Below are 111,455 nucleotides of genomic sequence, written 5' to 3'. Positions count from 1 at the left end.
GGGGGAGACACGTAAGACGAAGCGCGTGCGGCTCTTCACGGAGTTCGTATCCCGCAGGCTCGCCGCCTACGCTCCGCTTGTCGCGGGACTGTCCATACCGCGCGACTGACGCCCTCAGAATCCCAGCGATTGCTGTGCCGGTTCCGGCGGCGTCAGGCGCACGCCTTCCAGTTCCAGCATGCGGGTCTTCGAGGTCGATCCGCCGGGCGCCGAGAAGCCGCCGATCTTGCCGCCGGCTGCAAGCACGCGGTGGCATGGGATGATCAGTGCCACCGGGTTTTTCGCCATCGCCTGGCCGACATCGCGGGCGGCCTCGGGCCCGGCGCCGAGTTCCCTGGCGATCGCGCCATAGGTCGTCGTATGTCCCCAGCCTATCCGGCGGGCTGCGGCATAGATCTGCTTGAAGAAATCGTCCTGGCCATCGAGATCGAGTTTGACCTTGGAGAAATCGACTTCTTCGCCCGTAAAGTAACGCTTCACGGTGTCCACCGCTTCGAGCACCTCGGCCGGCGGCGTGCCCGGTTCGGCTTCAGGCAACCGGCGCAGCAGCAGCTTCTCGGTCGAATCCGCGCTCTTGGTCGGGAGCTGGAAACGGGTGATGCCGACATTGTTCCAGGCGATACCGCAGAAGCCGCGGCCGGTTTCGAAAATCAGGTATTGATGCGTTGTCATGAGGAAACCTCCGCATTTCGATTGACCTTAAAGTCATGCCTCAGGCCCAAGGATTCAACCCGTTTCTTGCCAGCGGGGCGTATTTCTCACTGTACTGTTGGTTGAACTTCCATGCCCGATCCCTAGATTTTCCGCATGAGCAGATCGCAGGCATTTGCAGACCGGGCGCAATTGACGGCGGAGAGGCTGAACATGCCTGCCGGTGGCGGCCGTTTTGCCATCTCGCGCCTGGCGCTCGGGCTTTTCCTCGTCGATCAGGAGCGCCACAAGATCGCCATCGGTTCGGACAAACGAGAGCATGTGCCGCTGAAAGCCGGCGAAGGCTGGATCCTGCCGGCCGGTGCGACAGGCACCTGCGAATACGACGAGGCGCTTTCCTTCCTGAGACTTGAAGTGCCGGAAGACCTGCTCGCCGATGTGGGCTTCGAACATTCGGATTTCCAGCCGATTGTCGGCGCTTTTGACCCGTTGCTGGTGCAGCTTGCTCACCAGACGGTCTCGATCGCCGGTCATCCGCCATCCCTCTACCGGGAAACGATGCAGCTGGCGCTCGCAGCCCATCTCGCCCGGCTCCTGGCCCCTGCTCGACGGGCGCTCATCGGCGTCGAGGACAGGCGGTTGCGCCGCACGCTCGACTATATCCACGACAACCTCACGGCCAATCTGTCACTGGAAGGCATGGCGGCCGAAGCGGCAATGAGCCGTTTTCATTTTGCGCGGGCGTTTACCAGGGCACTCGGCAGGTCGCCGCTTCAATATGTGATCCATGAACGGATGGAGCTGGCGAAACTGTTCCTGAAGACCACGCGCCTGCCAATCTCCTCCGTTGCAGCCCGCGTAGGTTATGAAGATGTCTCGCGGTTCGGCCAGCATTTCCGTCGCCATGCGGGTACAACGCCCGCGGCCTTCAGAGCCAATTGAAGCAATAATCGCATAACGAACGCCAAGAACCGCGCCTGTGCCGCAGCGGCAAAGCTGCGAACCTCCCGTCATCCGACACGAGACAGGAGAAACGCCATGAAAGCCGCAGCTGTTTCGACCTTCTGCATTGCAATGATGAGTTCTGCCGCCATTGCGGAGGATATCCAGGCCCGTAGAGTTTCCTTCGAGAACCTAGGCGCGACGCTCACCGGCACGTTCTATCTGCCGCCGGACTACCGACCCGGAGAAAGACGTCCGGGTGTCGTCGTCAGCGGCGCCTGGACCTCGATCAAGGAGCAGATGTCCGGCCGCTACGCCCGCGAAATGGCGGAACGCGGTTTTGCCGCACTCGCCTTCGATCATCGGGGCTGGGGACAGTCCGGCGGCGGGATACGCTTCAAGGAGGATCCGGCAGAAAAGACAAGCGACATCTCCGCCGCGGCCGCATTCATGGCAACCCTGCCGGAGGTCGATGCGATCGATATCAACGGGCTCGGCATCTGCGCGTCGGCGGGATACATGGCAGCGGCGGCAACGGGCAATTCGAATTTCGCCGCCGTCGCCCTGGTTGCTCCGTGGCTGCACAACCGACAGATCGTCGAGCAGGTCTATGGCGGACAAGAGGGCGTTTCCAAGCTGATCGCCACGTCGCGCGAGGCGGAGACCTCCGAGCGTCGGGGCCAGCCGAGGACCATAACCGCCGCCAGCATGACCGACCAGGCCTCGCTCATGTACCGGGTACCTTACTACACCGAGACCGATCGCGGCCTCATCCCGCAATATGACAACCGCTTCAACCTCGCCTCCTGGGAGCCGTGGCTGAACTATGATTCCGTTTCGCTCGGGGCCAAGCTCGACAAGCCGACCTTGATCGTCCATTCGGAGGCAGCTGCGGTGCCGCAGGGTGCGCGTGCGTTTTATGCGCTGTTGCCGGGCGAGAAATCGGAGTTCTGGCTGGACGGTGTCAGCCAGTTCGATTTCTACGACCGGCCGGGGCCGGTGACGGTCGCGGCGGACGCCGCGGCAGCGCATTTCACCCGCGTGAAGGCGCCCCGACAGATCGGTCCCCAAGATCGTGCAGCGATCATCGACACGATCACCGATATCGCGGCCGGGGCCGACAGTCACCAATGGGATCGCGTCCGAAATGCTTTCGCAGAGGATGTCATGCTCGACTACACAAGCCTTTGGGGCGGCAACCCGACGACCTTGGCGGCCGACGACATAATCCGACAATGGTCGGGTTTCCTGCCAGGCTTCGACGAGACGCTGCATCTCGTGACCAATCCCACGATCACGAGCCTTGAAGGCGCGAAAGCAACCGCCGAGGCCGATTTCCAGGCCACCCACCGCATCGGAAGCGATCTCTGGGTGCTGACGGGCCGTTATCGCTACGAACTCGTCAAGGTTGACGGCGCCTGGAAAATCTCCGCGCTGACCATGACTGCGACGCAGGAACACGGCGACCGAGGGCTCGCCGGACGTGCGGCGGAACGCGCTGCGAAAATCCGCTGAACCTTGAGGAGGAACCCATGTTGAAAACCAGCTTCCGAGCGCTGCTCGTTACCGCCGCCTTCCTTTCAGGAGTGCCCGCCATGGCCGCCAGCCCCGAACAGAACCGCAAGGTCATCACCGACTATTATGCCGCCTACGGCAGCGGCGACATGGCCAAGGTCGCATCCTTCTTCGCCGATGACATCGAATGGCATATTCCCGGACACCATCCGCTTGCAGGCACGAAACGCGGCAAGGCGGAAGTCGCCGCGTTCTTCCACCAACTTGGAAAGGCCGGTTTTCGCGCCGAGCTCATCGCACTGATGGCCGACGAAAACTGGGTGATCGACATGCATCGCGGCTGGTCGAACCGTGACGGTGCCAATGTCGATACGGTCTGGGTGCTCGCCTTCCGCATCGAGGATGGGAAGATCAAGCAAGCCCGCAACTTCTCCTACGACCAGGCTGCCGCCGACAGCTTCTTCTGGAAGGCCTACCCGCTAAAGCCGGTGCCGGACCGGCTCGCAAATTAACCATGCTTGCAATCGTTCTTCGTTTGTTCTTTACTCATCCAGGGAGTCCCGCTAAATTTGATTCAACGGCATGAGGTCGCATTACTATGACGGTAGCAAGATGAGCTTGCGCAAGCATGCTGGCCAGCCTTCGCTCCCCTTTGGCGAAGGCTGGCTTCCGAAATCGGCCCCGGCTGCCCGGCGCAAGAGCAAGCTGATGTTCGTGTTGAAGCCGTCCGCTCCTCTCGGTCTCATCATGCATGGCGACGCAGTGATCCACGCCGCGAACGAGAATACCCGCGATGCCTATCCCGCCGATCTTCTCCACATGAGCCTGCTCTGCATGGAACAGTTCGAAGAGCCGCCCATGCCGCTTATCAAAGCAACCAAAATGGTCGCAGCCAGCCTCCAGGCGAGACCTGTCCCGATCACGCTCGACAGCAGCGCCCTGTTCGGAGGCAAACGTCATCTCGCCCTCTACCGCGCCAGGGGCAATCCGGTGGTCGTCCAGTTCGCGCAGATGCTGCGCCGCGCTCTCGCCCGCCACAACCTTCCGAACTCCTGGATGGCGGACGCCGCGCCGCATGTGACGCTGATCTATGGCTGCGGGCGCATAGAACCCATGCCCATCGAGCGGAATTATGCCTGGATCGCCGGCGAGTTCATGCTGGTCTACAGCCATTACGGCGAGACGCGGCACGAGGAATTCGGAAGATGGAGCTTCAATCCGGATGCTCCTGCCTATCCGACGCGGCCGGAACAGCTCCGCCTGATGATCTGAAAGAATTTTGCCAGACGAGTCGGATCGGCGGGCGCCTCAGCGTCCTGTGGCCGGTCGCCTATTTGAGGAGAGAACAATGGCCATCCAGAAGCATAAGATCGTCCCGCACCTCTGGTTCGATAACAACGCGGAAGAAGCCGTCAATTTCTATGTCTCTGTATTCGACAATTCGAGGATCACCGATGTCTCGCGTTATGGCGATGCCGCTCTCGGGCTCAAGGGTTCGGTGATGGCGATGGGCTTCGAGCTCGAGGGTCAGAATTTTGCGGCGATCAACGGCGGACCGTGGGCGAAATTCAACGGCGCGGTTTCCTTCCTTGTCCATTGCGAGACGCAGGACGAGATCGACCACTATTACGACAAGCTCGTCGAGGGTGGCCAGCAACAGCCCTGCGGCTGGCTGACGGATCGTTTCGGACTCGTCTGGCAGGTCAGTTACGCCAGGATGCCGAAGATGCTGACGGATAGCGATAGCGCCCGCGCCCATCGCGTCATGCAGGCCATGTTCTCGATGAAGAAGATCGATATTGCCGAATTGGACGCGGCCTACGCGGGATGACCGACGCCGCCTCCCGATATCAAACCTTGATGGCGAGACGCAGACCGCCCCAATGGCGCCCGTTGACGGTGATCGGGGCGGAAATGTCCTTCATCAGCACAAACTCGCCGCCGCCCATGTCGCGGCGGTAGGTCTGTAGCAGAAAAGGCTCCTTGTTGCGGCCGGCCGCCAAGCCCACGCGGTCGTTGAAGATGCGCCGGTTGCGGCAGTTGGCGGTATTCCAGGTCACGTCGCCCGGACGCTGGCGCTGCGAGAATTTTCGGTTGTGGGTCGGCAGGTAACCGTTTTCATCTATGGCGGCGCAGAACGCGACCTGCGCGTCGCTTTCGGCCGCCCGTTCCTGGATAGGCGGCAGCACGGTATCGGTAAACTCAGTGAAACGCGTCATGTACTGGACAGGATCGCTACCGGGGATCGCAACATATTGCCGGTCGAACAATGCGCCAAGATCGATGCGGCCGGATTTTATGCCCGCCTCGAAGGCGGAGGAAACCTCGGCGGCATAGGCCATTACGGCACGGATATGCGGGGTATCCGAGGTCTCGATGCCGGCGCTCGCCGTCGTCTGGATCATCCGCTCGGAAATCGTCACCACCTCCCCGACGCGGGACGAGGTCTGCTGCAACTGATCATTGGATTTCAGGATCGCGCTTGCCGCGGACGCAATCGACGAGGCGAATTCGCCGCATTGCCTGTCGACCGTTTCGGTCGTTCCGGCGAGCGAAGACGCCTTGTCGAGGATCTGGGTCATGACGCCTTCGACGCCCTTGAATGAGCCCTGAACCTTCATCGCGGTGGTCTTGACGCCCTCGGCCGACTGGCTGGCACCTTCGCCGGCCATTATCAGCTTGTCGATGCGGCTGTTCAATTGATCAAGCGTGGTCTGGATCGAACTCGTCGTCTGGGAGGTTTGCAGCGACAGCGCGCGTACCTCCGCGGCAACCACGGCAAAACCCTTGCCGGCTTCGCCCGCACGCGCCGCTTCGATTGCGGCATTCAATGCCAGAAGGTTCGTCTGCCGGGCGATCATGCCGATCGCATCTGCCAAACGTCCAACGTCTCCGAGCGCCGCGGAAAACAACTTGATCTCGGCGCCGATTTCCTGGGACGCATGGACCATGTGATCGATCGCGGTGATCGAGCCGGAAAGCTGTTCAGCCTGCTCGCCGAGCACCTTGCGCGCGTTCGCCGTCAGCTTGTCGGATTCCTGAAGGGAGCGGGCAACGTGGCCGTTGGCGTCCGCAATCGACTGAGCGGACTGCGTCAGGCGGCCAAGCAATGTCGCGTGTGCGGAGGATTGCGCAGCCGTATCCTGGATGGCACCAGCAATATCGACCAGATGGAGGCCGAGCGCGGAAGCCTCGTTCGCCAGCTTGGCGACGGACCGCTTCAACACCTCGCCGTCGACAGATACAGGCCCCGACGGCGCTTCTTCCCTGACAACCTGCCCGACCAAATCCACATCTCCCGGAATATTAGGAGAATATAGGATGGCATGGTTAACGGACAGTTTCCGCGGGTATTCAGCAAAGCCTTATACTTAAGGCTGAGATACAAAGCCCTTTCCCAGCCCACGCAAGGCCGGGAAAGACGGATCAGCCGAGACGATCGAAAGCCTTCGGGTCGATGCCGAGTGTGGTCAGGTCGCGGTTGGTCGGGCGGCGGTGGTTTTCAACGGCAGCCGAAACCGAGATTGCGGCGCTCATAACTGCGAAGGCGCGGCCAATGGCGCTGCCACGGATCTTCTTCTGGACGGACATGTGAAACTCTCCTTTTTCGTTCTGCTAAAATATGATGCCTGTGCTGTTTTTGTGCAATGCACAACGAAACAGGGGAGCCATGCAACTGTCACATAACAACCGTTAACCACACGGAGCGGCTTGCACGGTGAGGGTCGCGCTTGGTATCGATCATGCCTGGAATGAAGAGGCTTCGATGGCAATCACGATCTATGGCATCAAGAACTGCGACACGATGAAGAAGGCACGCGACTGGCTCGACCGCAAAGGCGTCACCTATGCCTTTCACGACTACAAGGCCGAGGGTATCGACCGCGCACATCTGGATACCTGGACGGATCGCGCCGGCTGGGAGATCGTGCTCAACCGCACCGGCACGACCTTCAAGAAACTCGACGAAGCCGACAAGACGAACCTCGACCGGGAGAAGGCGATCACGCTGATGCTCGCCCAGCCCTCGATGATCAAGCGGCCGGTCCTGGAGGCGGACGGAAAGCTGATCGTCGGTTTCAAGCCGGAGGCTTATGAAGAGGCTTTTGCCGGTATCTGAAACCAGGATTCATCCATGTCCAAGACAACCCGCGCCACCCAGATGCTCGAAAAAGCGGGCGTCGCGTTCACCACCGTCACCTATGACTACGATCCGAATGCGGACCGGATCGGGATGCAGGCGGCGGAAGCGATCGGCGAGGAACCGCGCCGTGTCTTGAAGACGCTGATGGCGGCGGTGGACGGCAGGGCGGTCTGCGTCGTGGTGCCCTCGGATCACGAGGTTTCGATGAAGAAGCTCGCCGCCGCGTTCGGGGGCAAATCCGCGAGCATGATGAAGCCCGCCGATGCGGAACGGGCGACGGGTTATCATGTCGGCGGCATCAGCCCCTTCGGACAGAAGAAACTCGTGCCGACCGCGATTGAGATCACCGCGCTCGACGAGCCGCATGTCTTCATCAACGGCGGCCAGCGCGGATTGCAGGTGCGGCTTGATCCCAAGGCGGCCCGCGATGCACTGAAGGCGGTCGCCGCGCCGCTGGTGGCATGAAATCATGAGTGAGATGACCTCGACGCTTCGGATTCTCGAACCCTATCCCGGCATCTTCGCCTATTATGACGGCCGGATATCGGGCAAGCGGCTCCATGCGAAAAGCGCAAACTGGCTGGACGACGGCGCCTATTCGCTCGGCGTCGCCTCCTATGCCATCGTGGATCAGGACGAGGCGCTGGTCTATGACACGCATATCTCGCTCGACCATGCGAAAGCGATCCGCACGCATCTGGAAGCGCGTGGCGTTACGAAGGTCCGCATCGTGCTCAGCCACTGGCACAAGGATCATGTCGCCGGAAACGCCGTCTTTTCCGATTGCGAGATCATCGCGCTGACACTGACGGCCGAGAAGCTGAAAGAAAACCGCGAGAAGATCGAAAGTGCCAACCCGCCGATCTCACCGCTCGTCATGCCGACCACCCTGTTCGACGGCCGGCTGGAGCTGACCGTCGGGCGCCGCCGGATCGAACTGCACCATTTCGCCATCCACAGCGCCGACGGCAACGTGGTCTGGATGCCGGAAGAACGGCTTCTGCTCGCCGGCGACACGCTGGAAGACACCGTCACCTATATTTCGGAAGCCGCCGAGATCGGCACGCATATCGCGGAGCTTGCCCGGATGGCCGCCTGGCCGATCGCAAAAATCCTGCCGGCGCACGGCGATGCGGAGCGGATTGCTGCGGGCGGTTACGGGCCGGACCTCGTCGAGGCCAACCGCGCCTATCTGCGCCGCATGGCGGGCGCAATCGCCGCTGGTCAGGATATCGATCCCTCCTTGAAATCCTTCGTCGAGGACGAAATCGCCTCAGGCGCCGTGCTTTATTTCGCGCCTTACGAGGAGGTCCATGCCGGCAACACCGCCGCGGTCAAGGCGGCGCTGCAGCGCTGAGCGGCCATTATCCCATCGTCACGGCCACTTTGCCGACCATTGCTTGAGAGCGGCGAGCGCCGGTGCCGGCCATCTGCGGACCGCTGGACGCAGGATGATCTTCCTACCCGCAGGCTTCCAGGCGAGATAAAGCTTTCTCGCCGAGATATCCGCGGCGATCAACGCCTCGGCCTCGGTGCACATATGCGGCATGCAGGCTTCGCCGATATAGAAGCCGTTCTTGAACATACCGCTGCCGGGCCCGGTGATGGACTTCTCGAACTCCTGCCGATGCTCGCCGAGCATCGCATTTGCCGCCTCGGCGATCGGCCCGATGCCGAGGAGGTCGGACGGGTGCTCCGCCTTTTTCATGTCGTCCCACCCCATCGCCGCATTCGGCTGGAAGGCGACCTTGCCAGCCTCGGCGAAGCCCTTTTCGGGCGTCCAGGTCCAGCGCAGGCTTGGCTGGCCGGCAACCGACTGCGTCGCAAGCAGAAGGTGGTCATCCTCCGTGGTGATCGAGGCGGCGCCGCGGCAATCGTCTATCGGCTCATCGACACGCGGCTCACCACCCTGCGGGAACGACACGACAAGAGGCGAACCCGGGCAGGCATTGCCGCCGTCCGAGCTCACCACCAAGACGAACGGTACACCTGCGACCAGACCGATATTCTCGATCATCAGGAACCGGTTGGAATGGACTTGCCTGCCGTCGATCGTCAGTTTCTCTTCATCGTTATCGGATGCGATGGCCACCTGATGATCGAACATGGTCGCCGCAAAGTCGGCCGAGAGACAGGCAGAGGCCGAGGCGCCGAAGAGAGCGGCGCACAGCAAGGCGGTTTTCATGAACATGGTTCCCTCAGCTTCAATTTTGCCCCAAACCTCTTTAAGTCTCTTCGATCACAGAAATCAGGTGAGGTCCAACATGACAATCGTGCCGAATTTTCAAACCGTCGTCGATCCTCAAAAGCTCGAAAAGCTGGCGGAAGTCGCCATCAAGGTTGGCTTGCGCCTCGAGAAGGGCCAGGATCTGGTGATCACGGCACCGCTCGCCGCCCTGCCGCTCGTGCGGCTCCTCACCAAACATGCGTATATCGCCGGCGCCGGCATCGTCTCGACCTTCTATTCCGACGAAGAGACGACGCTCGCGCGCTATGAATACGCGCCCGATGCAAGCTTCGACAAGGCGTCCGACTGGCTCTACGAGGGCATGGCCAGGGCCTATGCGAACGGTGCCGCGCGGCTTGCCATCTCCGGCGACAACCCGATGATGCTCTCCGGCCAGGATCCCGCCAAAGTGGCGCGCGCCAACAAGGCCAATTCCATGGCCTACAAGCCGGCGCTGGAAAAGATCGCCAATTTCGACATCAACTGGAATATCGTTTCCTACCCCAACCCCTCCTGGGCACGTCAGGTCTTCCCGGACGTCCCGGAAGACGTCGCAGTCGGCAAGCTGGCGGACGCGATCTTCGCAGCCTCTCGCGTCGATCTCTCCGATCCGATCGCAGCCTGGGCGGAACATAACGCCAATCTCCAGAAGCGTTCGACATGGCTCAACGGCGAGCGCTTTTCCGCGCTCCATTTCACCGGCCCGGGTACCGATCTGACGGTCGGCCTTGCCGATGGCCACGAATGGCATGGCGGCGCCTCCACCGCCAAGAACGGCATTACCTGCAACCCGAACATCCCGACCGAAGAAGTCTTCACCACGCCGCATGCGCTGAAGGTCGAAGGCCATGTCTCCAGCACCAAGCCGCTTTCGCACCAGGGCACGCTGATCGACAATATCCAGGTGAAGTTCGAGGGCGGCCGCATCGTCGAGGCCAAGGCTTCAAAGGGCGAGGAAGTGCTGAACAAGGTGCTCGATACCGACGAAGGCGCCCGCCGGCTGGGGGAAGTGGCGCTGGTTCCGCATTCCTCGCCGATCTCCAAAAGCGGCATCCTGTTCTACAATACCCTGTTCGACGAAAACGCCTCCTGCCACATCGCGCTCGGCCAGTGCTACTCGAAGTGCTTCCTCGATGGGGCTACGCTCAGCCCGGACCAGATCAAGGCGCAGGGTGGCAATTCGAGCCTGATCCATATCGACTGGATGATCGGCTCCGACAAGGTCGACATCGACGGCGTCCGCGCCGACGGCTCGAAGGTGCCGGTGATGCGCAAGGGTGAGTGGGCCTGATAAGCTCATGATCCACGGACCACATGTAGTTTTTAAACTACATGTGGTCCGTGTTCGAGCTCAAGCAGACGGAAACGTTTCTGAAGGACGAGCGCGCTCGCGCACTGATAGTCTCGCGTCTGGACCGGCTCGCTTTCGGGCATGCTGGTGATCGGCTCCCGTTGGTGAAGGTGTCAGCGAACTGCGCATTCACTACGGCCCGGGCTACCGCACCTACTTTCAGCAGCGTGGCAATGTCCTGATCGTTCTACTCTGTGGCGGCGACAAAAGCAGGCCAGGCAAAGGACATCAAGGCTGCGAAGCGACTCGCGATGGAATGGAGTGTGTGATGGCTGAAAAACTGACCGCTTATGATCCAGCCGAAGACTGGGGCTCTGATCAGGCGATTGCAGCATTTATGGCCGAAGCTTTCGAGACGGAGGACGCGGCTTACATTGCGCATGCCTTGGGGGTGGTCGCCCGCGCCAAGGGATGATGCAGATTGCCAAGGACACGGACCTTTCCCGAGAGCAGCTCTACCGTTCCTTCAGCGCCACCGGCAACCCGACGCTCAAGACGACGATTGCGGTGATGAAATCGTTGGGGATCGCGTTGACTGCCAAGGTCCATTCCTGATTTCCCGGCAGAGTTGACTTTCCCTCTTTTACGGCAGGAAACTGATCGTGCCGGCACATTCTATGTGTCGGCTCACGCTGATCAGGACAATCCGAAAAGAGGGAAACAGCATGCCCATTTCTCTTATGCGTCTGGCTGCACCGCTCGGCGCAGCACTTCTCGCCATTGCGCCCGTCACCAGCGCCCCCGCCCAGGAGCCCGGCCTCTGGAAGGTCTATAACGAGATCCTCAAGGGTGCCAAATATGTCGACCTCACCCACACCATCACGCCGAATATCCCGGTCTGGGCGGGCTTCGGCAAATCGGCCTTCGGCCAGGCTGCGGCTGGCGTCGACCTGGAGGGTTATGCCAAGAAGGGAGACACCTTCACCTATGAGAAGCACGGCTTTGCCGCCTCCACCTACAATCTCGCCACCGACCAGCTCGGCACGCAGCTCGATCCGCCGGCCCATTGGGCACCGGAATATGCGGCGATCGACGAACTTCCAGCCACCTATGCCGTGCGGCCGCTTGTCGTCATCAACATCGAGGACAAGGTGAAGACCGACGCCGGTTATCACCTGCAGGTTTCCGACATCGCTGAGTTCGAGAAGAAGAACGGCAGGATCCCGGAAGGCTCGGTCGTGTTCGTGCGCTCCGGCTGGTACAAGAAATGGCCGGATCCATCGCTTTCCACGACAACGCCGTTTCCCGGCGTCGGCCTCGATGCGTTGAAATTCCTGCATCTGGAACGCAAGATCCTCTTTCACGGCCACGAACCGCTCGATACCGATACGACGCCGAACCTCGAAGGTGAGCATTGGCTGATGCACAATGGTTTCGCGCAGGCGGAAGGGGTGGCGAACCTCGACAAGGTACCGGAAACAGGTGCGCTGGTGGCGATCGGCTATCCGAAATTCGGCGGCGGTGTCGGTGGTTATGCCCGCTATATCGCAATATGCCCGCCGGACTGGCAATTCGGCGTGACGGTCGGCTCGGTGCCGGAGGCGCCGCTTGCGAAATTCGACAAGCCGCTGCATTTCGACGAGAAGGCCGGCATGCGGGTGCGCTGACTATCGCAAGGATCGGAGCGCGGCCTTGACGCGCTCCAGATGCCGCCCGCGCTTGTCTGCCGTGGCGCGGTCCATGTCGTGCAGGGCCAACATGCAGAACTCGGCTTTTCTGTTGCAGAAGACAGCGATGCCGCGCTTGAGTTGGCGGCGCACTGGATCGCCCATGTAGAACTTCACCACCCACCAGGGCGAACCTGTGGTCGTGAAGACCCAGAAATGGCGTATGTTGGTGAGCAGCGGGACGATCCTTCCGCCAGCCTTGTCGTGGCGGAAGGCGATGCCTGGCGCGAAGACCCGGTCGAAGAAACCCTTCAGCACCGCCGGCAGGTTGAACCACCATTGCGGAAAGACGAATATCAGCGCTTCGGCCTTCTGCAGCCGCGCCACCAGATCTGCCACCTCCGACGCATCGTAGGGCAAATCGAAATACCCGCGCCGTTCATGTTCCGTCAGCCGCGGATCGAAACTTTCAGCGTAAAGATCGAGCGGGTCGACCGTGTGGCCGTTGGCTTCCAGGGTCTCGCGCGCCAATCGGGCCACCGAATGCGCAAAACTTTCCGGCAGCGGATGGGCAAGCACCAGGAGGACATGCATCAGAAGAGCGTGCCCTGTTTCGGCGCTTCGCCGGCAGGATCCGGTTTCGCCGGTCGCTTCTTGGGCTGAGGCGGCACCGCGGACGGAACCGCAGGATCGCCACCCTCGCCGGTCACCGCCGCAATCCTTCCATCGGCGAATTCCACCGAGATCGCCAGCCCTTCGCCGATACCGGCGGCACGCGTCAGCGGCTGGTCGTCCGCGCCGCGCACCACGGCAAAGCCGCGTTTCAGCACGTTCTTGTAAGAGAGCGATTGCAGGACGCGATCCTGCGCGGTGATTGCCGCGCGACCGCGTGTCAGCGCGTGCGAGATCGCCGTATCCGCATGACGAGTCATCGACGCCAGATGCTGGCGCTCGCGCTGCAACTGGCCGAGCAGCCTTGCGGGCAGCGCCGAAAGCGAGGCGCCGGCTTTGGCGACACGGTTATTCTCCTTCAGCAATTGCCGCTCCAGACAGCGGTCGCCGCGCATCAGCCGGTCGGCCAGCACTTGCCGGTGCTGGGCAAGGCGGTTGGTCAACAGGTCCAGCCGCAATCCCGAAGAGGCCCGCTCGAAACCGCGGCGCTTGACCACCGTCGTGCGCTCCAGCCCGCGGCCGAGACCCGCCGCCGCCTCGTCGAAACGACGGCGCGGCAAAGCCAGCAACTGGTCGATGGACGGCAGCGCGCGGACCAGCGCCCGCACCGACTGGCGGCGCAGGTCCATCTGACGGCTGGCGGCGCCTCGCAGACGGGCCGCCAGATTGGCGACCTGCGCTTGCATGTCCGCCTTGACCGGCACCGCTATTTCGGCGGCACCTGTCGGTGTCGGCGCACGGACGTCGGCGGCGTGGTCGATCAGCGTCCAATCGGTCTCGTGGCCGACAGCCGAGATCAGCGGGATCTGGCTTTCCGCGGCAGCGCGGACCACCGCCTCGTCGTTGAAACTCCAGAGGTCTTCGAGGCTGCCGCCGCCGCGCGCGACGATCAGCACGTCCGGCCGCCTGATCGGCCCGCCAGGCGCCATCGCGTTGAAGCCACGGATCGCGGCCGCCACCTCGTCGCCGGATCCCTCGCCCTGTACCTTGACCGGCCAGACGATGACATGCACCGGAAAACGGTCGGAGATGCGATGCAGGATATCGCGGATGACGGCACCGGTCGGCGAGGTCACGACGCCGATCACCTGAGGCAGGAAGGGCAGAGGCCGCTTGCGGCTTTGGTCGAACAGGCCCTCGGCGCCCAGCCGGCGCCGGCGTTCTTCAAGCAGCGCCATCAGCGCGCCGGCACCGGCCGGCTCCAGGTTCTCGATGACGATCTGGTATTTCGAAGACCCTGGAAAAGTGGTGATCTTGCCAGTCGCGATCACTTCCATCCCCTCTTCAGGGCGGAATTTGATGCGCGGGAAGCTACCCTTCCAGATCACGGCATCGATCCGGGCGCGGTCGTCCTTCAGAGAGAAATAGGCGTGGCCAGAGGAATGCTGGCCGCGATAACCGGAAATCTCGCCGCGCACGCGCACGTGGTCGAACGCATTTTCCACCGTGCGCTTGATCGAGCCGGACAGCTCCGACACCGAAAACTCGGTGAGGTTCGTGGGCGAATCGTTGTCGAGCAAACTGGTCATCCCTTTCTTCTAAAGGAAGAGCGCGGCGATTTCACCATTTCCAGACGACGGAAACGGGGAAGATGCAGCCCGCAAACGGGCAGCTTCGAAAGGCCGGCCCGACAATGCGTTGGGAACCCAGCCGTTCGCCGCTTCGCAGCCAAGCATTTGACACTGCATCTTTTCTTTTGCCGGACACGCCACATTTCCTTTTCTGGGAGAAACGGAAGACCTGCGGGTCCAGCGCTTTTTTAAGCCTCGCATTTTCCCCGCCCGAGAGAGGAGAGCGACAATGATGGCGAGCGATATTCAAGGAGATTTCGTCCATGCCCGACCGTTTCGCCAATACCCAAGCCTCGCTTTCCGGCCCCGCCTCCTCCGGATTTGCGATCACGCCCAGCGACAGTGCCGACCTGCCGGAGACGACGCGCGCGCTCTATGTGGGGACCGGCGGCCATCTGTCCGTCCGCATGCTGTCCGGCGAGACGCTGACGCTGTCGAACGTACCGGCTGGCGGCCTGCTTCCATTGCGGGTGACCCGCGTGTTCGCGACCGGCACGACGGCAGTGGCGATCGCCGGCCTCGTCTGAGGGAAACGGTGAGCGGCGATGCGGCGTGAACTTCTGCTGCTCCGATTCGAAGACCGACCGCAAGCCATATCCGTGCTCGGCGAGATCGGCATTGCGTTCGATGCCGTCTCGGGTGACGGCATCATCAGTAAGCCGACCGCAGAAACAGCCGAGTTCGAGGGCGAGGTCGTCGCCCTTACCTGTCCGGTCTCCGGTTACCATGTCCAGCTTGTCTGGCGGGGAGAATTGCCGTCCTCGTTGACGCCATATCTTGTGGATCATGTCGCTTCCGGCAAAGACACGAGCCACTGAACATGGCATGGCAGCACCGAATCAGATCGTATCGAAATCGTCGCGGAACGCGTGACGCCTGCCACGCATTGGAGCGAAAGCATTTATTAGCAAATTGCTAATAGGCTCGTTCCCTTGAAGCCGATGAGGAGATATCCGAGTGCTTTTCCTGACCGCTGCATCGATTGGCATTTGCGTCGGCATGATGCGGTCCGCGTTTTCGATCGCCCTCATCGCTGTTTTGATTGCCGCGACATTTGCGCTCGCGACTGCCGTATCACCCAGCCCGGCGTCCTTTTTCAATCTCCTGATCGCCGTTCTCGGTTACAATACCGGACTGATTGCGTTCCTCGCCGGTCTTTTCGCCCTGGATGCCCGCCGCGAGGCATAAGGCACTTCATCCACGATCAATTCTTGTCCGGCAGCACCTTGTAGAGGCGGAAACCGCTCTTGCTTGGTTGTCCGAAAGGCTGGAGATAATCCGGCACCTGGCCGCGAGCGAGGTTGGCATAGAGCCCGTCCGGCTTGCGCCTGATCAGGGCATCCGTCTGCGGATCGGTCTTGCAGAAGGCGAGCGCCGTCACCCCGGCCCCTCTCAGGAAGGCCTTTGCCTCCCCCGGCTGGGCGAGACCGATGTAGAGTTCGGTCAGCATGCCTTTCTGGTTTCGATGATAGGGGGCCGTCAGCACCCTGTGGGGGGTCCAGCGCAGGATATCCGCCCCGCTGTTCGAGGGTGCGGCTATGACGCCCGCAGGCAATGTGGCCAACGCGGCCATATCCGCCGGATCCCCGCATTCACCGACCTCGCCATCGGAAATGCCCGCCTTGGTGAGCGTCCGCATGTCGGCCGCCTGTTTCCAGCCATGCACCGCAAGCGCGCCGCCCAGAGCCCAGACGAGCGGAACGGACATCAGCACCGCGCTGATATAGGCAAAGGCCACACTGGGGTTCTGAGGATCGGCCACGGAAGCCCGCCGCAGATCGGTGATCAGAAGCGACAATGGCAGGATGGCCAGCATATTGGAAAAGAAAGCGCCCCGCACCTGCAGCAGCGCGATGCCCCATGAGGCGCCGATCAGCGCCAGGAGCACAAGATGTAGTTCCGTCTCCTCGCGCCTCAGGCTGCGGACAAGGCAGACCACGATTGCAAAGAAGCCGACAGCATAGAATCCGCCGACCATTTCCGGCTCTGCCCGGGCCTCGGCCAAAAAGGAACGCGCCTCCGTCACGCCGTTCAGCCAAAGCTCGACCAGCAGCGGGTCGAGCGTGCTCAACGGATCGCCGAGGCATTGTGGCGCGATGACGCGGGCGGTCAGAAGAAGGAGGCCGCCGGTGACGCCGGCCAGAACGATGCGGACGGTGCGATCCGGTTGTCTCGGCAGGCTCGCGAGTAGAAACAGCGCGGCCCCTCCCAGCGCGGAAAGGCCGTAGAAGCCGAACGAAAAGTTGTCGCAGGTGACGACCGCATAGGCGCGCGGCGGGATCGTCAGGAAGAAGAGCACCGAGACTGACAGCGCCAGCGACAGGCCGAAGAAGCGGGCCGGTCGGGAAAATGCCTGGCCGTGCCAGACCCATTGAAGCGCGACGCAGACGCAGACGACGGCAATAAAGGGCGTCGTTTCGACGCCGATCGCCAGTGCCAGCGCACAGGCGATGGCGGCGACGATATAGCTCGATGCCCGCCTCTGCGGATCGACCAGCACGGCAGCGATCCACATGACGAGCATGAGCTGGACGTTGTGATGGTCGATCGAGCCGGGCTTGAACCGGACACAGCCGAGAACGAAGAGCGCGCCGAGGCCGAGTGCGATATGCATGGCCGCAACGCCGGCCAGCCGGCGGGCAGCCAGGCCGAGGGGCAGGAGCAGAAGCGGCACCAAAAGAAGAGGCCAGACTGTTACGACGACGGCTTCGGCCTCGTCCTGGGTCAGAAAGGACGAAAACAGCCGGATCAGCAGCGCAAGCGGCAGATCGATCAACCGCGACCAGTGCATCAGCGTGCCGCCCTCGAGACCGAGCCTGTACTGCGTCAGATCGAACCAGTTCTGGCCGGCGAGCAAATCCCGGATCTCGACGAGCCGCATGACGTCGTCGTTGTCGGATCCGAGGTAGTCGGTGGCGTCCGGTAGGGAAAACGCGAGCGCCGCTACGGCGACAATGACCGCATAAAGAGCCACTGCCGGCAGAAGCCGCGACAAAAGCGGCACTGCGGCCCCGCCCGCCGTCCTCGAAAAGGATGTGTCTGCTGCATTTTCCGTCATCGCCGTCCGGACTTTTCGCCTGTTTCGAGGGTCGAGGAAACCTAGCCTTAACCTTCCCAAGAAATAGTAAAGCCGCGGCACGGGAGACTTCCCGCGTTCGGTTTTCCATGTATCGAGTGAACAACATGACCGACGCCCTGACCGGCCATTTCGACATCGCGATCCTGCTGCCCTGCTATAACGAAGCGACGACCATCGCCGGCGTGGTGCGCGGGTTCCGCGAGGCGCTGCCAGGGGCGCGGGTCTATGTCTACGACAACAACTCCACGGACGGCACCGCACTTCAGGCCATGCTCGCGGGCGCGCTGGTGATGCGCGAACGCCGGCAGGGCAAGGGCCATGTGGTGCGGCGCATGTTCGCCGACATCGATGCGGACGTCTACATCATGGCGGATGGCGACGGCACCTATGCGCCGCAGGATGCCGAGGAGCTGGTCCGCACGCTTCTGACCGAGCGCGCCGACATGGTGGTCGGCACCCGCCGCGGCGTGCATGCGGATGCCGGCCGACAGGGTCATGCGGCCGGAAACCGGCTGTTCAACTTCCTCTACCGGACGATGTTCGCCCCCGACTTCACCGACATCTTCTCCGGGTACCGTGCCTTCTCGCGCCGTTTCGTGAAGAGCTTCCCGGCCGTCTCCGGCGGGTTCGAGATCGAAACCGAGATGTCGGTGCATGCATCGCTGCTGAAGCTCCCGGTCTGCGAGATTGAACTCGATTATAGAAGGCGCCCGGAAGGTTCGCATTCCAAGCTCTCGACCTTCAAGGATGGCGCCAGAATCCTCTGGATGTTCGCCATGCTGATGAAGGAGACGCGGCCGTTCGCGTTTTTCGGCCTGATCAGCGGCGCCTTCATGGCGGCAAGCCTGGTCTTCATGGCGCCCGTCCTCGTCGCCTATTTCCAGACCGGCCTGGTGGAGCGTATGCCCACCTGGGTCTTTTCGCTGGTGCTGATGCTGGTGTCGCTCTTAATCTTCACCGCCGGGCTGATCCTCGATTCCGTGTCCCGCGCCCGCGCCGAACAGCTCCGCATCCACTATATGAGCCTGCCGGCCGGTATCCATGTCGCCGATCCTGCGCCGATCACCACCAAGCCCGAGCGCCGTGGGACAAAGGCGGCATGAACCGGGAAACCACCAATCGCATCCGCTTCGTCATCGAGGACCTGCTGCCGCCGATCCTGCGGGATTCGCCGCTTTTCCTCTGGCTCGCCAAGCGCGTCTGGGGCGACCATATCAGCCATCTCGCCCGTTTCCGGGAGCGGGCGCCATTCCTGACCGCGGAGGAATACGCGGACCTTTACCGCAATCATCCGCGCGTCCATGAAGGCACGGACAATTCGGCGGCCTGCATCCGGCGCATCAATTCCATGATCATCGGCACCAGCGTGTGCGACGTCGGCTGCGGCACCGGCGTGCTGCTCACTCATATCCGCGCCGCCCATCCCGAACTCAAGCGCCTTGTCGGCGTCGATTTCGTCGTCGAGGATGCCGCCGCCATCGAAGGTGTCGAATATGTCGCCGCCAAGATCGAAGACCTGCCCTTTGCCGACGGCGAATTCGACACGGTGGTCTGCACCCACGTGATCGAGCATGTTCTGGAATACAGACAAGCGATTGCGGAACTGCGGCGGATCGCAAAAAAGCGGCTGATTATCGTCGTGCCGCGCGAACGGGAATCCCGCTACACGTTCAATCCGCATTTCAACTTCTTCGCCTACACGCATTCCTTCCTGCGCGCCGCCCATCCGGTGCCGGAGGTCTATGATTGCGAAGATATCGGCCGCGACATCTTCTACAGCGAAGATCGGCCGGGCTGAGGACGTCTCATGTTCGTTTCGCTTTCCCCCATCACCTGGCTCGGGCTTCTCGGAACGCCGCTGCTGATCGCCTTGGGTCAGGTTCTGTTCAAGATGACCAGCTCCACCGCCGGCGATCTTTCGCTGCGCGGGCTTCTGGCGCTCGCGGCCAATCCGGTGCTGATCGCAGCACTGGCGCTTTACGGTTTCGGCACGATCATCTGGATCTATGTGCTCAAGTCCGTGCCGCTGACGCTCGCCTATTCGTTCATGGGGCTGACCTTCTGCTTCGTGCCGCTGCTGGCGCAGTTTTTCTTCGGTGAACCGCTGACGTTGCGATATGCGCTTGGGACCGTGCTGATCTTCGCCGGTCTGCTGGCCATCAACGGCTGATCGCGCGATGGCCCTCCGCACCCGGTTTGCCATTCTTCTTGCGCTGCTGGTGTTCGTCGATGCGCTGCTCCTGCAGATCCAGACCACGCAAACCGAGGCAGGCACCCTTCTCGACCGGCTGATATCGCTTGGCGTTGGCCTCGTTAGCGCATCGATCCTGCACAGGCTTCTGCCCGCCGCTGCAAACCAGCGGCATCAGCCCGGTCTCTGGCCGCTCGTCACGATCGGCCTTGTTCTCAACTATGGAATTTTTGCAGCGCTCGCGTCGCGCGCGCCGCATGTGCAGCCGCTCGTGCATCTCAGCTTTTCCTGGGCCTGCACACTGCTGTTCGGCGGCTTCGGGCTATACCGCATCCGCCGCTGGCGGGACTAGACCGCCTCCCAGCCGTCATGGCCGCCGGCGCGATAGATGGCGTCGATGAACCTCTGGTTTTTCAGCGAATTCTCGAGCGTCACGATTTCAACCGGCTCGCCTTGGGCCGCCCTCGCAAAGGCTTCCGCCTGGCGCTTGTACTGGCGGCTGTCGGGGAAACGGAAGATCTGCGACACGGCGTGGTTCTGGTTGGTGAGTTCGATTTCCTCCGCACCCCAGCGGCCGGCATTGAAGGGCGACTTGACCTCGATATAGCCCTCGGTGCCGTGGAAGACCATCAGCTGGCGGGCGGCCATCTGGGTGGCGATGTAGAAGGTCATTTCGAACGAATCGAAATCCGCCTTGACGCTGGAATAGATATCCGTGCCGAAACCGGGATCGCGCTCCACCCGCGCCTGCACCCGCTGCGGCTCCTCACCCGTCACGAAACGTGTCGTAATCGTCGGATAGACTCCGATATCCGGCAACGCACCACCGCCGAGTTCCGGGATGTTGCGCATGTTGGACGGGTCGCGGTTGAAATAGCTGAACGAGCCCTGCACGTGCTTGAGCTCGCCGATCGCCTTCTGGCTCAGCAGCTCGCGCACCTTCAGCCAGACCGGTGCGTAAGTGACCATGAAAGCTTCGCAGATCAGCTTGCCGGTGCGGTCGCGCACCTTGATCAGCTCTTCGATCTCGCTCGCCTTGATCGCGATCGGCTTTTCGGAAAGCACATGCTTGCCGGCTTCCGCCGCCTTGATCGACCATTCGACATGCTGGCTGGACGGCAGCGGAATATAGACGGCGTCGATGACGTCGGAGGCCAGCATCTCGTCGTAGGAACCGAAGGCATGTGGAGCGCCGAAACGGTCGGCGAGCGCCCGCGCCTTTGCGAGATCGCGGCTGGCGAAGGCGGTGACGACGCAGTTTTCCGCATCCTGGATCGCCGGCACCACCTGTTCATGACCGATTCTGGCAGTCGACAGGATTCCGAAACGCAGCATGTGAGCCTCCCTATGGCGTTGTTGCCGCACCTTATTGACCCGTCGGCAGCCACGCAACGGCACGCCGGATGCGGCGCTTGAAAAAGTGATCGTCCGCCCAAAATAGGGACTGGTTGGCGGCGGAACATCGGCTAATCTCAGGCTCCTTTCTCGAGCCCGTCCACTCATTTAAAAAATTTTGGAGGAATATCATGGAGCTGCGCGCACTCGGCCGAACCGGCCTTTCCATTTCCCCTGTCGTACTCGGCGGCAACGTGTTCGGCTGGACCGCCGACGAGAGGACGTCGTTCGACATCCTCGACCGGTTCTTCGATGCCGGCTTCAACACGATCGACACGGCCGACAGCTACAATCGCTGGGTGCCCGGCCATGTCGGCGGCGAGTCCGAGGCGATCATCGGCAGATGGCTGAAGAGCGGCGGCATTTCCCGTGACAAGGCGATTATCGTCACCAAGGTCGGGTCCGACATGGGCCAGGGCAAGAAGGACTTGTCGCCCAAGTGGATCCTCGAAGAGGTCGAAAATTCGCTGCGACGCCTGCAGACCGACTATATCGACCTCTATCTCGCCCACTGGCCGGACGAGACGGTCCCCTACGAAGAGACGCTCGGCGCCTTCGCCAAGCTGAAGGAACAGGGCAAGATCCGTGCGATCGGCTGCTCCAACCTCGACGCCCGGATGCTGCAGGATTCCTTCGACGCCGCCAGGAAAGCCGGCCTGCCGCGTTACGACGTGCTGCAGCCGCAATACAACCTCTATGACCGCGACACGTTCGAAGGCCCGCTTGCGGATCTTTGCGTGAAGGAAGAAATCGGCGTCATCAACTATTACGGCCTCGCCTCCGGCTTCCTCACCGGCAAGTATCGCGACAAGGCCGATACCGAAGGCAAGGCACGCGGCGGACGGGCACTGGGTTATCTCAACGACAAGGGCCTGCGCATCCTCGCAGCCCTCGACGAGGTCTCGGTCGAGACCAATGCCGAGCCCGCCTCGATCGCGCTCGCGTGGCTGATCCAGACCCGCGGCGTCACCGCGCCGATCGCCAGCGCCACCAGCACCGGCCAGCTCGACGCGATCATCGCCGCCGGCAACCTGACGCTTTCCGCCGACCAGATGAAGCTGCTCAACGAAGCCGGCGCCTGATCAATCCAGCGGGCGCCACGAGACGCCCGCCAGTTTTTCTGCGATCACAAAGGAGGCTCTCATGAAAATGAGGAAGCTCGGAAAAGAACTGACCGTTTCCGCCGTCGGCCTTGGCTGCATGGGCATGAGCCACGGTTACGGCGGCCAGGACGAACAGGAGGCGATCAGGACGCTGCACCGCGCCGTCGATCTCGGCGTCAATTTCTTCGACACGGCTGAAGTCTACGGTCCTTTCAAGAACGAGGAACTGCTCGGCAAGGGCCTGAAGCCCTTCCGTGACAAGGTCGTCATCGCCACCAAGTTCGGCTTCAGGATCGATCCGAATGCATCCGATGCCCGGGCCATGTCCGGTCTCGACAGCCGGCCGGAACATGTGCGCGACGTAGCCGAGGCCTCGCTGAAACGCCTCGGCGTCGAAGTGATCGATCTCTTCTACCAGCACCGTGTCGATCCGAACGTGCCGATCGAAGATACGGTGGGCGCGATGGCCGAACTGGTGAAGCAAGGCAAGGTGCGTGCGCTCGGGCTTTCCGAAGCGGGTGCGGCCGTCATTCGCCGTGCCCATGCGGTTCATCCGATCACCGCCCTGCAGAGCGAATATTCGCTCTGGACCCGCGAGCCGGAAGGCGAGATCCTCGACACCTGCCGCGAACTCGATATCGGTTTCGTGCCATTCAGCCCGCTCGGCCGCGGTTTCCTCACGGGCAAGATCCAGAAGCCGGAGGATTTTGGTCCGGACGATTTCCGCAACACGCTGCCGCGCTTCAGCGCCGAGAACATGGCCGCCAATGCTGCCTTGGTGAAGATGCTGGAGGACATGGCAGCCCAGAAGGGCGTCACCGCCGCGCAGCTGGCGCTGGCCTGGGTTCTCGCCCAGGGCGATTTCATCGTGCCGATCCCGGGCGCCAGAAAAATCCCGCATCTGGAACAGAATGTCGCCGCCACCGAGATTTCGCTGTCGGCGGATGAGCTGAAGACGCTCGGCGACCTGCTGGCCCCGGAGAAATTCTCCGGCACCCGCTATGCGGCACAGGCCATGGCCTGGACCAATCGCTAAGTTTGCCCTTGCTAACGCAACCTTGGATTTCCATCTTCCCGTGTTAGCATGATGGAGCTAACACGGGAGGAGATCGATGTCCGAGGAGCGGGCCGTTCAGGCGGTGATCCATCTCTATGTGGACGGAATGACATTTGCCCATGAAGCGGCGCTTCGAAAAGCGTTTCATCCGAAGGCGTGCATCATCGGCAATTACGATGGCGCGGTCGAGTGGCTGTCGCTCGACGAGTTCATCGGGGCGGTCACCTCGGAAGGCGCGGCCCCCGCCGGCACGCAGCCGCTGATCCAGATCGAAACGCTCGACGTCACCGGCGACGCCGCGACCGTCAAGGTGGTGGACCAGTTCGCCGGCATGCGGTTTTCGGATTATCTTTCGCTTCTGAAGATCGACGGCCGCTGGATGATCGTCAACAAGCTCTATTACCTGCATTCCTGAACCGTTAGTCATTGCTTACTGTTCTGGTGCCGGAAACCCGATGTAGTGTTCGGAATGATCGCCTTCGTTGTTGGCCATTCCGATCTTGGTCAGCACGCCGCGCGGCTCGGCAAAACTGCGGATTCGGCGGGCGGGCTTTTCATGCCACTGGATGTTCATGGCCCAGAGCTTCGGGAAAACCATGATGGAGCTGTAGGGCAGATGGTCGTGGATCCACCAGGCCATCTTCTGCCAATCGCCCTCGTCCTGATAGTTGTCGATCAGCCATGGGAAGACGACGCAGGCGGTGGCGCCCATGAAACCCTTGGCATCGCGCCGATCCCATATATGGTCGGCCGCCGTGTTGGCATTGGAGGAGCAGTTGAGGTTGTTGCGGTTGCCGAATTCGTTGACCTTGGCGCAGCGATAACCGGAGCGCAGATGCAGCCGCCCGAAGGTCGCCTGTAAGGGTTCCAGCAGTTCCTCGCAAAGACGCCGGCCGGCTTCGATCGCCAGGTCCGGGTCTTCCGGCATGTTCGGGATGGCGTAGAAATTGGCGATCTCCGAGAACAGGAAATCGCGGAAGAAGAAGTTCTTCGACAGCCGCACCCGGCCGAGTTCCTCGAGGCCCTTCATCGATCCCGGTGTGCGCATCGTTCCTCCAACAAAAAGCCTGCCCCACATCATCCGTGAGGCAGGCTATCTTTCGGAGATGATTCAGGCCACCCGTTTCAGGCGCGCAAAGTGCCGCCTGTGGTCTTTTCGACATTGGCGACGATCTTGCCGGTCAGTGCGTCGAAATCCTCGTCGGTCAGCGTGCGCTCGACCGGCTGGATCAGCACTTCGATCGCCACCGACTTGCGGCCCTCGCCGAGCGATGCGCCTTCGAACACGTCGAAGACGTTGACGCCGGTGATCAGCTTGCGGTCAGCGGTCACCGCCGCCTTGACGATCGCGCCGGCTTCCACATCGCTCGAAACCACGAAAGCGAAGTCGCGCTTGACCACCTGGAAGGGTGAAAGCTCCAGCGGCGGCTTGGTGCGGGTCGCCTTCTTCTTCGGCTCGGGCATGGCATCGAGGAAGACCTCGAAACCACAAAGCGCGCCGGAGACGTCCAGGGCGCCCAGCGTCTTCGGGTGGAACTCACCGAAATAACCGAGCACGACTTTCGGACCCATCTTGATCGTGCCGGAACGGCCGGGATGATACCATTCCGGTGCGCCCTTCTCGATCTGCACATTGCCCATCGGCAGGCCGCAGGCTTCGAGCACCGCCAGCGCATCGGCCTTGGCATCGAAGACATCGACCGGCTTGCCGCCGCCCTTGGCATTGTTCGACCAGAGACGGCCGGTGCCGTTGATCGAGGCCGTGCCGCGGCGGATGCCGCCGGCAACGCGGCGCTGGCCTTCCGGCCTGTCGTTTTCGTAGGTGCCGGAGACTTCGAAGATCGCCACGTCGCCAAAGCCCTTGTCGGCATTGCGTTGCGCTGCGGAGAGCAGGCCCGGCAGAAGCGACGGCCGCATGTCGGACATGTCTGATGCGATCGGGTTGGCGAGCTTCAGTGCATGGGCGCCGCCGCCGAAGAGCTTTGCCTGGTCTTCCGGAATGAACGACCAGGTGACCGCTTCCAGCATGCCGCGCGAGGCGAGCGCCCGCTTGGCGGTGCGGGTGCGGATCTGCAGGGTCGTCAGGATCTTGCCATTGACGCTCGACAGTTTCTCGATCGGCTCAGGCTTGATCTGGTCGACCCCATGGATGCGCATGACCTCTTCGACGAGATCGGCCTTGCCGTCGACATCCGGCCGCCAGGACGGAACGGTCACAGAGACGCGGTCGCCGGAACCTTCAACGACGAAGCCGAGGCGCGTCAGGATATGGCGGCTTTCCTCTGTCGAGACTTCGAGGCCGGTCAGGCGCTTCACTTCCGAATAGGGGAAATCGACGACCTTCGGCTGATGGCCCTTGTAACCGACGACCTTCGCTTGCGCGGCCACGCCGCCGCAGAGTTCCAGCACCAGCTGGGTGGTGCGGTCAAGACCGGGCACCATGTATTCCGGATCGACGCCGCGCTCGAACCGGTAGCGCGCATCGGTGATGATGCCGAGCGAACGGCCGGACTTGGCGATGTTGATCGGGTCCCAGAGAGCCGATTCGATCAGAACATCGACGGTGTTTTCGTCGCAGCCGGAATGTTCGCCACCCATGATGCCGCCGATCGACTCGACGCCATTGTCGTCTGATATGACGACGTTGTTGGGGTTCAGCTTGTATTCGCGGGTATCGAGCGCCAGCACCGTCTCGCCGTCCAATGCGCGGCGCACCGTCAGGTCGCCCTTGACCTTGGCGGCGTCGAAGACGTGCATCGGCCGGCCGTGGTCGAAGGTCATGAAATTGGTGATATCGACCAGCGCGTTGATCGGGCGGAGGCCGATCGCCTTCAGCCGCTGCTGCAGCCAGAGCGGGCTCGGCCCGTTCCTGACGCCGCGCACGAGGCGCAGACCGAAACCGGGGCAGAGCCGCTCGTCGTCGAGCACGATCTTGAGGCCGACCGAGGTCTCGCCTTCGGTCCTGAAGTCCGGCTTTGCCTGCGGCTTCAGCGTGCCGAGACCTGAAGCCGCCAGATCGCGGGCGATGCCGTGGATCGAGGTGCAGTCCGGACGGTTCGGTGTCAGGTTGATCTCGATGACCGGGTCGTCGAGGCCGGCATAGGAAGCGAACGGGCTGCCGACCGGCGCATCCTCGGGCAGATCGATGATGCCGTCGTGATTGTCCGACATGTCGAGCTCTTTTTCCGAGCACATCATGCCATGGCTTTCGACGCCGCGGATATTGCCGACGGCCAGCGTCACGTCGATCCCCGGAACGTAAGTGCCGGGTTTCGCAAACGCGCCGACCAGACCGGCGCGCGCATTCGGCGCACCGCAGACGACCTGTACCGGCTTGCCGTCGCCGGCATCGACCATCAGCACCTTGAGGCGATCCGCGGACGGGTGCTTTTCGGCGGAGAGGACCCTGGCGATGACGAACGGCTTGTAGGCCGCCTTGTCGTCGACATCCTCGACTTCGAGACCGATCGCCGTCAGGCGTTCGCAGATTTCATTGAGGGTCGCATCCGTTTCCAGATGATCCTTCAGCCAGGAGAGTGTGAATTTCATGGTCGTTTCTCCCTTACGCGCTGAGGCCGCCGAACAGCGTCGGCATGTCGAGCGGGCGGAAACCGTAGTGGTTCATCCAGCGGACGTCGGCGTTGAAGAAGTCGCGCAGGTCCGGCATGCCGTATTTCAGCATGGCGATGCGGTCGAGACCCATGCCCCAGGCAAAACCCTGGAACTCGTCCGGATCGAGCCCGCCGGAGCGCAGCACGTTCGGGTGCACCATGCCGCAGCCCAAAATTTCCATCCAGTCGGTGCCTTCGCCGAACTTGACGATCGGGCCGGAGCGGTCGCACTGGATGTCCACTTCGAAGCTCGGTTCGGTGAACGGGAAGAAGGACGGGCGGAAGCGCATGGTGACGCTGTCGACCTCGAAGAAGGCCTTGCAGAACTCTTCGAGGATCCAGCGCATGTTGCCGACATGCGACTTGCGATCGACGACCAAGCCCTCGACCTGGTGGAACATCGGCGAATGGGTTGCGTCGCTGTCCTGACGATAGGTCTTGCCCGGGATGATGATGCGGATCGGCGGCTTCTGCGCCTCCATGGTGCGCACCTGCACCGGCGAGGTGTGGGTGCGCAGAACCTTGCGCTCGCCGTTCTCGTCGGGCTGGAAGAAGAAGGTATCGTGCATCTCGCGGGCCGGGTGGCCTTCGGGGAAGTTGAGCGCCGTGAAATTGTAGTAGTCGGTCTCGACGTCCGGGCCTTCGGCGATGGAGAAACCCATGTCGCCGAAGATGGCGGTGATTTCGTCGACGATCTGGCTGATCGGATGGATGCGGCCGCGCTCGGCAGGCGAGGAGCGCACCGGCAGCGAGACGTCGACCGTCTCTGCCTTGAGGCGCGCCTCGATCGCCGCATCCTTCAGCACCGTCTTGCGCTCGGTGATGGCGTCGGTGATCTCGTTCTTCAGTGCGTTGATCGCAGCACCGCGGGTCTGGCGCTCTTCCGCCGACATCGAGCCCAGCGTCTTCAGGAGCTCGGAGACGGAGCCCTTCTTGCCAAGCGCGCCGACGCGCACGGCCTCGATCGCCGCCTCGTCACCGGCGCCGGCGATTTCCGCCAGAAGCGAAGTTTTCAGGTTTTCCAGATCGGACATGATTTTTTCCGTTTGATGCTCGGCGAGGTGTATAGCGAGGACGTGACGGGCAAAAGAAAAACCCGCGCCAGCCGTAACCAGCGCGGGTTTCCCAAAATCAATAGAGCTAATAAGCTTGGGAAGCGCTGGTTAACGAACCGCGCTTTCAAACTCGTTGGTGGTGCCGGCGTCCTTGAGATACTCAAGAGCCTTCTTCGAGGCGGCAACCAGAACACCGAATGCTTCCGGCTCATGGATTGCCATGTCGGAGAGAACCTTGCGGTCGACTTCGATGCCAGCCTTGTTCAGGCCGTCGATGAAGCGGCCGTAGGTGAGGCCGAATTCGCGGACGGCAGCGTTGATACGCTGGATCCACAGGGCGCGGAAATTGCGCTTCTTGACGCGACGGTCGCGGGTGGCGAACTGACGCGAACGATCGACGGCAGCCTTGGCGGCCCGGATCGTATTCTTGCGGCGGCCGTAGAAGCCCTTGGCTGCCTTCAAAGTCTTGGTGTGCTTGGCGCGGGAAGTGACGCCCCGTTTTACGCGTGCCATGTCATGATCTCCTTAACTGATCCAAAAGTGACGAGGGTCTCAGAGACCGTTCGGCAGGTAGTTCTTGATAACCTTCTTGCCATCGGGTTCGGCAAGGATCATCGTTCCGCGCGCATCGCGGATGAACTTGTTGGACCGCTTGATCATGCCGTGGCGCTTGCCAGCGGCGGCTGCAACGACTTTGCCGGTCGCGGTGATCTTGAACCGCTTCTTGGCAGCCGATTTCGTCTTCATCTTGGGCATTTTGCTACTCCAGTTTTGTATCGAAACCACAGACGATGCTGGTTTCAAGCATTTAGAACAGCCACGGCATGCCCTGCCGGACCGTTCGGAACGCGCGCTTATAACCGCAGTCGGTCAAAAGCGCAATGGGAAAGAAAAACGCGGCAAAAGCCCGGCCGAAATGCCGGCAAATCCGCTAAAGGTAAACGGTGGGCGCTTATTTCGGCGCCAGCACCATCATCATCTGGCGGCCCTCAAGCTTCGGCTCGGCTTCTACCTTGGCGATTTCCGTGGTGTCGTCCTTTACCTGAAGCAAAAGCTTCATGCCGAGTTCCTGGTGGGCCATTTCGCGGCCGCGGAACTTCAGCGTCACCTTGACCTTGTCGCCCTCTTCAAAGAAGCGGTTCATCGCCTTCATCTTCACGTCATAGTCATGCGTGTCGATGTTGGGACGCATCTTGATTTCTTTGATTTCGACGATCTTCTGCTTCTTGCGGGCTTCTGCCGCTTTCTTCTGGTTCGCGTATTTCAGCTTGCCCAGGTCGAGGATCTTGCACACCGGCGGTTCGGTGTTCGGCGAGATCTCGACGAGATCGAGGCCCGCATCCTCAGCCATCTTGAGGGCCTGCTCGGTCGGAACGATACCAAGGTTCACACCTTCGGCATCGATGAGCTGGACCTTGGGAATGCGGATTTCCCGGTTGGAGCGAGGCCCGTCCTTTACAGGGGCATCGGTTTTGAATGGTCTGCGGATGGTCGTATTCTCCTAGATTGTTTCGGACCGCAGCGACACATCGAGAGCGTCCGGCTTGCGGCCGACGGGAATGTCGTGATCGCTACGGCGAAGTCAATAGCACAGGCCTGCGAAAAAATCACCTGCTGTCGGATGCCTAAAAATCTGTTTTATAAGCGCGGCAAAACCCAGGGATTCCGCCATGACCGACACAGCCAGCCTCACTCGCAGAACGATCACCGTCGGCTCCGGAGCCGGGGCGCGGCAGATTGCCGTCATCCAACGGGCAGCGCTCAAGAAGAAGTCCGGACCAGCTTTCGTCTGGCTCGGCGGCTACCGGTCGGACATGGCGGGCACCAAGGCCGTCGAGCTCGACGCGCTTGCCGGCGAGCTCGGGCTTGCCTCGATCCGGTTCGACTATTCGGGCCACGGCATCTCCGGCGGCGCCTTCCGCGAGGGCACGATCTCGCGCTGGCTGGAGGAGGCAATCGCCGTTCTCGACGACATCAAGCCGAAACGGGTCATCCTTGTCGGCTCTTCGATGGGCGGCTGGATCGCACTGCGCCTCGTGCAGGAACTGAGGAAGCGAAAAAAGGCTGCGAAGATCGACGGCATCGTGCTGATTGCGCCGGCACCGGATTTCACGGCGGAACTCATCGAGCCCAATCTCACCGAGGTCGAGCGGCAGTCGCTTGCCGAGCGCGGCTATTTCGAGGAGCATTCCGAGTACAGTCCCGAACCCAACATCTATACGCGCGCCCTCATCGAGGACGGCCGTCTAAACCTGGTCATGACCGGGATTATAGAGACCGGCTGCTCGGTCCACATCCTGCAGGGCATGAAGGACCCGGACGTGCCCTACGCCCACGCGCTGAAGCTCATCGAATTTCTGCCGGCCGATGATGTCGTCCTGACGCTGATCCGGGACGGAGATCACCGGCTCTCGAGGCCCCAGGACATCGAAAAATTGCGAGCTGCGGTCTTGGCCCTAATATTTAATGATTAAATTTTGGGCTGAGACAAAAATGTTGCAGCCTTAACCATAATGCGAGCGATGACCCGTTAACAAAAGTCACCGATTGACTCTTTCTCCCGTCCGCCCTTAACGTTTCATTAGGATTTGAAGGGACGGGTCCATGAAGATAGCCTTGCAGGCGCGGCGGTTCGCCGTGATCCTAGTTAGCGTACTTGTACCAGTGAGTGCTGCAGTTCCGGCTCCAAGGCCAATGGCCGCAATGGTCACCGGCGCCGTCACTTCCCAGCCGATCGGCCATTACGAATTCTGCCAGAAATATGCGGCGGAATGTTCCATCAAGAGCCGTTCTGCCCCTTCCCCCAAGATCAGCGCAAAAGGCTGGACTGCCGTCCGTCAGATCAACCGGGCTGTCAACGCCCGCTACATCGCCAAGACGGACAAGGAAGTCTACGGCCGCGAAGAGGTCTGGAGCTATCCGACCAATTTCGCCGATTGCGAGGACTTTGCGCTCGAGAAGCGCAAGGAACTGGCGGCGCAGGGTTTTGCCCTTTCCGATCTCCTGATGACCGTCGTCCGCAAGCCTGACGGCGAAGGCCATGCGGTCCTGACATTGCGCACGTCCGACGGGGATTTCATTCTGGACAACCTCGATAACGAGGTGAAGCCCTGGTTTGCGACGCCCTACACCTTCCTGAAGCGTCAGGCCTCGTTCAACACGGGACGCTGGGTCACCATCGAAAACGGCCGCGACCTGCTGGTCGGCGCGTTGAAATAACATGCACCCTTGAGTACGACTCAACACTCGCCCGCATCTCTAAGGTTGCGGGCGAATGTTTTTGGTATCGCCTTGTCGGAAGACATTTCCCCGACGCACCCAACCTGCTAGGAGGGAATCTCTGAAACCGGAGCGGGTTGTGCGTGACGATGTGAAACCAGGTCTGCTACGCGCGCCCCGTGCAACGAGGCCCGCCCTCCCGATCCTGCTGACCGGCCTGTTCACCGTCGCCCTGCTGGCGGTCGCCGGCCTTATTGTCCTCGAAAACTACCAAACTGCCCTGAAGGAAGGCGAAGCTCGCGCACTCTCGTCTGCGCATGTGGTCGCGGCCCACCTGGAATGGATGATCGAAGCAAGCGACCAAGCCCTGCGGCGTATTGGGACCGAGGTGAGAGACAGGCCGATCGATGGCTCGCCCGGTCTTGCGGCCGACCTGTCGCGGGCTGTCGGCCAACTGCCGGCGGGTTTTCAATATTCGCTTCTGGATGACACCGGCGTAGTCCGCTTTTCCAGTGCCGGTGGCAATGCCTCTGGAAATGCATCCGACAATCACAGCGAGCGCGCATACTTCAGCAGCCTGAGGGATGGCCAGGAGCTGAGTTTCACCCGGCTGCTCGACAACGACCTTGCCGGCAAGCCATCCTTCACCGTCGCACGGCGGATCGAGCGAGACGGGATTTTCCGGGGCATCGCCAGCATTACCATCCCGAACGAGAGCCTGGACGGTTTCTGGGCCTCGATGGGGCTCGGGCCGAACTCGACGATTTTGATCATCAAGGATGACGGGTGGCTGATGGCCCGACGGCCGGCGACAACCCGCCCGATCGATCTCAGTACGACCGCGTGGTACCCGATGACGCGTCAAATGCCCTCCGGCTTCTACCATAGTCCGGTCTCGCCGATCGACGGCCATGCCCGCATCGTCGCCTTCTGGAAGGTCTCCGGCTGGCCGCTCATCGCCCTTGCGGCGATCGCACGGCAGGAAGTTCTCGACCAGTTCTGGCGCAATCTCTTTTCGGACACGCTGGTCATGCTGCCGCTGATGGCGCTGCTGGTCCTCGGCGCCTTCTGGATCAACCGCCTTCTCTATCGCACCGCGGTCCGCAACGAAGAACTGGAGCAGGCGGTGGAGCGCAACCGCTTCCTGCTGCGGGAAATTCATCACCGGGTGAAGAACAATCTCCAGGCGGTGCTGGCGCTCGTGCGGCTGCAGGCACTGCCTGTCGAAGCGCGCGACGACATGGCGAGGCGCATCGCCGCAATGATCGCCGTGCATGAGCAGATCTACCAGAACGACCAGTTCGAACAGGTCGAGGTGGCGCCCTATGCGACCAAGCTGATCACCGACATCGCCTCGGGCTACGAGACGCCTGTCGTGCTCGACCTCAGGCTACAGGCGCTCACCGTCGATCGCGAACAGGCCCTGCCGCTTGGCATGATCATCAACGAGGTCGTTTCCAACTCGTTCAAATATGCCTTTGCCGGCCGCCAGAGCGGCAGGCTTTCCGTCGAACTTCGTGAAGATGGCGACAATCTGAACCTCGTCATCCGCGACGACGGGCCGGGCATCGAGGCCTTCGGCCGGGCCGGCGGCATGGGCAGCAAACTGATCGCCAATTTCGTCAAGCAACTCGGCGGGCAGTTCACCACTCGCAACGACGGTGGCGCGGTGTTTTCGCTCGAGGTGCCGCGGGTCAAGGCGCCGCAAGCGGCGGCTTGAGCCGGGGCTCGTCAGCAGACCTGGGGCACCTCATCGGGAGACTCGAGCTCGCGTTTGAGCTCAGGGAGTTTGACGCACCGGATCCCGGCCCTTCGCTTTGGGCTCAGGGCGTTCGAAGCTGCAATCGATTCACCGGATCGATTGCTCGGGCTCCGCCCGACCGCTTCTCACCCATTCCCGATCAGAATGCCTGCGGCGAGCACCAGCGAACCGCCGAACACCACCTGGACGACCGCCCTGAGGAATGGTGTTTCCATATAGCGGTTCTGGATGAAGGCGATCGCCCAGAGTTCGAAGAAGACGATGATCGCGGCGACGATGGTCGCGGTCCAGAAATGTGGGATGAGGTAAGGCAGCGTGTGGCCGAGGCCGCCGAGCGCCGTCATGATGCCGGAGGCAAACCCGCGCTTGATCGGCGAGCCGCGGCCGGAAATCTTGCCGTCGTCGTGTGCCGCTTCGGTAAAGCCCATGGAAATGCCCGCGCCGACCGAGGCCGACAGGCCGATGAGGAACGTCGACCAGGTGTCGCCGGTCGCAAAGGCCGCCGCGAAGATCGGCGCCAATGTCGACACCGATCCGTCCATCAGGCCTGCGAGGCCCGGCTGCACATAGGTGAGAATGAATTGACGGCGGGCGGTTTCGTCTTCCTCGGTCTTCACGTCGTCGGTCACGTGCTTGTCGCCGAGCATGCGGGCGATATCCTCGTGCCCCTGCTCGGCAATCGCCAGATCGCCGAGCAATTGCCGCGTCGACGCGTCGGAGACCTGTTTTGCCGCCTCGGTATAAAACCGGAAGGCCTGTTGTTCCATGGCTTCCGCCTGTTCCCGGATAGTGTCGAGCGGCAGGTTGCGGGTCAGCCAGTCCGGCTTGCGTTCGTAGAAACCCCTTACATGCTCGCGGCGGATCAGCGGAATGCGCTCTCCGAAGCGCGAGCGGTACATCTCGATCAGCATGTTCTTGTGGGTCTGCTCGACCTCCGCCATGTCTTCGAACACTTTGGCGGATGACGGGAACTGATCCTTGAGATTATCCGCATAGGCGAGATAGATCCGCGCATCCTCCTCTTCCGACGCGATGGCGAGCGCCAGGATTTCCTTTTCGTCGAGGGAGGTGAAGGCGCGCTTGGAACTGGAAAGAAGACGGGCGAGCATGAAAGACCTCTGATTAGAACTATTCTAAACTAAAGCCTCACCTGAAAACTTCAAGGGATTTCTGCCTCGCCACGATCGAAAGGCGGCGGGAATGCGCGGCGCAATATCCGGAAAGCTTTGCTGCAGCGCAGCGTAATCTTTTGGATTTTTTGCTTGCTGTTCCCGAAATGAAAGGATTATGAGCGGCCTTGCGCGGGCAAAAATCCGGGCACCTCCCAAGTTTAGAAGGCATAATCCCATGAACCGCAGAAACTTCTTCCGGCAGGCCGCGACCGCCGGCGTGGGCGCCGCTGCCGCGACCGCGCTTGCAGCGCCCGCCATCGCCCAGGAATCCCCGAAGATCACCTGGCGGATGACCTCGTCGTTCACCAAGAACACCGACATCCTCTGGTCCGCCGCCACCGACATCGCCGAAAGCGTCAAGGAAGCCTCGGACGGCAACTTTACGATCCACACCTTCGCCGCCGGCGAAATCGTGCCGCCGCTGCAGGCGGCAGATGCTGTTTCCAACGGTACTGTCGAAATGGCCCATACCTGCGCCTACTACTATATCGGCAAGGATCCGACGTTTGCGCTCGGCACCGCCGTTCCGTTCGGTCTCAACGCTCGCCAGACCAATGCATGGTTCTCGGTCGGCGGCGGTAACGAACTGCTCAACGACTTCCTCGGCGGCTACAATCTCTTCGCGCTGCCGGCCGGCAATACCGGTGCCCAGATGGGCGGTTGGTACCGCAAGGAAATCAACACGATCGAAGACCTGAAGGGCCTGAAGATGCGCATTGCCGGCCTTGCAGGCCAGGTGATGCAGAAGCTCGGGGTCACGCCGCAGCAGATCGCCGGCGGCGACGTCTATGCGGCGCTCGAAAAGGGCACGATCGACGCCACGGAATTCGTCGGCCCCTATGACGACCAGAAGCTCGGTTTCGTGAAGGTCGCGAAGTACTATTATTATCCGGCATGGTGGGAAGGCGGCCCGGCCGTCCACGCCTTCATGAACAAGGACAAGTTCAACGCCCTGCCGAAGAGTTACCAGCGCATGATCAAGGATGCATGCGCCAATGCCAACCAGAACATGCTCTCCCGCTACGACACCAGCAATGCCAAGGCGCTGCGTCAGCTCGTTTCGGAAGGTGCTGTCCTGAAGCCGTTCAGCCCGGAAATCCTCGAAGCCAGCTACAAGGCTGCGCTCGAAGTCTATGCGGAACTCAACGCCAAGAACGCCGCCTTCAAGAAGATCTATGACAGCCAGCAGGCCTTCAAGAAGGAAGGCTATCTCTGGAACCAGATCGCCGAATATAGCTACGACACCTTCATGATGGTGCAGCAGCGCAAGGGCACGCTGTAAACAGCGTCCGAAATCGAACATCAAAAGCCCGGAGCATCGCTTCGGGCTTTTTTTGTTTGTCAGCCTTCGACCAGCTCGATATCACCAGCCATCCTGTCGCGCAGGCGCCCGACATCGCGGGCCGGCGAGGCGCCGAACTGGCGGGAGTATTCGCGGCTGAACTGGGTGACGCTTTCGTAGCCAACCGAAAAGGCAACCCGCGCCGTATCGCCCGCTTCCGCCAGCAGCCGGCGGCGGGCTTCATGCAGGCGGATGCTCTTCTGGTACTGGATCGGGCTCATGGCGGTCACTTCCTTGAAGTGGCGGTGAAAGACCGAGGCGCTCATGCCCGCGAGCCGTGCCAATTCATCGATCCTGAGCGGCGCATCGAAATGCGTGCGGATATGGCCGATCGCCCTGCGGATATGGCCAAGCCGGCTTTCCGGCCGCGCCAATTGGCGGATCGCAGCCCCCTGTGGCCCCTGCAACAGCCGGTAGAGGATTTCCCGTTCGATCAGCGGACCGAGCACGCGAACATCCTGCGGCCGTTCGATCAGCCGGGCAAAGCGCAGGAAGGCATCCGCCAGTTCCGGCGTCACGGGGCTCACCCCGAAACACGCACCGCTGCAAACAACGACATCATCCGGCATGTCGATGAGGATTTCGGCAATTGCCGCCATGTCGAGCGTCAGGCTGAGCGCAAGATACGGCTGTTCCGGGCTCGCATCGACAATCTGCCCGGAGGCCGGCACTTCGACGGACGAGACGAAATAGCTCGCATTATCGTAATGCATCGCCTGGTCGCCGATCACCACGCATTTCGATCCCTGTAGCACGAGGCAAAGCATCGGCTCGTAGACGCTCGGCAGCATGCTGGTCGGGTTCGTGCCCTTCATGATCACAAGACGCGGCACCGGCGTTTCGGTGCGGCGGCCGACAGCACGTCGCGAGACCAGATCGCGGATTTCATCCATGGGCTTCGTCATGCCCCTGAGATGCCAATTGGCTGGCGCGGGCGCAAGAGCCCCCATGCATGCGGGAGCCTCAGTCGGGAGGATTAGGCAAGAAATCGGCAGTTCTTGGCTCACGCCCGGTGGTGGCCCGCTGCCATCTGTGGCCAGCAACAACAGGAGTTTTGCACATGCCCAAACAGAAGACAGCACTCGTCACCGGCGCCAACAGGAGCATCGGTTTCGAGATCGCAAGACGGCTCGCCGCCGAGGGATATCGCGTCTGGCTCGGCAGCCGCGATGTCGGCCGCGGCGAAGAAGCCGCCCGCAAACTGCGCGACCAGGGGCTCGACGCGCATGTCCTGCAGCTCGATGTCACCAGCGACGAAAGCGTCGCCTCGGCGATTGCGGAACTCAACCGCCAGACCGACCATCTCGACGCGCTCGTCAACAATGCCGGCATCGCCGACAGCTTTACGCACCAGCCCTTCGATGAGCCGATCGAAGTGGTAAAAGCCGTCTATGAGGTGAATACGTTCGGCCCGATCCGCCTCACCCAGGCCGCGCTGCCCCTGCTCAAGGCATCCGACGCGGGACGTGTCGTCATGCTGAGCAGCGAACTCGGTTCGCTCCAGGCTCTGCTCGACCCGCAGAACCAGTTCTACGGCATCAATGCGCTCGGCTACAATTCATCCAAGACGGCGCTCAATGCCGTGACCGTATCGCTCGCCAAGGCGGCAGAACCCTTCGGCATCAAGATTAATGCCGCCGATCCGGGTTATACGAAGACCGACATGAACGGCCATTCGGGCTACCGCACCGTCGAACAGGCGGCGGAGGCGCCGGTGCGGCTTGCCATGCTCGGGCCGGACGGTCCGACGGCGGGCTATTTCTTCGACGACCAGACACTTCCCTGGTAAATGCCGCGACCCGGCCGGCTCGACGTTGGGCCGGCCACCAGTGCGAGTTTTTGGAATTTCCTTGCCGTCGCGGAAATGAAAGGATTATGAGCGAGACCGACAGGGCCGGGACAGGCCGCACACACTCGCTTCGAGGAGGATTTCATGGACCGCAGACGTTTCTTCAAGCAGGCCGCAACAGCCGGAGTTGGCGCAGCCGCTGCGACCGCCCTCGCCGCTCCGGCACTTGCCCAGGAATCCCCCAGGGTGAACTGGCGGCTGACCTCGTCCTTCCCGAAAAGCCTCGACATCATCTTCAACGCCGCCAACCAGATCGCCGACAGCGTCAGGAACGCGACGGACGGCAGGTTCACCATCCAGACCTTCGGCGCCGGCGAAATCGTGCCGCCGCTGCAGGCCGCCGATGCCGTTGCCAACGGTACCGTCGAGATGGCCCATACCTGTTCCTATTACTATATCGGCCAGGACCCGGCGTTCGCGCTCGGCACCGCCATCCCCTTCGGCCTCAATGCCCGCATGACCAATGCCTGGTTCACGGCTGGCGGCGGCAACGACCTGATCAACGAGTTCCTCGCCCCGCGCAACCTCTACGCCCTGCCCGCCGGCAATAGCGGCACCCAGATGGGCGGCTGGTTCCGCAAGGAAATCAACACGATCGAAGATCTGAAGGGCCTCAAGATGCGCATCGCCGGCCTAGCGGGCCAGGTGATGCAGAAGGTCGGCGTCACGCCGCAGCAGATCGCCGGCGGCGACGTCTATGCGGCGCTCGAAAAGGGCACGATCGACGCCACGGAATTCGTCGGTCCCTATGACGACCAGAAACTCGGCTTCGTGAAGGTCGCCAAGTACTATTATTACCCGGCATGGTGGGAAGGCGGCCCGGCCATGCATGCCTTCTTCAACCTCGAAAAGTTCAAGGCCCTGCCGAAGAGCTACCAGCAGATCCTCACCGACGCCTGCGCCGCGGCCAATATGAGCATGCTCGCCAATTACGATGCCCACAACGCCACGGCGCTGAAGAAGCTCGTCGCCGAAGGCGCGATCCTGAAGCCCTTCAGCCGCGAGATCATGGACGTCTGCTTCAAGGCAGCAATGGAGACCTACGCCGAACTCTCGGCCAGGAGCCCGGCTTTCAAGAAGATTTATGACAGCCAGCAGGCCTTCAAGAAGGACGCCTATCTCTGGGCCCAGATCGCCGAATATTCCTACGACACCTACATGATGACGCAGCAGCGCGCCGGCACGCTCTGATCGTCCCATCGCAATGACATAAACCAAGCCCGGAGCAATCCTCCGGGCTTGGTCTTTGAAAATGCGGCCGCCAATGTGTCAGCATTGGCTTGCTAGACGGCCAAAGCGGTTGCTAATTTCAATATTGTATCGTAAAATCATGTCGTTGATTGAGAAAAACGGCATCACCGTCGAGCTCCCGGAAAATTAAATCTCCGTGGCAGCATTGATTATCAACGGATAAAGCTTATATTGACGCTATCGAAAATTGCTTGCGACCTTTGTTCACGGGCCTGGTGCTCAGTCAGATTTCCTCTCAAATATCGATCAAAGCGGACGGAATACTGTCCGCAATCTCTAACGATTGAAAGGAAATCGTTATGAATACTGGCACCGTGAAGTGGTTCAACAGCACCAAGGGTTTCGGCTTCATTCAACCTGATGACGGCGCGACGGACGTTTTCGTTCACGTTTCGGCTGTCGAACGTGCCGGCATGTCTTCCCTGACGGAAGGTCAGAAGATCTCCTACGAGATCGTTCGCGACCGCAAGTCCGGCAAGAGCTCCGCCGACAACCTCCGGGCCGCATAAGGATGTCATTCGCCTCGGCTGACCACGGATGTACTGGCAGCGATGGCTTGAATGACGGGAAGAGGTCGGGGTAACGCCCGGCCTTTTTGTTTTGCCCCGGCTTTCGGCCGGTCCAAGGAGAACACGATGAGCGCAAATGTCTATTCCATAGGCGATAACATCGTCCTCAAGGCAGGCCTGACCCGGACCGCCACTGGCGACCGGACATGCCGCGTCGTGGGCCTTTTGCCGGCAGCCGACCGCGGTGAAAACCAATATCGGGTACGTTTCGGCAGCGAGAATTTCGAGCGCCGGATCGTCGAAAGTGATATCGACACTTCCGAGACCGCATTGTCCGCCAAGAAGGACGAGGCTTCCGCCGACGCTCCGAGCGGACCCTGGCTGAAGCCGTCGAGCATTCGCATTGGCAAGTGATTCAACACTTCGATCGAACGCGGGATCTGCCCGCAATGGAAAGGATTTAGTTTGCAGGTTCTAGTCAGAGACAACAACGTCGAGCAGGCACTCCGGGTGCTGAAGAAGAAGATGCAGCGCGAAGGCGTCTTCCGCGAGATGAAGGCGCGCAGCGCCTATGAGAAGCCCTCCGAAAAGCGGGTACGCGAAAAGGCTGAAGCCGTTCGCCGCTACCGCAAGCTGGCGCGCAAGAAGATGCAGCGCGAAGGCCTCCTGCCGGCGCCCAAGAAAGTGATCCGTCCGGCGCGCGGGTAACCTGTCGTCCGCACGGACATCCCATCAGGAAGGAGGATATTATGGCCGCCACCAAGGACGAATTCTTCAATCCCATCAAGCTTTCCGCGCGTGACAAAGCCGCTGCGACAGATCACACCGCGCGCTCGATCATTAGTGCGGAAGCGACCCAGCGGGAAAAGAAAACCGAGAAATTGAGGCAGCTTCGTCTCGAACGCGAAGCTGCGGAGCCTGCTCCGGCTCCGGCTCCGGCTCGAGCCAAGGGCCGCAAGGCACCGGCCGATCACTGAATTTCAAAAAGCCCGGAATTTTCCGGGCTTTTTGCTGTGTGGCTCACAGTCCGGGAGCTGCTCAGGCCGCCTGAAGCTGCGCCGGCTGGCGCGGCAGCGGCGGGAAGGCGAGAGCGATCGCCACGGCCCCGAGGCCGACCAGTGCCGAGCCGAAGAACAGCCAGTCATAATTTGCGAAATGGTCGAAGGCCCAGCCGCCGGCAAGAGGTCCGAAGGCCATGCCGAGGCTCGACAGCATGGTCGCGGCACCGAACACGGTGCCCATGATCTTCGGCCCGAAATATTCCCGCGCCAGCACCGCATAGAGCGGCATCACGCCGCCATAGGTGCCGCCGAAGATCACCGCCAGGGTGTAGAACTGGCCGAGGTCGGTCACCATCGTGTAGGCTGCGATGACGACCGCCTGGATCATCAGCCCGCCGATCAGCACCGGTTTGACGCCCAGTCGGTCGGCCAGCACGCCGAACAGAATTCGGCCTCCGAGGCCGGCTGCCCCCTCGACGCTGTAGATGCTGACGGCCGCCATCGGCGCCACGCCGCAGAACATCGCATAGCTCACCATGTGGAAGATCGGGCCGGAATGGGCCGCGCAGCAGGCAGCGAAGGTGAGCCCGAGCACCAGGAACTGCGGCGAGCGGAACACCCGCGACAGCGGCATGCCGGCGCCTTCAGGCTGCTGTTCGGAGGCTGTGCCGCCCGCAGCCGTCACGGCCGGCGGATTGCGGACCAAAAAGGCCGTCGGCAGGAGCAGGATCCAGGCGCCGACACCGATGAAGAGCATTGCCATGCGCCAGTCGTCATAGGCGGTGATCAGCCAGCGGGCGAAGGGCGAGATCGTCATCGGCGCCATGCCCATGCCGGCCGACACCAGCGAGACGGCCAGGCTGCGATGCTCGTCGAACCAGGACATGGTGACGGCGATCATCGGCGCGAAGAAGGCGCTGGCGGAAAGCCCGATCAGGCAGCCATAGATCAGCTGGAAGGCGATAAGGGTTTGTGTCTGGCTGGCGAGCACAAGCGCCAGACCGAGAAGTGCGGCTCCGATCAGCACGACGACGCGTGCGCCAAACCGGTCGCTCAGCGTGCCCCACATGAAGCCGCCAAGACCCATGACGATGAAATTGAGCGTCATGGCGCTCGAAATGCCGGCACGCGACCAGCCGGTCGCCTTGGCGATCGGCTCCAGAAAGACGGCCAGCGAGAACATCGTGCCGACGGCGACACAGCCCATCAAGGCGCCGGCAGCGACGATCACCCAACGATAATTGCTACTCATGTCCATTCCCCTAAGTCACAGGTTCCGAAATCCGGACGGATTGAGCGACATCGCGATGTCCATCCTTGAACCGAGGACGTTCGGCTCCCCCTCTTCCCCGACGGACCCAACCGATTTTTTTTCGCAACCGGATTTTGGGATCATATAACAAAAAGCCCCGCACGCGGCGGGGCTCTCCAAATCTCTTGCTCGTCGTGACGTCCTAGCTGCTTCCGGCATTCGGACGGTTCTTGCCGACATTCGTGTTCGTCGATGCCGTCTTGCCGTCGGGGTTCTGACCATAATAGGTGCCGCCGAGGTGGCCACCGGAACTGGTGTTCTCAACCTGGCGTTTGGCGCGTTTCACGGCCTGTTCTACGTCACTCTTGCTCATGTCTGCCTCCAGCTTTTGGGGTTGGTGACAGGGGTGTAACCGCCCGGCACCCAAAGTGTTCCCCCACTCATTTACCGGAGCGGGTCCAAGGGCCGACACCGAAGCTTCATACGCCGCGAGTAGGCTTTACCCTTGACGAAGAGCAAACATGCTTCTATTTGGAAACGATCGTTTCCAAATTAAGCCGACATCATGGACATCAAAACCGCGACACGCCCACCGGGTCGTCCTCGCGAATTCGAGATCGAAGAAGCGCTCGACAAGGCGATCGTCGTCTTTTCCGAGAGGGGCTATCACGCGGCCTCGATTTCGGAGCTGAAGGTCGCCATGGGGCTTGCCGCCGGCAGCCTCTACAAGGCGTTCAAGGACAAGAAGGCGATCTTTCTCGCGAGCTTCGACCGCTACAAGCAGGTTCGCAACGCACTTCTCGACCAGGAACTGGCCGAGGGCGCAAGCGGTCGCGACAAGGTTTCCCGCGTGCTGCGCTTCTATGCCGAGGCCTCGCACGGGGAGAACGGCCGGCGTGGCTGCCTCGTCGTCGGGACGGCCATCGAGCTTGCGGTCTACGATGCCGAGGCCGCCGAGCGGGTCGATCGTTCCATGGCGCGCAGCGAAGCCCTGTTCGATAGCCTGATCCGCCAAGGCCAGGCGGATGGCTCCATTCCGCAGGCGATTGATCCCACCACCACCGCCCGCCTCCTGCTCTCCGTTACCCAGGGCCTTAGGGTACTGGGAAAAACCGGTCCTAACCGGGACCGTGCCTTTTCCGTGGTCGATACCGCCATGAAACTTCTCGACTGATTCCAATCCGATCCTTCCTCCCAAGGAGCTTTTCATGACCACAAATTCCGCAACGATGGCCAGGCCGGCGGCCGCCTCAGGCTTGTCTGCCGCCATGACCTTCGTGATGGCCGCGGCCTGCGGGCTGATTGCCGCCAATCTCTATTATGCCCAGCCGCTCGCCGGCCCGATCGCCGCCTCGATCGGCCTGCCGGCGCATGCCACAGGTCTCATCGTCACGCTGACCCAGATCGGTTACGGCCTCGGCCTGCTGCTGGTCGTGCCGCTCGGCGACCTTCTCGAAAACCGCCGGCTTATCCTCACCATGATCGGCGTCGTCACCGTGGCGCTGCTCGGGGCCGGCCTGTCGACCGCGTCCGTGCCGTTCCTTGCCGCATCGCTCGCGATCGGCGTCGGTTCCACCGCAGTCCAGATGATCGTGCCGTTTGCCGCCAGCCTCACCAACGACGCCAATCGCGGCCGGGTGGTCGGCAATGTCATGAGCGGACTGATGATCGGCATCATGATGGCGCGGCCGGTTTCGAGCTTCATTGCCGAATTCTCCTCCTGGCACATCGTCTTCTTCCTGTCGGCAGCGGTCATGGTCGTGCTCGGCTTCGTGCTTGCCGCCCGGCTGCCGAAGCGGATGCCGCAGACGAAGCTCTCCTATGCCTCCCTGCTCGCGTCGATGGGCAGCATTTACGCCACCCAGCCGGTCCTGCGCCGCCGGGCATTCTACCAGGCCTGCCAGTTCGCAACTTTCAGCCTGTTCTGGACGGTGACCCCGCTGGTTCTCGCCGGCCCCGCCTTCCATCTCAGCCAGGCCGGCATCGCGCTGTTTGCCCTTGCAGGTGTCGCCGGAGCCATCGCCTCGCCCATCGCCGGACGTCTCGCCGACCGGGATCTCGGCCGACCCGCGACGATCTTCGGCATCACTGCCGTCGCCGCCGCCTTCCTGATCACCCATATCGCACCGGAAGGCTCGACCATCGCGCTTGCGCTCCTGACGCTCGCCGCCATCCTGCTCGACTTCGGCGTGACGATGACGATGGTGATCGGCCAGCGGTCGATCTACAATCTCGGCGCGGACCTGAGAAGCCGCCTCAACGGCCTCTACATGGCGACCTTCTTCTCTGGCGGCGCGATCGGGTCAGCCGTCGGCGCCTGGGCCTTTGCCGAAGGTGGATGGCTGCTTGCCTCCTCGATCGGCCTTGCCCTGCCGGTCATCGCCTTCCTGTATTTCCTGACGGAAAAGCGCGCCAAGGCTTGAGGCGACAGGACAAGATCACGTTCGAGGACGACCTCGAACGTGATCGAGGACGCGGAAGGGCCGCCATCACGCCAAGAAGGAGCTATCGTTTTTAAACAGGACGAGGCTCCCATGCGATTGAAACTTCCCTTTCTTGTTCTTCTTCCCTTCATCGGCCCGTTCCTGGCCGATACCGCCCTTGCCAGCGATGCTCTGCCCGTCGGCACGCAGAAGATCAGCGTCGTCTCACCCATCCGAGACCGCGCGCTGGCGGTGACTGTTTGGTATCCGTCGAAAGGCGACGGCCAGACCGCCTCCGTCGGCGAAAACCCGATATTCGAAAGCCCCACCGCCTCCCGAAACGCCACCATCGAAGCCGGCCGTTTTCCCCTCATACTCGTTTCCCATGGTTCGGGCTCGCGAGCAGACGGCATGGGCTGGATCGCCATCGAACTGGCGAAAGCCGGCTTCATCGTTGCCGGCCCCAACCATCCCGGCACGACGAGCGGCGATTCCACGCCGGAGGCCACGCCGAAAATCTGGGAGCGGACACAGGATATCTCGGAGGTCATCACCGCGCTTTCAGCCGATCCGCGCTTCCGGACTGCGGTGGACAAGGCACGCATCGGCGTGCTCGGTTTCTCGCTTGGCGGCAGCACGGCGATCGAGCTTGCCGGCGCCCGTGCCGACCTCAATGCCTACAAGCAGTATTGCGAGACCAATTCCGACATGATGGATTGCCGCTGGTTCCGCGGCGGGCGCGGTTTTGCGGGCGGCGAAGAGGTGGCGGTCGAACCGCTGAACCTCGGCAGCGTCGACCGCAGTCGCTTCGAGCAGTCGAACCGGGATACCCGCATATCAGGCGCAGTGCTGGTTGATCCGGGTCTGGTCGAGGCTCTCAAACCCGATAGTATCGGGGCAATCGATATCCCGCTCGCCTTCATCAATCTCGGCAGCGCAGGTCATATCCCAGCCGCCGTGCTTTCGGATGCGCTCGCCAGACAGGCTCCGAACGCGACTTATGCGCAGGTCGACAAAGCCGACCATTTCAGCTTCCTGCCCGTCTGCAAACCTGGCGCCGTCGAATTCCTGAAGAAGGTCGGCGAACCGGACCCGATCTGCAACGACACCGGCCGGACCCGCGCCGATATCCATCGTGAACTGACCGGACTGATCATCGCGGCTTTCAACAGGATGTCGAAAACCGGCGATTGATCAGCAGGCTATTTCGCCGGCTTCGGAATGCCGGAAAGGGCCGTGCCGTCCTTGGCGCGGCTCGTCAGATGCAGAAACACGCCATCCCGCAACTCGAAGAAATGCGCGCCCTTCGGGCTTTCTTCGTTGAGCACGCCGGAAAAGACGATCAGCCGGCTGTCCTTGCGGTAATAGAACGGATCGCCCTCACCCCAGCAGCAGACCGAATAGGGCAGAAAAGCGACCTTGCCGCTGCGGGCATCGATCACCGCGCCGCCCAAGCACTCCGCTCCGCAGCCCCAGGTCGCGAGAACATAATGGCCTGCAAAATTCACTGGCTGGCCGGCTGCCTGTTTCAGCCGGGTAGCGAAGGCCTGGTCATCCCTGGTGACGAGCTTTACCGGCGCGTGCGGCCCGGAATAGACCTTCTCTGCGAATTGCGCGAACTTCGGCACGTCCTGAGCGGCCGCGTTGAAGGCAAGTCCCAGCGAGACCACCACCAGCGATCCAATTTCACGAAGCCAGCGTGTCATCTTGCCGATACCTCTTCGCTCTAGAGAGCCGCATTCGCAATTGCTACAGCAATTCGCTGTCAGTTTTCAAAACGGAAGGTCTGCACAATGAAAGTTTTGATGGTCGATGTCGACGGCGTTCTCGTGCATGGCCGGCCATCCGACGGCCTTCCTTTTGCAACAGACCTGGAGCGCGACCTCGGCCTGTCCGTCGAGGTTCTGCAAAGGGAATTCTTCAAGCGCCACTGGCCGGATATCGTCACCGGCCGGGAGCCGATCGAGCCTCGCCTAAGCGCGGTGCTTCAGGAGATCGCGCCGCATCTCGAAGCGGAAACCTTGCTGCAATATTGGTTCGAAAACGATTCCCGGCTGGACCCGAAGCTGATCGACGATCTTGCTGCGGTTCGGGAAACCGGTTTGGCGCTTTATCTCGCCACCAACCAGGAACACCGGCGCGCAGCCTGGCTGATGGATGAACTCGGCCTCGCCGGCCATTTCGACGGCATTTTCTATTCCGCCAAATTCGGCCATCGCAAGCCGGCGCAGGACTTCTTCCGCCTTGCCACGACGGAAGCGGGTGCCTCGCCCGACGAGATTCTCTTCCTCGACGACACGCTCGAAAATGTGGAGGCGGCCCGAGTGTTCGGCTGGAACGCGGTCCACTGGACAGCCGGGATGGTGCTGGAAACGGCCATCGCCCCGTTTATGGCCACTGAAGAAAACCGCTGAGCCGAAAGGACCGGCCGGCCGAGCGGCCGATCCTGTTTCAGACCTGCTTACTCGACCAGGTTGATTTCCTCGGTCTCGCCGCCCTCGCAGACGTAGCAGCAGTCTTCGCAGGCTTCCTTGTTGTTCGGACCCGTGCCCCAATAGGTCTGCTTGTCGCCGGAGACCCAGGCGCCGTAGCAGATGTTCTCGCCCTGCTGGCAGGAGAGGTGGATCTGCTTGGATTCGCCGTCATCCAGATAATAGACCTGGTTGCCGCCCGGCCAGACATGCTTGCGGTCCTGGCTGTAAAGCTCGACCTCGACGGCGTTCGGATGCTCGTTGCGCATCACGAAGCTCACGTCCGCGGACAGCGCCTGTCCGGCCGTGGAGCAGATGGTTGCCGTCAGAACCACCAGGGCTGCCCGGCGCATCGCCGGCAGCGAAATAAAAGTCAACATTAAGTCCCCCATGATAGCGCCTGATCAACGACGCCCATTCATATGTCCTGATTTGCAAGAATAAATCGAGATGGAGGCAGCCGTGTTGCTGGATTTTTATTTCGCCCTCAAGCAACCCGCTTGTAGAACAGCGTGGTCGCGCAGAAACCGCCTTGCGGCCACAGGGCATAATCCGGAATAACGCCTGCCCGCTCCCAGCCGAAGCGCGGATAGATCTTTTCCGCATCGCTGCCGGTCGCCGTGTCGAGCACAAGAAGCGTGCGGCCGCGCCGTGCGGCTTCTGCTTCCACCGCCTCCATCAGCTTGCGCGACAGGCCGAGCCCGCGGGCGGAGCGATGCACGAGGAGCTTCATCAGGTCGCCGCGATGCGGCTGGTTCGGCTTCGAGGCAAGGCCCACCTGCACCGTGCCGACGACCTTGCCCTCCAGTTCGGCTGCAGCGAGGATGATGACGCCCTTTTCGACCGCATCGGCAATCTCCTGCCAGTAGCCGACCGCATCCTCCGGCTCGAAGGGCAGCATGAAGCCGAGCGAAGCCCCGCCGTTGACGCAGTCGGACAGGGTCTCGGAGAGATCGGCGATCGCGGCGCGGGTCTCGCCGGCATTGAGGATGCGGATGGTGACGGTCATCTTGAAGAGGCTCCTGGCATTTGGAAAGGTTTAGCGGCCGCGGTCGAGGATGACGGCGTAACGGGCCGGCTGGTCGGATGGATTGTGGAAGTCGAAGGCGTCGCCGATATCCATGTAGAGGCAGTCGCCGGGATGCAGCCTGTGGACGGTCTCGCCGATGATCATCTCCAGCACACCCTCGAAGAGCCAGACATGCTGGGTCATCACCCGGCTTTCCTCGCGCGGCGGAAAGCTGACCCGCGCATGGGCGGGGAAATCCACCTCGACGATATCGACCCTGCTCGGCGTGCCCGGCGGCGAAACCGAGCGGCGCAGATAACCCGTATGCGGATCACGCCACAGCTTCTGCTCCGCCCTGCGGCTGAGCGGCGAGTTCTGCGGTTCGTCATCGGCGAAAAAGGCGGAGAGCGAGAGGCCGAGCGCTTCCGACAGCCTCGCCAGCAGCGCCGCGGTCGGGCTCGCCTCCGCCCGCTCGATCCGGGAAATCATCGCGCGGCTGACGCCGGAACGGCTCGCCAATTCGTCGAGCGTCAGCCCGGCGCGGGCCCGCAGGCTCTTCAGCCGCTCGCTGATGGCATTTTCGATGTCATGATCCGTCGTTTCCATGATTTGAGAATTGCATTCTCTTATCGTGGAATCAAGTGGCACTATGATGGAACCGTCGAATTTTACAAGCAATGGCGTTTCCGCGATAGCTCCTGTCATGGTCCATCGGCTATGGAGCATCATCGGGCTTCAAGTCGGCGGAAACTGCCGGCGCCCGTGATTGCGGGGGACTGGATGACCGGCAAGATAATCGAAACGGCGTCGCCCCTGTCGATCGCCAGTATCGTCGTCTCGATGACGATCGCCGCCGTCGGCAGCGGCATCATGTCCGCCTATGTGCCTTTCGTGCTGACGCAGACGAGCGACCCCTGGGCCGCCAGCGCCGCCGTCCCGACGCTCGCCTTTGGCGGCCTGGTCGGCTGCCTCGTCGGCGGGCCGCTGATCCGCCGGGTCGGGCATGCCCGCCTGTTCTCCTGCTCGATGGCGATGGTGATCATCGCCGCCGTGCTGATCGCCACCAATCCGCCGCCGATCTGGTGGGTTTTGGCACGCGGCGTTTACGGGGCAGCGTCCAACGTCAATTTCATCATCGCCCAGAGCTGGCTCAACCACGCCGCCTCGAACGAATGGCGCGGCCGGGCGATGTCCTTCTTCTACATGGCCTTCGTGCTGGGTCTCGGGGCCGGCGCCTGGCTGTTTGGGCGCATTCCCGCGGACGGCAATCTGGCGCCGCTTGCGGTGGTCTTCGTCACGGCGCTCGCCATCCTGCCGATCGGGCTCACCCGCCTGCCGAACCCGCCCGCACCGGCCAATGTCAATGTCGACATCAAAATGGCCTGGCGCATCTCGCCGGTCGGGCTGATCGGGGTGCTCGCGTCCGGCGGGCTTTCGATGGTGGTGCAGGGTTTCGTGCCGATCTACGCCACCACCAATCACGTGGCCCAGACGGATGTGGCGCTCTTGATGCTGGTGATGCAGACCGGCCTGCTGTTCGTGCAATATCCGCTCGGCATGCTGTCGGACCGCATCGACCGCCGTTTCGTGCTGCTGATCACCTGCGCGCTGATCGTCGCGGCGGGTTTTGCGGCGCTGTTCGTATCCTTCTCGATGATGATCGTCCTGATGCTCGTCTTCCTCGTTTTCGGCGGCGCGGTCGAGACCGTCTATTCGGTCGCCAATGCGCATGCCAACGACCGGGCCGACCCCGGCGATTTCGTGCCGCTTTCCTCGACGCTCTTGGTCGCCTGGTCGACGGCGGCGACCATCGTGCCGCTCGGCGTCACCCTGCTCACCCCGGCTTTCGGCCAGCACACCTTCATCTACGCCGTGATCCTGGTGGCGATCGCCTATGGGGCTTATGTGATCTGGCGCCTCAGGGAACGCGAGGGCGTGCCTGCCGACGAGCGGGAGAATGTCGGGCTCAGAAGCGCCCAGCTTCCGAACGCCTCCGTCATGACCGGCCCGGAGGCGGAAAACCCCGCCAAATAGCCTGCGACTGCGGGCTTTATCCTCAACGAAAGGTTATCTTTCCGCTTTGCGCCAGGGATTCGCGCTGCTATATGCGCGAGCCATGAGCACCAATTCCACCCGCACTCCGCTTGACCATATCCGCAACTTCTCGATCGTGGCGCATATCGACCACGGCAAGTCGACGTTGGCCGACCGGCTGATCCAGACGACCGGCGGTCTTGCCGAGCGCGACATGTCGGAACAGGTGCTGGACTCGATGGATATCGAGCGCGAGCGCGGCATCACCATCAAGGCCCAGACCGTGCGCCTGCACTACAAGGCGAATAACGGCGAGACCTATATCCTCAACCTGATCGACACGCCCGGCCATGTCGACTTCGCCTACGAAGTCTCGCGTTCGCTGTCGGCCTGCGAAGGGTCGCTTCTCGTCGTCGACGCCTCCCAGGGCGTCGAGGCCCAGACGCTCGCCAACGTCTATCAGGCGATCGACAACAACCACGAGATCGTCACCGTCCTCAACAAGATCGACCTGCCGGCCGCCGAACCCGACCGCATCCGCGAGCAGATCGAGGAAGTGATCGGCATCGACGCGTCGCAGGCAGTGCTGATCTCGGCGAAGACCGGCCTCGGCATTCCGGATGTGCTCGAAGCGATCGTCCACCAGCTGCCGCCGCCGAAGAGCGAGCTTGGCGAAAAAGGCCCGCTGAAGGCGCTGCTGGTCGACAGCTGGTATGACACCTATCTCGGCGTCATGGTTCTGGTGCGCATTCACGACGGCGTGCTGACCAAGGGCCAGACCATCCGCATGATGGGCACCGACGCCAAATACCAGGTGGAGCGCGTCGGCGTCCTGACCCCGAAAATGCTGGCCGTCGACAGCCTCGGCCCGGGCGAGATCGGTTTCTTCACCGGCTCGATCAAGGAAGTGGCCGATACCCGCGTCGGCGATACGATCACTGAGGACAAGCGCCCGACCGCCAAGGCGCTTCCCGGTTTTAAACCTGCTCAGCCGGTGGTGTTCTGCGGCCTCTTCCCGGTCGATGCCGCCGATTTCGAGGATTTGCGCGCCGCGATGGGCAAGCTGCGCCTCAACGACGCCTCGTTCTCCTTCGAAATGGAAAGCTCGGCGGCGCTCGGCTTCGGCTTCCGCTGCGGTTTCCTAGGCCTCCTGCATCTCGAAATCATCCAGGAGCGCCTGGAGCGCGAGTTCGACCTCGACCTGATCGCCACGGCGCCTTCGGTTGTCTACAAGCTGACCATGACCGATGGTTCCGAGCGCGAGCTGCACAATCCGGCGGACATGCCGGACGTGGTCAAGATTTCGGAAATCCAGGAGCCCTGGATCAAGGCGACCATCCTCACCCCCGACGACTATCTCGGCGGCATCCTGAAGCTCTGCCAGGACCGCCGCGGAATCCAGACCGAACTCACCTATGTCGGCAAGCGCGCCATGCTCACCTACGAGCTGCCGCTCAACGAAGTGGTGTTCGATTTCTACGACCGGCTGAAGTCGATCTCCAAGGGTTATGCCTCGTTCGACTACCATCTGCACGGCTATCGCGAGGGCAACCTCGTGAAGATGTCGATCATGGTCAACGGCGAGCCGGTCGATGCGCTCTCCATGCTGGTCCATCGTTCTGCGGCGGAGAAGCGCGGCCGCGACATGTGCGAGAAGCTGAAGGACCTGATCCCGCGCCACATGTTCAAGATACCGATCCAGGCGGCGATCGGCGGCAACGTGATCGCCCGCGAAACGATCTCGGCCATGCGCAAGGACGTGACCGCAAAATGCTACGGCGGCGACGCCACCCGCAAGCGCAAGCTGCTCGACAAGCAGAAGGAAGGCAAGAAGCGCATGCGGCAGTTCGGCAAGGTCGACATCCCGCAGGAAGCGTTCATCGCCGCCTTGAAGATGAAGGACGACTGATCTTTCTATCCAGAGTTCATGCGCATATATTTTGCGCATGAACTTGGAGGTTGGAATGTCCCAGCCCACCCGCAAATCGACTGGGCTTTTGTTAGACGGCAACCTTGTTGCCGAGGCTCGCGCGCTGAAGATTGACCTCTCGCAGGCCGCCGAGGAAGGCATCGCCAAGGCCCTCAAAGCCGAGCGGGAGCGCCTTTGGCGGCGGGAAAGTGCCGAGGCAATCCGGTTTCACAATGAGTATGTCGAGAAACATGGCTTGCCGCTTGCAAAGTATCGCCAGTTCTGACGATGCGGTTTGATCTTGTCGCCGCGCCACATTCGTCTCAAAAAAATCCGCCAATCACTAAAACCTTAATAAATCCTGCAAATGCTTTGAAAGTTCGCTCATGCAACGTCAATGCAGGTGATGGGTTCGTGCGCCAACGCGGCGACAGCTCACGGGCATGACGCCAATCTTCACTGCCTGAGCCCTTAACGTGTCCTTCCCACCTGCGAGACGCTTCATGAGCAGCATTTCTTACAATCAGTCGGCGGCCTCTGCGCTGTTATTGCTGACCGGTTCCGCCAAGGCGCTGGAGCGTAACACGGTCCAGGTGGCAACCGGGCGCAACGTCAATACGGCATCCGACAACGCCGCCTATTGGTCGATCGCCACATCCATGCGTTCGACGGGCATGTCGCTCTCGGCAGTCGGGGATGCGTCGGGCCTTGCCGCCGCGATGACGGATACGGCTTCGCTCGGCATGGAGGCCGCGACCAGCCTGGTTTCGGAGATCAAGGCGAAACTCATTCTGGCGCGCTCGCCGGGCGTGGACCGCGACGCCATCAATGCTGAGATCGGCCAGCTCAAGGAGCAACTGGGCATGGTCGCCGAATCGTCCTCCTTCAACGGCGAGAACTGGCTGAGTTCCGCCAGGGCACCAGGCGTCAAGTCGCTGCTTGCGTCCGCATCGACCAACCCGGACGGCACCACGGGCCTCAACACGATCGATTTCGATACCGCCTCGACGACGCTGACCAGCAGCGGCGATGCGGCCAACGGCCTTCTGACCAAGGCCTATTCGGGTACCACCGACAACGGCACCGCCTACGAATATTATCTTCTCGATACGGGATCGCAGGGGTCGGCAACCGCCAGCGAAATCAAGATCTCGAATTCGACGACCGAAGACGAACTGGACGGCATGATCTCCGCCACCGACAGCATGCTTTCGAGTCTCACTTCCGCCGGCGCCAAGCTCGGCTCCACGTCGAGCCGTATCAGCGCCAATACGGAATTCCTCTCCAAGCTGCAGGATGCGATCGATCGCGGCGTCGGGCGTCTCGTCGATGCCAACATGGAAGAGAGCGCCGTCAAGCTTGCCGCCACCAAGGTGCAGCAGCAGCTCCAGACGATCGGCCTCAGCATCGTCAACGAGCAGTCGAAGCGCATTCTCGACCTCTTCCGCTGATACTTCCGCGATATCCGGCCCTCGGGTTTGCTCCGGGGCCAGATATGGCTGTTCTCCTTACGCGGTAGGCCTCACCCTTCCAGGCGCAATGCCTGGGTGTCGCCGTGCGACCGCACGGCGACTGGATCCTCGGGTCAAGCCCGAGGATGACGGAGGAGAGAGTACAACACCCAAGGTCGTCATCCTCGGGCTTGACCCGAGGATCCACCCTCCGAACGCCGACCCATCCGGGCACAATCGGCACATCCCCGCCAGCCCCATCAAGCACTTAACCTCCCCCTCATCCCCGCCCTCCCGCCCCATGCCTACAATCCCCCCGTTCCGTCACGGGTACACCGGCAGGCGTGCCGGCGAGGCGGGGCCGGCGCCGGGTGGGCAGGAAACGACGTAAGTCCTGCCATCCGGGGTTCGCGGACAATGGTCTCCCTCCGGCGACGTGGGACCGGTGAGAAGCTGTCGGACCGACTTCTCGTCTCGTTTTCCATCATGGAGCGCCGGGCGTGCCTGTGAGGCACACAGGGTGATCGGGGCCGCGCCGGGCGGCGTCCGAGGGTTTTTCAAAACCCGGATTGTGCGGCGCAGGTGGAAGACGATGCCGGGCGGCAGTCATGGCCTGCGGCATCGTCGCCTGAGAGCGTGCATGACGCCCTCCCCAGGAGGGGCACGCAACCGTTCCCACAACCCCCGTCATCGCAGAGGGACCGCAGTCGCGGGCATAACCGCCGAACGGGGGCTGAGAGGTGTCACCTAACTTATTATTTACGAGGCAGCTCCCAGCGCCCCGTCCGATCCTCGGGTCTTGCTTTGCTCGCCCGAGGATGACGAAAGGAAACCGAGGATCGCCAAGGGATGACCATGCCCTCTTGCCAGCTCCAGCCTTTGTCAGTGGCGCCCCGCATGCAGCGGGCGCGGCATGTCGGAATGGGTAATCCAGACGCGCCCGTCGAAGGCCACTTCGCCGTGATTGAGCTTTCTGTTGGCGATCGTCTCGATGAGACCCAGTTTCGAGCGCACGTCGCCGATCCTGCCGTCGTTGACCACGCAGACGGCCTGGCATGTGCCGCCGTCGCGCATGACCAGAAGCGTGTGATGGCTGTTTCGCATGATCTTGTTGGGCAATGTCACGAGCGTCATGCTCTTCTCCTTGCTGTAACCGGACCGACGCGTGATGCATGGATGGCAAGGCTCGGGGAATATGGTCAACAAAAGGTTAGCGAAATGGGATTGGATGTGCGGCTTGCCCGGCAGCCGGGCGGCCTTGCGCGCAGCGGCGTCGATAGCGGGTCACTTGACCGGCCTGCCCTGGCCGGCCTCGGGAACCTCGCGCAGCGGCGCCCGGCTCAGTTCGTTGCCGGCGGCGATCGCCTTGCGCAGAAGCCGCAGCAGTTCTTCCGCCTCCTCTGCCGTCAGGCCGCGCAGCATCAGCTGCTGCGCCGCCTCCACCGCCGGCGCTATTCCCTCAAGGGTCTTTTGCCCCTCGCCGGTGATCTGCAGCTCTCGGGCGCGCCGGTCCTTGGTGCTGGCATTGCGCACCAGCAGGCCCTTCTGCACCAGCCGGTCGACGACGCCGGTAATGGTCGTCCGGTCGTAGGCGATCAGCCCGGCGAGCGTGACCTGATCGATGCCCGGGTTGATGCTGATCGCCGCGAGCGCTGCATATTGAACGGGTGTCAGATCGTAACCGGCTTGATCGACCTCGGCGTGGAAGACCGCCACGGCGATCTGCTGGAACCGGCGGGCCAGATGCCCCGGCATGTCATCGTTGTCTTTCACCAAACTCTCCAAAACGTCGCAAGCTTGACACGCATACTGATAATCAGCATACTGATCAATATTGGATCCGCCGTATCCATTCCGCGGATGCCTTGAAGAAACATGCGGAGGAAACTGGTTCCATGCAATTCCATCTTAACGGGTTCGAACCCGGCGACCCGGAAATCTTTCATCCCGAGGATCGATACAACGCGCCGGCCGATAAAGGGCCGCTTCCCAGCGAAGTCGATGTCCTGATCGTCGGCTGCGGACCGGCGGGCCTGACGCTTGCCGCGCAGCTCTCCGCCTTTCCCGACATCAGGACCTGCATCGTCGACCAGAGATCCGGCCCGCTGCTGCGCGGCCAGGCCGACGGCATTGCCTGCCGCACGATGGAAATGTTCCATGCCTTCGGTTTCGCCGAGCGGGTGATGAGGGAATCCTACTGGGTCAACGAGACCTCCTTCTGGAAGCCCGACGACTTGAAGCGCGAAAACATCATCCGCAGCGGCAGGATCGACGATACCGAGGACGGGCTTTCCGAATTCCCGCATGTCATCCTCAACCAGGCCCGCGTGCAGGATTTCTTCCTCGACGTGATGCGCAAATCGCCGGCCCGGCTCGAACCGCATTATTCGCGGCGCCTAATCGATCTGGCGACCGATCCGACTGCCTCCGACTATCCCGTGACCGCAAGGCTGGAGCGTCTCGACCCCTCCCACGAAGGTGAGATCGAGATCATCAGAGCCCGCTACGTGGTCGGTTGCGACGGGGCGCGCAGCACGGTGCGCAAGTCGATCGGCCGGGCGCTGCACGGCGATTCCGCCAATCACGCCTGGGGCGTCATGGATGTGCTTGCCGTCACCAATTTTCCCGACATCCGGCTCAAGGCACTGATCCAGTCGGCCGGCGAAGGCAGCATCGTTCTGATCCCGCGCGAAGGCGGTTATATGGTCCGCATCTACGTGGAGCTGGACAAGCTCAACGAAAACGAGCGGGTCGCGAGCCGGAACATCACCGTCGACAGGCTGATCGCGGCCGTGCAGCGCATCCTGCATCCGCACACATTCGAGGTGAAGGAGGTCGCCTGGTGGTCGGTCTACGAGATCGGCCAGCGCCTCACCGACAAGTTCGACGACGCGCCCCGGGAGCGCCTGCCGCATGTGTTCATCGCTGGCGATGCCTGCCATACGCATAGTCCGAAGGCCGGCCAGGGCATGAACGTCTCGATGCAGGACGGTTTCAACCTCGGCTGGAAGCTGGCCGCCGTCCTGCAGGGGCGGAGCAGGCCGGAGCTGCTGCACAGCTATTCCGCCGAACGCCAGACCATCGCCAAGGAACTGATCGACTTCGACCGCGAATGGTCGGCCATGCTGAGCGCGCCGCTGAAATCCCCGGATGATCCGGATGGCGAGGGCGTCGAGCCGGCGGAAGTCCAGAAATATTTCGTCCGGTCCGGACGTTATACGGCGGGCACGGCGACCCGCTACACACCGTCGGTGCTGACCGGCGAGGCGACCCATCAGCATCTCGCCAAAGGACTGACGATCGGCACCCGGTTCCATTCGGCACCGGTGATCCGCCTGGTCGATGCAAAGCCGGTGCAGCTCGGCCATTGCGCGAAGGCGGACGGGCGCTGGCGCATCTATGCCTTTGCCGGAAAGGACGATCACGCTCAGCCGTCTTCCCGCCTGCGTGCCCTGTGCGATTTCCTGGCGGACTCCCCCAACTCGCCGGTAAGGAGACATACGCCGGCCGGTGCCGACATCGACTCGGTGATCGATATCCGCGCCGTCTTCCAGCAGGCCCACCGCACGCTCGCCATCGAGACCATGCCGGCCTTCCTGCTGCCCCGGAAGGGCCGCTACGGGCTCTGCGACTACGAGAAGATGTTCTGCCCCGACCTCAAGAACGGCCACGACGTCTTTGAGATGCGTGGCATCGATCGGGAACAGGGTTGCACGGTGGTGGTGCGGCCGGACCAGTACATTGCGCATGTTCTGCCGCTCGATGGATACACCGAGCTATCGGCATTCTTCGACGGCTTCATGCTTCGGCAGAGTTAATCCGCGTCATAGAAGGCATCGGCTTTGAAGCCGATGCCGCGGAAGGTCATGGCCGCCTCAGCGCGCATTTCGATTGACACTCCAATTTGTACAGTTGTACAAATTGGACGATATGATTGATAATGGATCTCCATGCGCCAGAACCTGAGGGAAGCCTTGCTCAGAAATGCCGTGACCCTGTTTTCCCGCAGCGGCTACAATGCCGTGTCGCTGCGGGATATCGCCAAGGCGTCCGGGGCCAATGTCGGCAGCCTCACCTATCATTTCGGCTCGAAGGCAAAATTGCTGCGGGAGGTCTATGAGCGCCACACGGTGCCGATGAACGCCCGCCGCCGCGAACTTTTGGGCGAAGCCCTGCGGATCAGCGATGCGGATCAACGGCTGATGGCCATCCTTCGCGCCTATGTCGTGCCCGCCTTCGTCTCCTCGTCGGAGGGCGATGGCGGCGGTGCCGAATTCACCCGGATGCGGGCGGTTTTGTCGGCGGAAGGAAATCCCGACGCCCAAGCGATCATCGCAGATGCATTCGACGAAACCAGCCGCGCCTTCATCAAGGCCCTCGCCGATTGTGTGCCCGGCGCGTCCTTGAGCGGGCTCGTCTGGCGCAGCCAGTTCCTGCTCGGCTCGCTTTATTACGCCCTGATCAATCCGGACCGCGTGACGCGTCTTTCGGGGGGCGCGGTCGATGGAAACGACCGGGAGGCCGCCGTCAATCAAATCGTCGAGGCAAGCTATGCCAGCTTCCGAAACCTGCGCGTCGAAGCCAGGCAATACGCGGCAACCTGAAATCCGCATGGGAGGAAAAATGAACGAACATCGCCAGGAGAGCGGTCACGGGGCAGCGGCCGCACGGCGGAAGCCTGACTTCCGGTTGCCTGAGGGCAGCTGTGACGCCCATTGCCACGTGTTCGGTCCGGGAGCGGTTTTCCCCTATGCGCCCAACCGCAGCTATACGCCGGAGGACGCCCCAAAGGAGGCCCTGGCAGAGCTTCACGACCGGCTTGGAATCGCCCGCGCCGTCATCGTTCAGGCGAGCTGCCACGGGACCGACAACCGCGCCATGCTCGATGCGATCGCCTGGCGCCCGGACCGCTATCGCGGCGTCGCCATCGTGGACGACGGTTTTGACGACCGCGCCTGCCAGAGGCTCGACGACGGTGGTGTGCGTGGCGTGCGGTTCAATTTCGTCCGCCACCTCGGCGGTGCGCCTGACATGGCCGTCTTCAACCGGGTGATCGACCGTATCAAGGGTCGCGGCTGGCACGTGGTGCTGCATCTCGACGCCGCCGACATCGTTCCGCTGTCCGCCATGATCGCCGGACTGCCGGTGCCCTTCGTCATCGACCATATGGGGCGCGTCGACACCAGCCTCGGCACCGACCAGCCGGCTTTTCAGACACTGCTGGAACTGGTGCGGCGGGAAAACTGCTGGATCAAGGTTTGCGGCTCGGAGCGGATTTCGCGTTTTCCGTTCGATGCGGCGGTGCCTTTTGCGAAAGCACTGGTGGAGGCGAGCCCCGAGCGGAGCCTCTGGGGTACCGACTTCCCCCACCCGAACCTCAAGGAGCCGGTCGAGGAGGCCGATCTCGTGGATCTCGTGCCCAGGTTCGCACTCGATGAAGAGGACCAGCGGCGACTGCTCGTCGACAATCCCGCACGTCTATACGGCTTTGCCGCCTGAGCGGCCTTATAAGGAGGAGGAAAGAATGGACTACAAAACTGCGGGGGGATCGCCGGGACGGTTCCGGCGGCTGGTGGGTTGGATGAAATCCCTGACCGTCGCCCTGACGCTGATGCTGCCGGCCGGCGCCTTTGCGCAGGACGCCTATCCGTCTCGGGACATCACCCTGGTGCTGCCTTTCGGTCCCGGCGGGATCGCCGACATCACGGCACGCCTGGTTGCCGAGTCGCTCGGCAAGAAGCTCGGCAAACAGATCGTGATCATGAACCAGCCGGGTGCCGGTGGTTCCGTCGCGGCCCGGGCGGCATTGAACGCTCCGGCGGACGGTTACACGCTCGCGCTGCTCTCGAACGGCACCGCGATCAGCGTACCGCTCTTCAAGAACCTGCAGTTCGATCCGGTCGCCGATTTCGTGCCGGTATCGAGCCTCGCCTATTTCGATTTCGTCTTCGTCACCAAGTCAGGTGGCAAGTTCAAAACCCTCAAGGACGTGCTGGAAGCCGCCAAGGCCAAGCCGGGCGCGCTCAATGTCGGAACCATCAATGTCGGCAGCAGCCAGAACCTTGCGGCGGAACTCTTCAAGTCGACATCCGGGATCGATTTCACCATTGTGCCCTACAAGGCCACGCCTGATCTTCAGGTCGCGCTGCTCGGCGGTGAACTCGACGTCATCATCGACAGCCAGACGGCGCTGAAAGCTGCCCTGCAGCAGAACCAGGCGATCGCCATCGCCTCCTCCGGCCCGGCGCGCTCCAGCCTCTCGCCAAACGTCCCGACCGCCGCGGAAGAAGGCGTCAAGGGCTTCGACGTGACCTCCTGGAATGCCATCTTCGCGCCGAAGGGCACACCGCCGGAAGCGGTGAAGAAGCTGAACGCCACGCTGGTCGAGGTCCTGGCCGACCCTGCCCTCCAGAAGCGGTTTGCGGATCTCGGCGTCGAAGCCCGGTCCAGCACCCCGGAAGAGATCGGCAGCCGCCTGAAAGCCGATATCCAGAAATGGTCGGACGTAATCCAGAAGGCCGGCATTCCGAAGCAATGACCACTTCGATTGGTCCCGGAGGCACTCCGGGGCTAATCCCCACCTGCCTTGGAACCCACCCAGGGCATTGGCCGACGATTGAGGAAAGCCTCGATGCCGGCCCGGCCTTCGGCGCTTTCCCAGCGGTCGGCGAGCAGGCCGGTGCTGTAGCCGATCGGATCTTCGATCGTCTGGCGGGCAAGGTCCTGAACGAGGTTCTTGGCGCTGGCGACAGCGCCTGGAGCGCAATCGAGAAAGGCCGAGACTTCCTCTTCGACGGCCGCATCGAGTTCATCGGCGGTGCGAACGACGGAAACAAGACCGATCTCGCGACCCGTGACCGCATTGAAGCGGCGGGCATTGAGGAACAGGCGACGTGCATGGCCTTCGCCGATCCGGCGGACGACGTAAGGTCCGATGGTGGCGGGGATCAGCCCTAGCCGCGTTTCGGTGAGCGCAAACCAGGCGCTTTCCACCGCGACGACGATGTCGCAGACGGCCATCAGGCCGATACCGCCGCCGAAGGCATTGCCCTGAACCCGGCCGATCAGCGGCTTCGGCAGGTCGTCGAGCGCCTTCAGCATGAGGGCAAGTTCCGTCGCTCCCTCGATCTTGCCGGCGCGATTCCTCGCCGCCTGGCCGCGCATCCATTGCAGGTCGCCCCCGGCGCAGAATGTGGAGCCGGCGGATGCGAGAACAACGACGCGGACCGCCTCGTCGGCTGCGAGCCTGCCGGCCGCGTCCGTCAGATCGGCGATCATCTGCGCGTTCATGGCGTTGTGCTTTTCGGCCCGGGCGAGCGTCAGTGTCGCCACCCCGCGGGCATCCCGTTCCAGTGTCAGCGTGTCGTAAGCACCCATTTAGCGCGCTCCTCTCAGGCTGCGGGCAAAAGCCTCCGCATCGGTCAGCCGGTCGCGGTCTATGCGGGTCTCGAAACCCAGCGCATGCAGATGGTCGACCGTTTTTCCGGTTGCGACATTGCCTTCGGCGCCCGGCGCATACGGGCAGCCGCCAAGGCCGCCGGCTGCGGCATCGAATACACGCAATCCCTTTTTGAGCGAGACGGTGATGTTGTCGAGCGCCCGGCCGTTGGTGTCGTGAAAATGCCCGGCGAGTTTGGCCGCCGGGAGCTGCTCCAAGACCGCATCGAGCATGGCGGCGACCCGGTCCGGCGTGCCGGTGCCGATCGTGTCGGCCAGCGCCACCTCGCTGCAGCCGAGCGCGTGAAGCTGCGTTGCCACCCGTGCCACCTGGGCCGGCGGCGTTGGACCGTCAAAGGGACAATCGACGGCACAGGAGACATAGGCGCGGACCGGGATGCTGTCGCGGCGGGCGCCGTCGATCACAGGCGCGAAGCGTTGAAAGCTCTCCGCGATGCTGCAATTGATGTTGCGATGGCTGAAGCCTTCGGATGCCGAGGCGAAGACGGCGACCTCGTCCGCTTTTGCCGAGACGGCGGCCGCATATCCCCGCACGTTCGGTGTCAGCACGGTGTAGAGCGTGCCCGGGCGGCGGGCGATGCCGGCCATGACCTCGGCGCCATCGGCCATCTGCGGCACCCAGTCGGCTCGCACAAAACTCGTCACCTCGATTTTTTCGAAGCCGCATGCGGAGAGCAGGTCGACCAGCCGGATCTTGTCGGCGGTCGAGATGATACGCTTCTCGTTCTGCAGCCCATCACGCGGCCCCATCTCGTGGATGCGGACGAATTCAGCCATCCTCCGCCCCCCCGGCTTCCGGTTCCGGTTCAAGGGTCAGCAGCACCGCGCTTTCGACTACCTGTTCGCCCTGCGACACCAGCACCTCGGCAATCGTACCGTCGCGCGGTGCGGTCAGCGTCAGTTCCATCTTCATGGCTTCCATGACGGCCAGGGTCTCACCCTTTGTGACGGCGGCTCCCGGGGTGGCATGAAGGAGTTTCACGAGGCCCGGCATGGGCGCGACGATGCGACCGCCGCCGTCGGCAGTCTCATCCTCGCCGGCGAGAGGGTCGATGAGGCCAAAATGCCAGCTTTCGCCATCACCGAAGATCGTCACGTCACGTTCGCCGCAGACCAGATGGACGCGATGTTTCCGGCCGGCGACCTCCAGAAGACAAGCCTCGGCGCCCAAGCGTGAGAGGCGGAAATCGACCGGCTTGCCATCGACCAAGGCCGCATATGCGCCCTCCCCGATCGATCCGAGCGAGACCGGCACGTGCTGGCCGCGGTAGTCCAACTCAACGAAGTCGGCCGCTTCCGACCACAATCGGAACCCGGATAAGCGGTCCCAGGGATCGCTGCCGGTCTTCGGCTCCAGGGCACCGGAGAGCTTTAAAGCGGCCAGGGCCATGGCCTCCCGAGACGGGGCCTGGCCAATCGTCAATTCCGCCAGATGCCTGTCGATCAGGCCGGTGTCGGGCCTCCCCTCGACAAAATCCGGCTGGATTGTTAGCCGGCGAAGGAATGTGGCGTTGGTGGTGATGCCGGTGGCACGAACCTCGGCAAGGGCGGCCGACAGGAGCGAGAGTGCCGTCTGGCGGTCCGGGCCTCGGGTGATGATTTTCGCGATCATTGGGTCGTAGAAGGGCGAGATCCGGTCGCCGGCACGCACGCCGCTGTCCACGCGCGCCAGTTCCTCGGGCAAGTCCAGATGGGCAAGCCTGCCGGTGGCAGGCAGAAAACCCCGCTCGGCATCCTCCGCATAAAGCCGCGCCTCGAAGGCCCAGCCGCTGATGAATAGCTCGTCCTGGCTGCGCGGCAGAGGCTCGCCGGATGCGACGCGAAGCTGCCATTCGACGAGATCGACGCCGGTGATCGCCTCGGTAACCGGATGCTCCACCTGCAGGCGGGTGTTCATCTCCATGAACCAGAAGCGGTCGGCTTTCAGCCCATCCGAGGCATCGGCGATGAACTCGATCGTGCCGGCACCGGAATAGGAAATCGCCATCGCCGCCTTGACCGCCGCCTCGCCCATGGCGATGCGCATGTCGTCCGGCATGCCGGGGGCCGGCGCTTCCTCGATGACCTTCTGGTGGCGGCGCTGCAGGGAACAGTCACGTTCGAAAAGGTGCACGACATTGCCGTGGTCGTCGCCAAAAACCTGGATCTCGATGTGCCGTGGATGGGCGATGTATTTCTCGATCAGGCAGGCCGCATCGCCGAAGGCGGCCGAGGCCTCGCGCTGCGCCGAGGCGAGCGCTTCCCTGAAGGTGGCGGCATCCTCGACCCGCCGCATGCCCTTGCCGCCGCCGCCGGCGCGAGCCTTGATCAGCACCGGAAAGCCGATGCGCTCCGCTTCCCTGGATAGGAAGTCGGGATCCTGTTCGGCGCCGTGATAGCCCGGCACGACAGGCACGCCGGCCTCTTCCATCAGCGCCTTGGCGGCGTCTTTGAGGCCCATGGCGCGGATGGCATCGGACGACGGGCCGATGAAGCGGATGCCGGCGGATGTCACCGCATCGGCAAAGTCGGGGTTTTCCGAGAGAAAGCCGTAGCCGGGATGGATGGCATCGGCGCCTGTCCGCAATGCCGCCTCGATGATCGTGTCGCCGTGCAGGTAACTTTCGGCAGCGGGGGACGGGCCGATATGGACCGCTTCGCCGGCAAGCGACACATGCAGGGCGTCCCGGTCGGCGTCGGAATAGACCGCGACGGTCGCGACACCCAGCCGGTGGCAGGTGCGGATGATGCGGCAGGCGATCTCGCCGCGATTGGCGATGAGGACTTTTCTCAGCATGGGACAGCCCCCGGCATGGACGAGCGGTGCAGAGGACGGATAAGCCCGGGGATGTTCATGAAATCCGACATCCGCCCCTCACATCCGGAACACGCCGAAGCGCGTCTCTTCGATCGGAGCATTGAGGGCGGCGGAGAGGCTGAGGGCCAGGACCTGACGGGTCCTGGCCGGGTGGATGATACCGTCGTCCCAGAGCCTTGCGGAGGCATAGAGCGGATGGCTTTGTTGTTCGAACTGGTCGAGCACCGGCTGTTTGAAGGCCGCCTCCTCTTCCGCATCCCAGGTCTTGCCGCCGCGTTCGATCGCCTCGCGCCGGACGGTCGCAAGCACGCCGGCCGCCTGCGAGCCGCCCATCACCGAGATGCGGCTGTTCGGCCAGGTCCACAGGAAACGCGGCGAATAGGCGCGGCCGGCCATGCCGTAATTGCCGGCGCCGAAGGAGCCGCCGAGCAGGATCGTGACCTTCGGCACGGATGTGGTGGCAACCGTCGTGACCAGCTTGGCGCCGTGCTTGGCGATGCCTTCCGCCTCGTATCTGCGGCCGACCATGAAGCCGGTGATGTTTTGCAGGAAGACGAGCGGGATCTTCCGCTGCGAGCAGAGTTCGATGAAATGCGCGCCCTTCTGGGCGCTTTCGGAAAACAGCACGCCGTTGTTGGCAATGATGCCGACGGGCATGCCGAAGACATGCGCGAAACCGCAGACCAGCGTCGTGCCGAAACGCGCCTTGAACTCGTCGAACCGCGAGCCATCGACCACGCGGGCGATCACTTCACGAATGTCATAGGGTGTCGAGAGCGAGGCCGGCACGATCGAGGCGATCTCTTCGGGATCGTAAAGCGGTTCCTCGGGCGTTGCCAGCACGACAGTGTCGGGCTTGCGGGTGTTCAGCCCGGCGACGGCGCGGCGGACCAGCGCCAGGGCATGGGCGTCGTCGCGGGCGAGATGATCGGCTACGCCGGAGAGGCGCGTGTGGACGTCGCCGCCGCCGAGATCCTCTGCCGAGACTTCCTCGCCTGTCGCCGCCTTTACCAGCGGCGGGCCGGCAAGGAAGATCGTGCCCTGGTCCCTGACGATGATCGCCTCGTCGGACATGGCAGGCACATAGGCGCCACCCGCGGTACAGGAGCCCATGACGGCCGCGATCTGGGCGATGCCTTGTGCCGACATGCGGGCCTGGTTGAAGAAGATGCGGCCGAAATGATCCCGGTCGGGAAACACCTCGTCCTGGTTCGGCAGGTTGGCGCCGCCGGAATCGACCAGATAGACGCAAGGGAGCCGGTTCTCCTCGGCGATCTCCTGGGCGCGCAGATGCTTCTTGACCGTTATCGGATAATAGGTGCCGCCCTTGGCGGTGGCGTCGTTGGCAACGATCATCACCTCGCGGCCCTCGACCCGGCCGATGCCGGTGACGATTCCAGCCGATGGGCTCGCGCCGCCGTAAAGCCCGTGGGCGGCAGTGGCGCCGACTTCGAGAAAGGGCGAACCGTGATCGAGCAGCCGGGCGATACGCTCGCGGGCAAGCAGCTTGCCGCGCTTCACATGCCGCGCCCGCGCCTCTTCTCCGCCGCCGGCTTCGGCAAGCGCCACGGCGGCCTCGACCTCGGCAAGTTTTGCCTGCATCGAGGTTCGATTGGCTTCGGCGGCTTCGCTCCTGAGATTGACCTGCGACCGGATGACAGCCATCAGGCGGTTTCCTTGAAGAGTTCGCGGCCGATCAGCATGCGGCGGATTTCGGACGTGCCGGCGCCGATCTCCATCAACTTGGCGTCGCGCAGCAGGCGGCCGGTCGGATTGTCGTTGATATAACCGTTGCCGCCGAGGATCTGGATTGCCTGCAGCGCCTGCTGGGTCGCCTGTTCGGAAGCATAGAGGCAGCAGGCGGCTGCGTCCTGCCGCGTCACCGCGCCGCGGTCGCAGGCGGCGGCGACGGCATAGACATAGGCGCGGGCGGAATTCATCGCCGTGTACATGTCGGCGACCTTGGCTTGGATCAGCTGGAACTCGCCGATCGGCTGGCCGAACTGCTTTCGCTCGTGGACATAGGGCATCACCACGTCGAGGCAGGCATGCATGATGCCGATACCGATTGCGGAAAGCACGACGCGCTCGTAATCGAGGCCGGACATCAGCACGCGTACGCCGCCGCCTTCGGAACCCATGACGTTTTCGGCCGGCACTTCGCAATCCTGAAACACCAGTTCGCAGGTGTTGGAGCCGCGCATGCCGAGCTTGTCGAGCTTCTGGGCGGTCGAGAACCCCTTGAAACCCTTTTCGATCAGGAAGGCGGTGATGCCCTTCGAGGCGGCGGACGGATCGGTCTTGGCGTAGACAACCAAAACGTCGGCATCCGGGCCGTTGGTAATCCACATCTTCGTTCCGTTCAGGGCGTAAGCATCGCCGCGCTTTTCGGCACGCAGCTTCATCGAGACGACGTCGGAGCCGGCGCCGGGCTCCGACATGGCAAGCGCGCCGACATGTTCGCCGGAGCAGAGTTTCGGCAGGTAACGAGCCTTCTGCTCGGCATTGCCGTTGCGGTTGATCTGGTTGACGCAGAGGTTGGAATGGGCGCCGTAGCTGAGCGAGGTTGAGGCCGAGGCGCGGGCGAGTTCCTCGACGGCCACGACGTGGGCGAGGTAACCAAGACCCGAGCCGCCGAAATCCGGATCGGCGGTGATGCCGAGCAGGCCGAGCGCCCCCAGTTCCGGCCAGAGGTCACGGGCAAATTCGTTGCTGCGGTCGATCTCTTCGGCGCGGGGGGCCAGTTTCTCCTGCGCGAAACGGTGGACCGTCTCACGAACAGCGTCGACCTCCTCGCCGAGCGCAAAATTCATGCTTGCGTGGAACACCCTGCATCCTCCCGGTGTACCAAGTTTAGTATGTCAGAAAGTAGTGAGGCAGCAGCGGCGGGTCGTCAATGGCTGGTCGGCGCTCTGGCGCGACATCGCAAGATACGGTCTTCCCGTTCGCCGCGTTTGAACGAAGATTGCCCTATTCGGGCAGATGATAGGGGTGAATGCCGGGGGCCCATGCATTGTTCGGCATGCGCGTACCGGTATAGGTCACGCCGCTCGGCGTCTTGCAGCGGTAGATCCGCGTCGGCATCACGTCGCCATAGAGAATGTCGAAACCGCCGCGGCTGCGATAGACGTTCTCGATGTCGCTGGTGCATTCATAGGCCTGCTTCTTGGCGTGTTCTGCCTCGGGCACGACGCCGGGCAGGTTACGGAAGTAGGTCTGCACATCCTTGGGGAAGGCCTGGGGCTCGGCCGCGAACACCTCGGCCGGAACCAGCGCGGCAACAAGCAGCGCCACGAGCATCACGGCCGGCAGTATCCATGCACCTTTGAGCATCAATCGACTCCTCATCCACGCAAACTGCGGATGAACCAGAGATATGGACGGCAGGATGTCCAATCCATGGGCCGGGGACCACGTTTGCGTGATCATTGGCAGTTATCCAGACGGCGATAACCGGTTGGCTGCTCGTACAGCCAGCCGATCCGCTGAACGGCCGCCTCGAAATTCTCGCGGGCGACGCTCATCGTGTGGCCGTTGGCGTGGAGAAGCGTCTCGGCATTCTCCATGATGCCGACATGACCCTCCCATAAAACGAGGTCGCCGCGGCGAAGTTCCCCTTGGCCGATCTCTTTGCCGATCGAGGCCTGCATATCGGAGTCGCGCGGGGCGGATTGGCCCGTCATCATCAGGGCAAGCTGCACGAGCGACGAGCAATCCAGCCCGAAACCGGAACGGCCGCCCCAGAGATAGGGCGTCTCAATGAATTTTTCAGCGACGGCGACGTAATCGTCGCCCAAGGTCTCGGCGATGGGGAGACAATGGCGAGCGATCACCGCCTCGCCGTTCGCCAATACGAAATAACGGGTGCCGCGGGTTTCCGCCTCGCCGACGATGGTGATGCGGCTGCCCATGGACAGGGCAGCGACCGGCGGCCTGCGGAGCTCCGCTTCCGGATAAAGGAAAGTGCGCGGCACGGCGATGCGATGGGTCGGCTCGTCCAGGCTTCCAAGCATCGTTTCGGGCAGGTATCCGACATAGCCGTCCTGATCGGCCTGCACCCAGGCAAAACCGTCGGCGCGGTCGAAGACCCGCACCGTTTCGCCGAAAAGAAGCTCGGTATCGAAGCCGCGGGCGAGGTCCGGCGCCGGGCGCAGCTGCGCGACAGGTACTGCAATACGCGCGGGTTCACCACGGACGAACTGGCCGGCCTCGACGCTGCCTCTCAGCGTCTCGTCGGCAAGGTCAGGGCGGAAGGCGTGCAGGCGTCTATCGAGCAGTGTCGTCACTTCAAATGTCCCGTCGAAACCCTCATTGGCGGCCCTCTCGGATGATCAGGTCGCCCAATTTTTCCAGATAGAGCGCGCCGGCCACCGTGCGCTTGATCACCACGTTGCGGCGGTCCCGCTCGTCGCGCTGGCGATCCACCAGACCCATCTCGCCCATCGTGTCGAGCGCGCGGGTGATGACCGGCTTGGTGACGCCGAGCGTCGCGGCCAGCCCCCGCACCGTGTGCGGCGGCGGCACGAGGTAAATATGCAGCAGAATGGACATCTGGCGCAATGTCAGATCGCGGCCATCATGCCGCACCTGCTCCAGCGATACCCGGTGCCAGAGGCCCAGCGCTTCCGTGGCGGTCAAGTCAACCGGCATCACACCTCGGTTTAAAAATCCGGACTCGCTTCAAGTCCGACGAATTTTAGGCCGAAGTTCTTACCGGTTTGTTTCGGAACCGGTTTATTTCGCGGCCATGTCGCAGATCGTGCGGTAGAGCGCGCGGATCGCAAACGCTTCGCCGCCGATCGGCGCCTGCGGCCTTTCGGCCGCTACCCAGCCGTAGATGTCGAAATGCACCCAGCTTCTGGTGGCGGTGACGAAGCGCTTGAGGAAAAGTGCTGCGGTAATCGCACCGGCCATGCCGCCCGAGGGCGAATTGGTGATATCGGCGGCGCGGGAGCGGATATCCTTGTCGTAGCCCATCCAGAGCGGCAGGCGCCACATCGGATCGGCTTCAGTGCGAGCCGCATCCATCAGCTTGCCGGCGAGCGCTTCATCGTCGGTGAAATAGGGCGCAAGCTCGGTGCCGAGCGCGACGCGGGCAGCCCCCGTCAGCGTCGACATGTCGACCATCAGGTCCGGTGGGTTTTCGTCCGCATAGGCAAGCGCGTCGGCAAGGACCAGCCGGCCTTCGGCGTCGGTATTGTCGATCTGGACGGTGAGGCCCTTGCGGCTCCTGTAGATATCGCCGGGGCGGAAGGCATTGCCGGAAATGGAATTCTCGACGGCCGGTACCAGAACCTGCAAATCGACCTTGAGGCCGGCATCCATGATCATCAGGGCAAGGCCCATGACGTTCGCGGCACCGCCCATGTCCTTCTTCATCAGCGCCATGTTGGCGGCACCCTTGATGTCGAGGCCACCGGTATCGAAACAGACGCCCTTGCCGACCAGGGTGACGCGCGGATGCCCCTTCTCGCCCCAGCGCATTTCGAGCAGCCGCGGAGCTGAGACGCTGGCGCGGCCGACCGTGTGAACGAGCGGGAAATTCCGGGCGAGCAGGTCCTCGCCGACGATCGAGGTGACGGTTGCGCCGTAATGTTCGCCGAGCGCCCGGAAGGCCGCTTCCAGCTCGACCGGCCCCATCTCGTTGGTCGGAATATTGATGAGGTCACGGGCCAGGAAGACGCCGGCAAGCTGGCGCTCCACATCGGCGGTATCGGCCGTTTCGGGGATCGAAAGCCGGACATCCTTCGGCTTTTCGGATTTGTAGCGGCTGAAGCCGTAGGTGCCGAGGCCGTAACCGAGGGCCAGATGCGCGGCTGTAAGCGCCGAGGTCTCGACATGCCAGTCGCCCGCGGGCAGGAGCTTTGAGAGCTTTCCAGTGATGAAGGGCGCTTCGGCGGGATCGCTGCCAAGGCCGAACAGGGCGCTGCCCACTTCACCGCCGGCCGCTGGCAACAGAAGCACCGCGCCGGCTTCCGCCTTGAAGCCCGCAGCCTTCGCCCAGGCGAGCGCTGCCGCATCGAGCTTCCCCGCGTCGAGGTCGGAAGGTGTCACCGCATGGACCGGCCTGGTCGCCGCTCCTTTCGCGCTGAAGGGAGAGGGACGTTCGATATATTGATAGGGTGCCATGGAGGGAGCCTTCGGAAGCTGCTGGAATCGCTCATCTTAACGATCTGTTAAGGTTAACAGTTTATTGCTGGAGGGGAAATGCGCTATATGCCCGCTCCTTATTCGGGAAGACGTGGCACCGGACCGAACGAGACCGCACCCCATGACCGCTTCCGCAGCCGTGACGCTTCGCAAGACCCGCCTCGCCCAGACCGCCGCCCTCGTGATCCTCGCCACTCTCTCGGTCACCGGCTGCGCGACGAAGCGGGATGTCGCAACGACGGGCTCGATCCCAAGGACCTCGTCCGCCTCCATGGACGGCATGAACGCGAACGATCTTGCCGGCACCGAGAAGTCGGTCGGCGAGAGCTATGCCCGCGACCCCAAGAACAAGGAAATCGGGCTGCGATATGCGACGGTGCTCGGCATGACGGGCAAGAACGCGCAGGCACTTGCGGTCATGCAGCAGGTGGCGATCGCCCATCCGGCCGACCGCGACGTGCTGGCAGCCTATGGCAAGGCCCAGGCGGGCGCCGGCCAGCTCGAACAGGCGCTCGCGACCATCAACCGCGCCCAGACCCCCGATCATCCCGACTGGCGGCTCTATTCCGCCGAAGGTGCCGTGCTCGACCAGCTCGGCCGCTCGGCGGAGGCCCGCCAGAAATACCGCATGGCGCTCGACACCCAGCCGAACGAACCGAGCGTGATGTCCAACCTCGGAATGTCCTACGTGCTCTCCGGTGACCTGAAGACGGCGGAAACCTACATGCGCAATGCCGCCGGCCAGCCGGCTGCCGACAGCCGGGTCCGCCAGAACCTGGCGCTGGTGGTCGGCCTGCAGGGCCGTTTCGCGGAAGCCGAGCAGATCGCCCGCAAGGAACTCTCGCAGCAGCAGGCCGACGCCAACGTCACCTATCTGCGTTCGATGTTATCCCAGCAGAATGCCTGGGCAAAGCTCGCCGACAAGGATGGCAAGAGCAAGCCCAACAATACGAACTGATCAGGCTCCCGTCATTCCAACAAAGCCGGTCTTGCGCCGGTTTTCCTGTTTTCGGGTGGTCCTCCATCGATACGCCCTCAGATGAGGCGCGAAATCACCGTGATGATTCCGCCGATCAGGACGAGGTTCACGCAAAGTCTTGCCAGCATCGGGTATCCTCCAACATCATGTGGCGCTCCGGTCCGCGTTCGTAAACGGACGGACTTTTCGCTCGATAAGGGGATATTGACCGATCGCCGCTGAATGCGGTCTGAAGCTGGAATTCAGGTGGCGTTCAGCCTCGGCTCGGCGCTGCAGCGGACTTCATCAAAACTTGTCGGCGACCTGGATTCCGGCGGGGCCGAGGATGACGGCGATCAGCACCGGCAGGAAGAACAGGATCATCGGCACGGTGAGTTTCGGCGGCAGGGCGGCGGCCTTCTTTTCCGCCTCGTTCATCCGCTCGTCGCGGCCTTCCTGGGCAAGCACACGCAGGGCCGAGGCAATCGGCGTGCCGTAGCGTTCCGCCTGGATCAGTGCCTGGGTCACGGCCCTGACGATATCAAGCTGGGTACGGATGCCGAGGTTTTCGAGTGCGGTGCGGCGGTCCTGCAGGAAGGAGAGCTCGGCCGTCGTCAGCACCATTTCCTCGGCCAGCGGCGGCGATGCCTGCGCCATCTCCTCGGCCACGCGTCGCATCGCCGCTTCCATGGAAATCCCGGATTCGACGCAGATGAGCATCAGGTCGAGCGCATCGGGCCAGGCCCGCTTGATGGAATGCTGGCGCTTATTCACCCGGTTGGAAATGTAGATGTTCGGCACGTAGAAACCGATATAGCCGACGACGATCGCCGCCAGCATACGGATCGGGAACGGCCGGGTGGCAAGGTTGCCGAGCACGAAAATCCAGACGATGGCAGCCGCCAGGAAAACGAAGGGCAGCAGGAAACGGGCCAGCAGGAACATGTTGAGGGCATTCTGCGACCTCAGACCGGCGGCACGAAGCCTGTTGACGGTGTTGTCGTCCACCAGCGCCTTGCGCAGATTGAAGCGCTCGACAATTTGCCGGACCGACTGATTGTTCTGGGCGCGCAGCGATGTCTTCGACTGTTCGGAATTCATGCGGGCGCGTTCGCGGGCGCGGATCTGTTCGCGCTCCGTAGAGACGGCCTTCATGCGCTTGTCGAGATTTCCTTTTTCGAGAAAAGGGCTCGCCAGTGTGTAGAGGGTCGCGAAAACCGCCACGGCCACCAGAATGGCCAGCAGTGTGGTCGGATCGGTGAGCGTCGTTGCCAATCCCATCGCCCAATCCCCTCAGATGTCGAAGTTGATCATGTTGCGCATGACGAAGATGCCGATCGACATCCAGACCCCGGAAAGCAAAAGGATCAGGTGGCCGCGCGGATCAGTGAAAATGATCGAGATGTACTGAGGCGACGTGAGATAGACGAGCAGCGAGACGATAAAGGGCAGCGCGCCGATGATCACCGCCGAAGCCTTGGCCTCCATCGACAACGCCTGCACCTTGGCCTTCATCTTCCTGCGCTCGCGCAGCACCTTGGAGAGATTACCGATCGCTTCGGAAAGATTGCCGCCGGCCTGACCCTGGATGGTGATGACGATCGCGAAGAAATTCACTTCCGGCAGCGGCATGGTCATCATCATGCGCGTGCAGGCTTCCGGAATGCTCAGGCCCACCTGCTGGGATTCGATCACCCGGCGGAATTCCGTCTTCACCGGTTCCTGGCCGTCGGAAGCGATCAGCCGCATTGCGTCATTGAGCGGCAGGCCGGACTTGATCGATCGCACCATGACATCGAGCGCATTCGGAAATTCCTCGAGAAACTTCTTCTGGCGGCGCTTGACCAGGAAACCGATGATCCAGCGCGGCAACCCGACCGCGCTGGCGAAGGCGGCACCGAGGGCGGCGAGCAGCGGCAGGCCGGCGATCAGGGTGACGAGGAAGACGAAGACGCCGAAAAGGGCGCTGAACATGTAGAAGCGGCCCATCGTCAGGTTCAGGCCGGTCTGAGGGAGCTTGGATTTCAAGCTCCCGTCAGCCATCTTCCTGTTCTTCTCTTCCTGCTTCTTCTCCAGGTCCTTGATCGAATCCTGCATGGACTTTCGACGCTTGGAAAGCTCCTGCACGCGGTCACGGGCAGCCTTGACCTTGTTCAGGTCGGTTTCCGCCGATTTCACCCGGTTGAGCCGGCTGTCGGCCTTCTTTTCCACTTCCATGCGGGAGAACAACAGCCCGTAACAGACCGCCGCCGCGGCGATCGCCACGAGGGCGATGATCGCCACGACATTGATATCCAGCCCGAACATGGAACCCTGCTCCTCAGCTCTTGGTTTTTTCCATCGCGTCAAGCGCGGCGGAAAGGCGCTTTTCCTCGTTGTAATAACGGGCGCGATCCCAGAAATGCGGCTTCACGATGCCGGTCGACATATGCTTGCCGATCAGGCGGCCATTGGCGTCCTCGCCGTCGATCTCGTAGCGCATCAGGTCCTGGGTGACGATCACGTCGCCTTCCATGCCGATCACCTCAGTGATCTGGGTGATGCGGCGCGAACCGTCGCGCAGGCGGGCCGCCTGGATGATGACGTCGATCGAGCCGGTGATGATCTCGCGCACGGTCTTGGCCGGCAGCGAATAACCGCCCATGGCGATCATCGATTCCATGCGGCTCAGGCATTCGCGCGGGGTATTGGCGTGGATCGTCCCCATCGAGCCGTCGTGGCCGGTGTTCATCGCCTGAAGCAGGTCGAAGACTTCCGGTCCGCGCACCTCGCCGACGATGATGCGCTCTGGACGCATGCGCAGGCAGTTCTTGACGAGGTCGCGCATGGTGATCTCGCCCTCGCCTTCGATGTTCGGCGGGCGGGTTTCGAGCCGGACCACATGCGGCTGCTGCAGCTGCAATTCGGCGGTGTCCTCGCAGGTGATGACCCGCTCTTCCTTGTCGATATAGTTGGTCAGGCAGTTCAGCAGCGTCGTCTTGCCCGAACCGGTACCGCCGGAAATGACGATGTTGCAGCGGACGCGACCGATGATCTGCAGGAGGACTGCGCCTTCGGGGGTGATCGCGCCGAACTTGACGAGCTGGTCGAGATTCAGCTTGTCTTTCTTGAACTTACGGATGGTGAGCGCCGGTCCGTCGATGGCGAGCGGCGGCGCAATGACGTTGACACGCGAACCGTCCGGCAGGCGCGCGTCGCAGATCGGCGAGGATTCGTCGACACGCCGGCCGACCTGGCTGACGATGCGCTGGCAGATCGACAGGAGCTGCGAATTGTCACGGAAGCGGATCTCGGACTCGATCGTCTTGCCGCCGACTTCGATAAAGGTCTGGCCGGCGCCGTTGACCATGATGTCGGCGATGTCGTCGCGTGCCAGCAGCGGCTCCAGCGGACCGTAGCCCAGAACGTCATTGCAGATGTCCTCGAGCAGTTCCTCCTGCTCGGAGATCGACATCGCGAAGTTCTTGATGGTGATGATATCGTTGACGATATCGCGGATTTCCTCGCGCGCGCTCTCGGCATCGAGCTTGGCGAGCTGGGACAGGTCGATCGTATCGATCAGGGCCGAGAAGACCTGACTCTTGGTATCGTAGTAGAGTTCCGTGCGCGCCGGGCGCTTGCGGGCTGCCGATTGCGGCGCAAGCGGCGGCGGCGAAGATATCTGCTGCCGCTGGGCGGTCTCGCGCGTCGGCTCGGCAAGGACTTCGGGAGCGGCTGACCGCACCGCGGCCGGCGCAGGTGCAGCCGGCGGCGGCGCTACGCTGCCGCTCTTCCCAAATCCCTCGTTTCCGCGTTTTCCAAACATACCGGTTTCCTGGTGTTATGCCTTCTTGCGCCCGAGCATGCCGAGCATCTTGCCGAGGCCACCCTTCTTCACCTTCTTCATGGCGACGCGACCCGTGACGATGTGGGCGATCTGGGAGAAGGTTTCGGCGACAGGCGATTTCGCGTCGATTTCGGAGATCATGCGGCCGCTGTTGGCGGCATTGCCGAACAACTGCACGTCGAACGGCAGGATGGCGATCGGCTCGATCTCCAATGGCTCGATGAAATCGTTCGGAGCGATCTCCGGACGCTTCGGCATGCCGACCTGATTGAGGATCAGATGCGGCGCACGGTCGTTGGGGCGGAGCTTCTTCAACGCATCGATCATGTTCTTGGTGTTGCGCAGGTTGGCGAGATCGGGAACCGCGCAGATCACCACCTCGTCGACCTCCGACAGAACCGCGCGTGTCCATTCCGTCCAGCCATGCGGGACATCCAGTACGGCCATCGGCGCGCTGCGCTGCAGGAGCTCGATGATCGGCGTGAAGGCATTGCGTTCGAAATCATAGGCGCGATCGAGCAGTGAGGGAGCCGCCAGCAGCGAGAGATGCTCGGAGCACTTGGTCAGAAGGCGATCGAGGAAGACCTCGTCCAGGCGCTCCGGCGCGAAGACGGCTTCCGCGATGCCCTGGGCCGGATCCTGGTCGAAATCGATATTGGCGGTGCCGAAGGGAAGATCGAGATCCGCCAGGATGGTTTCGGTCGAGAAGAGGTTCGAAATACCGAAGGCGCAGTTGTGCGCAATCGTCGAGGCACCTACGCCGCCCTTGGCACCGATGAAGGCGATCGATTTGCCGAGCGGCTCCGCTTCGGGATCCACGAAGATCGCCGAGATCGCTGCGAGCATGTCCGGCATCTGCACGGGGCCGACGAGGTATTCGGAAATACCGTTGCGGATCAGGTCGCGATAGAGCGATATGTCATTGTAGCGGCCGACGACGATGACCCTGGTCGAGGGGTCGCAGACTTCCGCAAGCGGCGTGAGCTCATGGAGCAGGTTCTTCGGCTCGGCGTCGGTTTCCAGGATGATGAGGTTCGGGGTCGGGGTGGACGAAAACATGTTGGCGGCAGCGCTGGTGCCGCCGATCGTCACGCGCAGGTTGACCTTGGCCATGCGGCGATCACGAGCAATGCGGTCCATCATGCGCTGCATCCCGTCGCTTTCGCAGAAGGAATGGATAGAGATGCGCGGTAGCGGGCGCAGCGCGTCGAAATCGCCCGGACGATCTGCGTCCTCGGCAAACCCTTCACCCTGGCCGGGAGTGCGGATTTCGTAGTTGATCGCGCTCATCGTGTTCTCCGGTTCACTGGCTTACGGCGTCGTCGTGGCGGTGCCGCCGGTGCGGTAGTCGCTGATGACCTTGGCGCGCTGGGTGGCGTCGATCGGCGTTATGGCGCGCGGGGCGATGAGGTCGGTGGGATTGGCCACTTGAGCTGCAAGATTATTCTGGCTGGCACAACCGAAATTGTACCAGTTCTTGTTCCCGAACGTATTGTCCGACAGGTCTGCCGGCCATTCGCCGCACTGGCCGGTCATCGCCTTGGTCGTCACGTAGGAAAGCCGGATCGGCGCGGCATCGCCATTCGGCGAGGCGGCGTAACTGCTCATCAGGATTCGCTGCGGCTTGATGCCGGAGCGCGTCAGTTCGCGGCGGATATCGCCCGCCAGACGCTGGGCTGCACCGGAATTATACGAACCGTAGGGCACCTGGATCTGTATTACGCCAGCTGGCGACGACATGAAGTTCTGCGCAAATCCCTTGACCGTATCCCGCATCCCGGTCGACAGGCGGACATCGCCCGAAGCGATCGGAATATCGAGCGTCGACTGGCCTTCCGCCAACACGATCGGATGGCGGGTACGATAATCGTCGGGGATGGAGCCGGTGGTGAGCTGGCTGTTGCCGCAGGCCGACAGGAGCAGGCCGGATACTGTCAGCGCCAAGGCTGCGGTAATCCTGCGGCGATGGGAGCTGGTTCTACCCTTGGCCATGGCATCCTGTCCTTCGGCGGAGATTTTCTGGGGTTCAATGTCCATGACCGCTCACTTGTAGATAAAGCCTACGGCGCCGTGATACTGGCCCGCCGCGACGGGTTCCTTGCGGCCGTAGATCTTGTTGACGCGGTTCAGGAAGAAGGTCGCGGCATCGTTTTCCGGATTGAAGTTGTCGTCCGGCCGGGCGATCTCGTTGCGCGCAACGGGGCGAACCAGGTAAGGCGTCGCGATGATCACCAGCTCTGTCTCGTTGCGGACAAAGTCCTTGCTGCGGAAAAGCGTGCCGAACACCGGGACCTTGGAAATACCCGGAAGGCCGGACATTGCCTGGCGGACGTTGTCCTGCACCAGGCCGGCGATGACAATCGAGCCGCCGGATGGCAATTCGACCGTGGTCGAAGCCTCGCGCTTGCGGATCGACATGTAGGTATTACCGGGAATCCGCAACGAAGCGCTGTTGCCCGTTACGGCCGACCCCTCGTAGGTCGGCTCCGACACGTTGGTTTCGATCACCAGGCTGATGCGCCCGGGGGACAGAACGACGGGCTTGAAGTTCAGTTCGATGCCGTAATCAACGGTGTTGACCGTCTGTGTGACAGTGCCCTTCTGCCCATCGACCTCCTGCTGGCCAGGCAGCCGGAATTCGCCACCCACGTAAAATTTCGCCTGCTGGCCGGAAATGGCGGTCAGGCTGGGTTCGGCAAGCGTGCGCATGACGCCCGCCTGTTCCATGGCGTTCATGTAGGTTGAGAGACCGACATTGCCGATGTTGCCGGACATGATGCCCTGGGCAGCCAGGCCGACGGCATTTCCCAGATTGGCGGGATTGGCAAAGGAGATCGAGCCTTTAGGGCCGGTCACAGAGCCATTGAAACCAAGCTGCTTCAGCACCTGCCGGCTGACTTCCGCGACCGTCACCTTAAGCGTGACCTGATCCTCGCCCTCGATCGTCAGAAGGTTGACGATCTGGGACTGCTGTCGAGCCTCGGCGAAAATATCCGCGTCGCCGTTATTGCCCTGAGCCGTGATATTCCGGGTGGTCGCCTCACCGCCCTTGAGGAAGGCGGTGGTCAGCTTTTCCGCCTGCGCCGAATCCTGCGGCGTCCGGACGCTGCCTGACAGAACGATGTTGTCCGAGATGATCTCGACCTTGATGTTCGATTCCGGCAGGAACCGGCGAAGGTTCTGCTCGAGACCGGAAATATCGCGCTCGATTGCCACGTCCAGGCTGACGATTTCCTCACCGTTGGGTCCGAAGACGAAGATGTTGGTCTGGCCGACGGTCTTGCCGAAAAGGTAGATACGGCGGGAGGTGCGCGTCACAGCATCAGCCATGGTCGGGTCGGCGACCAGTATGTCATGGGCGTCCGACGGCAGATCGACGACCAGGGCTTTGTTGAGGCCAAGCTGAAGCCGTTTGCGTATTCCGGGACCGCCTTCGGTGATACGGACGACGCTGTTTTCGGCAGCAAGGGCTTGCGCCGGCTCAACGCTGATCGGGGCGATATTCAGCGAAACGCCGGAAAAGGCGAGGCAAAAAGCCATGCCTGCCGCTACCGAGCTACGAATCTTGTGTTTCAGACTGTTCACTTGAGCGCTCCGTTCATTTCGCCTGCGCCGCCGTCGCCGTGCTCTTGACGATCGCCCCCGATTTGATGACCTGGATATCCGCCTTGCCATCCCCCCCATGCAGCAAGTAGTCCGGGGCCAGCGTGTCGCTTTCCTGCGAGTCGGCGACTGAGCGCAACGCGAGCGTCAGCCGCTGAGCCATCTGCTGGGCAACGGCGATGACCTTTGCCTGATCCGGCGTCAGTTCCAGCGTTGCCGTGGTGCCGACAACGGATTTCTTGCCGTCCTCGCTTTCCTGGACCTGCTGGTCGATCGCGAGGACGCGAACGTTGCTCAGGATGTTTTCGGTAATGTAGTTGCCGTTGTCCTTGTTCTCCCGCACCATAATGATGTCGACGCGATCATTCGGCAGCACGAAGCCGCCGGCGCCTGTCGCAACCGAGATCTCGGTAGCGACTGCCCGTTTTCCGGATGGCAGCAGCGAGGACATGATCCGGCTGGATGAATCGGCGATCTTCTCGGCGCGCATCGGCTCGCCCTTGAACATCGGCATGCGGACGACGACGCCCTGAAGCTCGGTCATCGCATTCGGGCGCGTGGAATCGGTGATGAACCCGTCGACGACGCCGCTCGACGGCCAGGACATCCACGCCATCGACTTGTCGTTCAGCCGGCTGCCCACTGGCAGGTTCTCAGCCGTAACGAGCACCTTGACCGTCGGCTCCTTCTGGATGACGGTTTCCACCAGTTCGGGGGCCTTCTTGCCGGAAAGGCGCATGGCCAGCATGCCGGCGAGGCCCGCCGCCACCACGGCAACCGCTAGAATAATGATACGGGTGGGCTTCATGGCCATTCCTTGGGGGAACACTAACTTCCCGGAGAATGGCCTCCAATGGTGTAATTATAGTTAATGAGAAGCTTACAATTCTGGTTAACGCGATCTTTCAATCGCTGAAACCTTTATTGAAACGCCTTCATGGCCAGGAGATGGATCGGTGCCTGCTCGAAGGTCAGAAAGCCGGCTATCGCGATGGCGATCCCGTAGGGGATCTTCTTGGCATTGACGAGGGATGGCGGAAGGGGAATGCCCATGGCCATGACCGACCCAGCCTGCGAACGCAGGAGCAGGAAAACGAGCGTCACGGCCCCGCCGACATAACCGACGGTAACGAGGAAGACGAGAAGCGAGTGATTGAAACCGTACCAGACGGCGGCCGCCGTCAGGAGCTTGGCATCGCCGCCGCCCATGACATTCAGGGCAAAAAGCGCGAAGCAGACCCCGAATACGGCAAGTCCCCCCACCAGGCTCATGCCGATCTCCGGCCACGCGAGACCCGAGAGCGGCGCGAGGATGAGAAAGGAAGCGAGAAGGGCTGCCGACACCCGGTTGGGGATCGTCATGGTAACGAGATCAGAGATAGCGGCAAGCGCCAGTCCGAGCGGCAGGATCGACAGAACCAGAAATGCAACAATCGGGCTTGTCATTCGTTCTCCGTCCCGGCGACTTGAATGCCGGAGAGTGCCAAGATCCAAAGTTTCAATAGGCAAAGCCGCCCCTGCGGACGGCTTCGCGTAAATACATATCGAACCCGATATATCGAATTATCGCGTAGACGCAGTGGTCTTGGCAGCGTCCATCTTGTCAGAGATGGTATTGAAGGTCGTGCTCAGCGAATCGCCGAGGGTCGTCGCACCAGCGATCAGGGCAACGGAAATGAGTGCTGCGATAAGGCCATACTCGATGGCGGTCGCACCAGACTCATCTTTCATAAAACGAGCGAAAATCTTGGTCATGGAACTCTCCTACTCCACATTTGTTGTTCAGCACTTCCCGACAACTGTTTTCCGTTGTTCGGATGGCTGCAATCTACAGGCGGACGATTGCCATCGGCTTAAGGAATATCGTTACCTCCCGGTTAATGGGGTAATGCCGGTTGCGTGGTAAACGAAGGGGAAAGAAAAAAGCGTGCATTCGAGCTACCGCTCACAAATGCTCATAATTTGCTAATGTACTTTTTTTTCACAGACCCTTAACTTGCATGCAAGAAGCCTGAAATTCGCTTGCGTGACTTGCAATCCCGGCAATCGGCAATGGTTAAGACGGGACCAAAAACAGCCTTCTGTGCCATTTAACCCTTCATTTACCAATCGCAGCCATCCTTGGGCGATAACAACCTCACCTGAAGGCCCCTCCAATGCTGTTCCGTAGCGTCATGGTTCGACTCCTCGCCATTTGCGGTGTCGTCTTCGCGGGCGCAGGGCAAGCGGCGGCGCAGGATCAAGAGGACCTTCTGCGCGTATTCATGAATCACGCGCGCGTGCTGAAACTCGACAGACCGGTCAGCAAGGTCATCGTCGGCAATTCGAACGTGGCCGATGCAACCGTTGCGGATTCCACCACGATCGTTCTCACCGGCCGCAGTTTTGGCACGACCAATCTCGTGCTGCTGGACGCCGAGGGCAATGCGATCGCCGACGAACGTATCCTCGTTTCCATCGATGAAGGGAACACGGTGCGGGTCTTCCGGCAAACCGAACGTTCCATCCTCTCCTGCACACCCAATTGCGAACAGCACGCAGAGTTCAAGAACACCGGCTCGCCCTGATCGGGGACAGGTCGTTAAACTGCTGTGTGTCGCCGCAACGGAATCTCAATAATCCAGCCATACGATCGGCACGCTCAAGCCGGGCTGTCGGACGGGAACCATGTGCCAGGATTATGACGATACCAGAAGCAGGGCGCCGATGCCCGTAAGAGGCAAAGGCGCGTGGCGGCGGATTGTCCGCTCCAGGGACGGTGCGGCCGCGATCGAATTCGCATTGCTGGCCATTCCCTATTTCCTGATCGTCTTCGCGATCGTCGAAACCTTCATCGCCTACACCGGCGAACAGCTTGTCGCCAATGCCGTCGATACGATGGCGCGCAAGCTCAGGACCGGCAACATTACCTATGGGCTCAATCGCGGCACAGACAAGACCCAAACAGAATTCCGCCGCGCCTTCTGCGACGAAATATCGATCATGATCAAGTGCAGCGAGGAGGAAATCACGACGCCGGATAAGCTACTGCTCGACGTCCGCTCGTTCGCCAGCTTTGAACTGATCCCGACGACGATTCCGCGTTCGGCGTCCGGCGGCCGATTCGGGGAACTCGACACCTCCTCCTTCGCCTATGCACCTGGCCCCGCGAAAAGCATCAACATGCTGCGCGCCTATTATCGCTGGGACGTCATCACCGACCTGATCCGGCCTTATATCACCAACGTTCGGCCTGCGGACGGCGGACGGCCGAACTATTTCCTGATCGTCGAAACATCCGCCTTCCGAGCCGAGGACTACCCGTGATCGAAGAGCAAAAGTCCCAGCCGCATCAGCGACATCGTGGCCTCTTGATCCGCCTCAAGCAGCTGATGGCCGACAGGCGCGGCGTCGGAGCCGTGGAGTTCGCGTTGATCGCGCCGCTGCTTCTCAGCCTCTATATTACATCGTTCGAGATCACCATTGGCCTTAGTGTCTCCAAGCGGGTGACGCACAGCGCCAGCACCATCGCCGATCTCGTGACCCGGGAGACGAGCGTCGACAAGACGATGCTCACCACGATGAAGGCAGTGACCGCAAGTCTTTTTGCGCCCTATACGCCCGATACGCCGCCCAGCATTAAAGTCACGGGGGTGACACTCGATGCCACTGGCAATCCGACCGTCGCCTGGTCATGGGACCAGGACAATGGCAGGCCGTATGCGATCGGCTCTACGGTCCAGGTGCCGGCCGATATGCACATAGCCAATTCCTTCCTTGTCCGGGCGGAGGTCTCAGTTCACCATGAACTCCTGATGTTCATGCCCGGTCTCCTGCCGAACAGTGTTCGGGACCTCACTATTTCGCGGGAGTATTTCTACCGCCAGCGCCTCGGAGACAGCGTCAACTGCACCAATTGCTGAAGCGCGTCGGACGTTATCCCCTTTGCCAATACGTCACCGCGGCTATATGAATCCCGATTCGAGCCGGCCAGCAGAACCGTCGGCCTGACGATATTCAAACTTCCGGGTGACCGATGGCGCGTGCCTTCCTGTTCGTTCTTGATTCATTCGGCGTGGGCGGCGCCCCGGATGCGGACGAGTATGGCGATCTCGGCTCCGACACGCTTGGGCATATCGCGGAGTTCTGCGCTGCCGGCGCCGGCGACCGGTCGGGCCTGAGGGAAGGCCCGCTGCATCTTCCGAACATGTCGTCGCTCGGACTTCTGGAAATCGCAAAGCTTGCCACCGGCGACTATCCAGCCGGGATGCCGATGCCGGAGCGGATCTTCGGCCTTTATGGCGCAGCCAACGAGATTTCCCGCGGCAAGGATACGCCATCCGGCCATTGGGAAATCGCCGGGACGCCCGTGATGTTCGATTGGGGTTACTTCCCGACCGAAGGCGAGGCTTTCTCCCCCGAACTGGTGGACGCCATCTGCCGCGAAGGCGACATCCCGGGCATTCTGGGCAATTGCCACGCATCAGGCACCGAAATCATTGCCCGGCTTGGAGAAGAGCATATCCGCACCGGCAAGCCGATCTGCTACACGTCGACGGATTCCGTCTTCCAGATCGCCGCCCACGAAACCCATTTCGGTCTCGACCGGTTGCTCAGGCTCTGCGAAACCGTCCGGGTGCTGCTCGATCCGATGAATATCGGCCGGGTGATCGCGCGGCCCTTCCTTGGTGAAACGGCAGAAACATTCCAGCGCACCGGCAATCGCCGTGACTTCTCCGTGCCGCCGCCGGAACCGACATTGCTCGACCGGCTGATCCGGGGCGGCCGGTCGGTACATGCCATCGGCAAGATCGGCGACATTTTCGCGCACCAGGGCGTCTCGCGCGTCATCAAGGCGAACGGCAATGCGGCGCTGATGGATGCGACCCTTGCAGCGATGGACGAGGCGGCTCTCGGCGATCTTGTCTTCACCAATTTCGTCGATTTCGACATGCTCTACGGCCATCGTCGTGATGTTCCTGGTTATGCCGCGGCGCTCGAAGCCTTCGACCGCGCCCTGCCGGACGTCCATCGGCGGCTGAAGCCCGGCGATCTCGTCATCCTGACCGCCGATCATGGCTGCGACCCGACCTGGCGCGGCACCGACCACACCCGCGAGCGGGTGCCGGTCATGGCGTTCGGACCGGGCATCCGCTCCCGTTCGATCGGGATCAGGTCCACCTATTCGGACATTGCCGAGACCATTGCCGCACATCTGTCGATCCCGCCCGGCCCCAACGGATGGAGCTTCCTTTGACCCGACACCTCCTCAAGGCCGAGATCCACTGCCATATCGAGGGCGCCACGCCGCCGGCGCTGGCAGCGAGCCAGGCCATGAAATACGGGGTCGATACGACCACGATTTTGCGCGACGGCGCCTATGTCTGGTCGGACTTTTCCGAATTTCTCGTCTGTTACGATGCGGTGGCCAGCCTGTTCAGAACGGCCGACGACTACGCACTTTTGACCGAGACCTATCTTCTGGAACTCGCCGCTACCAACACGATCTACAGCGAGATCATCGTCTCGCCCGATCACGGGGACCGGATCGGGCTCGGCGCGGATGCCTATCTCGCCGGCATCTGCGACGGCATCCATGCGGCACGCGAAAAGACCGGCATCGAGGCGCGGATCATCGTCACGGGCGAACGGCATTTCGGGCCGGACCGCGTGGTCTCGGCCGCCGAATATGCGGCACGGGCGAAAAACCCGCTGGTAACCGGTTTCAACATGGCCGGCGAGGAACGCATGGGCCGCGTCGCCGATTATGCCCGCGCCTTCGATATCGCCCGCGATGCGGGATTGGGCCTCACCATCCACGCCGGCGAAGTCTGCGGCGCCTTCAGTGTTTCCGATGCGCTCGACCTGGTGAAACCCTCCCGGATTGGCCATGGCGTGCGCGCAATCGAGGATCCGGCACTGGTGGAACGGCTTGTCGAGCTGGGCACCGTGCTGGAGGTCTGCCCGGGCTCGAACATTGCGCTGAACGTGTTTCCGGATTTCGACAGCCATCCCCTGAGGCGCCTCGAGGCTGCCGGCGTGCGCGTCTGCATCAATTCCGACGACCCGCCCTTCTTCCACACCTCGCTCGCCCGCGAATACGAGATCGCCTCGGCGATCATGGGGATGTCGGACCGGGCAATCGACGCGATGACGCGCACTGCGGTCGAGGCTGCCTTCGTGGATGAAGCGACAAGGGCAAAGCTCATCGCCCGGCTTGATGCGGGCAGCGGATCACAGTCTGGGGATGAGGCGGCCAGGCGCGCCTGACAGCTTGCGGAACCGGTCTTTTTCCTGAAAGAAGAGACAGGCAAACAATAAGGGGAAGCTCATGGACGGCGTCACTGTCATCGATCATCCGCTGGTGCAGCACAAACTGACGATCATGCGCAAGAAGGAGACCTCGACGGCCGGTTTCCGGCGGCTATTGCGCGAGATCTCGATGCTGCTCTGCTACGAAGTCACCCGCGACCTCGAACTGACCATGGAAACAATCGAGACGCCGCTGGTCGAGATGCAGGCGCCCGTGGTCGAGGGCAAGAAGCTGGTCTTCGCTTCCATCCTGCGTGCCGGCAACGGGCTTCTGGAAGGCATGCTGGAACTGGTTCCTTCCGCCCGCGTCTCGCATATCGGCGTCTACCGCGACCATGAGACGCTGCAGCCGGTGGAATATTACTTCAAGGCGCCGGAAGACATCGCCGAACGGCTGATCATCGTCGTCGATCCGATGCTGGCAACCGGCAATTCCTCGATCGCGGCCGTGGACAAGCTGAAAGAGCGCGGGGCGCACAATATCCGCTTCCTCTGCCTGCTCGCGGCACCCGAGGGTATCGCAAACTTCCACGCGGCGCATCCGGACGTAAGGATCTATACCGCCTCGATCGACAGCCATCTCAACGAGAAGGGTTATATCGTGCCCGGTCTCGGTGACGCCGGCGACCGCATGTACGGCACCAAGTAAGTAGTTTAGAATTTGCTTACCAAGCTTTGAATTGAACGGCCTGCGGAGACTTCGCGGGCCGTTTTCTTATGATTTGTCGGTTATGCAGGAAGCGGATATCCGGTTCATGCCGAGAGGGTTGTTCATGCTCCTGCGCACCGTCATTTTTGCAGCCGTTACGGCGCTGCTGGCGACACAGATCCCCGCACTGATCCAGCGTGCCGATCATCCGTCGGCGGCGACTGTCGGGGTCGAGGCGCCGGCAAAGGCCATGCCGGTTTCTGTGACGTCCGGCAGCGTGACGCTGGAAGCGGATGGCCGCGGGCACTTCAACGGCACGTTCCGAATGAACGGCAAGCCCGTCGATGGCCTCGTCGATACGGGCGCGTCGCTGGTGGCGATCAACGAGAGCACAGCGCGCAAGCTGGGCTACAGCGCCAACGGGTTGGACTTCCGCTACACAGTCAACACCGCCAATGGCGGCACCGAGGCGGCGCATGTGGTTCTCGACCGGATCGAGATCGGCGGCGTGCGCGTCAAGGACGTCGACGCCTTCGTGCTGCGCGACAAGGCGCTGGCTGGCACACTGGTCGGCATGAGCTTCCTCAAGAAGCTGAAATCCTTCCAGGTGGAAGGCGGGAACCTGAAGCTGATCCAGTGATCAGCCGATGCGCTTGAGGATGACCGGTACGGCTGCGGCCGGAGCCTCGGCGACCGTGTAGAAACGCGCGATATCCGCGGCAATCCGCCTGGCATCCTCTCCGGTTCTGGCATGCACCGTGGCGATCGGCTCGCCTTCCGACACCTGGGTCCCGAGCGGCAGCAAATCGCTGATGCCGACACCATGGTCGATGGCATCCGCCGCGCGCTTGCGGCCTCCACCGAGTTCGACGACGGCCAAACCGAGGGCGCGGGTCTCGCAGGCGACAAGGTATCCATCACGCGGCGCCGGCACGCGCAACCGCACCGTCGCGCGCTCAAGATAGGCATCCGGCCGCTCGCAGAAATCCACTGGCCCGCCGAGAGCGTGGACCATGCGGGCAAAACGCTCCATCGCTTCGCCGGAGTTCAAGGCCAGCCGGGCATTCTCCTCGGCTTGTGACAGGTCACTCGCCACACCTGCCTGGACCAACATTTCCGCGGCCTCCGCCAGAACAACGACTTCAAGCCGCGTGCCGGCCTTCAATCCGGCGAGAAAATCGAGACAGTTGGCGATTTCGAGCGCGTTGCCAGCCGCATCGGCGAGTGGCTGGTTCATATCGGTTAGCAGCGCCGCCGTCTTCACACCGGCACCGTTGGCCACCTCGACCAGCGAGCGGGCGAGCATTTCCGCCTCACTTAAGCTTTCCATGAAGGCACCGTTGCCAACCTTGACGTCCAGCACCAGGCTGCCGAGCCCGGCCGCAAGTTTCTTGGAAAGAATGGAGGCGGTGATCAACGGCACGGATTCGACGGTGGCCGTCACGTCACGGATGCCGTAGAGCCGACGGTCGGCGGGGGCGAGGTCGCTCGTCTGTCCGATAATGGCACAGCCGACTTCGTCGATCACTTTGCGGAACAAAACCTCGTCCGGCATGACGCTGTAACCCGGGATCGACTGCAGCTTGTCGAGCGTGCCACCGGTATGGCCAAGCCCACGTCCGGAAATCATCGGCACCGCAAGGCCACAGGCCGCGACGATCGGTGCAAGCATGAGGGAGACATTATCGCCGACACCGCCGGTCGAGTGTTTGTCCGCCACCGGCCGACCAAGACCGTCCCAATTCAGCACAGTCCCGGAATCACGCATGGCAAGCGTCAACGCCACCGTCTCATCGCGGGACATGCCCCGAAAGAAGACAGCCATGGCGAAGGCGGCGGCCTGGCCCTCGGAGATTTCCTCTTTTGTCAGGGCGGCAATGAAGGCGGCGATCTCCTCGCCGGCAAGGACTTTTCCGTCGCGTTTGCGGCGGATGATCTCCTGCGGGATCATCGCGTCAGTAACCGCTCGAAGCACGGACGGTGGTGCCGCCGCTCAACAGGCCGAGAATATCGTCGAGCAGGCCCGATGCGCCGAAACGGAAGGTGGAAGGCATGATCCAGTTGGGGGCCATGATCGTTTCGGCAAGCCGGAAGTAGAGATCGGCGTCGGCAACAGTCGATATCCCTCCAGCGGGCTTGAAGCCGACCCGTTTCTTGGAATCCCGGATCGCCTGCAGCATGATGTCGGCGGCTTCGAGAGTCGCGTTGACAGCGACCTTGCCGGTCGAAGTCTTGATAAAGTCGGCGCCGGCGGCGATCGCAAGTTCGGAGGCGCGGCGGATGACGGCGCTGTCCTTGAGCTCGCCCGTCTCCAGGATCACCTTCAGGCACGCATTGGGGCAGGCAGAACGGACGGCCTCCACCATTTCGGTCACCGCCGCCTCGTCGCCGGCGAGCAGCTTGCGATAGGGAATGACCATATCGATCTCGTCGGCGCCGTCTTCGATCGCCTGCCGCGTCTCTTCGATCACAGTCGCGACGTCCAGATCGCCAGACGGAAAATTCACGACCGCCGCGATGCGGATCGGATGGTCGGGGCCTAATATCTGGCGCGCATGGGCGACGAAACGCGGCCAGATGCAGATTGCCGCCGTATTGCCGTAGGGCGTCTGCGCCCGCAGGCACAGTTTTTCGATCGCGGCATTATCGCAATCGTCGCGCAGGTTCGTCAGGTCGAGAAGCGATAGCGCGAAGGCTGCCGCCTCGCGCGGGCTCAGGAGTTCCATTCGAGTGCCTCCCCGGCTTGCTTACCGCACCGTGCGCCGATGGCGCGCCGGGGACACGGTAAATTCAAAGGCGACGCAGCTCCGGTCAGATCTGTTCAGTTTCCGGACCGTGCGGCTCGCCCATATTTATCGTTCAAACGATTAGATGCAAGCCACACCGGCGGGACGCATGGCCGCACGGGACGTATCCGATTGAAATACATCGTGTAATCAAGCCAACATTTCTTTCAGAATAGCCGCCAGTCGCTGCCCGCCGATGGGTGCCATGTCCTTGGTTTCCGCGTGGCTCAGCTCCGCACCGGTCATGCCTGCGCCGAAATTCGTGATGACCGATGCGGCCGCGACCTTGAGCCCGAAATAGCGTGCGAGGATGACTTCCGGCACCGTCGACATGCCGACCGCGTCGGCGCCAAGCGTACGTGCCATGCGGATTTCCGCGGGCGTCTCAAAGCTCGGTCCGGAGAACCACATGTAGACCCCGGAAAACAGCGGGACGCCGCAACGGATCGCCGCATTGCGCATGTCGAGCGCCAGGTCTGCATCATAGGCTGTGGTCATGCCGACGAAACGCCCATCGCCTTCCTCGCCGATCAGCGGGTTCATGCCGGAATAGTTGATATGGTCGGAAATCTGCATCACCGAGCCTGGCGGCATATCTTCCCTGAGGGAGCCTGCCGAGTTCGTCAGGATCAGCGACTGGACGCCGAGGCCTTTCATCACCTCGATCGGAAAGCGCATCACCTTGGCATCGCCACGCTCGTAATAGTGAGCGCGTCCGGAAAGCATGATGACCGGCTCGGCTCCGAGATAACCGGCGACGATTTCGCCCGCATGCCCGGTGACGCCGCTCACCGGAAAGCCCTCCAGCGCGCCATAGGGGATGCGGACGGCTTCCGTCACCTCATTCACCAGCGAACCGAGGCCGGAGCCGAGCACGATCGCGTGGCGCGGCATCAGGCCGTTCAGGCGCTCGACGAGCAGATCGATCACGTCCTTCATGTCTGCCTCCTCAGCCTATCACGTCCGTCTCGAAAGCAAATGGCAGGAGTTCCGCCATGGTGACGGTCTTCTGGACGCCGAGATCGTCGCAAAGATAAATACGTGTGCCAGCAGAAGCGAACTCGGCAATCTTCTGCCGGCAGCCGCCGCAGGGCGAGCAGAGCGCCAGCTTTTCGGCGATCACCGCCAGCTCGACGATCTTCTTGCCCCCGCCCATGATCATTGCACCGATCGCCGTCGGCTCGGCGCACCAGCCCTGGGGGAAGGAGATGTTCTCGATATTGGCGCCGAGATAGACCTTGCCGTCATCGGCACGGATCGCCACACCCACCGGAAACTTCGAATAGGGGGCATGGGCCTTGGCCATCGCGCCACGGGCGGCTTCGAAAAGGTCGTGGGACATCTTATCAGCGCTCCTTGGTATAGGGCACACCGCCGGCCTTGGGCGGACGAGCGGTGCCGATGAAACCGGCCAGCAATACGCAGGTTAGGATATAGGGCAGCGCCTGGAAGATCTGTACCGGCACTTCGCCGATCAGCGGCAGCGACTTGCCCTGCATGAAATTGGCAAACGCATCGAGGAAACCGAAGAGCAGGCAGGCAAGCATGACCGGCACCGGCTTCCACTTGGCGAAGATCAGCGCCGCAAGCGCGATATAACCCTTGCCGGCCGACATGTTGTTGATGAAGGCGGCCGATTGGGCGATCGACAGATAGGTGCCTGCGAAACCGCAGAGGAATCCGGCGACGATCAGAGAGCGATAACGCATCCACGCAACCGAAATGCCGGCGGTATCCACCGCGCCCGGATTTTCACCCACAGCGCGCAGGCGCAGGCCGAAGCGAGTGCGATAGAGAACCCACCAGGAGATCGGCACCATCAGGAAGGCGATGTAGGTGAGGATGTTGTTGCCGGAGATCACGTTGGCATAAAGCGGGCCGATGATCGGCACGTCGCGCATCATGTCGGCGCCCGGCAGGACGATGGACGAGAAGCGGCCTTCGGGCGGAACCTGCCCCGTGCGCCCGCCCTGCCTGAACCAGGCCTGGCCGAGCACGATCGTCAGACCGGCGGCCACAAAATTCAGCGCCACGCCGGAGACGATCTGGTTGCCGCGATTGGTGATCGAGGCAAAGCCGTGCACGAAGGAAAACGCGATCGACACACCGATGCCGCCGAGCAGGCCGAACCAGGCATTGCCGGTCCAATAGGCGACGCAGGCCGCCGCGAAAGCCGACGCCAGCATCTTGCCTTCCAGGCCGATATCGAAAATGCCGGCGCGTTCCGAAAAGAGGCCGGCGAGCGCCGTGAACAGAAGCGGGATCGAAAGACGAACCGCCGAGCCGAGAATGCTGATGAAAATATCGAAATAATCCATGAGCCTACTTCCCGGTGAGCTGCTGGTAGAGCCGGACGATGGACGGGCGCAGCATGTATTCCAGTGCACCGGCGAACAGGATCACCATGCCCTGGATGACGACGATCATGTCGCGCGTGATACCCGGCATGTCGAAGGAGAGTTCCGCGCCGCCCTGGTAAAGAATGCCGAAGAGCAGCGCCGAGAGGATGATGCCTGCCGGATGATTGCGGCCCATCAGCGAGACGGCAATGCCGACGAAGCCGGCGCCCCCGACGAATTCGATCTGCAGGCGGGCTGAGGCGCCCATGACCGGGTTCAGCGCCATCATGCCGGCAAGGCCGCCGGAGATCAGCATGGTGATCATGACGATCCTGGAATAGCGGATGCCGGCGTAGCTGGCGGCCGTCGGGCTGATGCCGAGCGTGCGCATTTCATACCCAAGCTTCGTGCGCCAGATCAATACCCAGACCAGGAAGCACATGATCAGCGCGATCAGGAAGGAGAAGTTGAGCGGGGCCGCGCCGATCTTGCCGCCGAACATGGCGATCAGCCAGTCGAGCTTCGGGAGCTGGCCCCCGGGCAGGAAGGTGCGGGTTTCCGGCGCCATCTTGCCCGGCACGATCAACAGGCGCACCAGCATGTAGTTCATCAGCGACGAGACGATGAAATTGAACATGATGGTGGTGATGACGATATGGCTGCCGCGCTTGGCCTGCAGCCAGGCGGGAATGGCCGCACAGGCCGCACCGAACAGCGCAGCCCCGATCACCGCAAACGGCATCGTGACATACCAGGGAACGTAATGGTCCATCGCGAGCGCCACGAGCGCCGCACCTAGACCGCCTAGATAGGCCTGGCCTTCCGAACCGATGTTGAACAAGCCGGCATGGATCGCCACCGCCACCGAAAGGCCGGTGAAGATGAAGCTCGTCGTATAGAACAGCGTGAAGCCGATGCCTTCGCCGCGGCCGAGCGCGCCGATCAACAACAGCTGCAGCGCCTCGAACGGGCTCTCGCCGATCGCCCAGACGACCAGGCCGGAAAAGAGGAAGGCGAGGATGAGGTTGAGCAGCGGGATAAGGCCGTAATTGATCCAGGCGGGAAGCGGAACGGATGCGGTGCTCATGCCCCTGCCCTCGTCCAGCAGCCTGCCGCAGCAATTTCAGTCATTCCATGCTCCAGATGCGTCATTGCTTCAAGCGTCATTGGTCCGGGCGTCATTGGTCCGGGCGTCATGCGGCGATCCCGGCCATCATCAGGCCCAGCGTCTGTTCGCCCGCCTCGCCCGACTTCTCGCCGACGATCTTGCCGGCGAACATCACCAGGATGCGGTCGGAGAGCGAGCGGATCTCGTCGAGTTCCACCGAGACCAGCAGCACCGCCTTGCCGGCATCACGCATCTCGATGATCCGCTTGTGGATGAATTCGATCGCACCGATATCGACGCCGCGGGTCGGCTGGCCGATGATCAGCATTTTCGGATCGCGCTCGATTTCGCGCGCCACGACGATCTTCTGCTGGTTGCCGCCGGAAAAATTGGCGGTCCGCAGCCGCGGGTTCGGCGGGCGGATATCGTATTTGCCGATCTTCTCCTCGGCATCCTTGCGCATCGCCTCGAGGTCCAGCAGCGGCCCCCGGCCGTATTTCGCATCCCGGTGATAGCCGAGGACCGAGTTCTCGTATTCCTCGAATTTCAGGACCAGGCCCATGTGGTGGCGGTCTTCGGGGATATGCGCCAGCCCGAGATCGCGCAGACCCGCCGGATCGACCCCCGCGACAGACTTGCCGTGGATAAGGATTTCGCCCGACGATGGCTTGCGGATGCCGGCGATCGCTTCGAGGAGCTCCGATTGGCCGTTGCCGGCAACGCCCGCGATACCGACGATCTCGCCGGCGCGCACATCGAAGGAGACATCATCGACCATGGTGACGCCACGGCTGTCCTTTACCGTCAGGTTGCGGACCGACATCAGGACCGCGCCGGGATTGGCTGCGCCCTTTTCGACGCGCAGCAGGACGCGGCGGCCGACCATCAGTTCGGCAAGCTCCTCGACGGTCGTTTCCGCGGTCTTGCGGGTCGCGACCATTTCACCTCGGCGCATGACCGACACCGTGTCGGTGATCGCCATGATCTCGCGCAGCTTGTGGGTGATGAGGATGATCGTCTTGCCCTGGTCGCGCAGCACGCGCAGGACCTTGAACAGGTGGTCGGCCTCCGGCGGGGTCAGCACCCCGGTCGGCTCGTCGAGGATGAGGATGTCGGCACCGCGATAGAGTGCCTTCAAGATCTCGACCCGCTGCTGGCTGCCGACCGGCAGTTCCTCGATGACCGCATCCGGATCGACCTCGAGGCCGTAGTCGTCCTCCAGCCGCTTCAGTTCCTTGCGGGCACTCGCGACGCCCTTGGCCAGCAGCTGGCCGCCTTCGGCCCCGAGCATGACGTTTTCCAGTACGGTGAAATTCTCGACCAGCATGAAATGCTGGTGGACCATGCCGATGCCGGCGGCGATGGCCGCCTGGCTGTCACGGATCGTCACCGGCTTTCCCGAAATGCGGATCTCCCCGTGGTCGGCGTGGTAGAAGCCGTAGAGGATCGACATCAGGGTCGATTTGCCGGCCCCGTTCTCCCCGATGATGCCGTGGATCGAGCCTTTGGCGACCGTCAGATTGATGTTCTTGTTCGCGTGTACCGTACCGAACTTCTTGTCGATGCCGACAAGCTCGATCGCGGGCTCCTTCGGAGAATCGAGGCTCAATGGTCCGCCTTTCCGCCTGATATGCAAAAAGGGCGCATGGCGATTGTCACCGCCCTGCGCCCCTCGAAACCCGCCTTACTTGTTGCAGGCGTTGTTCGACATGTAGTCGTGCACCTTGACGGTGCCGGCGATGATGTCGGCCTTTGCCTTTTCGACAGCAGCCTTCATCTCGGGCGTGATCAGCGCCTTGTTGTTGTCGTCAAGCGCATAGGCAACGCCGTCTTCCTTGACGCCGAGAGCCTGGATGCCAGCGGTGAACTTGTCGTCCTTGGTGTCCTTGAAGGCATTGTAGACGGCGAGGTCGACGCGCTTGACCATCGAAGTCAGGACCGAACCCGGATGCAGGTGGTTCTGGTTGGAATCGACGCCGATCGACAGCTTCTTGTTGTCGGCAGCAGTCTGCAGCACGCCGAGGCCGGTCGCACCGGCAGCCGCGTAAACGATGTCAGCACCCTGGTCGATCTGGTTCTTGGTGAGCTCGCCACCGCGGACGGGGTCGTTCCAGGCAGCACCGGTCGTGCCGGTCATGTTCTGGAAGACCTGCGCATCGGGCTTGGCCGCCTTGACGCCCTGCACATAACCGCAGGCGAACTTGCGGATCAGCGGGATATCCATGCCGCCGACGAAACCGACCTTGCCTGTCTTCGACGCCATGCCGGCAAGAAGGCCAACGAGATAGGAACCCTCTTCTTCCTTATAAAGGACAGAGCGGACGTTCTTCAGCTTGACGACCGAATCAACGATCACGAACTTGGTGTCGGGGAATTCAGCGGCGACCTTTTCCATCGCCGAGGTCCAGGCGAACGATACGGCGACCACCGGGTTGAAACCGCGACTTGCGAAGTTGCGGATCGCCTGCTCGCCCTGGGTATCATTGGTGGGCTCGAAATCCCGGAATTCGATCCCCGTTTCCTTCTTGAACTTTTCGGCGCCGTTGGCGGCGGCCTCGTTGAAGGATTTGTCGAACTTGCCGCCCGTGCCATAGACCAGCGCCGGCTTGATATCCGCAGCAAGCGCGGTTGCCGACATGGCAGCCATGGCAATGAGGCTCAAAAGGGTTTTCTTCATTGTGCAGCCCTGTTTTTTAGCTGTTGGGTCCCCCCGCAATCCCGTTCTCCGGGCATGTCTGCGGCCGCCGCCCTTTTTCTTCAAGGGTCTGGCTTCGCTCACTCTTGCACGGGTTTGCGAAAAATTCACGAGATTTTTTTCAACTGGTAAAAAACAACCTGCCTGCTGAAAACTTCGCCAATGTTCTGGAAAAACTGCACAAACGGGCGGCTTGAGGCGCAGTCCTGCCGGTGGGCCGAGGGGGATCGCGGGCAACCAACATACAGTCCATGATTGCGGCTCGGCGCCACTTGCGACGCTACAGGCAGCGGTTTTCGCCGAGATCTCAGAGGGCAGCGGGATCAGCCGGGCTTCAGGCGGAAAACCGCCCGGCGAAATGCGGCCTGCTGTATCCGGCCATCCAGAAGATCAGCGCGATAGCCAGAAACACCACGAATGCCGGCTGTGCCAGCACCGGTGTCACGAAGGGCCGCCAGATATCCTGGCTGAAATATGTGCTCACCACGAATTCCGCGAGCGTCAGGCTTTCCGGATCGAGGTTGAGCCAGGCGTTACCAAGGCTGGTCAGCACCATGGACGAAGCCGACACGGACTGGATCGAATCAAGCGTGCCGGCAACGATCGCGGCAACCAATGCAAGCCCGCTGAGCAGATGGAAAACGAACCGTATGACTGCCATCCCGAACAAGCCCGCGTCGTTGATCACGGTCGCGCCGCCTGCAGCACGACAGCGTTTCTGGCGGAAGAAATAGTCCCCGCGCGAAGGCTTGGCAACGCGGTCAACCGAGTTTTCCCGCCCACTGTCAAAAAACGTTCAGATTCGGGTTGATCCCGGGGATTTGATCGGTATATATCGCGGCCGTTCCAACGTTTTGCTTCTCAGACGACGCAAAGCAACCAAGGACAGGTGGCCGAGTGGTTTAAGGCGCACGCCTGGAACGCGTGTGTGCGTGAAAGCGTACCGTGGGTTCGAATCCCACCTTGTCCGCCATTGGCTTCTTAAATAGCTGTTTCTTCTGCGTATTTTCTGGCCGCAGGCCAATGCCCCGATTGGCCTGCGTTTCGCCGGGATCGTGTTCGTGAGACCGCGGTGATCGCTGGCGGTCACCGCGACGCCCGCCGATTTCCGACGTGGTCGAGCATCCTGAGGACTGCCGGCGGCTCGACATCACTGCTCCATGATCCGAAACGCCCCCCCGGAGAGAGCATCTGGGCAGGACAGCGGTCTCATTCGTCGGAACCATCGCGAAATTTCCAGGACTTATTCGATCCGTCATCCAAGAAGGTTTTCGGTTCGATCTGCGCCAGTTGTATGTCCGCAGGCTTTCATCATCCGAGGATGGAAACCAAAAGACGCAGGAATGCGCACCGCGCGATATGGCTGAATTGGAATATATCAATTTTCTTCAACAAGATAATACGATCCTCCCGACACGAATATCCGATTGGAGCCGTCTCTTATCATTTGTCAATTTTTCAATAATAGGTTGAGTTAGGAGTTCTTTATGTAAAAATTTTACTCTTTTTAGTTACGTTCGCTTCAGACGACAACCGGGTGGTCCAATTCAACCTAATCCGGTCTTCGAGCGCTAACTTCACCTTCTGGATAATTCAGTCATGCGCCGTTCGGTTCTCTGCATAGCCCTCTTCTCAGCCGTGTCATTCCAAAGCGCGGCTGCTGGTAACCTCGCCGATTTCAAGCGGCCTCTCGCGATTCCCTTCGACAAGGTGACGCCCTATTCGTTGCAGTTGGCGACACTCGGAAAGATGTTGTTCTTCGATCCGCGGCTGTCGGGCGCGAAAAACATGAACTGCGCCAGCTGTCACAACCCGTCCTTCGGGTTCGAAGTTCCGGTCAAGACACCGGTGGGTGCAGCCAACACCCATCTGGCCCGCCAGGCACCGACAATTCTGAATGTTGCGTGGACCACCTCTCTGTTCTGGGATGGTCGCGCGCCAACTCTTGAGGCGCAAGCCGCAGGACCAATCACGGCAGCAGCGGAGATGAATGGCAAGCTTGATCAGATTGTCGCCGATTTGAGAGTTATTTCCGACTACGATAGCTGGTTCAAACAAATATTCCCGGACAAGGGCGCGACCCAGGAGACGCTGCTGGCGGCGATCGCGACCTATGAACGCACCGTTGTTTCCGCGTGGTCGCCGTTCGACCGTTGGGTGGACGGCGACCAAACTGCGGTTTCAGACAGTGCCAAGCGGGGTTTTGAACTGTTCACCGGCAAGGCAAATTGCTCGGTTTGTCACACGGGTTGGAATTTCACCGACCACAAGTTTCACAATACCGGACTGCCCACGAACGACATAGGGCGCGCCAGCCTAGAGCCGAACAATCCCAAAGCCTTGCATGCATTCAAGACGCCGAGCCTTCGCAACACTCTCTATCGGGGCCCCTATATGCACGACGGCAGCCTGGCGACCATGGAGGAGGTGATTGCTCACTACGAAAGTGGTGGTGTCGAAGGACCGTCGCGCTCGGATCACATCTCCCCATTTTTTGCCACCGACCACGAGCGAGAAGACCTGATCGCTTTCCTGAAGACCCTCACCCCCGAACAGCAGGATTTGCTCCTGCCGACACTACCCAACTGAGGAGCGCCCCATGGCCCTGTCAGTCCGATTTCAAATCCTTCTCCCTCTCGTCCTCTCCATTCTCGCCGGCCTGGGAGTTGCCGCTCTCGTTGGATCGCAAGCGATCGATGGTCAGGCGCATATCGAGGGCGTCGTGCAAGACGCGATTGCCGCCAAGACACTGGCTGCAAGGACGGGAGCACAATTCGAGAATGTGTCAGGAGTCGTCTCAAATCTGCTGGCGATGACGACATTTGTTTCGGTCGATGAGGTCAATAAACGGTTTGGCACGACCAATGGCGCGCTTGAGGCGACACTTGCCGAGTTTGGCCGCAACGCGCTGTCGCCCGCCGTATCGGGGGATGTGAAGAACCTCAGAGATCTGCATGCCGTGTGGCGCAGCAATGTGCGGATCATGCTGGGGCTCGATCCGGCGAACGCGATTCCGACAGCCGAGCAGCTTACGCGCTCGCGCGCCGCCATCCTGGCGAAGATTCTCGACATCAACACGCTCGTGGACAAGGCCGCGTCCGATCGGGTTACGGCAGCGGGCGACACGCTCGAGACCGAGATACGCAATGAACTGACGACTGCCGCCGCACTCGCGGTCGCAGGCGTCGTCATTCTGCTGTTCGTCGCCCAGCGGATTGCCGGCCCGATCGTGCGGATCACCGCGTCGATGAAGCTACTTGCCGGCGGCGACATCGAGGTCGTCGTGCCAAGGCGTCGGGGCACCAAAGAAATTCGCGCCATGATCGATGCACTGGCCGTGTTCCGTGAAAATGCACGAATGCGTGATACGCTGGAAAAGGAAGCGCAAGCCCAGGCCGCCAGTCTCGCCAATGTCTCGGCGGAAGCCCGGCTGCTGCAGGACCAGGTGCGTGGCGTTGTCCACAAGGCCACCGAGGGTGATTTTTCCGGCCGCGTCAACGGACCATTCGACCGTCCCGAACATCACGAGCTGGCTCAGAGCCTCAATACACTGATATCGAGCTTCGAAGGCGGGCTCAACGAAACCAGCCGCGTTCTGGATGCGCTTGCCAATGCCGATCTGACGATCCGGTTTGAAGGTGTCCACAAAGGCGCATTCGCGCAGCTGCAGAACAATGCGAACGCAGTGACAGGCCGCCTCTCGACGGTCGTGTCGCGACTGGCCGATGCCTGCGCGTCCGTCTCGGCGTCCAGCGACGAAATTCTGCGCGGAACCACTGAATTGAACGGCCGATCCACGCATCAGTCGTCGATGCTTCAGACAACGGCTGTGACGACAAACGCCGTTGCCGAAACCGTTGGCCAGAATTCCAAGCGGGCGGGTGAGGCCACGAGCGTGATTTCGAATACCAGCCACATGGCTGAAAACGGCAGCCTGGTCATGAACGGCGCGGAAAGCGCCATGGCGCAGATCACTGTCTCTTCGGGCAAGATTTCCGAGATCATCGGCGTCATCGAGGATGTGGCATTCCAGACAAACCTGCTGGCGCTCAACGCGGGGGTCGAAGCTGCACGGGCAGGCGAAAGTGGCAAGGGGTTCGCGGTCGTCGCAACCGAGGTGCGCTCTCTCGCCCAGTCGACCGCCAATGCTTCCCACGAAGTAAAGGCGCTAATTCAGAAAAGTCAGGCGGAGGTGAAGGCCGGCGCAGAACTGGTGCGCCAGGCGAGCGAGCAATTTTCCCAGATTGTCTCGTCCATCGCATTTGTCTCTTCGCTTTCCAGCCAGATTACGAGCGAGAGCAACAATCAAAGTGCCAACCTTCGGCAATTGTCGAGCGCAATGAAAGATCTCGATGAGCTCAATGCCCATAGCAACCGGCTGGTGGGCGATCTTTCGGCCTCCACCGAGAGGACGAGCCGAGAAATGGAGGCTCTGGCCGAGATCGTCAATCTGTTCCGCATCGACGATCGGGGGCAATCGCGCACCAGATCGGATCGGGCTGCCTAAAGAGGTTTCTTACGGGCGGAGTTTTCACCGGCGAGCTCTGCCACGGCCGGCAACTCTCATCGGACATGAACGCATCTGTCAGCGTTCGTTCATTTTCCGCAGCCTACCTTCACGGAAACCGCTAATCCAGCGGCCAATCTGAAGGAGGAGAAGATGAGAAAATTCATTGCCGCCTGCATCATCGGGCTTGGATGTCTCACCACGACCGCGGCCCCGACCCTCGCCGACAATTTCAGCATAACGATCGGCGATCGAGGGTATCGGCCGGCCGGACACCATTATCGGCCGGGGTACCATCGCTACCATCGCCCTTACTACCGGCAATATTCCAGGCACCATTACCGACCGCACTGCAGGGTCCGGAGCGTCGAGTACCGCCATCACGGACGGTGGGTCACCAAGACGACACGCGTCTGCAGATAAATCGATCCCAACGGCAAGACCCCGACATGGCTGGCGGGGTCGACTGGCTCGCGGCCGAGGCTGGGCGTTATTGGGAGTGGGCGCTATTGGGAGATCGAAAAGCTGACCTGCTGCCAGCGGCGCAATTGCCGATCGAAAGCGACCACGAGTTCGAAATCCCTGCGGTCAAGGCCCTTGTCGGTGTTGATGTCGGCAGAACCGGCCATCAAAAATCGGCAATCGTCGATCCAGCGGAGGTCGCCCCAGGCGACATCGACGATATCGGGGCGCTCTTCGACGAGCTGTCGGGACTTCTCGAACGCGATGCTTCCCGGGCAGGTATCGTCGTCGACGGGTTCGCCCATGGCCATCAGAAGCGCCAGACCGCCGATCGGCACCACGAAGGCGACGCTCTTTAGGATATTCGCTCCCATCACGGCTCTCCCAAACTTCGAACCCGAAGCAGCCGAACTCAAGAAACAAGGCCCGGCCATCCGAACAAGCCCGATTGCGCAGGGATGTTAACACCATTCCGTCCGGCCCGCCACGCTTTGCGGAAACGTAGCCCTTCGGCCTCGAGGACCACCGATTTGGGGTCTTGCCAGTTTCGGCTTTATTTTCATAGGAAATGAACTAGGACGAACAGTGCAGGAATCTGCTGATGGGTATGGCATGAAATTCGGAACGAGCGGTCTTCGCGGCCTTGTGACTGACCTGGAGGGGCGGGCCTCATCGCTCTACACCCAGGCCTTTGCCCGGCATCTCCTGGAAACGGGCGCTGCACGGCCCGGTGATGCCGTACTCGTCGGCCGCGATTTCCGTCCGTCAAGCCCCGGTATTGCCGCCACCTGCATCGGCGCACTCAGACGTGCCGGCCTTTCGCCGATCGACTGCGGGGCCGTGCCGACGCCGGCGCTGGCGCTCTACGGCATTCAGCTCAATGCCGCTTCGCTGATGATCACCGGTTCGCACATCCCGGCGGATCGCAACGGCATCAAGTTCTACCGGCCCGACGGGGAGATCGACAAACAGGACGAGATGCGGATCACCGCGATCGCCGCCGAACTGGACAGAAGCCAGATCGACACGGCGCCGGGCGAAGCGCCGGATCATTCGGCCGAAGCAGAAGCGCTGTTCCTCGCCCGCAATATGGCAGTGCTGCCTCCAGGCGCGCTCGCCGGCCTCAGGGTCGGCGTCTACCAGCATTCGACGGTCGCCCGCGATCTAATGGTGCGGGTTCTTGAAGACTACGGCGCAAACACCGTGCCGCTCGGCCGCTCCGAGGATTTCATTCCGGTCGATACGGAAGCGGTCGCGGCCGAGACGATCGATCTCCTCAAAGGCTGGGCGCCCGAACACGGGCTCGATGCGATCGTCTCCGCGGACGGCGACGGCGACCGGCCGCTGGTTTCCGACGAAACCGGCGAGCCGTTGCGCGGCGACCTTCTGGGCCTGATAGCGGCGAAATTCCTCGAAGCACACGTCGTCGTGACGCCGGTCACCTCCAATTCGGGCATCGAGGCGGCCGGGGGTTTCGAGGTGATCCGCACCAAGGTCGGATCGCCTTTCGTGATCGCAGGCATGCTTGCTGCACTCGAAGCCGGCAAGACGGGCGTCATGGGGTTCGAGGCGAATGGCGGGCTTCTGACGGCCTCGCCTTTCGATGCCGGCTCGGGCACCCTCTTGCCGCTTCCCACCCGCGACAGTTTCCTGCCGGTGCTGGCAACGCTTGTGCTGGCTGCGCGCGAGAAGAAGCCCCTGTCGCAAATCGCCGCCGGTTTCCGCCTGCCGTTTGCGGCGGCCGACCGGCTGGAGAATTTTCCCGTGGAAACGAGCGCCGCGCTGATGGCGCATCTCAGGCAATCCGACGACAATCTTGCCGCCTTCCTCGCGCCGATTTCGACAGTCGCCGCCAAAAGCGATATCGATGGCCTGCGGGTGACGCTCGGAGACGGTCGCATCGTGCATTTCCGGCCATCGGGCAACGCACCGGAAATGCGCTGTTATGTGGAAGCCGGGACGGAAGACGAGGCGAAGGCCCTGCTGCATGAGGGCCTGAGCCTCATCCGCGCCTGGGCTGCAAAAGGTGAACGATAATTGGACGATAACTGCCGGAGATATTGGAATGAATAGCAAGATCATCCCCGTCATCATGGCAGGCGGCAAGGGAACGCGGCTCTGGCCGCTGTCGCGCGCCAGCGCGCCGAAACAGTTCATCCAGTTCATCGGCGACAAGACGCTGTTCCAGGCGACGCTGTTGCGCGTTTCGGACCAGAAGCTCTATGAAGCCCCGGTCGTCATCACCAACGAGGATTTCCGGTTCCTGGTCGCCGAACAGGCGCGCGAACTCGGCATCAAGCTCTCCGGCATCCTCCTCGAGCCCGTCGCCCGCAACACGGCTCCGGCGGTCGCCGTCGCTGCCGCCTTCGTCGAAAGCCGGTTCGGCGAGGACGCCGTCCTGCAGGTGCTTGCCTCCGATCACGAGATCACCGCCGATGCCGGTTATTTCGATGCCATCCGGATCGCCAAAGAGACCGCCCTTTCCGGCAAGCTCGTGACCTTCGGCATTGCCCCGACTGAGCCCGCCACCGGTTATGGTTACATCGAGATCGGCGAGGCGCTGCCTTCCGGCGCCTGCAAGGTCAAGCGTTTCGTCGAGAAGCCGGTCCTGGCCGAGGCCGAGAAGATGCTGTCCACCGGCGGTTTTGCCTGGAACTCCGGCATCTTCATGTTCAAGGCCGGCCAGGTGCTGAGCGAACTCGGTAACTTCGCGCCCGAGGTCGAGGCGGCCGCCCGCGCGGCTCTTGCCAAGGCTTCAAGCGATCTCGACTTTACCCGCCTCGATGCCCAGGAATTTGCAGCAAGCCCGGATATCTCCGTCGACTACGCGCTGATGGAAAAGACCTCCAATGCGGCGGTGGTGCCCTCCTCGTTCACCTGGTCCGATCTCGGAAGCTGGGACGCCGTCTGGAAGCTCGGCGCCCGCGACGAGGCCGGCAACGTCACCTCCGGTAAGACGACGCTGATCAACACCAGGAATTCGCTAGTGATGTCGCGCACCAGCCATCTTGCTGTTCAGGGGCTGGATGGCGTCGCCGTCATCGCCAGCGAGGATGCTGTCTATATCGGCCGTCTGGAAGACAGCCAGGATGTCGGCAAGATCGTCAAGCAGCTTGCCGCAGCCAGGGCGACCGCGGCGCTGACCGAAACCCATCCGACCTCCTATCGCCCTTGGGGCGGTTATACGTCGGTGCTCAATGGCGACCGTTTCCAGGTGAAGCGGCTGTTCGTGACGCCCGGCAAGAAGCTCTCGCTGCAGAAACATCACCACCGCTCGGAGCACTGGATCTGTGTCAAGGGCACGGCCGAAGTGACGATCGGCGAGGAAACCCGGGTCGTCAGAGAAAACGAGTCCGTCTATATCCCGCAGGGTGAAGTGCATCGGCTCGCCAATCCGGGCAAGATCATGCTCGAGATGATCGAGGTGCAGACGGGTTCCTATCTCGGCGAGGACGACATCATCCGCATCGTCGACGAGTTCGGCCGCGGCTGAAGCGCTGGAGCGAGGATCGGCTCAGCCGATCTCGTGGCGGTGGTCGAGATACCATTGGACGAAGGCCTTGACGCCTTCTTCGAGCCCGATCTCCGGCTTGCGGCCGGTGAGCGCCACCAGGAGATCGGGGCTGGCGAAGGTTCTCGGCACGTCGCCCTTCTGCATCGGCAGCATCCTGCGCCTGGCCGGTTTTCCCATGATCCGTTCGATCGTCTCGACGAAGTCGATGAGACCCGAGGGCTGGCCGCCGCCGATATTGACGACGCGGAACGGCGCCTGATGGGAGAGCGTATCGATGTCCGCGACGCGATTATCCTCGCCCGGATAGACCTTGGACAGATCGATGATCGAATTCACGAGGTCGTCGATATAGGTGAAATCGCGGCTCATCTTGCCTTCGCCGTAGATTTCGATCTCGCGATCCTCGATCATCGCCTTGACGAATTTGAAGAGCGCCATGTCCGGCCGGCCCCAGGGGCCGTAGACCGTGAAGAAACGGAAGGCGGTAATCGGCATCTTGTAGAGATGGGCATAGCTGTGCGCCATCAATTCCATGGCCTTCTTGCTCGCCGCATAGAAGGTCAAAGGCTCGTCAGCCCGGTCGCTTTCGCGGAAAGGAATATCCGGATTGGCGCCGTAGACCGACGACGTCGAAGCGAGCATCAGGTGGCCGACCCCATAGTTGCGGGCAATCTCCAGAATATTCCAGGAACCGATGAGATTGGAATCGAGATAGGCCTTGGGGTTTTCGAGGCTGTAGCGCACGCCGGCCTGGGCGGCGAGGTGGATCAACACATCCGGCTTGAAGTCCTCCACCGACTTGTCGAGCAGCGACTTGTCTTCCAGCATGCCAATGACCGGGCGGAAGGCAGGGAACTGCGCTAGTCCGGCATTGCGGGCTTCCTTGAGGCGCAGGCTATAGTAGGGCGTCATCCCGTCGAAGCCCAGAACCTCGTGGCCATCCTCCAGCAGGCGTCGCGCCAAATGGAAACCAATGAAGCCTGCCGTTCCGGTGATGAAGTAACGCATGTATGACCCGCTGTCGCTCTGGGCGATCCCATAGCGCGGATATCCGGCCCTGTCATCTCAGGGGCAGAAGTTATTTGAACCGCAGGATATCAAGCCGCCCCTCAGCGGCCGCCTCTCAGTGAAAGAGCCGCAGACGCGCCGGCGGCACACCCGGCCGGCCGTTCTTGCGATCGACGGCGAACTGGATGAGGTCCATCGAGGCCTGGTCGGTCAGCGGCTTTGCCATCACGCCGAGGACACCGGAGACGCCCGCCGCCACAAGCCCCGGATTGCCGGTGATCATGATCACCACGATACCGTATTCCGCCAGCGCCTTGGCGATCTCGGGGCCAGTCTCGCCATCGGCAAGCCGTACGTCCACGAAGGCGATATCGGTGTCACGGGTATAGTTCAGCGCCACCGTCATGTCGGGTGCTATTCCGACGACGTCATGGCCGCTTCGATGGATGGCGTCCTCGATATCCATCGCGACCAGCAAACTGTCTTCGACGATCAGGAAACGATATTCCACCAGCAGATCCTCCCGGACTGAAGGAGGCAAATAGACTCCGATCGCTGGTTGGCAATAGGAGCAGCGCGTCCGATGTCGATTTTTTGATCTAGATCCCTGGCGTCAAGCCGCAGCACGGACGCTCGGCCGATTGATTTGCCGGAGCAGAGGTGGCTGCGTTGCCGGCTGTTTTTTGACAAGCGGAACATCGCTGCATCCCAGAAGACCTCCTCGCTCAAGATTTCAGACACTTACGAAAGGTGACCGGCAGACAGGAACCACTCAAAAACTGGTGGGTTAGCCCTTTGGAAGTTCAAAGAAGAGGAGAAGACCCATGAAGAAGATCATTCTGGCATCCTGCGCCATTCTCGCCGCTTCCTTCGCAACCCAGGCCGGAGCCCAGCAGGGCACCGTCAACGGCGCTGCCGGTGGAGCTATCACCGGCGCCATCGTCGGCGGTCCCGTCGGCGCCGCGGTGGGTGGGGTCGTCGGCGCCGTAGCCGGTACCGCGATCGATCCGCCACCGCGCGAAGTCGTCACTTACGTCGAGGAACAGCCCGCCCCGACCACGTCCGTGATCGTCGAACAGCCGATCGCCGTCGGCAAGCCGCTCCCGCAGAACGTCGTCGTTACCCCGGTGCCCAGCAATCCGAAATACGCCTATACGGTGGTCAACAATCAGCGCGTGATCGTCGATCCGCAGACCCACACCGTAGTGCAGGTCATCCGGTAAGCGCGGTTTAAGCCGATCGCAGACAGGCTCCGCCTACTTCCAGCGGGGCCTGTTGTCGTTTCAGCAGTCCGGTCAGACCAAGACAACCTGATCGATGCGATCTTCCTGACCGAAAAACTTGAGATAGCGTTCGACCTCGGCGGGATCTCCCGTCGCCTTGCGCGGATTGTCGGAGAGTTTCACCGCCGGGCGGCCATTCGCCTCGCTTACCTTGCAGACGATGGAGATCGGCATCAGGCCGGCGATCTCATGCGGGGCGCAACCGGCGAAATCGTTGGTCAGGTTGGTGCCCCAGCCGAAGCTCATGCGCACGCGGCCCTCGAAATGCCGGTAGGTATCGATGATCGCATCGACGTCCAGCCCGTCGGAGAAGATCAGCAGCTTTTCCTTCGGGTTGCGGCCCATCTTCTTCCACCAGGCGATGATCTTTTCGCCGCCCTCGATCGGCGGCGCGCTGTCAGGGCGGAAACCGGTCCAGTCGGCCACCCAGTCCGGCGCATCGCGCAGGAACGCAGCCGTGCCGAAAGCGTCCGGCAGGACGATCAGCAGGTTGCCCCCATAAAGGCGGTTCCAGTCCTTCAGGACCTGGTAAGGGGAGGCGCGCAGCTGCTCATCAGTCTCGGCGAGTGCCGCGGCCACCATGGGCAGTTCGTGTGCATTGGTCCCCACAGCTTCGAGATCGGAATCCATGGCGAGCAGGACGTTGCTGGTGCCGGTAAACGCCGGGCCGATGCCTTCCTTGAGCGCCTCGACGCACCAGCGCTGCCAGAGGAAACTGTGACGGCGGCGGGTGCCGAAATCGGAGATGCGCAGGCCCGGCAATGCCTGCAGCCGCTCGACCTTTTCCCACATCTTGGCCTTGGCCCGCGCGTAGAGAACGTCGAGCGTGAAGAAACCGAGCGAGCGCATCGCCGAGCGGGAGCGCAATTCGTTGATGATCGCAAGGGCGGGAATTTCCCAGAGCGTCGTTTCCATCCACTTGCCGTGGAAGGTCAGTTCGTACTGGCCATCGCGCTTCGAAAGCTCGTATTCCGGGAGCTTGTAGGTGGACAGCCAGTTCAGGAATTCGGGCTCGAAAATCTGCTTGCGGCCATAAAATGTATTACCCGCCAGCCAGATCATCTCCTTCTTCGACAGGCCGACCGTGCGGGCATGGTCGAGCTGCTCGCGCAGCGCGCCCTCGTCGATCTCCTCCGCCAGCTTGACGCTGGTCGTGCGGTTGATCAGCGAGAACGTGGCGTCCACGTCCGGATAGAGCTTCCAGATCATTTGCAGCATCAGGAGCTTGTAGAAATCCGTATCGATCAGACTGCGGATGATCGGGTCGAGCTTCCAGGTGTGATTGTAAACCCTGCTCGCGATATCGGTCTTGGTCATGCCTGCCCCTGCCCCGGCCCTTCCGGACCGGCTCCGCCGATTTCGATGCGTATGGAGGCAGCGGCTGATCAACCTCCGGGCATTTTTATCGAAAAAAATGCAGAGTAAGTCCAGACGCAATTCGGCCGCGAGAGATCGCGGCCGAAAAAATCAGGAAAGATGGATGTCAGTTGCCGGACTGCGAATTGGTTGCCGGCGGCGTGGCGGCCGGCGGTGTCGCGGGATTGGCGGTCGGCGGCGCATTCGGGTTTGCGGGCGTCGTGCTTCCGGCTGGCGGCGTGGCGGTCTGTTCGGGCGGCGGTGCGGTGCTTTGACCGTACCACTCGGCACCGGCCCAGGCGACCATTGCCAGGATGAGGCCGGCAATCAGCATCTTCAGCACCGGTGCACCCCAGCTTCCCTGGCGCGCTTCCGTGGCGGTTTCCACCACCGGCGGCGAACCGATCGGGTTCGGATGACGGGTTTCGGCTTGCTCGGGATCGAAACGAGTGTTCATGATTTCGCTCCTTGTTCGGCCGGAATGCCCGGCTCATGCACAAGAAACGGTCGGCGGATACGAATGTTCCGGCGGGAAGCTCAGTACCCCGCCCGGCGATCCACGACGTGCTGCAGGCCTTCGCCAGCCTCGTAGCGCTCCATCTGGGTCTCCGCATTGCGGAACAACGCCCTCACATCGGACGCGGAAGCAGCGTGCGGCGTGATGATGACGTTGTCCATCGTCCAGAGCGGGCTATCTGCACTGAGCGGCTCCTTCTCGAAGACATCCAGCGATGCGCCGCCGAGAACGCCCTTATCGAGCGCGGCAACAAGATCGTTCTCCACCTGGCTGCCGCCGCGCCCGGCATTGATGAAGATCGGTTTGCCCAGGGCGCCGCCCCGGCGAAGCTTTGCGAACAGCGAGGCATTGAAAATGCCGCGCGTCTCCGGTGTCAGCGGCAGGAGGCCGACCAGAATATCCGTGCGGGCGAGGAAAGCGTCGAGCTCGCCGCCGTCGAAGGTTTCGACGCCTTCGATGGTCTTTTTGCCGCGCGACCAGCCGATCACATCGAAACCCATGATCTCCAGCTTCCGGACCGAATCCAGACCGAGCACGCCAAGGCCCATGACACCCACGGTCAGGTCCTTGGCTTCCGGTTGGGAGAGCTCACGCCACCTGCGTTCCCGCTGCTGGCTGAGATAGGCGGGCACCTGCCGCAGGTGGCTCAGCGCCTGCAGCACGACCCATTCACTCATCCGCGTCGTCAGGCTTTCATCCACGAAACGGACGATCGGGATATCCGGCAGACCAGGCATGGTGAGGATATAGTCGACACCGGCCCCGCCGGAAAACAGGACCTCCAGCTTCGGCGCCCGCTGGAACAGATCCGGCTCCGGCTTCCAGATCACCGCATAGCGGGCCTCGGAAATGTCTAGGCCAGGATCGAAGGCGTGCAACACGGTGCGGCCGGTGAAGGCGCTGGCGAGTGCGGCATCGATCTCGCGGCGCTCGAATTTAAGATCGACGACGACCGTGTGTTTGGCAGGCATGGACTGATGACCTTGATCTAGTTCAGGTTTATTGACTAATGGCTTCGATTTCGACGGCTTCGAGATTGAAGGCGGCGGCCATCAGGGCACGGGTATAATCCTCTCTCGGCGCCTGGAAAATCTGGTCTGCGGGACCTTCTTCCACTACCCTGCCAAGCCGCATGACGATGACGTGGTTGGCGAGCGCCTTCACGACCTTCAGATCGTGGCTGATGAAGAGATAGGCGAGATCGTGCTTCTTCTGCAGGTCGCGCAGGAGATCGACGACCTGCGCCTGGACGGTCATGTCGAGCGCCGACGTCGGCTCGTCGAGCATCACGAAACGCGGTTTCAGGACCATGGCGCGGGCGATCGCGATGCGCTGCCGCTGGCCGCCGGAAAACTCATGCGGATAACGCCAGCGGGTCGCCGGGTCGAGGCCGACCTCGCTCAAGGCCCAGGCGACGCGCTCGTCGCGGCCATCGGCGGAGAGCGATCGCTCATGCACCTTCAGCCCCTCGGCGACGATATCGCCGACCGACATGCGGGGGCTCAGCGATCCATAGGGATCCTGGAAGACCACCTGAAGACGGTCGCGGAACGGGCGCATCTCCTTGAAGGAGAACTTGTCGATATCCGTTCCGACGAAGGCGATGCGGCCCGTGGAGGAAATGAGCCTTGCGAGCGCCAGGCCGAGCGTCGTCTTGCCGGAACCGGATTCGCCGACGACGCCGAGCGTCTCGCCGGCCCGCAGCTCGAGATCGACGCCGTCGACCGCCTTCACATGATCGACCACCTTGCGCAGGAAACCCGCCTTGATCGGAAACCAGACACGGATGTCCTTGCCTTCCATCACCACCGGCTTCGAGGGATCGGCCGGCGGCGGCTCGCCGCGCGGTTCGGAGGCGAGCAGATGGCGCGTATAGGCGTGTTGCGGGTTGGTGAAGACCTCCTCTACCGTGCCGGTCTCGACGATCTTGCCCTTGGTCATGACGCAGACGCGATCGGCGAACTTGCGGACGATGCCGAGGTCATGGGTGATGAACAGCATGGACATGCCGTGCTCGCCCTTCAGGCCACGCAGGAGGTCCAGAATCTGGGCCTGCACGGTGACGTCGAGCGCCGTGGTCGGTTCGTCGGCGATCAGCAGCTTCGGGCGGTTGGCAAGCGCCATGGCGATCATCACGCGCTGGCGCTGGCCGCCGGACAGTTCGTGCGGATAGGCTTTCAACCGCTTTTCCGGCTCGCGTATGCCGACCTGGTTCAGGAGTTCGAGCGTGCGGATACGCACTGCCTGGCCGTTGATTCCGTGATGAAGCTCAAGGATTTCACCGATCTGCTTTTCGATCGAATGAAGCGGATTGAGCGAGGTCATCGGCTCCTGGAAGATCATCGTAACGTCGTTGCCGCGCACGCGGCGCAGTTCCGGCTCGGACGCCTTCAACATGTCCTTTCCGTCGAACAGGATCTCGCCGGAGGGGTGGCTGGCGGACGGATAGGGCAGCAGCTTGAGGATGGAATTGGCCGTCACCGACTTGCCGGACCCGGATTCCCCCACCAGCGCCATCACCTCGCCGGGATGGATGTCGAACGAGACCTTATCGACGGCAATCGACGTGTCGCCCCCCTGGTGGAAGGCGACGGAGAGATCGCGAACGGAAAGAAGCGGCTCTGTCATCGGCTCACCCGAACGTCTTTCTGGGATCGAAGGCATCGCGCACTGCCTCGCCGATAAAGATCAGCAGCGACAGCATGATCGACATGGTGAAGAAGGCGGTGAAGCCGAGCCAGGGCGCCTGCAGGTTGTTCTTTCCCTGCGAGATCATCTCGCCGAGAGACGGAGAGCCTGCCGGCAGGCCGAAGCCCAGGAAGTCGAGCGAGGTCAGCGTGGCGATCGAGCCCGACAGGATGAAGGGTAGGAAGGTCAGCGTCGCGACCATGGCGTTCGGCAGCAGGTGCCGGGACATGATCGTCCAGTTGCCGACGCCGAGCGCGCGGGCGGCGCGGACATATTCGAAATTGCGGGCCCGCAGAAATTCGGCGCGCACCACCCCGACGAAGCCGACCCAGGAGAACAGCAGCAGGATACCGAGCAGGATGAAGAATCCCGGCGGCAGGATCGAGGCGATAATCAGCAAGATGTAGAGAACCGGCATGGACGACCAGATCTCGATGAACCGCTGCATCAAGAGATCCGTCCATCCGCCGAAATAACCCTGCACCGCGCCGGCCGTCACACCGATCACCGCCGAGCAGATCGTTAGCACCAGGCCGAACAGGACCGAGATGCGGAAGCCGTAGATCATGCGGGCGGTCACGTCGCGGGCCTGGTCGTCGGTGCCGAGCCAGTTCAGGTTGCCGAGGGTGCAGTTCGGGTCCTGATCCTTCTGCGGATAAGCGGCGCAGCGATCCGCCTTTTCCATCAGCCAGAAGGGTTCGGTCGGCGCCGAATGGGGGATGTTGGAATTGACCGTCTGGTAGGAATAGCGGATCGGCGGCCAGACCATCCAGCCGTTTGCCTGGATTTCCTGCTGGATGTAGTCGGAGCGGTAATCGGTCGTTGCCAGGAAGCCGCCGAACTTCTCTTCCGGATAATCCACCAGGACCGGATAGAGGATCTCGCCCTTGTAGGAAGCGACGATCGGCCGGTCGTTGGCGATGAATTCCGCAAACAGGCTGAGCACGAAAAGGATCATGAACAGCCAGAACGACCAGTAACCCCGCTTGTTGGCGCGGAAATTGGCAAGCCGGCGGCGGTTGGTCGGCGAGATCCAGGGCCGCTTCTGCGGCGGTGCCGTCTGCACGGAAGTCTTTGCGGCGGTCGCCTCCATCAGACATCCCTCCGCTCGAAATCGATGCGCGGATCGATCCAGGTATAGATCAGGTCGGAAATCAGGCTGACGAACAGGCCCATCAGCGAGAAGATGTAGAGCGTGCCGAAGACGATCGGGTAATCGCGGTTGACGATGGCGAGGTAACCGAGGCGCCCCAGCCCATCCAGCGAAAAGATGTTCTCGATCAGCAGCGAACCGGTGAAGAAGGCGGAGATGAAGGCGCCCGGAAAGCCGGCGATGACGATCAGCATGGCATTGCGGAAGACGTGGCCGTAAAGAACCTGCCGCTCGTTCAGGCCCTTAGCGCGGGCGGTCGTCACGTACTGTTTCTTGATCTCGTCGATGAACGAGTTCTTGGTCAAAAGCGTGGTGGTGGCGAAGGCCGACAGCGACATGGCGATCAGCGGCAATGTCAGGTGCCAGAAATAGTCGATGATCTTCTCCCACCAGGAAAGTTCGGAAAAATTATCCGAAACCAAGCCGCGCAAGGGGAACCAGTCGAAGAAGGAGCCGCCGGCGAAAAGCACGATCAGCAGGATGCCGAACAGGAAGCTCGGCACCGCATAACCGATGATGATCACCCCGGAGGTCCAGACGTCGAAAGTCGAGCCGTCCTTGACGGCCTTGCGGATACCCAAGGGAATCGAGATCAGATAGGAGACGATCAGGATCCAGAAACCGAGCGAGATCGACACCGGCATCTTGTCGATGATCAGATCGAGGACCGAGGTATTGCGGAAGAAGCTCTCGCCGAAATCGAAGCGGATGTAGTTCCACATCATGTCGAGGAACCGCGTTACCGGCGGCTTGTCGAAACCGAACTGCTTCTCCAGCTTGGCGATGAACTCCGGGTCAAGGCCCTGGGCGCCGCGGTAACGGCTTTCCTCGCCTCCGCCCTGTTGCGGGAGCATGTCGCCGCCACCGCCGGAAAGCCGGTCGCCGGTATCCTGGCCCTGGATCTGAGCGATCACCTGCTCGACAGGGCCGCCCGGCGCGAACTGCACGACGAGGAAGGAGATTGCCATGATACCGACGATCGTCGGTATCATCAGCAGAAGACGGCGGAGAATATAGGCGCCCATCAGAGCTCCCTGCCCGCGGCCACGGGGCTTGTCTCACCGCATATCCCAATGCCGATCAAATGGCTCTTTCCTCTTTTCCGGTGCGAATCATGCGGGTTCATTTGGAACAGGTGCCGGTCGGCGGCGCAAGTCCGCGCTTATTGCGTTATTTCGCAGGGTTTCTGGCCGACCAGGTCTCCGGGAAACCGATGCTGTATTCCGGAAGTCTCTGCGGATGCGTGATGCGGTTCCAGTAGGCGATCCTTGCTTCGCCGGAATAGAACATCGGGACCACATAGTGGTTGGCGAGCAGCACGCGGTCCATCGCCTTGACGGCGGCCACCTGGTCCTCCCGGTTCTGAGCAAAGGTGATCATGTTGATGAGCTGATCCACTGCCGGATCGGCAATGCCGGCATAGTTGCGTGATCCGGGCCGGTTGACGGATGCCGATCCCCAGTAGTCCGCCTGCTCGTTGCC

The 111,455-nt window shown here is 62.0% G+C and carries 118 protein-coding genes, 1 tRNA gene and 2 pseudogenes (2 of these 121 running past the window's edge); 59 read left to right on the top strand and 62 right to left on the bottom strand.

Going from position 1 to position 111,455, the window contains the following annotated elements; all coding sequences use genetic code 11:
• Positions 1–109, top strand: the 3' portion of a protein-coding gene (locus J2857_RS12220) for a LysR family transcriptional regulator (protein WP_210010446.1). Its footprint begins 788 nt before the window's first position; 109 of the gene's 897 nt are visible here — the last part of the coding sequence; its start codon lies beyond the left edge, outside the window; the stop codon is at positions 107–109.
• Positions 110–114: 5 nt separating this feature from the next.
• Here J2857_RS12220 and J2857_RS12215 read toward each other — a convergent pair whose 3' ends face one another.
• Positions 115–672: a methylated-DNA--[protein]-cysteine S-methyltransferase gene (locus J2857_RS12215; protein ID WP_210010445.1), complete on the bottom strand. Its 558-nt coding sequence runs from the start codon at positions 670–672 to the stop codon at positions 115–117.
• Positions 673–807: 135 nt separating this feature from the next.
• On the opposite strand from J2857_RS12215, the gene J2857_RS12210 reads away from it, so the two are divergent.
• The 5 genes from J2857_RS12210 to J2857_RS12190 all read left to right on the top strand — a co-directional run bounded on the left by J2857_RS12210 (position 808) and on the right by J2857_RS12190 (position 4,939).
• Positions 808–1,593 carry an AraC family transcriptional regulator gene (locus J2857_RS12210; RefSeq protein ID WP_245363314.1) on the top strand — a complete coding sequence of 262 codons (786 nt, stop codon included), beginning with the start codon at positions 808–810 and terminating at the stop codon, positions 1,591–1,593.
• 96 nt (positions 1,594–1,689) lie between these two features.
• Entirely contained in the window at positions 1,690–3,108 is a 1,419-nt protein-coding gene (locus J2857_RS12205; protein ID WP_245363312.1) for an alpha/beta fold hydrolase, read from the top strand.
• Positions 3,109–3,125: 17 nt separating this feature from the next.
• Positions 3,126–3,620, top strand: a complete 495-nt coding sequence (locus tag J2857_RS12200; RefSeq protein ID WP_245363310.1) for a nuclear transport factor 2 family protein — start codon at positions 3,126–3,128, stop codon at positions 3,618–3,620.
• Positions 3,621–3,720: 100 nt separating this feature from the next.
• Positions 3,721–4,380 (top strand): 2'-5' RNA ligase family protein, encoded by a 660-nt coding sequence (locus J2857_RS12195; RefSeq protein WP_210010444.1) that lies wholly within the window; start codon positions 3,721–3,723, stop codon positions 4,378–4,380.
• A 76-nt stretch (positions 4,381–4,456) separates the two neighbouring features.
• Entirely contained in the window at positions 4,457–4,939 is a 483-nt protein-coding gene (locus tag J2857_RS12190) for a VOC family protein (RefSeq protein WP_210010443.1), read from the top strand.
• A gap of 19 nt (positions 4,940–4,958) precedes the next feature.
• Here J2857_RS12190 and J2857_RS12185 read toward each other — a convergent pair whose 3' ends face one another.
• Entirely contained in the window at positions 4,959–6,401 is a 1,443-nt protein-coding gene (locus tag J2857_RS12185) for a methyl-accepting chemotaxis protein (protein ID WP_210010442.1), read from the bottom strand.
• Between the two features lie 133 nt (positions 6,402–6,534).
• Positions 6,535–6,699, bottom strand: a complete 165-nt coding sequence (locus J2857_RS12180; RefSeq protein ID WP_210010441.1) for a hypothetical protein — start codon at positions 6,697–6,699, stop codon at positions 6,535–6,537.
• 175 nt (positions 6,700–6,874) lie between these two features.
• On the opposite strand from J2857_RS12180, the gene J2857_RS12175 reads away from it, so the two are divergent.
• Genes J2857_RS12175 through J2857_RS12165 form a run of 3 tightly spaced genes read left to right on the top strand, consistent with a single transcriptional unit; the run spans position 6,875 to position 8,609 of the window.
• The gene (locus J2857_RS12175; RefSeq protein ID WP_210010440.1) at positions 6,875–7,228 is read left to right on the top strand and encodes an ArsC family reductase; all 354 of its coding nucleotides are present in this window, start codon (positions 6,875–6,877) and stop codon (positions 7,226–7,228) included.
• A 15-nt stretch (positions 7,229–7,243) separates the two neighbouring features.
• Complete coding sequence (gene ybaK / locus J2857_RS12170) at positions 7,244–7,717, top strand: Cys-tRNA(Pro) deacylase (RefSeq protein WP_210010439.1); 474 nt, start codon at positions 7,244–7,246, stop codon at positions 7,715–7,717.
• Positions 7,718–7,721: 4 nt separating this feature from the next.
• A complete protein-coding gene (locus tag J2857_RS12165) occupies positions 7,722–8,609 on the top strand; it encodes an MBL fold metallo-hydrolase (protein ID WP_210010438.1) in 888 nt (295 codons plus the stop codon).
• 18 nt (positions 8,610–8,627) lie between these two features.
• On the opposite strand, the gene J2857_RS12160 is transcribed toward J2857_RS12165, so the two are convergent.
• Positions 8,628–9,437, bottom strand: a complete 810-nt coding sequence (locus tag J2857_RS12160) for a hypothetical protein (RefSeq protein ID WP_210010437.1) — start codon at positions 9,435–9,437, stop codon at positions 8,628–8,630.
• A gap of 79 nt (positions 9,438–9,516) precedes the next feature.
• Between J2857_RS12160 and J2857_RS12155 the strand changes: the two genes are divergently transcribed.
• From J2857_RS12155 to J2857_RS12140, 4 genes and pseudogenes are all read left to right on the top strand, one after another.
• Positions 9,517–10,770, top strand: coding sequence for an aminopeptidase (locus tag J2857_RS12155; protein WP_210010436.1), 1,254 nt, complete (start codon positions 9,517–9,519; stop codon positions 10,768–10,770).
• Positions 10,771–10,820: 50 nt separating this feature from the next.
• A pseudogene (locus J2857_RS12150) lies at positions 10,821–11,099 on the top strand (type II toxin-antitoxin system RelE/ParE family toxin).
• A pseudogene (locus J2857_RS12145) lies at positions 11,099–11,385 on the top strand (addiction module antidote protein). Before J2857_RS12150 ends, J2857_RS12145 begins: the two co-directional pseudogenes overlap by 1 nt.
• 110 nt (positions 11,386–11,495) lie before the next feature.
• Positions 11,496–12,437, top strand: a complete 942-nt coding sequence (locus tag J2857_RS12140; protein ID WP_432420152.1) for a cyclase family protein — start codon at positions 11,496–11,498, stop codon at positions 12,435–12,437.
• On the opposite strand, the gene J2857_RS12135 is transcribed toward J2857_RS12140, so the two are convergent.
• From J2857_RS12135 to J2857_RS12125, 3 genes are read right to left on the bottom strand one after another with little or no spacing between them, the layout of a single operon-like run.
• Positions 12,438–13,031, bottom strand: coding sequence for an NAD(P)H-dependent oxidoreductase (locus tag J2857_RS12135; protein WP_210010435.1), 594 nt, complete (start codon positions 13,029–13,031; stop codon positions 12,438–12,440).
• On the bottom strand, positions 13,031–14,638 hold the full coding sequence (gene xseA, locus J2857_RS12130) for an exodeoxyribonuclease VII large subunit (protein WP_210010434.1): 1,608 nt from the start codon (positions 14,636–14,638) through the stop codon (positions 13,031–13,033). Before xseA ends, J2857_RS12135 begins: the two co-directional genes overlap by 1 nt.
• Positions 14,639–14,669: 31 nt before the next feature.
• Complete coding sequence (locus J2857_RS12125) at positions 14,670–14,945, bottom strand: hypothetical protein (RefSeq protein ID WP_210010433.1); 276 nt, start codon at positions 14,943–14,945, stop codon at positions 14,670–14,672.
• Here J2857_RS12125 and J2857_RS12120 point away from each other — a divergent pair.
• The 3 genes from J2857_RS12120 (at position 14,944) to J2857_RS12110 (ending at position 15,868) form a co-directional block, all read left to right on the top strand.
• Positions 14,944–15,207 (top strand): spike base protein, RCAP_Rcc01079 family, encoded by a 264-nt coding sequence (locus J2857_RS12120; RefSeq protein WP_210010432.1) that lies wholly within the window; start codon positions 14,944–14,946, stop codon positions 15,205–15,207. The genes J2857_RS12125 and J2857_RS12120 overlap by 2 nt on opposite strands.
• A gap of 18 nt (positions 15,208–15,225) precedes the next feature.
• Complete coding sequence (locus tag J2857_RS12115) at positions 15,226–15,498, top strand: hypothetical protein (protein ID WP_210010431.1); 273 nt, start codon at positions 15,226–15,228, stop codon at positions 15,496–15,498.
• 139 nt (positions 15,499–15,637) lie between these two features.
• Positions 15,638–15,868: a hypothetical protein gene (locus J2857_RS12110; RefSeq protein WP_210010430.1), complete on the top strand. Its 231-nt coding sequence runs from the start codon at positions 15,638–15,640 to the stop codon at positions 15,866–15,868.
• Positions 15,869–15,884: 16 nt separating this feature from the next.
• On the opposite strand, the gene J2857_RS12105 is transcribed toward J2857_RS12110, so the two are convergent.
• The gene (locus J2857_RS12105) at positions 15,885–17,738 is read right to left on the bottom strand and encodes a hypothetical protein (RefSeq protein WP_210010429.1); all 1,854 of its coding nucleotides are present in this window, start codon (positions 17,736–17,738) and stop codon (positions 15,885–15,887) included.
• Positions 17,739–17,863: 125 nt separating this feature from the next.
• On the opposite strand from J2857_RS12105, the gene J2857_RS12100 reads away from it, so the two are divergent.
• From J2857_RS12100 to J2857_RS12085, 4 genes are read left to right on the top strand one after another with little or no spacing between them, the layout of a single operon-like run.
• Positions 17,864–18,862, top strand: a complete 999-nt coding sequence (locus J2857_RS12100) for a glycosyltransferase (protein ID WP_210010428.1) — start codon at positions 17,864–17,866, stop codon at positions 18,860–18,862.
• Positions 18,859–19,557: a class I SAM-dependent methyltransferase gene (locus J2857_RS12095; protein ID WP_210010427.1), complete on the top strand. Its 699-nt coding sequence runs from the start codon at positions 18,859–18,861 to the stop codon at positions 19,555–19,557. The genes J2857_RS12100 and J2857_RS12095 overlap by 4 nt, the downstream gene beginning before the upstream one ends.
• Before the next feature lie 9 nt (positions 19,558–19,566).
• Entirely contained in the window at positions 19,567–19,929 is a 363-nt protein-coding gene (locus tag J2857_RS12090; RefSeq protein WP_210010426.1) for a transporter, read from the top strand.
• A 7-nt stretch (positions 19,930–19,936) separates the two neighbouring features.
• Complete coding sequence (locus tag J2857_RS12085) at positions 19,937–20,302, top strand: hypothetical protein (protein ID WP_210010425.1); 366 nt, start codon at positions 19,937–19,939, stop codon at positions 20,300–20,302.
• Here J2857_RS12085 and J2857_RS12080 read toward each other — a convergent pair.
• Positions 20,299–21,285 (bottom strand): Gfo/Idh/MocA family protein, encoded by a 987-nt coding sequence (locus J2857_RS12080; RefSeq protein WP_210010424.1) that lies wholly within the window; start codon positions 21,283–21,285, stop codon positions 20,299–20,301. The two genes, J2857_RS12085 and J2857_RS12080, sit on opposite strands and share 4 nt — an antisense overlap.
• Before the next feature lie 191 nt (positions 21,286–21,476).
• Here J2857_RS12080 and J2857_RS12075 point away from each other — a divergent pair, with 191 nt between their 5' ends.
• The 3 genes from J2857_RS12075 to J2857_RS12065 all read left to right on the top strand — a co-directional run bounded on the left by J2857_RS12075 (position 21,477) and on the right by J2857_RS12065 (position 23,920).
• Positions 21,477–22,427, top strand: coding sequence for an aldo/keto reductase (locus tag J2857_RS12075; RefSeq protein ID WP_210010423.1), 951 nt, complete (start codon positions 21,477–21,479; stop codon positions 22,425–22,427).
• Positions 22,428–22,488: 61 nt separating this feature from the next.
• Complete coding sequence (locus J2857_RS12070; protein WP_210010422.1) at positions 22,489–23,484, top strand: aldo/keto reductase; 996 nt, start codon at positions 22,489–22,491, stop codon at positions 23,482–23,484.
• 76 nt (positions 23,485–23,560) lie between these two features.
• Entirely contained in the window at positions 23,561–23,920 is a 360-nt protein-coding gene (locus J2857_RS12065; protein WP_210010421.1) for a nuclear transport factor 2 family protein, read from the top strand.
• A 15-nt stretch (positions 23,921–23,935) separates the two neighbouring features.
• Here J2857_RS12065 and J2857_RS12060 read toward each other — a convergent pair whose 3' ends face one another.
• The 6 genes from J2857_RS12060 to infC all read right to left on the bottom strand — a co-directional run bounded on the left by J2857_RS12060 (position 23,936) and on the right by infC (position 29,660).
• On the bottom strand, positions 23,936–24,553 hold the full coding sequence (locus J2857_RS12060) for a hypothetical protein (protein ID WP_210010420.1): 618 nt from the start codon (positions 24,551–24,553) through the stop codon (positions 23,936–23,938).
• A 77-nt stretch (positions 24,554–24,630) separates the two neighbouring features.
• Positions 24,631–27,054 (bottom strand): phenylalanine--tRNA ligase subunit beta, encoded by a 2,424-nt coding sequence (gene pheT, locus J2857_RS12055; protein ID WP_210010419.1) that lies wholly within the window; start codon positions 27,052–27,054, stop codon positions 24,631–24,633.
• Positions 27,055–27,067: 13 nt separating this feature from the next.
• The gene (gene pheS, locus J2857_RS12050) at positions 27,068–28,150 is read right to left on the bottom strand and encodes a phenylalanine--tRNA ligase subunit alpha (RefSeq protein ID WP_210010418.1); all 1,083 of its coding nucleotides are present in this window, start codon (positions 28,148–28,150) and stop codon (positions 27,068–27,070) included.
• A 129-nt stretch (positions 28,151–28,279) separates the two neighbouring features.
• Entirely contained in the window at positions 28,280–28,684 is a 405-nt protein-coding gene (gene rplT / locus J2857_RS12045) for a 50S ribosomal protein L20 (RefSeq protein WP_210010417.1), read from the bottom strand.
• 39 nt (positions 28,685–28,723) lie between these two features.
• Entirely contained in the window at positions 28,724–28,927 is a 204-nt protein-coding gene (gene rpmI / locus J2857_RS12040) for a 50S ribosomal protein L35 (protein WP_007751830.1), read from the bottom strand.
• Between the two features lie 196 nt (positions 28,928–29,123).
• Positions 29,124–29,660 (bottom strand): translation initiation factor IF-3, encoded by a 537-nt coding sequence (gene infC, locus J2857_RS12035; RefSeq protein WP_210011655.1) that lies wholly within the window; start codon positions 29,658–29,660, stop codon positions 29,124–29,126.
• Positions 29,661–29,841: 181 nt separating this feature from the next.
• Between infC and J2857_RS12030 the strand changes: the two genes are divergently transcribed.
• The 3 genes from J2857_RS12030 (at position 29,842) to J2857_RS31395 (ending at position 33,110) form a co-directional block, all read left to right on the top strand.
• On the top strand, positions 29,842–30,645 hold the full coding sequence (locus tag J2857_RS12030; protein ID WP_210010416.1) for an alpha/beta hydrolase: 804 nt from the start codon (positions 29,842–29,844) through the stop codon (positions 30,643–30,645).
• A 130-nt stretch (positions 30,646–30,775) separates the two neighbouring features.
• Positions 30,776–31,390, top strand: coding sequence for a transglutaminase-like cysteine peptidase (locus J2857_RS12025; RefSeq protein WP_210010415.1), 615 nt, complete (start codon positions 30,776–30,778; stop codon positions 31,388–31,390).
• Between the two features lie 139 nt (positions 31,391–31,529).
• Positions 31,530–33,110: a sensor histidine kinase gene (locus J2857_RS31395; RefSeq protein WP_210010414.1), complete on the top strand. Its 1,581-nt coding sequence runs from the start codon at positions 31,530–31,532 to the stop codon at positions 33,108–33,110.
• 167 nt (positions 33,111–33,277) lie between these two features.
• Here J2857_RS31395 and mbfA read toward each other — a convergent pair whose 3' ends face one another.
• Entirely contained in the window at positions 33,278–34,261 is a 984-nt protein-coding gene (gene mbfA, locus J2857_RS12015) for an iron exporter MbfA (RefSeq protein WP_210010413.1), read from the bottom strand.
• A gap of 238 nt (positions 34,262–34,499) precedes the next feature.
• Between mbfA and J2857_RS12010 the strand changes: the two genes are divergently transcribed.
• Positions 34,500–35,606 carry a TRAP transporter substrate-binding protein gene (locus tag J2857_RS12010; protein WP_105428743.1) on the top strand — a complete coding sequence of 369 codons (1,107 nt, stop codon included), beginning with the start codon at positions 34,500–34,502 and terminating at the stop codon, positions 35,604–35,606.
• A 59-nt stretch (positions 35,607–35,665) separates the two neighbouring features.
• Here J2857_RS12010 and J2857_RS12005 read toward each other — a convergent pair whose 3' ends face one another.
• A complete protein-coding gene (locus J2857_RS12005; protein ID WP_245363306.1) occupies positions 35,666–36,559 on the bottom strand; it encodes an AraC family transcriptional regulator in 894 nt (297 codons plus the stop codon).
• 167 nt (positions 36,560–36,726) lie between these two features.
• Between J2857_RS12005 and J2857_RS12000 the strand changes: the two genes are divergently transcribed.
• The 6 genes from J2857_RS12000 to J2857_RS11975 all read left to right on the top strand — a co-directional run bounded on the left by J2857_RS12000 (position 36,727) and on the right by J2857_RS11975 (position 40,252).
• Entirely contained in the window at positions 36,727–37,455 is a 729-nt protein-coding gene (locus J2857_RS12000) for an SDR family oxidoreductase (protein ID WP_210010411.1), read from the top strand.
• A 144-nt stretch (positions 37,456–37,599) separates the two neighbouring features.
• A complete protein-coding gene (locus J2857_RS11995; RefSeq protein ID WP_210010410.1) occupies positions 37,600–38,706 on the top strand; it encodes a TRAP transporter substrate-binding protein in 1,107 nt (368 codons plus the stop codon).
• Positions 38,707–39,065: 359 nt separating this feature from the next.
• Complete coding sequence (locus J2857_RS11990; RefSeq protein WP_007770461.1) at positions 39,066–39,275, top strand: cold-shock protein; 210 nt, start codon at positions 39,066–39,068, stop codon at positions 39,273–39,275.
• Positions 39,276–39,401: 126 nt separating this feature from the next.
• Positions 39,402–39,689: a cold-shock protein gene (locus J2857_RS11985; protein ID WP_210010409.1), complete on the top strand. Its 288-nt coding sequence runs from the start codon at positions 39,402–39,404 to the stop codon at positions 39,687–39,689.
• 51 nt (positions 39,690–39,740) lie between these two features.
• Complete coding sequence (rpsU, locus tag J2857_RS11980; RefSeq protein WP_037079713.1) at positions 39,741–39,983, top strand: 30S ribosomal protein S21; 243 nt, start codon at positions 39,741–39,743, stop codon at positions 39,981–39,983.
• Between the two features lie 41 nt (positions 39,984–40,024).
• A complete protein-coding gene (locus J2857_RS11975) occupies positions 40,025–40,252 on the top strand; it encodes a hypothetical protein (RefSeq protein ID WP_210010408.1) in 228 nt (75 codons plus the stop codon).
• A 61-nt stretch (positions 40,253–40,313) separates the two neighbouring features.
• On the opposite strand, the gene J2857_RS11970 is transcribed toward J2857_RS11975, so the two are convergent.
• Together J2857_RS11970 and J2857_RS11965 are read right to left on the bottom strand one after the other, a co-directional pair.
• A complete protein-coding gene (locus J2857_RS11970) occupies positions 40,314–41,528 on the bottom strand; it encodes an MFS transporter (RefSeq protein WP_210010407.1) in 1,215 nt (404 codons plus the stop codon).
• Positions 41,529–41,730: 202 nt separating this feature from the next.
• Positions 41,731–41,901, bottom strand: coding sequence for a hypothetical protein (locus J2857_RS11965; protein WP_007770472.1), 171 nt, complete (start codon positions 41,899–41,901; stop codon positions 41,731–41,733).
• Positions 41,902–42,093: 192 nt separating this feature from the next.
• Here J2857_RS11965 and J2857_RS11960 point away from each other — a divergent pair, with 192 nt between their 5' ends.
• The 3 genes from J2857_RS11960 (at position 42,094) to J2857_RS11950 (ending at position 45,145) form a co-directional block, all read left to right on the top strand.
• Positions 42,094–42,702, top strand: a complete 609-nt coding sequence (locus J2857_RS11960) for a TetR/AcrR family transcriptional regulator (RefSeq protein ID WP_210010406.1) — start codon at positions 42,094–42,096, stop codon at positions 42,700–42,702.
• A 34-nt stretch (positions 42,703–42,736) separates the two neighbouring features.
• Positions 42,737–43,951: an MFS transporter gene (locus J2857_RS11955; RefSeq protein WP_210010405.1), complete on the top strand. Its 1,215-nt coding sequence runs from the start codon at positions 42,737–42,739 to the stop codon at positions 43,949–43,951.
• A gap of 111 nt (positions 43,952–44,062) precedes the next feature.
• Entirely contained in the window at positions 44,063–45,145 is a 1,083-nt protein-coding gene (locus J2857_RS11950; RefSeq protein WP_245363304.1) for an alpha/beta hydrolase family protein, read from the top strand.
• Positions 45,146–45,153: 8 nt separating this feature from the next.
• Here J2857_RS11950 and J2857_RS11945 read toward each other — a convergent pair whose 3' ends face one another.
• Entirely contained in the window at positions 45,154–45,657 is a 504-nt protein-coding gene (locus J2857_RS11945; RefSeq protein ID WP_210010404.1) for a hypothetical protein, read from the bottom strand.
• 87 nt (positions 45,658–45,744) lie between these two features.
• On the opposite strand from J2857_RS11945, the gene J2857_RS11940 reads away from it, so the two are divergent.
• A complete protein-coding gene (locus tag J2857_RS11940; protein ID WP_210010403.1) occupies positions 45,745–46,365 on the top strand; it encodes an HAD-IA family hydrolase in 621 nt (206 codons plus the stop codon).
• A gap of 47 nt (positions 46,366–46,412) precedes the next feature.
• On the opposite strand, the gene J2857_RS11935 is transcribed toward J2857_RS11940, so the two are convergent.
• The 3 genes from J2857_RS11935 to J2857_RS11925 all read right to left on the bottom strand — a co-directional run bounded on the left by J2857_RS11935 (position 46,413) and on the right by J2857_RS11925 (position 48,037).
• A complete protein-coding gene (locus J2857_RS11935) occupies positions 46,413–46,775 on the bottom strand; it encodes a hypothetical protein (protein ID WP_245363448.1) in 363 nt (120 codons plus the stop codon).
• Between the two features lie 134 nt (positions 46,776–46,909).
• Positions 46,910–47,431, bottom strand: a complete 522-nt coding sequence (locus J2857_RS11930) for a GNAT family N-acetyltransferase (RefSeq protein WP_210010401.1) — start codon at positions 47,429–47,431, stop codon at positions 46,910–46,912.
• Positions 47,432–47,461: 30 nt separating this feature from the next.
• Positions 47,462–48,037 (bottom strand): helix-turn-helix domain-containing protein, encoded by a 576-nt coding sequence (locus tag J2857_RS11925; protein ID WP_210010400.1) that lies wholly within the window; start codon positions 48,035–48,037, stop codon positions 47,462–47,464.
• Between the two features lie 174 nt (positions 48,038–48,211).
• Here J2857_RS11925 and J2857_RS11920 point away from each other — a divergent pair, with 174 nt between their 5' ends.
• From J2857_RS11920 to J2857_RS11905, 4 genes are all read left to right on the top strand, one after another.
• Positions 48,212–49,465 carry an MFS transporter gene (locus J2857_RS11920; protein ID WP_210010399.1) on the top strand — a complete coding sequence of 418 codons (1,254 nt, stop codon included), beginning with the start codon at positions 48,212–48,214 and terminating at the stop codon, positions 49,463–49,465.
• Between the two features lie 82 nt (positions 49,466–49,547).
• Entirely contained in the window at positions 49,548–51,374 is a 1,827-nt protein-coding gene (gene lepA, locus J2857_RS11915) for a translation elongation factor 4 (protein ID WP_210010398.1), read from the top strand.
• A 55-nt stretch (positions 51,375–51,429) separates the two neighbouring features.
• The gene (locus tag J2857_RS11910; protein ID WP_210010397.1) at positions 51,430–51,660 is read left to right on the top strand and encodes a type II toxin-antitoxin system CcdA family antitoxin; all 231 of its coding nucleotides are present in this window, start codon (positions 51,430–51,432) and stop codon (positions 51,658–51,660) included.
• A 217-nt stretch (positions 51,661–51,877) separates the two neighbouring features.
• Positions 51,878–52,825 carry a flagellin gene (locus J2857_RS11905; RefSeq protein WP_210010396.1) on the top strand — a complete coding sequence of 316 codons (948 nt, stop codon included), beginning with the start codon at positions 51,878–51,880 and terminating at the stop codon, positions 52,823–52,825.
• Positions 52,826–53,707: 882 nt separating this feature from the next.
• Here J2857_RS11905 and J2857_RS11900 read toward each other — a convergent pair.
• Both J2857_RS11900 and J2857_RS11895 read right to left on the bottom strand, forming a co-directional pair.
• On the bottom strand, positions 53,708–53,959 hold the full coding sequence (locus J2857_RS11900; RefSeq protein ID WP_210010395.1) for a hypothetical protein: 252 nt from the start codon (positions 53,957–53,959) through the stop codon (positions 53,708–53,710).
• Positions 53,960–54,109: 150 nt separating this feature from the next.
• Positions 54,110–54,598: a MarR family transcriptional regulator gene (locus tag J2857_RS11895; RefSeq protein WP_210010394.1), complete on the bottom strand. Its 489-nt coding sequence runs from the start codon at positions 54,596–54,598 to the stop codon at positions 54,110–54,112.
• A 122-nt stretch (positions 54,599–54,720) separates the two neighbouring features.
• Between J2857_RS11895 and J2857_RS11890 the strand changes: the two genes are divergently transcribed.
• From J2857_RS11890 to J2857_RS11875, 4 genes are all read left to right on the top strand, one after another.
• Positions 54,721–56,643, top strand: a complete 1,923-nt coding sequence (locus J2857_RS11890; RefSeq protein ID WP_210010393.1) for an FAD-binding monooxygenase — start codon at positions 54,721–54,723, stop codon at positions 56,641–56,643.
• Positions 56,644–56,775: 132 nt separating this feature from the next.
• A complete protein-coding gene (locus J2857_RS11885; protein WP_210010392.1) occupies positions 56,776–57,429 on the top strand; it encodes a TetR/AcrR family transcriptional regulator in 654 nt (217 codons plus the stop codon).
• 19 nt (positions 57,430–57,448) lie between these two features.
• Positions 57,449–58,324, top strand: coding sequence for an amidohydrolase family protein (locus J2857_RS11880; protein ID WP_210010391.1), 876 nt, complete (start codon positions 57,449–57,451; stop codon positions 58,322–58,324).
• A gap of 25 nt (positions 58,325–58,349) precedes the next feature.
• A complete protein-coding gene (locus J2857_RS11875) occupies positions 58,350–59,363 on the top strand; it encodes a Bug family tripartite tricarboxylate transporter substrate binding protein (RefSeq protein WP_210010390.1) in 1,014 nt (337 codons plus the stop codon).
• A 32-nt stretch (positions 59,364–59,395) separates the two neighbouring features.
• Here the strand turns inward: J2857_RS11875 and J2857_RS11870 are convergent, their stop codons facing one another.
• The 9 genes from J2857_RS11870 to J2857_RS11830 form a co-directional block, all read right to left on the bottom strand.
• Complete coding sequence (locus J2857_RS11870; protein WP_210010389.1) at positions 59,396–60,202, bottom strand: crotonase/enoyl-CoA hydratase family protein; 807 nt, start codon at positions 60,200–60,202, stop codon at positions 59,396–59,398.
• Positions 60,203–61,060, bottom strand: coding sequence for a hydroxymethylglutaryl-CoA lyase (locus J2857_RS11865; RefSeq protein ID WP_210010388.1), 858 nt, complete (start codon positions 61,058–61,060; stop codon positions 60,203–60,205). It lies immediately after the preceding gene.
• Positions 61,053–63,059, bottom strand: coding sequence for an acetyl/propionyl/methylcrotonyl-CoA carboxylase subunit alpha (locus J2857_RS11860; protein WP_210010387.1), 2,007 nt, complete (start codon positions 63,057–63,059; stop codon positions 61,053–61,055). Before J2857_RS11860 ends, J2857_RS11865 begins: the two co-directional genes overlap by 8 nt.
• A 78-nt stretch (positions 63,060–63,137) precedes the next feature.
• On the bottom strand, positions 63,138–64,745 hold the full coding sequence (locus J2857_RS11855) for a carboxyl transferase domain-containing protein (RefSeq protein WP_210010386.1): 1,608 nt from the start codon (positions 64,743–64,745) through the stop codon (positions 63,138–63,140).
• Complete coding sequence (locus J2857_RS11850) at positions 64,745–65,893, bottom strand: isovaleryl-CoA dehydrogenase (protein ID WP_210011653.1); 1,149 nt, start codon at positions 65,891–65,893, stop codon at positions 64,745–64,747. Before J2857_RS11850 ends, J2857_RS11855 begins: the two co-directional genes overlap by 1 nt.
• A gap of 157 nt (positions 65,894–66,050) precedes the next feature.
• Entirely contained in the window at positions 66,051–66,413 is a 363-nt protein-coding gene (locus J2857_RS11845) for a hypothetical protein (RefSeq protein WP_210010385.1), read from the bottom strand.
• A gap of 92 nt (positions 66,414–66,505) precedes the next feature.
• Complete coding sequence (locus tag J2857_RS11840; protein ID WP_210011652.1) at positions 66,506–67,357, bottom strand: NlpC/P60 family protein; 852 nt, start codon at positions 67,355–67,357, stop codon at positions 66,506–66,508.
• Between the two features lie 31 nt (positions 67,358–67,388).
• Positions 67,389–67,730 carry a MarR family transcriptional regulator gene (locus J2857_RS11835; RefSeq protein WP_210010384.1) on the bottom strand — a complete coding sequence of 114 codons (342 nt, stop codon included), beginning with the start codon at positions 67,728–67,730 and terminating at the stop codon, positions 67,389–67,391.
• Between the two features lie 84 nt (positions 67,731–67,814).
• Positions 67,815–69,209, bottom strand: a complete 1,395-nt coding sequence (locus tag J2857_RS11830; RefSeq protein WP_210010383.1) for a leucyl aminopeptidase family protein — start codon at positions 69,207–69,209, stop codon at positions 67,815–67,817.
• Positions 69,210–69,351: 142 nt separating this feature from the next.
• On the opposite strand from J2857_RS11830, the gene J2857_RS11825 reads away from it, so the two are divergent.
• Positions 69,352–70,188: a tetratricopeptide repeat protein gene (locus J2857_RS11825; RefSeq protein ID WP_210010382.1), complete on the top strand. Its 837-nt coding sequence runs from the start codon at positions 69,352–69,354 to the stop codon at positions 70,186–70,188.
• 306 nt (positions 70,189–70,494) lie between these two features.
• On the opposite strand, the gene J2857_RS11820 is transcribed toward J2857_RS11825, so the two are convergent.
• From J2857_RS11820 to J2857_RS11780, 9 genes are all read right to left on the bottom strand, one after another.
• Positions 70,495–71,469, bottom strand: a complete 975-nt coding sequence (locus J2857_RS11820) for a type II secretion system F family protein (protein ID WP_210010381.1) — start codon at positions 71,467–71,469, stop codon at positions 70,495–70,497.
• Positions 71,470–71,481: 12 nt separating this feature from the next.
• On the bottom strand, positions 71,482–72,495 hold the full coding sequence (locus tag J2857_RS11815) for a type II secretion system F family protein (protein ID WP_210010380.1): 1,014 nt from the start codon (positions 72,493–72,495) through the stop codon (positions 71,482–71,484).
• Between the two features lie 13 nt (positions 72,496–72,508).
• On the bottom strand, positions 72,509–73,993 hold the full coding sequence (locus tag J2857_RS11810) for a CpaF family protein (protein WP_210010379.1): 1,485 nt from the start codon (positions 73,991–73,993) through the stop codon (positions 72,509–72,511).
• Positions 73,994–74,008: 15 nt separating this feature from the next.
• On the bottom strand, positions 74,009–75,304 hold the full coding sequence (locus J2857_RS11805) for an AAA family ATPase (RefSeq protein ID WP_210010378.1): 1,296 nt from the start codon (positions 75,302–75,304) through the stop codon (positions 74,009–74,011).
• A 21-nt stretch (positions 75,305–75,325) separates the two neighbouring features.
• Positions 75,326–76,051 (bottom strand): CpaD family pilus assembly protein, encoded by a 726-nt coding sequence (locus J2857_RS11800; RefSeq protein ID WP_210010377.1) that lies wholly within the window; start codon positions 76,049–76,051, stop codon positions 75,326–75,328.
• 6 nt (positions 76,052–76,057) lie between these two features.
• Complete coding sequence (locus tag J2857_RS11795; protein ID WP_210010376.1) at positions 76,058–77,599, bottom strand: type II and III secretion system protein family protein; 1,542 nt, start codon at positions 77,597–77,599, stop codon at positions 76,058–76,060.
• A 13-nt stretch (positions 77,600–77,612) separates the two neighbouring features.
• Positions 77,613–78,425 (bottom strand): Flp pilus assembly protein CpaB, encoded by an 813-nt coding sequence (gene cpaB / locus J2857_RS11790; RefSeq protein WP_210010375.1) that lies wholly within the window; start codon positions 78,423–78,425, stop codon positions 77,613–77,615.
• A gap of 113 nt (positions 78,426–78,538) precedes the next feature.
• A complete protein-coding gene (locus tag J2857_RS11785) occupies positions 78,539–79,063 on the bottom strand; it encodes an A24 family peptidase (RefSeq protein ID WP_210010374.1) in 525 nt (174 codons plus the stop codon).
• Positions 79,064–79,180: 117 nt separating this feature from the next.
• Positions 79,181–79,372: a Flp family type IVb pilin gene (locus J2857_RS11780; protein WP_210010373.1), complete on the bottom strand. Its 192-nt coding sequence runs from the start codon at positions 79,370–79,372 to the stop codon at positions 79,181–79,183.
• A gap of 419 nt (positions 79,373–79,791) precedes the next feature.
• On the opposite strand from J2857_RS11780, the gene J2857_RS11775 reads away from it, so the two are divergent.
• From J2857_RS11775 to J2857_RS11745, 7 genes are all read left to right on the top strand, one after another.
• Positions 79,792–80,184, top strand: coding sequence for a pilus assembly protein N-terminal domain-containing protein (locus J2857_RS11775; RefSeq protein ID WP_210011651.1), 393 nt, complete (start codon positions 79,792–79,794; stop codon positions 80,182–80,184).
• A gap of 100 nt (positions 80,185–80,284) precedes the next feature.
• Complete coding sequence (locus tag J2857_RS11770) at positions 80,285–80,923, top strand: TadE/TadG family type IV pilus assembly protein (RefSeq protein WP_210010372.1); 639 nt, start codon at positions 80,285–80,287, stop codon at positions 80,921–80,923.
• Positions 80,924–80,988: 65 nt separating this feature from the next.
• Complete coding sequence (locus J2857_RS11765) at positions 80,989–81,519, top strand: TadE/TadG family type IV pilus assembly protein (RefSeq protein ID WP_210011650.1); 531 nt, start codon at positions 80,989–80,991, stop codon at positions 81,517–81,519.
• 113 nt (positions 81,520–81,632) lie between these two features.
• Positions 81,633–82,853, top strand: a complete 1,221-nt coding sequence (locus J2857_RS11760; protein WP_210010371.1) for a phosphopentomutase — start codon at positions 81,633–81,635, stop codon at positions 82,851–82,853.
• On the top strand, positions 82,850–83,866 hold the full coding sequence (locus tag J2857_RS11755; protein ID WP_210010370.1) for an adenosine deaminase: 1,017 nt from the start codon (positions 82,850–82,852) through the stop codon (positions 83,864–83,866). The genes J2857_RS11760 and J2857_RS11755 overlap by 4 nt, the downstream gene beginning before the upstream one ends.
• Positions 83,867–83,927: 61 nt before the next feature.
• Entirely contained in the window at positions 83,928–84,557 is a 630-nt protein-coding gene (upp, locus tag J2857_RS11750) for a uracil phosphoribosyltransferase (RefSeq protein ID WP_046603487.1), read from the top strand.
• Between the two features lie 124 nt (positions 84,558–84,681).
• A complete protein-coding gene (locus J2857_RS11745) occupies positions 84,682–85,197 on the top strand; it encodes a TIGR02281 family clan AA aspartic protease (RefSeq protein ID WP_210010369.1) in 516 nt (171 codons plus the stop codon).
• Here the strand turns inward: J2857_RS11745 and deoA are convergent, their stop codons facing one another.
• The 9 genes from deoA to J2857_RS11700 form a co-directional block, all read right to left on the bottom strand.
• Positions 85,198–86,508, bottom strand: coding sequence for a thymidine phosphorylase (gene deoA, locus J2857_RS11740; RefSeq protein WP_210010368.1), 1,311 nt, complete (start codon positions 86,506–86,508; stop codon positions 85,198–85,200). It abuts the gene before it with no gap.
• A 4-nt stretch (positions 86,509–86,512) separates the two neighbouring features.
• Positions 86,513–87,283: a deoxyribose-phosphate aldolase gene (gene deoC, locus J2857_RS11735; protein ID WP_210010367.1), complete on the bottom strand. Its 771-nt coding sequence runs from the start codon at positions 87,281–87,283 to the stop codon at positions 86,513–86,515.
• Between the two features lie 210 nt (positions 87,284–87,493).
• Positions 87,494–88,282 (bottom strand): purine-nucleoside phosphorylase, encoded by a 789-nt coding sequence (locus J2857_RS11730; RefSeq protein WP_210010366.1) that lies wholly within the window; start codon positions 88,280–88,282, stop codon positions 87,494–87,496.
• A gap of 10 nt (positions 88,283–88,292) precedes the next feature.
• A complete protein-coding gene (locus J2857_RS11725; RefSeq protein ID WP_210010365.1) occupies positions 88,293–88,685 on the bottom strand; it encodes a cytidine deaminase in 393 nt (130 codons plus the stop codon).
• Between the two features lie 4 nt (positions 88,686–88,689).
• A complete protein-coding gene (locus J2857_RS11720) occupies positions 88,690–89,661 on the bottom strand; it encodes an ABC transporter permease (RefSeq protein ID WP_046667254.1) in 972 nt (323 codons plus the stop codon).
• Positions 89,662–89,665: 4 nt separating this feature from the next.
• Positions 89,666–90,769, bottom strand: coding sequence for an ABC transporter permease (locus tag J2857_RS11715; protein ID WP_210010364.1), 1,104 nt, complete (start codon positions 90,767–90,769; stop codon positions 89,666–89,668).
• Between the two features lie 106 nt (positions 90,770–90,875).
• Positions 90,876–92,399, bottom strand: a complete 1,524-nt coding sequence (locus tag J2857_RS11710; RefSeq protein WP_210010363.1) for an ABC transporter ATP-binding protein — start codon at positions 92,397–92,399, stop codon at positions 90,876–90,878.
• A gap of 75 nt (positions 92,400–92,474) precedes the next feature.
• Positions 92,475–93,467, bottom strand: a complete 993-nt coding sequence (locus J2857_RS11705; protein WP_210010362.1) for a BMP family lipoprotein — start codon at positions 93,465–93,467, stop codon at positions 92,475–92,477.
• 352 nt (positions 93,468–93,819) lie between these two features.
• Positions 93,820–94,173 (bottom strand): hypothetical protein, encoded by a 354-nt coding sequence (locus J2857_RS11700; protein WP_348635675.1) that lies wholly within the window; start codon positions 94,171–94,173, stop codon positions 93,820–93,822.
• Positions 94,174–94,368: 195 nt separating this feature from the next.
• Here J2857_RS11700 and J2857_RS11695 point away from each other — a divergent pair.
• The 3 genes from J2857_RS11695 (at position 94,369) to J2857_RS11685 (ending at position 97,992) form a co-directional block, all read left to right on the top strand.
• Positions 94,369–94,458 (top strand) — tRNA-Ser (locus J2857_RS11695).
• 626 nt (positions 94,459–95,084) lie between these two features.
• Positions 95,085–96,074: a cytochrome-c peroxidase gene (locus J2857_RS11690; protein WP_210010361.1), complete on the top strand. Its 990-nt coding sequence runs from the start codon at positions 95,085–95,087 to the stop codon at positions 96,072–96,074.
• A gap of 10 nt (positions 96,075–96,084) precedes the next feature.
• Positions 96,085–97,992 (top strand): methyl-accepting chemotaxis protein, encoded by a 1,908-nt coding sequence (locus J2857_RS11685; RefSeq protein WP_210010360.1) that lies wholly within the window; start codon positions 96,085–96,087, stop codon positions 97,990–97,992.
• A gap of 506 nt (positions 97,993–98,498) precedes the next feature.
• On the opposite strand, the gene J2857_RS11680 is transcribed toward J2857_RS11685, so the two are convergent.
• Positions 98,499–98,828 (bottom strand): hypothetical protein, encoded by a 330-nt coding sequence (locus J2857_RS11680; protein ID WP_210010359.1) that lies wholly within the window; start codon positions 98,826–98,828, stop codon positions 98,499–98,501.
• A gap of 238 nt (positions 98,829–99,066) precedes the next feature.
• Between J2857_RS11680 and J2857_RS11675 the strand changes: the two genes are divergently transcribed.
• Together J2857_RS11675 and J2857_RS11670 are read left to right on the top strand one after the other, a co-directional pair.
• Positions 99,067–100,491 carry a phosphomannomutase gene (locus J2857_RS11675; RefSeq protein WP_210010358.1) on the top strand — a complete coding sequence of 475 codons (1,425 nt, stop codon included), beginning with the start codon at positions 99,067–99,069 and terminating at the stop codon, positions 100,489–100,491.
• A 28-nt stretch (positions 100,492–100,519) separates the two neighbouring features.
• Positions 100,520–101,947, top strand: a complete 1,428-nt coding sequence (locus J2857_RS11670) for a mannose-1-phosphate guanylyltransferase/mannose-6-phosphate isomerase (protein WP_210010357.1) — start codon at positions 100,520–100,522, stop codon at positions 101,945–101,947.
• Between the two features lie 21 nt (positions 101,948–101,968).
• Here the strand turns inward: J2857_RS11670 and J2857_RS11665 are convergent, their stop codons facing one another.
• Positions 101,969–102,976 (bottom strand): NAD-dependent epimerase/dehydratase family protein, encoded by a 1,008-nt coding sequence (locus tag J2857_RS11665; RefSeq protein ID WP_210010356.1) that lies wholly within the window; start codon positions 102,974–102,976, stop codon positions 101,969–101,971.
• A 115-nt stretch (positions 102,977–103,091) separates the two neighbouring features.
• Entirely contained in the window at positions 103,092–103,517 is a 426-nt protein-coding gene (locus tag J2857_RS11660) for a response regulator (RefSeq protein ID WP_245363300.1), read from the bottom strand.
• A gap of 283 nt (positions 103,518–103,800) precedes the next feature.
• On the opposite strand from J2857_RS11660, the gene J2857_RS11655 reads away from it, so the two are divergent.
• Positions 103,801–104,199, top strand: coding sequence for a DUF1236 domain-containing protein (locus tag J2857_RS11655; RefSeq protein ID WP_210010355.1), 399 nt, complete (start codon positions 103,801–103,803; stop codon positions 104,197–104,199).
• A 72-nt stretch (positions 104,200–104,271) separates the two neighbouring features.
• On the opposite strand, the gene pncB is transcribed toward J2857_RS11655, so the two are convergent.
• The 7 genes from pncB to J2857_RS11620 all read right to left on the bottom strand — a co-directional run.
• Positions 104,272–105,576, bottom strand: coding sequence for a nicotinate phosphoribosyltransferase (pncB, locus tag J2857_RS11650; protein ID WP_210010354.1), 1,305 nt, complete (start codon positions 105,574–105,576; stop codon positions 104,272–104,274).
• Between the two features lie 166 nt (positions 105,577–105,742).
• Positions 105,743–106,072, bottom strand: a complete 330-nt coding sequence (locus tag J2857_RS11645; protein ID WP_210010353.1) for a hypothetical protein — start codon at positions 106,070–106,072, stop codon at positions 105,743–105,745.
• Between the two features lie 80 nt (positions 106,073–106,152).
• Positions 106,153–107,103, bottom strand: a complete 951-nt coding sequence (locus J2857_RS11640; protein WP_210010352.1) for a 2-hydroxyacid dehydrogenase — start codon at positions 107,101–107,103, stop codon at positions 106,153–106,155.
• A 28-nt stretch (positions 107,104–107,131) separates the two neighbouring features.
• Positions 107,132–108,760 carry an ABC transporter ATP-binding protein gene (locus tag J2857_RS11635; protein ID WP_210010351.1) on the bottom strand — a complete coding sequence of 543 codons (1,629 nt, stop codon included), beginning with the start codon at positions 108,758–108,760 and terminating at the stop codon, positions 107,132–107,134.
• Positions 108,761–108,764: 4 nt separating this feature from the next.
• Positions 108,765–109,913 (bottom strand): ABC transporter permease, encoded by a 1,149-nt coding sequence (locus J2857_RS11630; protein WP_210010350.1) that lies wholly within the window; start codon positions 109,911–109,913, stop codon positions 108,765–108,767.
• Positions 109,913–110,998: a microcin C ABC transporter permease YejB gene (locus J2857_RS11625; protein ID WP_210010349.1), complete on the bottom strand. Its 1,086-nt coding sequence runs from the start codon at positions 110,996–110,998 to the stop codon at positions 109,913–109,915. Before J2857_RS11625 ends, J2857_RS11630 begins: the two co-directional genes overlap by 1 nt.
• 145 nt (positions 110,999–111,143) lie before the next feature.
• Positions 111,144–111,455 carry the end of an extracellular solute-binding protein gene (locus tag J2857_RS11620; protein WP_210010348.1) on the bottom strand. The gene runs 1,527 nt beyond the window's last position, so 312 of the gene's 1,839 nt are visible here — the last part of the coding sequence; its start codon lies off the right edge, out of view; its stop codon occupies positions 111,144–111,146.

Source organism: Neorhizobium galegae (assembly GCF_017877055.1).
Taxonomy (GTDB): domain Bacteria; phylum Pseudomonadota; class Alphaproteobacteria; order Rhizobiales; family Rhizobiaceae; genus Neorhizobium; species Neorhizobium galegae_D.
This window is presented reverse-complemented; position numbering and strand designations above follow the sequence as displayed.

Excerpts from the sequence above, each read along its gene's own strand:
- upp (WP_046603487.1), top strand. The coding sequence starts at position 83,928 with ATGGACGGCGTCACTGTCATCGATCATCCGCTGGTGCAGCACAAACTG.
- J2857_RS11805 (WP_210010378.1), bottom strand. The coding sequence starts at position 75,304 with ATGAGCGCGATCAACTACGAAATCCGCACTCCCGGCCAGGGTGAAGGG.
- J2857_RS12160 (WP_210010437.1), bottom strand. The coding sequence starts at position 9,437 with ATGAAAACCGCCTTGCTGTGCGCCGCTCTCTTCGGCGCCTCGGCCTCT.
- J2857_RS11670 (WP_210010357.1), top strand. The coding sequence starts at position 100,520 with ATGAATAGCAAGATCATCCCCGTCATCATGGCAGGCGGCAAGGGAACG.
- J2857_RS12080 (WP_210010424.1), bottom strand. The coding sequence starts at position 21,285 with ATGCTGCGTTTCGGAATCCTGTCGACTGCCAGAATCGGTCATGAACAG.
- J2857_RS12200 (WP_245363310.1), top strand. The coding sequence starts at position 3,126 with ATGTTGAAAACCAGCTTCCGAGCGCTGCTCGTTACCGCCGCCTTCCTT.
- J2857_RS12005 (WP_245363306.1), bottom strand. The coding sequence starts at position 36,559 with ATGGATGAAATCCGCGATCTGGTCTCGCGACGTGCTGTCGGCCGCCGC.
- ybaK (WP_210010439.1), top strand. The coding sequence starts at position 7,244 with ATGTCCAAGACAACCCGCGCCACCCAGATGCTCGAAAAAGCGGGCGTC.
- J2857_RS12085 (WP_210010425.1), top strand. The coding sequence starts at position 19,937 with ATGGCCCTCCGCACCCGGTTTGCCATTCTTCTTGCGCTGCTGGTGTTC.
- rpmI (WP_007751830.1), bottom strand. The coding sequence starts at position 28,927 with ATGCCCAAGATGAAGACGAAATCGGCTGCCAAGAAGCGGTTCAAGATC.
- J2857_RS11960 (WP_210010406.1), top strand. The coding sequence starts at position 42,094 with ATGGACATCAAAACCGCGACACGCCCACCGGGTCGTCCTCGCGAATTC.
- J2857_RS12030 (WP_210010416.1), top strand. The coding sequence starts at position 29,842 with ATGACCGACACAGCCAGCCTCACTCGCAGAACGATCACCGTCGGCTCC.
- J2857_RS11635 (WP_210010351.1), bottom strand. The coding sequence starts at position 108,760 with ATGACAGAGCCGCTTCTTTCCGTTCGCGATCTCTCCGTCGCCTTCCAC.
- J2857_RS11800 (WP_210010377.1), bottom strand. The coding sequence starts at position 76,051 with ATGGACATTGAACCCCAGAAAATCTCCGCCGAAGGACAGGATGCCATG.
- J2857_RS11855 (WP_210010386.1), bottom strand. The coding sequence starts at position 64,745 with ATGGCTGTCATCCGGTCGCAGGTCAATCTCAGGAGCGAAGCCGCCGAA.
- J2857_RS11850 (WP_210011653.1), bottom strand. The coding sequence starts at position 65,893 with ATGAATTTTGCGCTCGGCGAGGAGGTCGACGCTGTTCGTGAGACGGTC.
- xseA (WP_210010434.1), bottom strand. The coding sequence starts at position 14,638 with ATGACCAGTTTGCTCGACAACGATTCGCCCACGAACCTCACCGAGTTT.
- J2857_RS11925 (WP_210010400.1), bottom strand. The coding sequence starts at position 48,037 with ATGGAAACGACGGATCATGACATCGAAAATGCCATCAGCGAGCGGCTG.
- J2857_RS12000 (WP_210010411.1), top strand. The coding sequence starts at position 36,727 with ATGCCCAAACAGAAGACAGCACTCGTCACCGGCGCCAACAGGAGCATC.
- J2857_RS11630 (WP_210010350.1), bottom strand. The coding sequence starts at position 109,913 with ATGGAGGCGACCGCCGCAAAGACTTCCGTGCAGACGGCACCGCCGCAG.
- J2857_RS11830 (WP_210010383.1), bottom strand. The coding sequence starts at position 69,209 with ATGGCACCCTATCAATATATCGAACGTCCCTCTCCCTTCAGCGCGAAA.
- J2857_RS12105 (WP_210010429.1), bottom strand. The coding sequence starts at position 17,738 with ATGACGGAAAATGCAGCAGACACATCCTTTTCGAGGACGGCGGGCGGG.
- J2857_RS12070 (WP_210010422.1), top strand. The coding sequence starts at position 22,489 with ATGAAAATGAGGAAGCTCGGAAAAGAACTGACCGTTTCCGCCGTCGGC.
- J2857_RS11625 (WP_210010349.1), bottom strand. The coding sequence starts at position 110,998 with ATGGGCGCCTATATTCTCCGCCGTCTTCTGCTGATGATACCGACGATC.
- J2857_RS11995 (WP_210010410.1), top strand. The coding sequence starts at position 37,600 with ATGGACCGCAGACGTTTCTTCAAGCAGGCCGCAACAGCCGGAGTTGGC.
- lepA (WP_210010398.1), top strand. The coding sequence starts at position 49,548 with ATGAGCACCAATTCCACCCGCACTCCGCTTGACCATATCCGCAACTTC.
- J2857_RS11910 (WP_210010397.1), top strand. The coding sequence starts at position 51,430 with ATGTCCCAGCCCACCCGCAAATCGACTGGGCTTTTGTTAGACGGCAAC.
- J2857_RS11835 (WP_210010384.1), bottom strand. The coding sequence starts at position 67,730 with ATGCCGGTTGACTTGACCGCCACGGAAGCGCTGGGCCTCTGGCACCGG.
- J2857_RS11675 (WP_210010358.1), top strand. The coding sequence starts at position 99,067 with ATGAAATTCGGAACGAGCGGTCTTCGCGGCCTTGTGACTGACCTGGAG.
- J2857_RS12025 (WP_210010415.1), top strand. The coding sequence starts at position 30,776 with ATGAAGATAGCCTTGCAGGCGCGGCGGTTCGCCGTGATCCTAGTTAGC.
- J2857_RS11730 (WP_210010366.1), bottom strand. The coding sequence starts at position 88,282 with ATGAAGGACGTGATCGATCTGCTCGTCGAGCGCCTGAACGGCCTGATG.
- J2857_RS11905 (WP_210010396.1), top strand. The coding sequence starts at position 51,878 with ATGAGCAGCATTTCTTACAATCAGTCGGCGGCCTCTGCGCTGTTATTG.
- J2857_RS11760 (WP_210010371.1), top strand. The coding sequence starts at position 81,633 with ATGGCGCGTGCCTTCCTGTTCGTTCTTGATTCATTCGGCGTGGGCGGC.
- J2857_RS11680 (WP_210010359.1), bottom strand. The coding sequence starts at position 98,828 with ATGGGAGCGAATATCCTAAAGAGCGTCGCCTTCGTGGTGCCGATCGGC.
- deoC (WP_210010367.1), bottom strand. The coding sequence starts at position 87,283 with ATGGAACTCCTGAGCCCGCGCGAGGCGGCAGCCTTCGCGCTATCGCTT.
- J2857_RS11885 (WP_210010392.1), top strand. The coding sequence starts at position 56,776 with ATGCGCCAGAACCTGAGGGAAGCCTTGCTCAGAAATGCCGTGACCCTG.
- J2857_RS12095 (WP_210010427.1), top strand. The coding sequence starts at position 18,859 with ATGAACCGGGAAACCACCAATCGCATCCGCTTCGTCATCGAGGACCTG.
- J2857_RS12180 (WP_210010441.1), bottom strand. The coding sequence starts at position 6,699 with ATGTCCGTCCAGAAGAAGATCCGTGGCAGCGCCATTGGCCGCGCCTTC.
- J2857_RS12060 (WP_210010420.1), bottom strand. The coding sequence starts at position 24,553 with ATGCGCACACCGGGATCGATGAAGGGCCTCGAGGAACTCGGCCGGGTG.
- J2857_RS11815 (WP_210010380.1), bottom strand. The coding sequence starts at position 72,495 with ATGTTCGGGCTGGATATCAATGTCGTGGCGATCATCGCCCTCGTGGCG.
- J2857_RS11965 (WP_007770472.1), bottom strand. The coding sequence starts at position 41,901 with ATGAGCAAGAGTGACGTAGAACAGGCCGTGAAACGCGCCAAACGCCAG.
- J2857_RS11720 (WP_046667254.1), bottom strand. The coding sequence starts at position 89,661 with ATGGATTATTTCGATATTTTCATCAGCATTCTCGGCTCGGCGGTTCGT.
- J2857_RS11975 (WP_210010408.1), top strand. The coding sequence starts at position 40,025 with ATGGCCGCCACCAAGGACGAATTCTTCAATCCCATCAAGCTTTCCGCG.
- J2857_RS11945 (WP_210010404.1), bottom strand. The coding sequence starts at position 45,657 with ATGACACGCTGGCTTCGTGAAATTGGATCGCTGGTGGTGGTCTCGCTG.
- J2857_RS11920 (WP_210010399.1), top strand. The coding sequence starts at position 48,212 with ATGACCGGCAAGATAATCGAAACGGCGTCGCCCCTGTCGATCGCCAGT.
- J2857_RS12165 (WP_210010438.1), top strand. The coding sequence starts at position 7,722 with ATGAGTGAGATGACCTCGACGCTTCGGATTCTCGAACCCTATCCCGGC.
- J2857_RS11810 (WP_210010379.1), bottom strand. The coding sequence starts at position 73,993 with ATGTTTGGAAAACGCGGAAACGAGGGATTTGGGAAGAGCGGCAGCGTA.
- J2857_RS11745 (WP_210010369.1), top strand. The coding sequence starts at position 84,682 with ATGCTCCTGCGCACCGTCATTTTTGCAGCCGTTACGGCGCTGCTGGCG.
- J2857_RS11820 (WP_210010381.1), bottom strand. The coding sequence starts at position 71,469 with ATGGGATTGGCAACGACGCTCACCGATCCGACCACACTGCTGGCCATT.
- J2857_RS11665 (WP_210010356.1), bottom strand. The coding sequence starts at position 102,976 with ATGCGTTACTTCATCACCGGAACGGCAGGCTTCATTGGTTTCCATTTG.
- deoA (WP_210010368.1), bottom strand. The coding sequence starts at position 86,508 with ATGATCCCGCAGGAGATCATCCGCCGCAAACGCGACGGAAAAGTCCTT.
- J2857_RS12010 (WP_105428743.1), top strand. The coding sequence starts at position 34,500 with ATGAACCGCAGAAACTTCTTCCGGCAGGCCGCGACCGCCGGCGTGGGC.
- J2857_RS11875 (WP_210010390.1), top strand. The coding sequence starts at position 58,350 with ATGGACTACAAAACTGCGGGGGGATCGCCGGGACGGTTCCGGCGGCTG.
- J2857_RS11900 (WP_210010395.1), bottom strand. The coding sequence starts at position 53,959 with ATGACGCTCGTGACATTGCCCAACAAGATCATGCGAAACAGCCATCAC.
- J2857_RS11970 (WP_210010407.1), bottom strand. The coding sequence starts at position 41,528 with ATGAGTAGCAATTATCGTTGGGTGATCGTCGCTGCCGGCGCCTTGATG.
- J2857_RS11770 (WP_210010372.1), top strand. The coding sequence starts at position 80,285 with ATGTGCCAGGATTATGACGATACCAGAAGCAGGGCGCCGATGCCCGTA.
- J2857_RS11845 (WP_210010385.1), bottom strand. The coding sequence starts at position 66,413 with ATGCTCAAAGGTGCATGGATACTGCCGGCCGTGATGCTCGTGGCGCTG.
- pncB (WP_210010354.1), bottom strand. The coding sequence starts at position 105,576 with ATGACCAAGACCGATATCGCGAGCAGGGTTTACAATCACACCTGGAAG.
- J2857_RS12210 (WP_245363314.1), top strand. The coding sequence starts at position 808 with ATGAGCAGATCGCAGGCATTTGCAGACCGGGCGCAATTGACGGCGGAG.
- J2857_RS12140 (WP_432420152.1), top strand. The coding sequence starts at position 11,496 with ATGCCCATTTCTCTTATGCGTCTGGCTGCACCGCTCGGCGCAGCACTT.
- J2857_RS12075 (WP_210010423.1), top strand. The coding sequence starts at position 21,477 with ATGGAGCTGCGCGCACTCGGCCGAACCGGCCTTTCCATTTCCCCTGTC.
- J2857_RS12100 (WP_210010428.1), top strand. The coding sequence starts at position 17,864 with ATGACCGACGCCCTGACCGGCCATTTCGACATCGCGATCCTGCTGCCC.
- J2857_RS12215 (WP_210010445.1), bottom strand. The coding sequence starts at position 672 with ATGACAACGCATCAATACCTGATTTTCGAAACCGGCCGCGGCTTCTGC.
- J2857_RS12195 (WP_210010444.1), top strand. The coding sequence starts at position 3,721 with ATGAGCTTGCGCAAGCATGCTGGCCAGCCTTCGCTCCCCTTTGGCGAA.
- pheT (WP_210010419.1), bottom strand. The coding sequence starts at position 27,054 with ATGAAATTCACACTCTCCTGGCTGAAGGATCATCTGGAAACGGATGCG.
- J2857_RS11870 (WP_210010389.1), bottom strand. The coding sequence starts at position 60,202 with ATGGGTGCTTACGACACGCTGACACTGGAACGGGATGCCCGCGGGGTG.
- pheS (WP_210010418.1), bottom strand. The coding sequence starts at position 28,150 with ATGTCCGATCTGGAAAACCTGAAAACTTCGCTTCTGGCGGAAATCGCC.
- J2857_RS12125 (WP_210010433.1), bottom strand. The coding sequence starts at position 14,945 with ATGGACGAAATCTCCTTGAATATCGCTCGCCATCATTGTCGCTCTCCT.
- J2857_RS12115 (WP_210010431.1), top strand. The coding sequence starts at position 15,226 with ATGCGGCGTGAACTTCTGCTGCTCCGATTCGAAGACCGACCGCAAGCC.
- J2857_RS11780 (WP_210010373.1), bottom strand. The coding sequence starts at position 79,372 with ATGACCAAGATTTTCGCTCGTTTTATGAAAGATGAGTCTGGTGCGACC.
- J2857_RS12135 (WP_210010435.1), bottom strand. The coding sequence starts at position 13,031 with ATGCATGTCCTCCTGGTGCTTGCCCATCCGCTGCCGGAAAGTTTTGCG.
- J2857_RS11985 (WP_210010409.1), top strand. The coding sequence starts at position 39,402 with ATGAGCGCAAATGTCTATTCCATAGGCGATAACATCGTCCTCAAGGCA.
- J2857_RS11950 (WP_245363304.1), top strand. The coding sequence starts at position 44,063 with ATGCGATTGAAACTTCCCTTTCTTGTTCTTCTTCCCTTCATCGGCCCG.
- J2857_RS11935 (WP_245363448.1), bottom strand. The coding sequence starts at position 46,775 with ATGCGCCGGGCAGCCCTGGTGGTTCTGACGGCAACCATCTGCTCCACG.
- J2857_RS11865 (WP_210010388.1), bottom strand. The coding sequence starts at position 61,060 with ATGGCTGAATTCGTCCGCATCCACGAGATGGGGCCGCGTGATGGGCTG.
- rplT (WP_210010417.1), bottom strand. The coding sequence starts at position 28,684 with ATGGCACGCGTAAAACGGGGCGTCACTTCCCGCGCCAAGCACACCAAG.
- J2857_RS11705 (WP_210010362.1), bottom strand. The coding sequence starts at position 93,467 with ATGAAGAAAACCCTTTTGAGCCTCATTGCCATGGCTGCCATGTCGGCA.
- J2857_RS11930 (WP_210010401.1), bottom strand. The coding sequence starts at position 47,431 with ATGACCGTCACCATCCGCATCCTCAATGCCGGCGAGACCCGCGCCGCG.
- J2857_RS12090 (WP_210010426.1), top strand. The coding sequence starts at position 19,567 with ATGTTCGTTTCGCTTTCCCCCATCACCTGGCTCGGGCTTCTCGGAACG.
- cpaB (WP_210010375.1), bottom strand. The coding sequence starts at position 78,425 with ATGAAGCCCACCCGTATCATTATTCTAGCGGTTGCCGTGGTGGCGGCG.
- J2857_RS11645 (WP_210010353.1), bottom strand. The coding sequence starts at position 106,072 with ATGAACACTCGTTTCGATCCCGAGCAAGCCGAAACCCGTCATCCGAAC.
- J2857_RS12205 (WP_245363312.1), top strand. The coding sequence starts at position 1,690 with ATGAAAGCCGCAGCTGTTTCGACCTTCTGCATTGCAATGATGAGTTCT.
- J2857_RS11860 (WP_210010387.1), bottom strand. The coding sequence starts at position 63,059 with ATGCTGAGAAAAGTCCTCATCGCCAATCGCGGCGAGATCGCCTGCCGC.
- J2857_RS12190 (WP_210010443.1), top strand. The coding sequence starts at position 4,457 with ATGGCCATCCAGAAGCATAAGATCGTCCCGCACCTCTGGTTCGATAAC.
- J2857_RS11715 (WP_210010364.1), bottom strand. The coding sequence starts at position 90,769 with ATGAGCACCGCATCCGTTCCGCTTCCCGCCTGGATCAATTACGGCCTT.
- J2857_RS11825 (WP_210010382.1), top strand. The coding sequence starts at position 69,352 with ATGACCGCTTCCGCAGCCGTGACGCTTCGCAAGACCCGCCTCGCCCAG.
- J2857_RS11655 (WP_210010355.1), top strand. The coding sequence starts at position 103,801 with ATGAAGAAGATCATTCTGGCATCCTGCGCCATTCTCGCCGCTTCCTTC.
- J2857_RS11685 (WP_210010360.1), top strand. The coding sequence starts at position 96,085 with ATGGCCCTGTCAGTCCGATTTCAAATCCTTCTCCCTCTCGTCCTCTCC.
- J2857_RS11955 (WP_210010405.1), top strand. The coding sequence starts at position 42,737 with ATGACCACAAATTCCGCAACGATGGCCAGGCCGGCGGCCGCCTCAGGC.
- J2857_RS11880 (WP_210010391.1), top strand. The coding sequence starts at position 57,449 with ATGAACGAACATCGCCAGGAGAGCGGTCACGGGGCAGCGGCCGCACGG.
- J2857_RS11690 (WP_210010361.1), top strand. The coding sequence starts at position 95,085 with ATGCGCCGTTCGGTTCTCTGCATAGCCCTCTTCTCAGCCGTGTCATTC.
- J2857_RS11940 (WP_210010403.1), top strand. The coding sequence starts at position 45,745 with ATGAAAGTTTTGATGGTCGATGTCGACGGCGTTCTCGTGCATGGCCGG.
- J2857_RS12065 (WP_210010421.1), top strand. The coding sequence starts at position 23,561 with ATGTCCGAGGAGCGGGCCGTTCAGGCGGTGATCCATCTCTATGTGGAC.
- J2857_RS12155 (WP_210010436.1), top strand. The coding sequence starts at position 9,517 with ATGACAATCGTGCCGAATTTTCAAACCGTCGTCGATCCTCAAAAGCTC.
- J2857_RS11640 (WP_210010352.1), bottom strand. The coding sequence starts at position 107,103 with ATGCCTGCCAAACACACGGTCGTCGTCGATCTTAAATTCGAGCGCCGC.
- J2857_RS11890 (WP_210010393.1), top strand. The coding sequence starts at position 54,721 with ATGCAATTCCATCTTAACGGGTTCGAACCCGGCGACCCGGAAATCTTT.
- J2857_RS11775 (WP_210011651.1), top strand. The coding sequence starts at position 79,792 with ATGGTTCGACTCCTCGCCATTTGCGGTGTCGTCTTCGCGGGCGCAGGG.
- J2857_RS11725 (WP_210010365.1), bottom strand. The coding sequence starts at position 88,685 with ATGTCCCACGACCTTTTCGAAGCCGCCCGTGGCGCGATGGCCAAGGCC.
- J2857_RS11990 (WP_007770461.1), top strand. The coding sequence starts at position 39,066 with ATGAATACTGGCACCGTGAAGTGGTTCAACAGCACCAAGGGTTTCGGC.
- J2857_RS11765 (WP_210011650.1), top strand. The coding sequence starts at position 80,989 with ATGGCCGACAGGCGCGGCGTCGGAGCCGTGGAGTTCGCGTTGATCGCG.
- J2857_RS11785 (WP_210010374.1), bottom strand. The coding sequence starts at position 79,063 with ATGACAAGCCCGATTGTTGCATTTCTGGTTCTGTCGATCCTGCCGCTC.
- J2857_RS12175 (WP_210010440.1), top strand. The coding sequence starts at position 6,875 with ATGGCAATCACGATCTATGGCATCAAGAACTGCGACACGATGAAGAAG.
- mbfA (WP_210010413.1), bottom strand. The coding sequence starts at position 34,261 with ATGCTCGCCCGTCTTCTTTCCAGTTCCAAGCGCGCCTTCACCTCCCTC.
- J2857_RS12120 (WP_210010432.1), top strand. The coding sequence starts at position 14,944 with ATGCCCGACCGTTTCGCCAATACCCAAGCCTCGCTTTCCGGCCCCGCC.